114 protein-coding genes and 4 tRNA genes (2 of these 118 only partly in view) are annotated in these 109,145 nt (G+C 70.6%); 49 read left to right on the top strand and 69 right to left on the bottom strand.

The genetic code is table 11. The annotated features are described in order from the left end of the window. On the bottom strand, positions 1 to 337 hold the 5' end (the start) of the coding sequence (locus tag ACZ6S4_RS27235; protein ID WP_465477623.1) for an NAD-dependent epimerase/dehydratase family protein. Its footprint begins 593 nt before the window's first position; only the first 337 of its 930 coding nucleotides appear in the window; the start codon lies at positions 335 to 337; the stop codon falls past the left edge of the window. Positions 338 to 439: 102 nt separating this feature from the next. Between ACZ6S4_RS27235 and ACZ6S4_RS27230 the strand changes: the two genes are divergently transcribed. Beyond that, positions 440 to 1,117 carry a TetR/AcrR family transcriptional regulator gene (locus tag ACZ6S4_RS27230; RefSeq protein WP_465477622.1) on the top strand — a complete coding sequence of 226 codons (678 nt, stop codon included), beginning with the start codon at positions 440 to 442 and terminating at the stop codon, positions 1,115 to 1,117. Here the strand turns inward: ACZ6S4_RS27230 and ACZ6S4_RS27225 are convergent. Together ACZ6S4_RS27225 and ACZ6S4_RS27220 are read right to left on the bottom strand one after the other, a co-directional pair. Continuing rightward, positions 1,101 to 1,916: a class I SAM-dependent methyltransferase gene (locus ACZ6S4_RS27225; RefSeq protein WP_465477621.1), complete on the bottom strand. Its 816-nt coding sequence runs from the start codon at positions 1,914 to 1,916 to the stop codon at positions 1,101 to 1,103. The genes ACZ6S4_RS27230 and ACZ6S4_RS27225 overlap by 17 nt on opposite strands. Then, entirely contained in the window at positions 1,916 to 2,218 is a 303-nt protein-coding gene (locus ACZ6S4_RS27220) for an MGMT family protein (RefSeq protein WP_360829927.1), read from the bottom strand. Before ACZ6S4_RS27220 ends, ACZ6S4_RS27225 begins: the two co-directional genes overlap by 1 nt. Positions 2,219 to 2,278: 60 nt before the next feature. Here ACZ6S4_RS27220 and proB point away from each other — a divergent pair, with 60 nt between their 5' ends. Further along, a complete protein-coding gene (gene proB, locus ACZ6S4_RS27215) occupies positions 2,279 to 3,391 on the top strand; it encodes a glutamate 5-kinase (RefSeq protein ID WP_465477620.1) in 1,113 nt (370 codons plus the stop codon). A gap of 85 nt (positions 3,392 to 3,476) precedes the next feature. Next, a complete protein-coding gene (locus tag ACZ6S4_RS27210; protein WP_360829466.1) occupies positions 3,477 to 4,715 on the top strand; it encodes a glutamate-5-semialdehyde dehydrogenase in 1,239 nt (412 codons plus the stop codon). Between the two features lie 6 nt (positions 4,716 to 4,721). Here the strand turns inward: ACZ6S4_RS27210 and ACZ6S4_RS27205 are convergent, their stop codons facing one another. The 6 genes from ACZ6S4_RS27205 to ACZ6S4_RS27180 all read right to left on the bottom strand — a co-directional run bounded on the left by ACZ6S4_RS27205 (position 4,722) and on the right by ACZ6S4_RS27180 (position 12,491). Beyond that, positions 4,722 to 5,549: a prenyltransferase/squalene oxidase repeat-containing protein gene (locus tag ACZ6S4_RS27205; RefSeq protein WP_465477619.1), complete on the bottom strand. Its 828-nt coding sequence runs from the start codon at positions 5,547 to 5,549 to the stop codon at positions 4,722 to 4,724. Positions 5,550 to 5,764: 215 nt separating this feature from the next. Continuing rightward, on the bottom strand, positions 5,765 to 6,946 hold the full coding sequence (gene moeZ / locus ACZ6S4_RS27200; protein WP_465477618.1) for an adenylyltransferase/sulfurtransferase MoeZ: 1,182 nt from the start codon (positions 6,944 to 6,946) through the stop codon (positions 5,765 to 5,767). A gap of 110 nt (positions 6,947 to 7,056) precedes the next feature. After that, positions 7,057 to 7,887 carry a DUF3152 domain-containing protein gene (locus ACZ6S4_RS27195; protein ID WP_465477617.1) on the bottom strand — a complete coding sequence of 277 codons (831 nt, stop codon included), beginning with the start codon at positions 7,885 to 7,887 and terminating at the stop codon, positions 7,057 to 7,059. 56 nt (positions 7,888 to 7,943) lie between these two features. Further along, positions 7,944 to 8,786: a DUF3152 domain-containing protein gene (locus ACZ6S4_RS27190; RefSeq protein ID WP_465477616.1), complete on the bottom strand. Its 843-nt coding sequence runs from the start codon at positions 8,784 to 8,786 to the stop codon at positions 7,944 to 7,946. A 64-nt stretch (positions 8,787 to 8,850) separates the two neighbouring features. Beyond that, a complete protein-coding gene (locus ACZ6S4_RS27185) occupies positions 8,851 to 9,843 on the bottom strand; it encodes an alpha/beta fold hydrolase (RefSeq protein WP_465477615.1) in 993 nt (330 codons plus the stop codon). Further along, a complete protein-coding gene (locus ACZ6S4_RS27180) occupies positions 9,843 to 12,491 on the bottom strand; it encodes a hypothetical protein (protein ID WP_465477614.1) in 2,649 nt (882 codons plus the stop codon). The genes ACZ6S4_RS27185 and ACZ6S4_RS27180 overlap by 1 nt, the downstream gene beginning before the upstream one ends. 152 nt (positions 12,492 to 12,643) lie before the next feature. Here ACZ6S4_RS27180 and ACZ6S4_RS27175 point away from each other — a divergent pair, with 152 nt between their 5' ends. The 3 genes from ACZ6S4_RS27175 to ACZ6S4_RS27165 all read left to right on the top strand — a co-directional run bounded on the left by ACZ6S4_RS27175 (position 12,644) and on the right by ACZ6S4_RS27165 (position 15,769). Then, entirely contained in the window at positions 12,644 to 13,306 is a 663-nt protein-coding gene (locus ACZ6S4_RS27175; protein ID WP_360551660.1) for a TetR/AcrR family transcriptional regulator, read from the top strand. Positions 13,307 to 13,342: 36 nt separating this feature from the next. Continuing rightward, entirely contained in the window at positions 13,343 to 13,567 is a 225-nt protein-coding gene (locus ACZ6S4_RS27170; RefSeq protein WP_360551658.1) for a DUF3107 domain-containing protein, read from the top strand. A gap of 261 nt (positions 13,568 to 13,828) precedes the next feature. Further along, the gene (locus ACZ6S4_RS27165; RefSeq protein WP_465477613.1) at positions 13,829 to 15,769 is read left to right on the top strand and encodes a DEAD/DEAH box helicase; all 1,941 of its coding nucleotides are present in this window, start codon (positions 13,829 to 13,831) and stop codon (positions 15,767 to 15,769) included. Between the two features lie 331 nt (positions 15,770 to 16,100). Here the strand turns inward: ACZ6S4_RS27165 and ACZ6S4_RS27160 are convergent, their stop codons facing one another. Further along, entirely contained in the window at positions 16,101 to 16,394 is a 294-nt protein-coding gene (locus ACZ6S4_RS27160) for a DUF2470 domain-containing protein (protein WP_212987390.1), read from the bottom strand. Then, complete coding sequence (locus tag ACZ6S4_RS27155) at positions 16,391 to 17,035, bottom strand: biliverdin-producing heme oxygenase (RefSeq protein WP_465477612.1); 645 nt, start codon at positions 17,033 to 17,035, stop codon at positions 16,391 to 16,393. The genes ACZ6S4_RS27160 and ACZ6S4_RS27155 overlap by 4 nt, the downstream gene beginning before the upstream one ends. An 85-nt stretch (positions 17,036 to 17,120) precedes the next feature. Between ACZ6S4_RS27155 and ACZ6S4_RS27150 the strand changes: the two genes are divergently transcribed. Continuing rightward, positions 17,121 to 18,257 (top strand): class I SAM-dependent methyltransferase, encoded by a 1,137-nt coding sequence (locus ACZ6S4_RS27150; protein WP_465477611.1) that lies wholly within the window; start codon positions 17,121 to 17,123, stop codon positions 18,255 to 18,257. Here the strand turns inward: ACZ6S4_RS27150 and ACZ6S4_RS27145 are convergent. The 4 genes from ACZ6S4_RS27145 to ACZ6S4_RS27130 form a co-directional block, all read right to left on the bottom strand. Next, positions 18,250 to 19,134 (bottom strand): hypothetical protein, encoded by an 885-nt coding sequence (locus ACZ6S4_RS27145; protein WP_465477610.1) that lies wholly within the window; start codon positions 19,132 to 19,134, stop codon positions 18,250 to 18,252. The genes ACZ6S4_RS27150 and ACZ6S4_RS27145 overlap by 8 nt on opposite strands. Before the next feature lie 259 nt (positions 19,135 to 19,393). Then, positions 19,394 to 19,606, bottom strand: a complete 213-nt coding sequence (locus ACZ6S4_RS27140) for a heavy-metal-associated domain-containing protein (protein WP_465477609.1) — start codon at positions 19,604 to 19,606, stop codon at positions 19,394 to 19,396. 118 nt (positions 19,607 to 19,724) lie between these two features. Next, positions 19,725 to 20,030 (bottom strand): metal-sensitive transcriptional regulator, encoded by a 306-nt coding sequence (locus ACZ6S4_RS27135; RefSeq protein WP_360551644.1) that lies wholly within the window; start codon positions 20,028 to 20,030, stop codon positions 19,725 to 19,727. Between the two features lie 245 nt (positions 20,031 to 20,275). Beyond that, positions 20,276 to 22,432 (bottom strand): RecQ family ATP-dependent DNA helicase, encoded by a 2,157-nt coding sequence (locus ACZ6S4_RS27130; RefSeq protein WP_465477694.1) that lies wholly within the window; start codon positions 22,430 to 22,432, stop codon positions 20,276 to 20,278. Positions 22,433 to 22,569: 137 nt separating this feature from the next. On the opposite strand from ACZ6S4_RS27130, the gene ACZ6S4_RS27125 reads away from it, so the two are divergent. The 3 genes from ACZ6S4_RS27125 to ACZ6S4_RS27115 are packed head-to-tail and all read left to right on the top strand — an operon-like array spanning position 22,570 to position 23,735. Continuing rightward, the gene (locus tag ACZ6S4_RS27125; protein ID WP_465477608.1) at positions 22,570 to 22,917 is read left to right on the top strand and encodes an integrase; all 348 of its coding nucleotides are present in this window, start codon (positions 22,570 to 22,572) and stop codon (positions 22,915 to 22,917) included. 46 nt (positions 22,918 to 22,963) lie between these two features. Next, positions 22,964 to 23,365 (top strand): hypothetical protein, encoded by a 402-nt coding sequence (locus tag ACZ6S4_RS27120; protein ID WP_465477607.1) that lies wholly within the window; start codon positions 22,964 to 22,966, stop codon positions 23,363 to 23,365. Between the two features lie 34 nt (positions 23,366 to 23,399). After that, entirely contained in the window at positions 23,400 to 23,735 is a 336-nt protein-coding gene (locus ACZ6S4_RS27115) for a nuclear transport factor 2 family protein (RefSeq protein ID WP_465477606.1), read from the top strand. A gap of 2 nt (positions 23,736 to 23,737) precedes the next feature. Here ACZ6S4_RS27115 and ACZ6S4_RS27110 read toward each other — a convergent pair whose 3' ends face one another. Together ACZ6S4_RS27110 and ACZ6S4_RS27105 are read right to left on the bottom strand one after the other, a co-directional pair. Continuing rightward, a complete protein-coding gene (locus ACZ6S4_RS27110) occupies positions 23,738 to 24,463 on the bottom strand; it encodes an SDR family NAD(P)-dependent oxidoreductase (protein ID WP_465477605.1) in 726 nt (241 codons plus the stop codon). Between the two features lie 164 nt (positions 24,464 to 24,627). After that, positions 24,628 to 25,857 carry an MFS transporter gene (locus tag ACZ6S4_RS27105; protein WP_465477693.1) on the bottom strand — a complete coding sequence of 410 codons (1,230 nt, stop codon included), beginning with the start codon at positions 25,855 to 25,857 and terminating at the stop codon, positions 24,628 to 24,630. 262 nt (positions 25,858 to 26,119) lie between these two features. Here ACZ6S4_RS27105 and ACZ6S4_RS27100 point away from each other — a divergent pair, with 262 nt between their 5' ends. Beyond that, on the top strand, positions 26,120 to 27,376 hold the full coding sequence (locus ACZ6S4_RS27100) for a TrkH family potassium uptake protein (protein WP_465477692.1): 1,257 nt from the start codon (positions 26,120 to 26,122) through the stop codon (positions 27,374 to 27,376). Beyond that, entirely contained in the window at positions 27,369 to 28,043 is a 675-nt protein-coding gene (locus tag ACZ6S4_RS27095) for a potassium channel family protein (RefSeq protein WP_465477604.1), read from the top strand. The genes ACZ6S4_RS27100 and ACZ6S4_RS27095 overlap by 8 nt, the downstream gene beginning before the upstream one ends. Before the next feature lie 89 nt (positions 28,044 to 28,132). Here the strand turns inward: ACZ6S4_RS27095 and ACZ6S4_RS27090 are convergent, their stop codons facing one another. The 4 genes from ACZ6S4_RS27090 to ACZ6S4_RS27075 form a co-directional block, all read right to left on the bottom strand. After that, positions 28,133 to 29,923, bottom strand: coding sequence for a serine/threonine-protein kinase (locus tag ACZ6S4_RS27090; RefSeq protein ID WP_465477603.1), 1,791 nt, complete (start codon positions 29,921 to 29,923; stop codon positions 28,133 to 28,135). Positions 29,924 to 30,035: 112 nt separating this feature from the next. Further along, the gene (locus tag ACZ6S4_RS27085; RefSeq protein ID WP_465477602.1) at positions 30,036 to 31,547 is read right to left on the bottom strand and encodes a fused MFS/spermidine synthase; all 1,512 of its coding nucleotides are present in this window, start codon (positions 31,545 to 31,547) and stop codon (positions 30,036 to 30,038) included. Positions 31,548 to 31,574: 27 nt separating this feature from the next. Next, the gene (locus ACZ6S4_RS27080; RefSeq protein WP_465477601.1) at positions 31,575 to 32,591 is read right to left on the bottom strand and encodes a coiled-coil domain-containing protein; all 1,017 of its coding nucleotides are present in this window, start codon (positions 32,589 to 32,591) and stop codon (positions 31,575 to 31,577) included. 64 nt (positions 32,592 to 32,655) lie between these two features. Next, a complete protein-coding gene (locus ACZ6S4_RS27075; RefSeq protein ID WP_465477600.1) occupies positions 32,656 to 33,429 on the bottom strand; it encodes an SDR family NAD(P)-dependent oxidoreductase in 774 nt (257 codons plus the stop codon). A 23-nt stretch (positions 33,430 to 33,452) separates the two neighbouring features. Between ACZ6S4_RS27075 and ACZ6S4_RS27070 the strand changes: the two genes are divergently transcribed. Continuing rightward, entirely contained in the window at positions 33,453 to 33,800 is a 348-nt protein-coding gene (locus tag ACZ6S4_RS27070; RefSeq protein ID WP_465477599.1) for a VOC family protein, read from the top strand. Here the strand turns inward: ACZ6S4_RS27070 and ACZ6S4_RS27065 are convergent. From ACZ6S4_RS27065 to ACZ6S4_RS27045, 5 genes are all read right to left on the bottom strand, one after another. Further along, a complete protein-coding gene (locus ACZ6S4_RS27065; protein WP_465477598.1) occupies positions 33,797 to 34,603 on the bottom strand; it encodes an inositol monophosphatase family protein in 807 nt (268 codons plus the stop codon). The genes ACZ6S4_RS27070 and ACZ6S4_RS27065 overlap by 4 nt on opposite strands. Beyond that, complete coding sequence (locus ACZ6S4_RS27060; RefSeq protein WP_360551624.1) at positions 34,596 to 35,051, bottom strand: response regulator; 456 nt, start codon at positions 35,049 to 35,051, stop codon at positions 34,596 to 34,598. Before ACZ6S4_RS27060 ends, ACZ6S4_RS27065 begins: the two co-directional genes overlap by 8 nt. Positions 35,052 to 35,079: 28 nt before the next feature. Next, on the bottom strand, positions 35,080 to 36,675 hold the full coding sequence (locus ACZ6S4_RS27055) for a sensor histidine kinase (protein ID WP_465477597.1): 1,596 nt from the start codon (positions 36,673 to 36,675) through the stop codon (positions 35,080 to 35,082). After that, positions 36,672 to 37,868, bottom strand: coding sequence for a PP2C family protein-serine/threonine phosphatase (locus ACZ6S4_RS27050; RefSeq protein WP_465477596.1), 1,197 nt, complete (start codon positions 37,866 to 37,868; stop codon positions 36,672 to 36,674). The genes ACZ6S4_RS27055 and ACZ6S4_RS27050 overlap by 4 nt, the downstream gene beginning before the upstream one ends. Positions 37,869 to 38,016: 148 nt before the next feature. Next, positions 38,017 to 38,364, bottom strand: a complete 348-nt coding sequence (locus ACZ6S4_RS27045) for a hypothetical protein (RefSeq protein ID WP_465477595.1) — start codon at positions 38,362 to 38,364, stop codon at positions 38,017 to 38,019. 98 nt (positions 38,365 to 38,462) lie between these two features. On the opposite strand from ACZ6S4_RS27045, the gene ACZ6S4_RS27040 reads away from it, so the two are divergent. Further along, positions 38,463 to 40,835 carry a M28 family peptidase gene (locus tag ACZ6S4_RS27040; protein WP_465477594.1) on the top strand — a complete coding sequence of 791 codons (2,373 nt, stop codon included), beginning with the start codon at positions 38,463 to 38,465 and terminating at the stop codon, positions 40,833 to 40,835. A 4-nt stretch (positions 40,836 to 40,839) separates the two neighbouring features. On the opposite strand, the gene ACZ6S4_RS27035 is transcribed toward ACZ6S4_RS27040, so the two are convergent. After that, a complete protein-coding gene (locus ACZ6S4_RS27035; RefSeq protein ID WP_212987410.1) occupies positions 40,840 to 41,124 on the bottom strand; it encodes a Smr/MutS family protein in 285 nt (94 codons plus the stop codon). Next, positions 41,121 to 41,507: a tetratricopeptide repeat protein gene (locus ACZ6S4_RS27030; RefSeq protein WP_360551614.1), complete on the bottom strand. Its 387-nt coding sequence runs from the start codon at positions 41,505 to 41,507 to the stop codon at positions 41,121 to 41,123. The genes ACZ6S4_RS27035 and ACZ6S4_RS27030 overlap by 4 nt, the downstream gene beginning before the upstream one ends. Before the next feature lie 137 nt (positions 41,508 to 41,644). On the opposite strand from ACZ6S4_RS27030, the gene ACZ6S4_RS27025 reads away from it, so the two are divergent. Beyond that, positions 41,645 to 43,810 carry a hypothetical protein gene (locus ACZ6S4_RS27025; RefSeq protein WP_465477593.1) on the top strand — a complete coding sequence of 722 codons (2,166 nt, stop codon included), beginning with the start codon at positions 41,645 to 41,647 and terminating at the stop codon, positions 43,808 to 43,810. A gap of 4 nt (positions 43,811 to 43,814) precedes the next feature. Here ACZ6S4_RS27025 and ACZ6S4_RS27020 read toward each other — a convergent pair whose 3' ends face one another. Continuing rightward, positions 43,815 to 45,458: an RCC1 domain-containing protein gene (locus ACZ6S4_RS27020; RefSeq protein ID WP_465477592.1), complete on the bottom strand. Its 1,644-nt coding sequence runs from the start codon at positions 45,456 to 45,458 to the stop codon at positions 43,815 to 43,817. Positions 45,459 to 45,517: 59 nt separating this feature from the next. Beyond that, complete coding sequence (locus ACZ6S4_RS27015; protein WP_465477591.1) at positions 45,518 to 45,760, bottom strand: hypothetical protein; 243 nt, start codon at positions 45,758 to 45,760, stop codon at positions 45,518 to 45,520. Positions 45,761 to 45,890: 130 nt separating this feature from the next. Here ACZ6S4_RS27015 and ACZ6S4_RS27010 point away from each other — a divergent pair, with 130 nt between their 5' ends. Together ACZ6S4_RS27010 and ACZ6S4_RS27005 are read left to right on the top strand one after the other, a co-directional pair. Further along, positions 45,891 to 46,628 (top strand): response regulator transcription factor, encoded by a 738-nt coding sequence (locus ACZ6S4_RS27010; protein ID WP_360832056.1) that lies wholly within the window; start codon positions 45,891 to 45,893, stop codon positions 46,626 to 46,628. Positions 46,629 to 46,689: 61 nt separating this feature from the next. Beyond that, complete coding sequence (locus ACZ6S4_RS27005; protein ID WP_465477691.1) at positions 46,690 to 48,150, top strand: sensor histidine kinase; 1,461 nt, start codon at positions 46,690 to 46,692, stop codon at positions 48,148 to 48,150. Here ACZ6S4_RS27005 and ACZ6S4_RS27000 read toward each other — a convergent pair. Further along, the gene (locus ACZ6S4_RS27000) at positions 48,116 to 48,526 is read right to left on the bottom strand and encodes a hypothetical protein (protein ID WP_465477590.1); all 411 of its coding nucleotides are present in this window, start codon (positions 48,524 to 48,526) and stop codon (positions 48,116 to 48,118) included. The genes ACZ6S4_RS27005 and ACZ6S4_RS27000 overlap by 35 nt on opposite strands. Before the next feature lie 270 nt (positions 48,527 to 48,796). On the opposite strand from ACZ6S4_RS27000, the gene ACZ6S4_RS26995 reads away from it, so the two are divergent. The 4 genes from ACZ6S4_RS26995 (at position 48,797) to ACZ6S4_RS26980 (ending at position 53,985) form a co-directional block, all read left to right on the top strand. Then, positions 48,797 to 49,858, top strand: coding sequence for a 3-deoxy-7-phosphoheptulonate synthase (locus tag ACZ6S4_RS26995; RefSeq protein ID WP_465477589.1), 1,062 nt, complete (start codon positions 48,797 to 48,799; stop codon positions 49,856 to 49,858). A gap of 98 nt (positions 49,859 to 49,956) precedes the next feature. Continuing rightward, positions 49,957 to 52,173: an ArnT family glycosyltransferase gene (locus ACZ6S4_RS26990; RefSeq protein WP_465477588.1), complete on the top strand. Its 2,217-nt coding sequence runs from the start codon at positions 49,957 to 49,959 to the stop codon at positions 52,171 to 52,173. A 135-nt stretch (positions 52,174 to 52,308) separates the two neighbouring features. Further along, positions 52,309 to 53,589, top strand: a complete 1,281-nt coding sequence (locus ACZ6S4_RS26985) for a bifunctional glycosyltransferase family 2/GtrA family protein (RefSeq protein WP_465477587.1) — start codon at positions 52,309 to 52,311, stop codon at positions 53,587 to 53,589. Positions 53,590 to 53,685: 96 nt separating this feature from the next. Then, positions 53,686 to 53,985 carry a DUF3040 domain-containing protein gene (locus tag ACZ6S4_RS26980; RefSeq protein ID WP_465477586.1) on the top strand — a complete coding sequence of 100 codons (300 nt, stop codon included), beginning with the start codon at positions 53,686 to 53,688 and terminating at the stop codon, positions 53,983 to 53,985. Positions 53,986 to 54,292: 307 nt separating this feature from the next. Here ACZ6S4_RS26980 and ACZ6S4_RS26975 read toward each other — a convergent pair whose 3' ends face one another. From ACZ6S4_RS26975 to ACZ6S4_RS26960, 4 genes are all read right to left on the bottom strand, one after another. Continuing rightward, complete coding sequence (locus tag ACZ6S4_RS26975; RefSeq protein ID WP_465477585.1) at positions 54,293 to 55,384, bottom strand: DNA glycosylase AlkZ-like family protein; 1,092 nt, start codon at positions 55,382 to 55,384, stop codon at positions 54,293 to 54,295. 12 nt (positions 55,385 to 55,396) lie between these two features. Beyond that, positions 55,397 to 56,008: a GNAT family N-acetyltransferase gene (locus ACZ6S4_RS26970; RefSeq protein WP_465477584.1), complete on the bottom strand. Its 612-nt coding sequence runs from the start codon at positions 56,006 to 56,008 to the stop codon at positions 55,397 to 55,399. Positions 56,009 to 56,078: 70 nt separating this feature from the next. Then, on the bottom strand, positions 56,079 to 56,876 hold the full coding sequence (locus ACZ6S4_RS26965; RefSeq protein WP_465477583.1) for an IclR family transcriptional regulator domain-containing protein: 798 nt from the start codon (positions 56,874 to 56,876) through the stop codon (positions 56,079 to 56,081). Positions 56,877 to 56,905: 29 nt separating this feature from the next. Continuing rightward, on the bottom strand, positions 56,906 to 58,336 hold the full coding sequence (locus ACZ6S4_RS26960) for an amidohydrolase family protein (RefSeq protein ID WP_465477582.1): 1,431 nt from the start codon (positions 58,334 to 58,336) through the stop codon (positions 56,906 to 56,908). 192 nt (positions 58,337 to 58,528) lie between these two features. On the opposite strand from ACZ6S4_RS26960, the gene ACZ6S4_RS26955 reads away from it, so the two are divergent. The 6 genes from ACZ6S4_RS26955 to ACZ6S4_RS26930 are packed head-to-tail and all read left to right on the top strand — an operon-like array spanning position 58,529 to position 62,888. After that, a complete protein-coding gene (locus tag ACZ6S4_RS26955) occupies positions 58,529 to 59,653 on the top strand; it encodes a CaiB/BaiF CoA transferase family protein (protein ID WP_465477581.1) in 1,125 nt (374 codons plus the stop codon). After that, positions 59,635 to 60,414, top strand: a complete 780-nt coding sequence (locus tag ACZ6S4_RS26950) for a citryl-CoA lyase (RefSeq protein WP_360820645.1) — start codon at positions 59,635 to 59,637, stop codon at positions 60,412 to 60,414. The genes ACZ6S4_RS26955 and ACZ6S4_RS26950 overlap by 19 nt, the downstream gene beginning before the upstream one ends. A 9-nt stretch (positions 60,415 to 60,423) precedes the next feature. Beyond that, entirely contained in the window at positions 60,424 to 61,287 is an 864-nt protein-coding gene (locus ACZ6S4_RS26945) for a DODA-type extradiol aromatic ring-opening family dioxygenase (protein WP_465477580.1), read from the top strand. Beyond that, entirely contained in the window at positions 61,284 to 61,643 is a 360-nt protein-coding gene (locus ACZ6S4_RS26940; RefSeq protein ID WP_433724658.1) for a hypothetical protein, read from the top strand. Before ACZ6S4_RS26945 ends, ACZ6S4_RS26940 begins: the two co-directional genes overlap by 4 nt. Further along, on the top strand, positions 61,643 to 62,587 hold the full coding sequence (locus tag ACZ6S4_RS26935) for a quinone oxidoreductase family protein (RefSeq protein WP_465477579.1): 945 nt from the start codon (positions 61,643 to 61,645) through the stop codon (positions 62,585 to 62,587). The genes ACZ6S4_RS26940 and ACZ6S4_RS26935 overlap by 1 nt, the downstream gene beginning before the upstream one ends. Positions 62,588 to 62,603: 16 nt before the next feature. After that, on the top strand, positions 62,604 to 62,888 hold the full coding sequence (locus ACZ6S4_RS26930; protein ID WP_465477578.1) for a discoidin domain-containing protein: 285 nt from the start codon (positions 62,604 to 62,606) through the stop codon (positions 62,886 to 62,888). Positions 62,889 to 62,897: 9 nt separating this feature from the next. Here ACZ6S4_RS26930 and ACZ6S4_RS26925 read toward each other — a convergent pair whose 3' ends face one another. The 6 genes from ACZ6S4_RS26925 to ACZ6S4_RS26900 form a co-directional block, all read right to left on the bottom strand. Beyond that, positions 62,898 to 63,272 (bottom strand): hypothetical protein, encoded by a 375-nt coding sequence (locus ACZ6S4_RS26925; RefSeq protein ID WP_465477577.1) that lies wholly within the window; start codon positions 63,270 to 63,272, stop codon positions 62,898 to 62,900. A 61-nt stretch (positions 63,273 to 63,333) separates the two neighbouring features. Further along, a complete protein-coding gene (locus ACZ6S4_RS26920; RefSeq protein ID WP_465477576.1) occupies positions 63,334 to 63,780 on the bottom strand; it encodes an ATP-binding protein in 447 nt (148 codons plus the stop codon). Positions 63,781 to 63,867: 87 nt separating this feature from the next. Further along, positions 63,868 to 64,266, bottom strand: coding sequence for an STAS domain-containing protein (locus tag ACZ6S4_RS26915; protein WP_465477575.1), 399 nt, complete (start codon positions 64,264 to 64,266; stop codon positions 63,868 to 63,870). Between the two features lie 19 nt (positions 64,267 to 64,285). Continuing rightward, positions 64,286 to 64,474, bottom strand: a complete 189-nt coding sequence (locus ACZ6S4_RS26910; RefSeq protein WP_465477574.1) for a hypothetical protein — start codon at positions 64,472 to 64,474, stop codon at positions 64,286 to 64,288. Positions 64,475 to 64,491: 17 nt separating this feature from the next. Continuing rightward, complete coding sequence (locus tag ACZ6S4_RS26905) at positions 64,492 to 64,671, bottom strand: hypothetical protein (RefSeq protein WP_433724646.1); 180 nt, start codon at positions 64,669 to 64,671, stop codon at positions 64,492 to 64,494. A 387-nt stretch (positions 64,672 to 65,058) separates the two neighbouring features. Beyond that, positions 65,059 to 65,589, bottom strand: coding sequence for a CGNR zinc finger domain-containing protein (locus ACZ6S4_RS26900; RefSeq protein WP_465477573.1), 531 nt, complete (start codon positions 65,587 to 65,589; stop codon positions 65,059 to 65,061). Positions 65,590 to 65,716: 127 nt separating this feature from the next. Between ACZ6S4_RS26900 and ACZ6S4_RS26895 the strand changes: the two genes are divergently transcribed. Then, on the top strand, positions 65,717 to 66,397 hold the full coding sequence (locus tag ACZ6S4_RS26895; protein WP_465477572.1) for a type 1 glutamine amidotransferase domain-containing protein: 681 nt from the start codon (positions 65,717 to 65,719) through the stop codon (positions 66,395 to 66,397). 11 nt (positions 66,398 to 66,408) lie between these two features. On the opposite strand, the gene ACZ6S4_RS26890 is transcribed toward ACZ6S4_RS26895, so the two are convergent. After that, positions 66,409 to 66,780 carry a YybH family protein gene (locus tag ACZ6S4_RS26890; protein WP_465477571.1) on the bottom strand — a complete coding sequence of 124 codons (372 nt, stop codon included), beginning with the start codon at positions 66,778 to 66,780 and terminating at the stop codon, positions 66,409 to 66,411. Between the two features lie 70 nt (positions 66,781 to 66,850). Here ACZ6S4_RS26890 and ACZ6S4_RS26885 point away from each other — a divergent pair, with 70 nt between their 5' ends. Next, complete coding sequence (locus ACZ6S4_RS26885; protein ID WP_465477570.1) at positions 66,851 to 67,723, top strand: LysR substrate-binding domain-containing protein; 873 nt, start codon at positions 66,851 to 66,853, stop codon at positions 67,721 to 67,723. 21 nt (positions 67,724 to 67,744) lie between these two features. On the opposite strand, the gene ACZ6S4_RS26880 is transcribed toward ACZ6S4_RS26885, so the two are convergent. The 4 genes from ACZ6S4_RS26880 to ACZ6S4_RS26865 all read right to left on the bottom strand — a co-directional run bounded on the left by ACZ6S4_RS26880 (position 67,745) and on the right by ACZ6S4_RS26865 (position 70,581). Further along, entirely contained in the window at positions 67,745 to 68,302 is a 558-nt protein-coding gene (locus ACZ6S4_RS26880) for a hypothetical protein (protein WP_465477569.1), read from the bottom strand. An 87-nt stretch (positions 68,303 to 68,389) separates the two neighbouring features. Then, positions 68,390 to 68,812 (bottom strand): hypothetical protein, encoded by a 423-nt coding sequence (locus ACZ6S4_RS26875; RefSeq protein WP_465477568.1) that lies wholly within the window; start codon positions 68,810 to 68,812, stop codon positions 68,390 to 68,392. 112 nt (positions 68,813 to 68,924) lie between these two features. After that, positions 68,925 to 69,812 (bottom strand): SDR family NAD(P)-dependent oxidoreductase, encoded by an 888-nt coding sequence (locus ACZ6S4_RS26870; protein ID WP_465477567.1) that lies wholly within the window; start codon positions 69,810 to 69,812, stop codon positions 68,925 to 68,927. Positions 69,813 to 69,816: 4 nt separating this feature from the next. Then, the gene (locus ACZ6S4_RS26865; RefSeq protein WP_465477566.1) at positions 69,817 to 70,581 is read right to left on the bottom strand and encodes an SDR family oxidoreductase; all 765 of its coding nucleotides are present in this window, start codon (positions 70,579 to 70,581) and stop codon (positions 69,817 to 69,819) included. Between the two features lie 100 nt (positions 70,582 to 70,681). Between ACZ6S4_RS26865 and ACZ6S4_RS26860 the strand changes: the two genes are divergently transcribed. Continuing rightward, positions 70,682 to 71,533 (top strand): helix-turn-helix transcriptional regulator, encoded by an 852-nt coding sequence (locus ACZ6S4_RS26860; protein WP_465477565.1) that lies wholly within the window; start codon positions 70,682 to 70,684, stop codon positions 71,531 to 71,533. A 7-nt stretch (positions 71,534 to 71,540) separates the two neighbouring features. On the opposite strand, the gene ACZ6S4_RS26855 is transcribed toward ACZ6S4_RS26860, so the two are convergent. Beyond that, positions 71,541 to 71,616: transfer RNA gene (locus ACZ6S4_RS26855), tRNA-Arg, on the bottom strand. A gap of 501 nt (positions 71,617 to 72,117) precedes the next feature. On the opposite strand from ACZ6S4_RS26855, the gene ACZ6S4_RS26850 reads away from it, so the two are divergent. The 7 genes from ACZ6S4_RS26850 (at position 72,118) to ACZ6S4_RS26820 (ending at position 79,262) form a co-directional block, all read left to right on the top strand. Further along, entirely contained in the window at positions 72,118 to 73,956 is a 1,839-nt protein-coding gene (locus ACZ6S4_RS26850) for a 5'-methylthioadenosine/S-adenosylhomocysteine nucleosidase family protein (protein WP_465477564.1), read from the top strand. A gap of 66 nt (positions 73,957 to 74,022) precedes the next feature. Then, a complete protein-coding gene (locus ACZ6S4_RS26845) occupies positions 74,023 to 74,595 on the top strand; it encodes a hypothetical protein (RefSeq protein WP_465477563.1) in 573 nt (190 codons plus the stop codon). 141 nt (positions 74,596 to 74,736) lie between these two features. Further along, the gene (locus ACZ6S4_RS26840) at positions 74,737 to 76,161 is read left to right on the top strand and encodes a cytosine permease (protein WP_465477562.1); all 1,425 of its coding nucleotides are present in this window, start codon (positions 74,737 to 74,739) and stop codon (positions 76,159 to 76,161) included. Beyond that, the gene (locus ACZ6S4_RS26835) at positions 76,158 to 76,664 is read left to right on the top strand and encodes a phosphoribosyltransferase (RefSeq protein WP_465477561.1); all 507 of its coding nucleotides are present in this window, start codon (positions 76,158 to 76,160) and stop codon (positions 76,662 to 76,664) included. Before ACZ6S4_RS26840 ends, ACZ6S4_RS26835 begins: the two co-directional genes overlap by 4 nt. Then, a complete protein-coding gene (locus ACZ6S4_RS26830; RefSeq protein WP_465477560.1) occupies positions 76,665 to 77,153 on the top strand; it encodes an NUDIX hydrolase in 489 nt (162 codons plus the stop codon). After that, a complete protein-coding gene (locus ACZ6S4_RS26825) occupies positions 77,153 to 77,395 on the top strand; it encodes an SIS domain-containing protein (protein WP_465477559.1) in 243 nt (80 codons plus the stop codon). Before ACZ6S4_RS26830 ends, ACZ6S4_RS26825 begins: the two co-directional genes overlap by 1 nt. A gap of 610 nt (positions 77,396 to 78,005) precedes the next feature. Next, on the top strand, positions 78,006 to 79,262 hold the full coding sequence (locus ACZ6S4_RS26820; RefSeq protein WP_465477558.1) for an ATP-binding protein: 1,257 nt from the start codon (positions 78,006 to 78,008) through the stop codon (positions 79,260 to 79,262). An 84-nt stretch (positions 79,263 to 79,346) separates the two neighbouring features. Here the strand turns inward: ACZ6S4_RS26820 and ACZ6S4_RS26815 are convergent, their stop codons facing one another. Then, the gene (locus ACZ6S4_RS26815; RefSeq protein WP_465477557.1) at positions 79,347 to 80,498 is read right to left on the bottom strand and encodes an endo-1,4-beta-xylanase; all 1,152 of its coding nucleotides are present in this window, start codon (positions 80,496 to 80,498) and stop codon (positions 79,347 to 79,349) included. A 647-nt stretch (positions 80,499 to 81,145) separates the two neighbouring features. Here ACZ6S4_RS26815 and ACZ6S4_RS26810 point away from each other — a divergent pair. After that, positions 81,146 to 81,538, top strand: a complete 393-nt coding sequence (locus ACZ6S4_RS26810) for a hypothetical protein (protein WP_465477556.1) — start codon at positions 81,146 to 81,148, stop codon at positions 81,536 to 81,538. A gap of 54 nt (positions 81,539 to 81,592) precedes the next feature. Here the strand turns inward: ACZ6S4_RS26810 and ACZ6S4_RS26805 are convergent, their stop codons facing one another. The 4 genes from ACZ6S4_RS26805 to ACZ6S4_RS26790 form a co-directional block, all read right to left on the bottom strand. Further along, on the bottom strand, positions 81,593 to 81,901 hold the full coding sequence (locus ACZ6S4_RS26805; RefSeq protein ID WP_465477555.1) for a hypothetical protein: 309 nt from the start codon (positions 81,899 to 81,901) through the stop codon (positions 81,593 to 81,595). A 10-nt stretch (positions 81,902 to 81,911) separates the two neighbouring features. Further along, positions 81,912 to 82,355, bottom strand: a complete 444-nt coding sequence (locus tag ACZ6S4_RS26800; protein WP_465477554.1) for a hypothetical protein — start codon at positions 82,353 to 82,355, stop codon at positions 81,912 to 81,914. Between the two features lie 104 nt (positions 82,356 to 82,459). Further along, the gene (locus ACZ6S4_RS26795; RefSeq protein WP_465477553.1) at positions 82,460 to 88,612 is read right to left on the bottom strand and encodes a DUF6531 domain-containing protein; all 6,153 of its coding nucleotides are present in this window, start codon (positions 88,610 to 88,612) and stop codon (positions 82,460 to 82,462) included. Between the two features lie 147 nt (positions 88,613 to 88,759). Continuing rightward, positions 88,760 to 89,221, bottom strand: coding sequence for a phage tail protein (locus ACZ6S4_RS26790; RefSeq protein ID WP_465477552.1), 462 nt, complete (start codon positions 89,219 to 89,221; stop codon positions 88,760 to 88,762). A 111-nt stretch (positions 89,222 to 89,332) separates the two neighbouring features. Here ACZ6S4_RS26790 and ACZ6S4_RS26785 point away from each other — a divergent pair, with 111 nt between their 5' ends. The 5 genes from ACZ6S4_RS26785 to ACZ6S4_RS26765 are packed head-to-tail and all read left to right on the top strand — an operon-like array spanning position 89,333 to position 92,670. Beyond that, positions 89,333 to 90,493: an Ig-like domain-containing protein gene (locus tag ACZ6S4_RS26785; protein WP_465477551.1), complete on the top strand. Its 1,161-nt coding sequence runs from the start codon at positions 89,333 to 89,335 to the stop codon at positions 90,491 to 90,493. Positions 90,494 to 90,547: 54 nt separating this feature from the next. Next, positions 90,548 to 90,751 (top strand): hypothetical protein, encoded by a 204-nt coding sequence (locus ACZ6S4_RS26780; protein WP_465477550.1) that lies wholly within the window; start codon positions 90,548 to 90,550, stop codon positions 90,749 to 90,751. Next, entirely contained in the window at positions 90,748 to 91,077 is a 330-nt protein-coding gene (locus tag ACZ6S4_RS26775; protein WP_465477549.1) for a hypothetical protein, read from the top strand. Before ACZ6S4_RS26780 ends, ACZ6S4_RS26775 begins: the two co-directional genes overlap by 4 nt. Then, positions 91,074 to 92,336 carry a WXG100 family type VII secretion target gene (locus ACZ6S4_RS26770; RefSeq protein ID WP_465477548.1) on the top strand — a complete coding sequence of 421 codons (1,263 nt, stop codon included), beginning with the start codon at positions 91,074 to 91,076 and terminating at the stop codon, positions 92,334 to 92,336. Before ACZ6S4_RS26775 ends, ACZ6S4_RS26770 begins: the two co-directional genes overlap by 4 nt. Before the next feature lie 31 nt (positions 92,337 to 92,367). Continuing rightward, positions 92,368 to 92,670: a hypothetical protein gene (locus ACZ6S4_RS26765; protein ID WP_465477547.1), complete on the top strand. Its 303-nt coding sequence runs from the start codon at positions 92,368 to 92,370 to the stop codon at positions 92,668 to 92,670. Between the two features lie 8 nt (positions 92,671 to 92,678). On the opposite strand, the gene ACZ6S4_RS26760 is transcribed toward ACZ6S4_RS26765, so the two are convergent. Beyond that, the gene (locus tag ACZ6S4_RS26760; RefSeq protein WP_465477546.1) at positions 92,679 to 93,704 is read right to left on the bottom strand and encodes an NYN domain-containing protein; all 1,026 of its coding nucleotides are present in this window, start codon (positions 93,702 to 93,704) and stop codon (positions 92,679 to 92,681) included. A 58-nt stretch (positions 93,705 to 93,762) separates the two neighbouring features. On the opposite strand from ACZ6S4_RS26760, the gene ACZ6S4_RS26755 reads away from it, so the two are divergent. Continuing rightward, the gene (locus ACZ6S4_RS26755) at positions 93,763 to 94,581 is read left to right on the top strand and encodes a hypothetical protein (protein ID WP_465477545.1); all 819 of its coding nucleotides are present in this window, start codon (positions 93,763 to 93,765) and stop codon (positions 94,579 to 94,581) included. On the opposite strand, the gene ACZ6S4_RS26750 is transcribed toward ACZ6S4_RS26755, so the two are convergent. The 10 genes from ACZ6S4_RS26750 to ACZ6S4_RS26705 form a co-directional block, all read right to left on the bottom strand. Continuing rightward, the gene (locus ACZ6S4_RS26750; protein ID WP_465477544.1) at positions 94,582 to 95,838 is read right to left on the bottom strand and encodes a serine hydrolase; all 1,257 of its coding nucleotides are present in this window, start codon (positions 95,836 to 95,838) and stop codon (positions 94,582 to 94,584) included. A 26-nt stretch (positions 95,839 to 95,864) separates the two neighbouring features. Then, positions 95,865 to 96,398: a DUF3887 domain-containing protein gene (locus tag ACZ6S4_RS26745; RefSeq protein ID WP_465477543.1), complete on the bottom strand. Its 534-nt coding sequence runs from the start codon at positions 96,396 to 96,398 to the stop codon at positions 95,865 to 95,867. 174 nt (positions 96,399 to 96,572) lie between these two features. Further along, positions 96,573 to 97,907: an alpha/beta fold hydrolase gene (locus tag ACZ6S4_RS26740; RefSeq protein ID WP_465477542.1), complete on the bottom strand. Its 1,335-nt coding sequence runs from the start codon at positions 97,905 to 97,907 to the stop codon at positions 96,573 to 96,575. Between the two features lie 47 nt (positions 97,908 to 97,954). Continuing rightward, positions 97,955 to 98,128 (bottom strand): hypothetical protein, encoded by a 174-nt coding sequence (locus tag ACZ6S4_RS26735; protein WP_465477541.1) that lies wholly within the window; start codon positions 98,126 to 98,128, stop codon positions 97,955 to 97,957. A 104-nt stretch (positions 98,129 to 98,232) separates the two neighbouring features. Then, positions 98,233 to 99,093, bottom strand: coding sequence for a sulfotransferase domain-containing protein (locus ACZ6S4_RS26730; protein WP_465477690.1), 861 nt, complete (start codon positions 99,091 to 99,093; stop codon positions 98,233 to 98,235). A gap of 153 nt (positions 99,094 to 99,246) precedes the next feature. Then, positions 99,247 to 99,327 (bottom strand) — tRNA-Tyr (locus ACZ6S4_RS26725). Between the two features lie 65 nt (positions 99,328 to 99,392). After that, positions 99,393 to 99,466: transfer RNA gene (locus tag ACZ6S4_RS26720), tRNA-Arg, on the bottom strand. 11 nt (positions 99,467 to 99,477) lie between these two features. Continuing rightward, positions 99,478 to 99,550, bottom strand: a tRNA-Leu gene (locus ACZ6S4_RS26715). A 411-nt stretch (positions 99,551 to 99,961) separates the two neighbouring features. Further along, on the bottom strand, positions 99,962 to 100,615 hold the full coding sequence (locus tag ACZ6S4_RS26710; RefSeq protein WP_465477540.1) for a hypothetical protein: 654 nt from the start codon (positions 100,613 to 100,615) through the stop codon (positions 99,962 to 99,964). 102 nt (positions 100,616 to 100,717) lie between these two features. Continuing rightward, a complete protein-coding gene (locus tag ACZ6S4_RS26705) occupies positions 100,718 to 102,205 on the bottom strand; it encodes a dienelactone hydrolase family protein (RefSeq protein ID WP_465477539.1) in 1,488 nt (495 codons plus the stop codon). Positions 102,206 to 102,332: 127 nt separating this feature from the next. Between ACZ6S4_RS26705 and ACZ6S4_RS26700 the strand changes: the two genes are divergently transcribed. Next, complete coding sequence (locus ACZ6S4_RS26700; RefSeq protein ID WP_465477538.1) at positions 102,333 to 103,505, top strand: FxsB family cyclophane-forming radical SAM/SPASM peptide maturase; 1,173 nt, start codon at positions 102,333 to 102,335, stop codon at positions 103,503 to 103,505. Between the two features lie 6 nt (positions 103,506 to 103,511). Here the strand turns inward: ACZ6S4_RS26700 and ACZ6S4_RS26695 are convergent, their stop codons facing one another. Further along, entirely contained in the window at positions 103,512 to 103,688 is a 177-nt protein-coding gene (locus tag ACZ6S4_RS26695; protein ID WP_465477537.1) for a DUF1059 domain-containing protein, read from the bottom strand. Between the two features lie 80 nt (positions 103,689 to 103,768). On the opposite strand from ACZ6S4_RS26695, the gene ACZ6S4_RS26690 reads away from it, so the two are divergent. Next, a complete protein-coding gene (locus ACZ6S4_RS26690) occupies positions 103,769 to 103,912 on the top strand; it encodes a hypothetical protein (RefSeq protein ID WP_465477536.1) in 144 nt (47 codons plus the stop codon). A 3-nt stretch (positions 103,913 to 103,915) separates the two neighbouring features. Here the strand turns inward: ACZ6S4_RS26690 and ACZ6S4_RS26685 are convergent, their stop codons facing one another. Next, positions 103,916 to 104,695, bottom strand: coding sequence for a hypothetical protein (locus ACZ6S4_RS26685; RefSeq protein WP_465477535.1), 780 nt, complete (start codon positions 104,693 to 104,695; stop codon positions 103,916 to 103,918). Between the two features lie 146 nt (positions 104,696 to 104,841). After that, on the bottom strand, positions 104,842 to 106,266 hold the full coding sequence (locus ACZ6S4_RS26680) for an MFS transporter (RefSeq protein ID WP_465477534.1): 1,425 nt from the start codon (positions 106,264 to 106,266) through the stop codon (positions 104,842 to 104,844). Positions 106,267 to 106,367: 101 nt separating this feature from the next. Between ACZ6S4_RS26680 and ACZ6S4_RS26675 the strand changes: the two genes are divergently transcribed. Continuing rightward, a complete protein-coding gene (locus ACZ6S4_RS26675; RefSeq protein ID WP_465477533.1) occupies positions 106,368 to 106,757 on the top strand; it encodes a MarR family winged helix-turn-helix transcriptional regulator in 390 nt (129 codons plus the stop codon). A 21-nt stretch (positions 106,758 to 106,778) separates the two neighbouring features. On the opposite strand, the gene ACZ6S4_RS26670 is transcribed toward ACZ6S4_RS26675, so the two are convergent. The 3 genes from ACZ6S4_RS26670 to msrA all read right to left on the bottom strand — a co-directional run bounded on the left by ACZ6S4_RS26670 (position 106,779) and on the right by msrA (position 108,416). Further along, the gene (locus ACZ6S4_RS26670) at positions 106,779 to 107,426 is read right to left on the bottom strand and encodes a 4a-hydroxytetrahydrobiopterin dehydratase (protein WP_465477532.1); all 648 of its coding nucleotides are present in this window, start codon (positions 107,424 to 107,426) and stop codon (positions 106,779 to 106,781) included. A 35-nt stretch (positions 107,427 to 107,461) separates the two neighbouring features. Continuing rightward, on the bottom strand, positions 107,462 to 107,815 hold the full coding sequence (locus tag ACZ6S4_RS26665; protein WP_465477531.1) for a hypothetical protein: 354 nt from the start codon (positions 107,813 to 107,815) through the stop codon (positions 107,462 to 107,464). A gap of 97 nt (positions 107,816 to 107,912) precedes the next feature. Beyond that, entirely contained in the window at positions 107,913 to 108,416 is a 504-nt protein-coding gene (msrA, locus tag ACZ6S4_RS26660; protein WP_465477530.1) for a peptide-methionine (S)-S-oxide reductase MsrA, read from the bottom strand. Positions 108,417 to 108,623: 207 nt separating this feature from the next. On the opposite strand from msrA, the gene ACZ6S4_RS26655 reads away from it, so the two are divergent. Then, positions 108,624 to 109,052, top strand: coding sequence for a phage holin family protein (locus ACZ6S4_RS26655; RefSeq protein ID WP_465477529.1), 429 nt, complete (start codon positions 108,624 to 108,626; stop codon positions 109,050 to 109,052). Further along, positions 109,049 to 109,145: the beginning of a DUF3618 domain-containing protein gene (locus tag ACZ6S4_RS26650; protein ID WP_465477528.1), read on the top strand. It continues 212 nt past the right edge of the window; only the first 97 of its 309 coding nucleotides appear in the window; it begins with the start codon at positions 109,049 to 109,051; the stop codon falls past the right edge of the window. The genes ACZ6S4_RS26655 and ACZ6S4_RS26650 overlap by 4 nt, the downstream gene beginning before the upstream one ends.

Raw genomic sequence — 109,145 nt, 5'->3', positions numbered from 1 at the left:
CGCCGGGGACCGGGCCGTAGACGTACAGGTTGCCGGTGATCGCGAGGACCGCGCCGGTGCGCTGCGCGGCGATCAGCATGGCCCCGGCCAGCGGCGGCCAGAGCGCCTCCCACTGGGTGTACTTCGGGTTCGCGCAGTTGTAGAGGGCCACCGCGTCGCGGGTGAGCTCGGTGAGGCGGTGCGCATCGGTGGCGTCGGCGGCGATCCGCTCGATCAGCGGGTGGGTGGGGCCGGTGCCGCTGCGGGTGACGACGCGTACGGACTCGCCGCGCTCGGCGAGCAGGCGGGCCACCGAGGAACCGACCGGACCGGAACCGACGATCACGTGCTTCGACATTGCGATCTCCTTTGTGAGCACTGCTCTTTGTTGAGAACAACAATCTCACTTGGCTGGCGCCTTGGCAAGAGCAGTGCTCTCTTTTGTGGCAGACTTGCCGACATGACCGCCGCTTCGATCCGAGCCCGCGTACGCGCCGAGATGACCGACGAGATCAAAACCGTGGCCCGGCGCCACCTCGCCACCGACGGGGCGAACCTGTCACTGCGCGCGGTCGCCCGAGACCTGGGTATGGCCTCGTCCGCCGTCTACCGCTACTTCGCAAGCCGGGACGAGCTGCTCACGGCCATGATCATCGACGCGTACGACGCCCTGGGCACTACCGCCGAGGCAGCGGTGAGCGGCAGCGGTTTCACCGACCGGTTCCTGAGCGTGTGCCACTCGGTCCGCGACTGGGCACTGGCCCATCCGCACGAGTGGGCTCTCATCTACGGCAGCCCGGTCCCGGGCTACCAGGCGCCCCGCGACACGGTCGGCCCGGCCATCCGGGTCATCCTGGTGATCGGCCGGATCGTGGGCGACGCGTCCGCCGCGGGCGAGGCGGCGGCCGGCGAGCCGATCGGTGGCAAGCTCGGCGACGAGCTGGCGTACGTGGCCGAGCAGGCCGCACCGGGCACCCCGCCGCAATTGGTCGCCCGGGCCATCGGAGCCTGGATCCACCTCTGCGGCGCGGTCAGCGCGGAGCTCTTCGGGCAGCTCAACAACACGATTGAGGCCCGCCGCGAGTTCTTCGAGCTCCAGATGCGCGGCGCCGCGGCCCTGATCAGCCGCCCGCGCTGACGCGCCGGGCGTGGATCACGTGGCCACCCGGGGTGTCCGGCGGCACGTCGGAACGGCCGAACCAGCGGGCCGCGAGCTGGGCCGGCCCCAGGTCCTCCAGCTCGTCGAAGCCCCGCCCGCGCAGTTCGGCGGCCAGCTCGCCCGGCAGGAAGTACGTCCGCCAGGGCTCACCGATGCTCGCGACCCGGGCCGCACGCGCCTCGAGGGCGGCCTGCCGCTCGGGTGACATCGACGAGGGCGGCATCGCGTAGTCGAAGACGACCTGCGCCCTCGGCGTGGCCGCGATCAGCGAGAGCGTCTCGTCGAAGCCCGCGCGGCTCAGATACGGCACCACGCCCAGCCACAGGAAGAACGCCGCCTCCTCAGGGACGAGCCGGTCCGCGAGCGACTCCCGTTCGAAGTCCACCGGCAGGTACGTCAGCGACTCCGGCACCGCGATGCCCGCCGCGGCCAGCCGTTCCCGCTTGAACGCCTGGGTGTCCGGGTGGTCGACCTCGACGACCCGCAGCTCCGGCCACGGATTGCGGTACGCGAACGTGTCCAGCCCCGCGCCCAGCACGACGACCTGACGGGTGCCGTCGCGCACCGCCGCGGCCAGGGCGTCCTCGGCGAACCGCGTGCGGGCGGCGATGAACAGCCGCATCGCCCGGCGGCCCGGTGCCTCCTCGGCGTCCGGCGGCACCCCGAGGATGCGTACGGCCAGCGGGTCGGTGAAGATCTCGCCGCCCTCGATGAGCTGGTGGGCCGCCCGGTAACGGGCCGCGCTGAACGCGGTTCGGCTCGGCTGTCCGGTCTCCATCAGGGCGTCCAGCTCGCTCGGGCCATGTCCACGTACTCCCCCTTCAGCGGCACGCCCTCGCTGAGCAGCCGTTGCCGTGCCTCCTGCTCGTGCCCGGGCGGCATCCGGCCGGCGCTGGTGACGACCCGGTGCCAGGGGACACCGCCGCCGTGCCGGGCCATGATCGTGCCGACCTGTCGCGCCGAGTTGCGGCCCGAGATGTCCGCGAGCGCGTCCGCGACAGCCCCGTAGGACATGACGTGCCCCTCCGGGATGCTCTCCACGAGCCGGAGGACCTCTTCGACGTACTCCTGCGGTGTCACCGACGCCACGATATGGGATCTCCGCTCGGTGCCGCAGGGCCCGGCGCGCAGAATGGGCGGGTGCGGGAACAGGTGACGGGTGCGCGACGGATCGTGGTCAAGGTGGGCTCGTCCTCGCTGACCACGGCGGCCGGCGGGATCGACGAGAGGCGGGTGGACGCCCTCGTCGACGCCATCGGCGGTCTGGCCGCGCAGGGCCGGGAAATGGTGCTGGTCTCCAGCGGCGCCATCGCCGCCGGCCTGGCCCCGCTGAGACTGCGCCGGCGTCCGCGAGACCTGGCCACCCAGCAGGCCGCGGCGTCCGTGGGCCAAGGGCTGCTGATCGGGCGGTACGCGGCCGGCTTCGCCCGGCACGGGCTGACCGTGGGGCAGATCCTGCTCACCGTCGACGACGTCACCCGGCGCGCGCACTACCGCAATGCGTACCGGACGCTCCGCAAGTTGCTCGACCTCGGCGCCCTGCCGATCGTCAACGAGAACGACACGGTGGCCACCGAGGAGATCCGCTTCGGTGACAACGACCGGCTCGCCGCCCTGGTGGCCGCCCTGGTCCAGGCCGATCTGCTGGTCCTGCTCTCCGACGTGGACGCGCTCTACACCGGTGACCCGGCGTCGCCGGCCGCCCGCCGCATCACGGTGGTCCGCGACGAGGCCGACCTGGCCGACGTCTCGGTCGGCACGGCCGGCCGGTCCGGCGTCGGCACGGGCGGGATGGTGACCAAGGTCGAGGCGGCCCGGATCGCCACCGGCTTCGGCATCCCGGTGGTGCTGACCGCCGCGCCGCTGGCCGCCGCCGCCCTGTCCGGCGACGAGGTGGGCACGCTGTTCCACGCGGTCGAGCACCGCCCGGCGGCCCGGCTGTTCTGGCTGGCCCACGCCACATCGCCGCGCGGGCGCCTGCACCTGGACCCGGGCGCGGTGACCGCGGTCGTGGCCCGGCGCAAGTCGCTGCTGCCGGCCGGGATCACCGCAGTGGACGGTTCCTTCGTCTCCGGCGACCCGGTGGACCTGGTGGACGCGGGCTCCGGCACGTCGGTCGCCCGCGGCCTGGTCAACTACGACGCGGTCGAGCTGCCGGCGCTGCTGGGCCGCTCGACCCCGGAGCTGGCCGCCGCCCTGGGACCCGGCTACGAACGCGAGGTCGTCCACCGCGACGACCTCGTGCTGCTGTGAGCGCACAGGGACATGACTTAGCGGGCCCGACGGTGCAGGATTGAGCGGTCGCCGTCCGTCACGGCGCAACGAACGAGGAGTCTTCATGACTGTGCTTCAGCAGGCCGCCGAGGCCCGGGTGGCCGGCATCGAGCTGGCCGCCGCCACCCGCGCCGAGAAGGACGCCGCGCTGCTGCTGATGGCGGACCGGCTGGTCGAGCGCACCGAGGACATCGTCGCCGCCAACGCGGTGGACGTGCAGAACGCCCGTACCGGTGGGCTGTCCGAGGCCATGATCGACCGGCTGACGCTGACCGCCGAGCGGGTCGCCGCGATGGCCGACGGCCTGCGGCAGCTGGCCGCCCTGCCCGACCCGGTCGGCGACGTGGTGCGCGGCTCGACCCTGGCCAACGGCCTGGAGCTGCGGCAGGTCCGGGTGCCGTTCGGCGTGGTCGGCATCATCTACGAGGGCCGGCCCAACGTGACGGCGGATGCGGCGGGCATCTGCCTGAAGTCCGGCAACGCGGTGCTGCTGCGCGGTTCCGGTTCGGCGCAGAGCTCGAACGCGGCGATCGTGTCGGTGCTGCGCAAGGCCGTCGCCGACGCGCACCTGCCGGCCAACACCATCCAGCTGCTCGACGCCACGACCCGCGACTCGGTCAAGGAGCTGATGCGCGCCCGCGGCCTGGTCGACGTGCTGATCCCGCGCGGCGGCGCGTCGCTGATCAAGACCGTGGTCGAGGAGTCGACGGTCCCGGTGATCGAGACCGGCGTCGGCAACTGCCACGTGTACGTCGACGAGGGCGCGGACCTGGAGAAGGCCCTCGGCGTGGTGCTCAACTCGAAGACCCAGCGGCTGTCCACCTGCAACACGGCGGAATCGCTGCTGGTGCACTCCGCGCTGGCCGAGTCGTTCCTGCCGCTGGTGATCGAGGAGCTGGTGGCGGCCGGCGTGACCGTGCACGGCGACCCCCGGGTGGCCGGCTTCGAGGGCGTGGTGCCGGCGACGTCGGAGGACTGGGGCAAGGAATACCTGTCGGCCGACATCGCCGTCGCGGTGGTCGACTCCCTGGACGACGCGCTGGACCACATCCGCCGCTACGGCACCGGCCACACCGAGGCGATCGTGACCGAGAGCCTGGTGGCGGCCCGGCGCTTCGCGGCCCGGGTGGACGCAGCCGCCGTGATGATCAACGCTTCGACCCGCTTCACCGACGGCGGCGAGTTCGGCTTCGGCGCGGAGATCGGCATCAGCACCCAGAAGCTGCACGCCCGCGGCCCGATGGGCCTGCCCGAGCTGACCTCGACCAAGTACATCGTCACGGGCAACGGCCACACCCGCTGACGCCGCTCAGTGCCGGGCGGGGGTCCACGTCCGGCACGCGCGGATGGCGGTCAGCGTGGTGTTCACGTCGAACAGCGGCCCTTCGTCGCTGTCCCAGCCGCCGTCCGTGCGCTGCGTCTCGCTCAGCCGCTTGCGGGCGCTCTGCAGCAACCAGTCGTCACCGAGATTGACCCGGCGCAGGGCGGCCGCCATGTTCGCCGCGTCCGCCGGGGACATGTCGGGCAGCCGGTCGCCGAGCACCAGCTGCACCCGCGCCGACTCGTAGAAGAACTCCTGCTCGTGCAGCAGCCCGGCGGCGTGCCAGCCGGTGGCCAGGAAGGACGGCCAGGTGCCGTCCGGGCGCATCTGGGCGACCACGAACCGGGCCGCGGCCTGCAGCGTCGCCGCATAGCGGGCCGGCGCCTCGTGATGCGGGTGGGCCTCGACCTCGGCGACGGTGAGCCAGAAGCCGGCCACCGCCGTCAGGTAGAGGGTCGCCTCCGGGTCACCGGGCATCGCCCAGGCCGGCGCCTCGGCAGCCAGTGACTCGTCCTCCTGCCAGGTGCCGTCCCGGCGTTGCACGGAGGCCAGCCAGGCCAGCGCGCGCTCCACCGGAGGACCGTGCAGCCCGCCGAGGTCGTCGAGCTCGGCCAGGCGGAAGCAGGTGGCGTCGACCGAGGGCACGGAACCGTCCCCGGCGGCGGGCCAGCCACCCGCCGGGGTCTGCTCGATCTCGATCCGTTCCAGCGCCGAGGCCGGCGGCGGCGTGCCCGTACGCAGGTAGGACAACCGGGCCCGTTCCACCGGGTCGCCGTGCGCTACGACGTATCCGATCGCCGCATCGATGTCGACCACGACGGTGACGCTACAGCTCGACCCCTCGTTCCGCTGCGGTGTCTCGGTAACTGTCTAATAGGTCCGCTCCGTCCCGTTGGCGACACACGATCGACGCAACGTGACCACAACGGGAGAGACTCGCAGGAGAAGATCGGCCGCGGTCACTCGGTGTATACAGATCGACGACCGCCGACCCCATCGTGGGATCGACGGCCGTCACGCCGAGGGATGACTCAGTAGGACGGGAGGGACGGATCGACCGTGTTGACCCAGGAGACGATGCCGCCCTGGACGTGCACGGCGTCCTTGAACCCGGCCGCCTTCAGCGCGGCGAGCGCCTCGGCCGAGCGGACACCCGACTTGCAGTGCAGCACGATCTGCCGGTCCTGCGGGAAGCGCGCCAGCGCCTCACCGGACAGGATGTCGCCCTTGGGGATCAAGGTCGCCCCCGGGATGCTGACGATCTCGTACTCGGCGGGCTCGCGGACGTCGACCAGGAACATGTCCTTGCCGGAGTCCTGCCACTCCTTCAGCTCGCGCGCCGTGATCGTCGCGTTGAGGGTGGCCTCCTGCGCCTCCTCGGAGACCGCGCCGCAGAAGTCGTCGTAGTCCTCGAGCAGGTCGGTGACGGTCGGGTTCTCACCGCAGAGCGCGCAGTTCGGGTCCTTGCGCACCTTGATCTTGCGGTATTCCATCTCCAGGGCGTCGTAGACCATCAGCTTGCCGACCAGCGGCTCACCGATGCCGGTGATCAGCTTGATCGCCTCGTTGACCTGGATGGAACCGATCGACGCGCAGAGCACGCCCAGCACGCCACCCTCGGCGCAGGACGGGACCATGCCGGGCGGGGGCGGCTCCGGGTAGAGGCAGCGGTAGCAGGGACCGTGCTCCTCCCAGAACACCGACGCCTGGCCGTCGAAGCGGTAGATCGAGCCCCAGACGTACGGCTTGCCGAGCAGGACCGCCGCGTCGTTGACCATGTAACGGGTCGCGAAGTTGTCGGTGCCGTCGACGATCAGGTCGTACTGGCTGAAGATCTCCTTGACGTTGTCGCGGTCCAGCGCGGTGTTGTGAATGATCACGTTCACCAGCGGGTTGATCTCCCGGATGCTGTCCGCGGCGGACTCGGCCTTGGGCCGGCCCACGTCGGAGACGCCGTGGATGATCTGGCGCTGCAGATTGGATTCGTCGACGGTGTCGAAGTCGATGATGCCGAGCGTGCCCACCCCGGCGGCGGCCAGGTAGAGCAGGGCGGGAGAGCCGAGACCGCCCGCGCCGACGGCCAGGACCTTGGCGTTCTTCAGCCGCTTCTGCCCGTCCATCCCGACGTCGGGGATGATCAGGTGACGCGAGTAGCGGCGGATCTCGTCGATGCTCAGCTCGGCGGCCGGCTCGACGAGCGGGGGCAGTGACACGGTGAACTCCCCGGGATCGACGGTGTGTGGACCCCATTGTTGCTCGTCGGCTGCCGGATTGGACATGACGTGGAACACCGGCCCGACATGCGGGACGGGGGAATGCGGGATCAGTCGACGGGGTTACCGGCGTACCGCTCGCCGTCCACGTACGGCCAGGGATTGGCGACGCACCCCTTGAGCCCGTAGGTCTGCTGCATCATGACCGGCGCGAGCTTGCCCTCGCCGGGACAGAGCTCATGACCGTGGCCGAGCTGGTGGCCGACCTCATGGTTGATCGCGTACGCCCGGTACGCCGCCAGCGGTGCCCCATAACCAGGCACCGCGGCCTGCCAGCGGTCGTTGTTGATGACCACCTGACCGGGCAGCCGGCACGAGGTGAAGCCCTCGGTACGCAGGCCGCCGTCGGCGCACATCTTCTCGGAGGTGGCGGCCGAGGCCAGATAGACGGTGAACTCGGCGGCGGCCGGGGCGGGCACCCGCTGCAACCGGAACTGCCGCCCGGCGATCCAGCTCCGCGGATCACCCAGTATCCGATCGATCTCCTCGGCGAAGTTCCCGCCGTCACCGGACGCGAGCCGCTTCTCCACCGCCACCTTGAACCGCCGCAACGTCCCGGAGCTGCCGAGCACGGGCCCGTAACCACCGGCGAAGGCGAACCTGGCCGCGGCCGGCTTGCTCTGCGCCTTGTCGGCGGCGTCGGGCGGCACGGCGGCCCGCGCCGGAGTGGTCACCGCGGCGGCTGCCGGCTCCCGCTGGTCGGCGGCCGGTGGCGATGGGGCGGGAGCCGGCACGGCACCGGCGTCGGCGGTCTCGTCGCGCATGGCCTGGCCTGTCACGAGGACGATCACGGTGAGGAGCAGGAAGAACAGGACGACAGCACGGCGGCGGCGCGCCAGCATCCTGGCGACCGGCGTGGAGTAGCGAGGCGCGATGGGCATGACAGATGCCACGTTGCCAGAGGCAGGGGCCCGTCACAGGCGTTTGGCGTGACTCCTCAGAGGGACGGGCCCACGAAGCGGTGACCGTTGCGGCGGGGCCACGCGTACGGCACGCACCCCCGTACGGTCAGACTCTGTTGCACCATGACCGGTGCCGGTCCGCCGCGCTTCGGGCAGCCCTCGTGGCTGTGGCCCAGCTCGTGGCCGGTCTCGTGGTTGATCACGTACTGCCGGTAGACGGTGATCGGCACCTTCGCGTCGCGGTACGGCTTGGCCGACAGCCGCCAGCGGTCCAGGTTGATGATCACGCGCCCGGTGGACCGGCACGACGTGTACGGCCGCCCGTTAACCGTGATGTTGACCCCGCCGATCCGGCACATCCGCCCGGCGGTGTCACGGGTGGCGAGGTAGACCGTGAAGGTCGCCTTCTCACTGCCGGACACCCGTTGCAGCCGCAACCGGCCGTCGCCGATCCAGCTGCGCCGGTCGCCCAGCGTCGCCTCCACCTGCGCTGCGAAGGCCGCCACGTCCTCGTTGCTGCCCCGCTCGACCGCGACCCGGAAGCGCCGCAGCTCGCCCTTGGTGCCCAGCACCCGGCCGCGCCCGGTCGCGTACGTGAACTTGCCCGTGCCCCTGGTGGGCACCGCGCCCGCCAGCGCGAGCAGGTCCTGCGGCACTGCCGCCGAGGTCGCCGCGACCGAAGGAGCCGGCGCGACCGGCGACGAGACGACAGCCGAGGGCATCGCCGACGACGGGGCGGAGGTGGGCGGCGGAGGATCGGACGGCCGCGCCAGCCAGCCGGCCAGCAACAGCCCCGTGATGACGAGGGCCACGAGCCACCAGCGGCGCCTGCGTGCACCCCGTCCGGCGGCCGCTACAGGCAGGCGTGACTCGATCATCGTCAGCCAGCGTGCCATACCCCGCCGGCGCTGTCCGCCCGGCCGCTACTCCGGGCGACCTTGCTCACGCCGGGGGCGCCACCCGCCGCTCGCCGCCCCAACCGACCGGCGAGCCGACGTCGGCGAGCATGCCCACCACAGCCCGCGCGACCAGGCGCGGAACCTCCATCTGGGCGACGTGGCCGACGCCCGGCAACACCAGCAGCCGGCTGTCCGGAATCGCCTTGGCCACCTGCGCCGGCACCCGCGGGTCGACGAGCTCGTCCTTGAGGCCGCCGATCACCAGGGTGGGCGCGGTGATCCGCGCGGCCAGCCGCCACTGCGAATTCACCCCCGGCAGGTACGCCCGCAGGAAGCTCGACACCAGCCCGCGCAACGTCCCCAGATACGCCTTCGCGTAGTGCTCGACCGTGTAGCGCAGCTTGATCTCCTCGATGGCCTCCGCGCGGCGCTGCGGGCTGACCTTCGTGGTGTCACCGAAGCAGGCGAGCAGCACCTGCTGGGCCATCTGCTCCGGGGTCAGCCGGGCCATCCCCCAGGCGAGAAGGCGGTCGGCGCGCGGCAGCGCGAGCAGCGGCAGCACCGGGCCCTGAGCCGTGCGCCGGGGATCGAGGAAGGGCATGGCCGGGGAGATCAGCGTCAGGGTCCGGATCAGATCGGGGCGCAGGGCGGCCACGCGTACGCAGATCGAGCCGCCCAGCGAGTTGCCGACCAGGTGGACCGGGCCGCGTCCGGCGTAGTCCAGGTAGCCGATCAGCTTGTCGGCGAACGCCGCGATGGAGTAGCGCGGGCTGGGATCGCTGTAGCCGAAGCCGGGCAGGTCCACGGCCTGGCCGTCGAGCCGGTCCGCGAGCAGGGCGGCGAAATCGGTCCAGTTCTGCGAGGAGCCGCCCAGGCCGTGCACGTAGACCGCGGGCTCGGCCTCCGGCGTGGTGCCCGGGGTGTCCCGGACGTGCAGCATCGCCCCGTCGATCATGACCCGGCGAGCCGGCCACGGCGGCGGCACGGCACCGTCCGGAGGCAGGACGTCGTCGCCGGCGAGGATCGCACCCTTCATCAGGACAACAGTGCCTCAAGACGACGGTTGACCGCATTGAGTGTGGCGCGCACCATGGCGTGCCGGTCGTCACCGGTGATCACCGCGGAACCGGAGAGCTGCTCGACCCAGCCCCCGACCGACAGCAGCATGACCACCACGGCGACCTGCATCGAACCGAACGGCACGGCCGCGGCGTGCTCGACGAAACACTTCGCCGGGCCGTCCGCGTGGTCGGAGGTAGTGAGCAGCTCATCGACGGCCCGGGCGGTGGCCAACGCGCACAGCCGCAGCAGGTAGCCGTCGACAGCGGGCCCGGTGGCCTCACCGGCGGCGATCTGGCCGTTGACGGTGAGCCGCACCTCGACGGTGGCCTCGGTACCGAACGTGTTGACCCGGACGTTCTCGATCATCACCCGCGGGCCGGGGCGCTCACCGATGTCCAGCGGGCGCGGCGGGGCGGGCTCGACGCTGGTCGGGGCCTCGCTCAGGGTGGGGCGTTCGTTCGAGCCCTGCCGGTCGTCGGGGGCCTGTCGTGTCCCTGTGCCTTGGCGGGTGCTCGGGCTTTGGCGCTCGCCCAGGCCTTGGCGGTCGCTCACGCCCTGACGGGCGCTCAGTCCTCGATCGCCCAGGCCCCGGTCGCCCGGGCCTTGGCGGTCGCTCACGTCCTGCCGGTCGCCCAAGCCCCGCTCGCCCGGGCCTTGGCGGTCGCTCACGTCCTGCCGGTCGCCCAGGCCCCGCTCGCCCGGGCCTTGGCGGTCGCTCAGGCCCTGCCGGTCGCCCAAGCCCCGCTCGCCCGGGCCTTGGCGGTCGCTCAGGCCCTGCCGGTCGCCCAAGCCCCGCTCGCCCAGGCCCCGCTCGCCCAGGCCTTGACGGTCGCTCACGCCTGACCGCTCGCTCGTAGGCTGCCGCTCCTCGGCATCCTGCCGCTCGCTCGGCCGCGTCAGCTCATCGGCCGGCCGCCGCTCACCGGGGCGGGTCAGCTCATCGGCCGCCCGCCGCTCACCGGGCCGCGACAGCTCGTCAGAGCCCCGCCGCTCGCCGGGCCGTGCCAGCTCATCAGAGCCCCGCCGCTCGCCGGGCCGTGCCAGCTCATCAGAGCCCCGCCGCTCGCCAGGGCGGGTCAGCTCATCAGGAGCCTGCCGGGAGGCGGACGAGTAGCTGCCGGAACTGAGACCGGGCCCGGGAACCGGCCGGCCGGTCGGGTTGGGCTGGCTCGGCACGAACGGCGCAACCGGCGGCGCAGACGCCTGGGCCGTCGGAGGCGCGGAAGCCGGAGCAGCCGGAGGCGACGACGCCGGAGCAGACCCCGAGTAGGCCGGCGGCCCAGACCGCGGAGCCGGCGGCGTCGACCGCGCAGCCCCCGGAGCCTCCGCGGGCCCGGAGAGCGGCGAGGCGCCCTTCATCGCGGCGTCCAGACCCATCCGGTCCTGCAGCAGCCGCGCGACCTGCCGGCTCACCTCGGCCGGGTCGGCGCCCTCGGACAGATCCAGCCGCAGACTGTGCGCACCCGCCGGGGTGGACCGCAGCGACGCGTCGCGCACCCCTTCGACCTCGCGGACCGCCGCCAGGATGGCGTTCACGTCGAAGCCCTCCTGCCGTTCCTGCGCCGACAGCACGTCACCGCGGCGCAGGTGCGTCGCGATGCGGGCCAGCGCGGGGGTCTCGGCGGGTGGCTCCACGGACGGCGGCTCCGGGACGGTGGGCACGTCCGGCTGGGCCGGGACGCGCTGCGGCAACGCGGGGAAGGACTGTTCCCCCGTGTTGCCCGGACCGGGGTCGCCGGTGGGACGGCCGGGAAACGCCGGGGGCTGGGCGGCGGTCTCGTACGGCAGGCGGCGGGGAAAGCTGGTGGGATCGTACGACGGCCGGAGCATGCCTTGATCACCGGAACGCGACTCGTCGGTAGCCTGCGGCGCGGCAACCCTGGGCAGGCCTTCCATGGGCGTCGGCGGGTCCAGCGCGTGGCGGGCGGACTCACTCGTCATCCAGTCGGGCCGCCGGCCTCCGGGAGTCGCCGGGCGTACCGCCGGGAAGGGCCGCTCGGCCGGCACGGCCGCACGCTGCTGGCTCGCCGGCGGACGTGGCGGCTCCTGAAGCGCGTCGTCGAGATCACCCTCGTACGGGTACGGCGGCGCACTGGAGGGCAGGTTGCCGTTGACCGCGCGCAGCTCGGTGGTGTCCTGCGCGTCCGGGCGCAGCAGCTCGGGCGCGAGTGGATTCGGGCGGGGCCCCCCGGCCCGCGGCTCCTCGTCCCTGGGCTCACTGCCGTTGGGTGAGAGGTGGGCGAGCAGGTCCTCGTAGCGGGAGCGGCTGTCCGACCAGCGCGGGGCGGCCGCGTTCTCCAGCGGCGACGGCGGTCCCTGCGGCTCAGGCGCCGGGGAGAAGGGTGCCGGGGAGAAGGAGGGCGGGGGCGGCGGCATCGTGAACGGGCGGATCTCCCCCGAAGGAGGGTCCGCCGGTAGGGGTCGTTCCTGGGTGAACGGGCGGATCTCGGTGGCGGGCCGGCGCCAGGCGGGCACCTCGGTCTCGGGGTCCAGCGCCGAGCCCGCGTTGGACCACGGGCTCTCGCGCGCGGCCCAGCCGTTCAGCAGGGTGCGGTCGCGCGATTCAGCGCCGGTGCCGCCGTCCGCTGCACCGGCGTCCCCGGAATGCCCTGTTTCGTCCACCGTGCGCTCCTCGCTTGCCCCCGCTGAGGCTACCGTGTGCTTGCAGTGGCGATAAGTTGCAGCGTCGCGACAATTGCCCGCCCGGCAAGCGACAGACGGCGAACCGGGCAATCCGCGCCCTACCGCGGGGGAAACACATCTCGGAGGTACACATGACCGCTGCGTCCGGCGGGGCACAGACGGCGGGGCGCCCCACGCGTCTGCCGCGCTCCGCGCGCCGTAAGCAGCTGCTTGCCGCCGCGCAGCAGATCTTCGTGGCACAGGGCTATCACGCCGCTGCCATGGACGAGATCGCCGAACAGGCCGGCGTTTCCAAGCCTGTGCTCTACCAGCACTTTCCCGGCAAACTCGAGCTCTACCTGGCCCTGCTGGACACCCACTGCGACGCGATAATCGCCAAGGTGCGCGGCGCGATGCTGGCGACTCCGGACAACAAGGAGCGGGTCAAGGGCGCCGTCCGGGCGTACTTCGACTTCATGGACCACGAGAGCGAGGCCTTCCGCCTGGTCTTCGAGTCCGATCTGCGCAACGACCCCCAGGTCCGCGAGCGCGTCGAACGCGTCGAGCAGGGCTGCATCGCCGCGGTCACGGACACGGTGGTCTCCGACACCGGCCAGAACCAGGCGAACGCCGAGCTGCTGGCGTCCGGACTGGTCGGCGCGGCCGGCCAGGCGGCCCAGTACTGGCTGGCGAGCGGCCGGCAGACCCCCAAGGCCGAGGCGGAAGCCCTGGTCGCTGCCCTTATCTGGCGGGGTATCGCCAGCTTCCCGCTGCAGGGTGAGTCAACGCCCGGTACGTCCGGGGAAATCGGCTAGCCTTCATGTCGGAAGACATCTGAGGAGGAGGACCCCGTGGAGGTCAAGATCGGCGTGCAGTACGCCCAGCGCGAGCTGGTGCTGGAGAGCGCGCAGACTCAGGCCGAGGTCGAGCAGGCCGTGACCGAGGCGATGGCCAAGGACAGCGTTCTCACTCTGACCGACGAGAAGGGCCGCAAGGTGATCGTCCCGATCGCCAAGGTGGCCTACGTGGAGATCGCCGAGAAGTCCGAGCGGCCGTTCGGCTTCACCACGCGATAACGGCACAGCACGACAAGACCGCAGGGAGCCCCACCCGGGGCTCCCTGCGGTTTCTATACAGCACCGTCACCTTCGCGCTGAGGTGCGGAATCTCTCTGTCGGGTAGACTTGCCGTTGTCGCCGTCGACGTCGGCTCGATATATCGAGTCGCCGCGGCGACGCGCGTGCGGCCCGCGAGCACCTCGCGTGTGGCCCGCGCCCTACCCAGACCGCGCCCCAGGAATTCGACGGGCGCACCACGAGAGGCACCCGCAGAACTCCATGACCGACATCGAGAACACCGAGACAGAACCAGCCCTGGTCCCCGTCCTCAACCGCGCGCCCGTCCGCCCGGACAGCCCCACCTTCGCCGAGCTGGGAGTCCGCGCGGAGACCGTCGAGGCGCTGGCCGCGGCCGGCATCACACGCGCGTTCGCGATCCAGGAATACGCGCTCCCCATCGCCCTGCGCGGCACCGACCTGATCGGCCAGGCGCCCACCGGCACCGGCAAGACCCTCGGCTTCGGCCTGCCCCTGCTGGAGCGGGTGCTCGCCCCGAGCGAGGGCGCCGACGGCCAGCCCCAGGCGCTCGTCGTGGTCCCGACCCGCGAGCTGGGCCTGCAGGTCGCCCGCGACATCGCCGCCGCGGGCGCCACCCGTGGCGTGCGCGTGCTGCCGATCTACGGCGGCGTGGCGTACGAGCCGCAGGTCGACACCCTGAAGAAGGGCGTCGAGATCCTGGTCGGCACCCCGGGCCGCCTGCTCGACCTGGCCAAGCAGAAGCAGCTGAAGCTGGGCTCGATCAAGGCCCTGGTGCTCGACGAGGCCGACCGGATGCTCGACCTGGGCTTCCTCGAGGACGTCGAGAAGATCCTGGCCATGCTCCCGAGCGAGCGCCAGACGATGCTGTTCTCGGCGACCATGCCGGACCCGATCGTCGCGCTGAGCCGCCGCTTCCTGCACCACCCGGTGACCATTCACGCGGGCCACACGGCCGACAGCGGCATGTCCCCGCTGACCAAGCAGGTCGTCTACCGCAGCCACCCGCTGAACAAGCTGGAGATGGTGGCCCGGATCCTGCAGGCCCGCGAGCGCGGCCTGACCATGATCTTCACCCGCACCAAGCGCGCCGCCGACCGGGTGGCCGAGGACCTCGACTTCCGCGGCTTCGCGGTCGCCGCGGTCCACGGTGACCTGGGCCAGGGTGCCCGTGAGCGGGCCCTGCGGGCGTTCCGCACCGGCAAGATCGACGTGCTGGTGGCCACCGACGTCGCGGCCCGCGGCCTGGATGTCTCCGGCGTCACCCACGTGATCAACTACGACTGCCCGGAAGACCCGGACACCTACACGCACCGCATCGGCCGCACCGGCCGCGCGGGCGCCACGGGCGTCGCGGTGACCTTCGTGGACTGGGAGGACATGCCGCGCTGGGTCCTCATCGACAAGTCGATGGGGCTCAACATGCCGCAGCCCCCGGAGACGTACCACACGTCCCCGGCACTCTTCTCCGACCTGGACATCCCGGAGGGCATCTCGGGCACGCTGCCGACCGCCGGACGCACCCGGGTGGGACTGTCGGCCGAGGTCGAGGAGGACCTGGGTGGCACCCGCCGCCGGGGCAGCCGCGACGGCGGCCGCGACTCGAGCCGCAGCGGCGGTGGCCGCGGCGGTCGCGATGGTCGCGGCAGCGACCGGCCGGCCCGCGGACCGCGCCGCGAGGATGCGGCCCCCACGGCCCCGGCCCCCGCGGCGGAGGACGCCGAGGACCGGCCGCGCCGCCAGCGTCGCCGCCGCCGGGCGGGCGACCCCCTGACCACAACCGACGAGGGTACGGCCACAGCAACGTCCCCGGCCCCGCTCTTCTCGGACGGCTCCGAGGCGACCCCGGAGCTGGCTCCGACGGCAGAGGACGACTCCGACGGGCAGTCCGACGACGGTGACAACGACGCAACGGGCCGTCCCCGCCGGCGTCGTCGTCGCGGTGGCCGGGGCACCCGGAGTGCCAGCGGCGCGGAGACGACCTCCGAGGACGGCGACGCGGCATCGGCTGCCACTGATTCGGCTCCGGCCGCGTCGGAATCGGCTCCGGCCTCGGGCGCCACTGCATCGGCTCCGGCCTCGGGCGCCACTGCATCGGCTCCGGCCTCGACTGCGAAGGAATCGGCTCCGGCCGAGATGACCGGCGGCTCGGACGCCGGGGTCGGCACCGGCGCCCAGGACTGACCCACCGCAACAACCCGGAATGGGTGCCCCGCCGGCTGGCGGGGCACCCATTTTGCCGTGCCGGGCCCTGTCTACGCCGATCCTGTTCGAGCTGGCGCTGTTTGAGCCGGGCCTGTCTGAGCCGGGCCTGTCTGAGCCGGGCCTGTCTGAGCCGGGCCTGTTTGAGCCGGCCCATGGCCGTCTGCTGCCGTCCGCTGTTCCGCGACGCAGCCCGAGCCTTCGACGGCCGCGCCGCGGATTCCGCATGGCTCAGCGGACTCGCCGCCCGTGACCTCCGGGACCAACCGCCGATCGTCGCCCCTGGCGGACCGGGGCCCTTCCGGGAAGCCGGTCAGTGGGTCGGGGTCACGCCCAGCGCCGCGCAAGCCTGCTGATACATCCGGACCGCTTCGCCGCGGACCTGGCGGCGTTCGGTCAGGCGTTCGCTGAACGGGATCCGGACCGGCACCGCGATGCCGTCCACCGTGGCCTCGAAGTCCATCCCGTCGGGGTCCAGCCCGGACATCCGGGCGGCGCTCGCCGTGCCGATGCCACCGAGCCCGCGCACGATCAGCACGTTGTCGTCGGCGTGGTCGTCGTTCATGTGGCGGGCGATCTGCGCCACCACTTCCGGGGTGAAGGTCATGCCCAGCGCTCCTTGAGTTGGCGCAGCACAGCGATGTTGAGCCGGTAGGCCTCCTGCACCTCGGCGAGGAAATTCTGCTCGTCCGCCGGGGAGAAGGCGAGCCCGTCGAGCAATTCCCGGTACCGGGTGCGGAAGGCCGGCGGCGAGACGCCCTCGAAAACGAAGAACCGGTGGCCCGCGCCGCTCAGGCCGTACGCCTTGGCGATGGCCGGGCCGAGGTATTGGCCGCCGGACAGGTCGCCCAGGTAGCGGGTGTAGTGGTGAGCGATGAAGCCCCAGGGCTGGTCGAACGCCACCGCGCGTAGCCGGGCGCGGTATTCCTCGGTGGCCGGCAGGGCGCTGAGCTGGGGTGCCGGGCCGAGCAGGGTGGCCAGGTCGTGGCTCAGCGCGGGCAGCCGGGTCAGCTCGGGAAAGACGAAGTCCCCGGCGACCGGGTGGGCCGCCATTGCTTCGGCGGCCTGCTCCAGCGTCTCGTAGATGAACCAGTGCTGCGCCGCCAGGTCGGCGTAGGCCTGCCGGGGCAGCGTGCCCGCGGCCAGCGCGTCGAGGAACCCGCTGCCCTGGGCCGCGTCGTGGTCTGAGCGGGTGCCGCTACGGAGCCGGACGGACAGCCTTCCGGTGGGAGGGTCGGCCAGGGTCATCGCAGCACCTCCATGCTTGGTTAGGCGAGCCTAACAAACAGATAGGCTCCGAAGATCAGCAAAATCCGCGGGGCAGAATGGTGGGATGCCCCAACCACTGGACGCCGTCCTCGCCGAGGTGCGTGGCCTGCTGCTCGATCCGGCGCTCACCCGCGCGGTCGCAGCCGGCAAGCGCCGCGGTGCCACCCCGTCGGTCACCCGCGCCGAGTTCCGGCCGGTCGCCCTCAAGGGTGGACCCCGGTTGCAGATCGTGACCGATGACGGCTCCCGGCCGTACACCCGGAATGTCGAACCCGGCCCGGAGGCCGCGGCGGCGGTCGATGCCCTGCTCGCCGAGCCCTTCGGGAATTGGCATGTTGAAACGGCCGCGACCACCGTTCAGGTCCGCGTGACGAAGAAGGGCGACGCCCAGGTGCACCGGGCCGCGGCCGTCGAGCCGGTCGTGACCCAGGGTCACGACCGGACGAAGCAGTGGCTGCTCGATCCGGGCGATCCGCTGTTCACGGTGGTCGGTGGCACGGCCGCGAAGCGCCGCCAGGTGGACGCTTTCCTGCGGGCGCTGGCCGCGACCCTGCCGGACGAGCTGCCCGCGGAGCTGCGGGTGGTGGACCTGGGCTGCGGCAACGCGTATCTGACGTTCGCGGCCTACCGATTCCTGGCCGATCGCGGCGTCAAGGTCCGGGTCGTGGGGGTCGACGTCCGTGAGGACCAGAGGGTACGCAACAGCGCCGTCGCCGAGCAGCTGGGCTGCGCCGATGCCGTGACGTTCGTGGCCGGCACGATCGAGGACGCGGTCGTGGCGGAGGCGCCGGATCTGGTGCTGGCGCTGCACGCCTGCGACACCGCGACGGACCAGGCGCTGGCCCGCGCGATGCACTGGGACGCGAAGTGGGTGCTGGCCGCGCCGTGCTGCCACCACGACATCGCGGCCCAGCTCAAGGGCCACCCCGCCCCGGCGCCGTACGGGGAGCTGACCCGGCACGCGATCCTGCGGGAACGTTTCGCGGACGTGCTGACGGACTCACTGCGCTCGGCGCTGCTGCGGCTGCACGGGTACAGGGTGGAAGTCGTCGAGTTCGTGGACTCTGCGCACACGCCCCGGAACCTGCTGCTGCGGGCCAGGCTGACCGGCGCACCCCCGACTGACGATCAGCGCGCCGAGTACGAGGCGCTGACCGGCCAGTGGGGCGTGACGCCGGCGTTGGAGAAGCTGCTCACCTGACGACGGTGGTGAACGCGGCGGTGTGCACCTTGCCCGCGACCTGGAAGTCGAAGAACATCCGGTAGCGGCCGGGCCCGGGAGCGGTGAGCCAGAACTTGACCGCGCCGTCGACGGGTTGCGCCTCCGGGTGGACGTGCACATAGCCGACGTCACCCTCACGCAGCACGACGAGGTGACCGAACGCACCCAGGTACGGCTCGAGCGCCGCGGACTTGCCGTCCGGGCCGGTCACTGTCATCAGCAGCGGCTGGGTCGCGGTTGTCCGGGGCGTACCGGCGTACGAGATGACGAAGCCGTCAGTGCTCGCCTGGGTGACCGGCGCGGGTAGCACGACCGGCCGGTAGTCGCCCGCGACCGTCAGGTCGACGCCCAGCGTGACGGGCGTCTGCCGGCCGCCGACGAGTGCGGTGAAGTCGGCGATGGCGCGGTAGCTGCCGGGGGCGGTGACGGCGAGGTCGACGCTCCACGTGCCGTCGGGGGCCATCGTGGGGTGCAGGTGCTGGAAGCCGGTGAGGTCGCGGCGGACGAGAACGAAGTGCATCGGCTTGTCGTGCACGACGGCGTAGGTGGTGATCGGCGCGCCGCCGGGCCCGGTGATCCGGAACCGGTACGGCTGGGACCGGGCGGCATTGAGCGAGGTGGCCTCGGGAACGAGGGTGAGCCCGGCGGAGGTGATCGTCAGGCCGCCGACTGCTTCGGCTGCGGGTGGCTGGGCGTTGGTGCCGTCGGCGTTGTGGACATGCGGCGCCGTGCCGGTGTCGTCGTGGGGGGCGGCGGTTCCGGCCACGCCGCTGTTGAGGGCGGCGGAGGTCGCCTGCACCCGCTCGGCGGAGTTGCTGAGGCGGCCGAGGCCGTAGCCCGCGAAGAGGACAACCACGATGACCGCCGCGAATGCCGCCCGGCGGAAGCTGGCCTGATCGGTCTTGGGCTGCCCGGCAGCCTCGTCGGTCTGCCCGCTGACTTGCGCCGCCGACTCTGCTGCAACGTGCTCGTCTTCCTGCCGCGCAGACTGTCCTGCAGGGTGCTCGTCTTCCTGCCGCGCAGACTGTCCTGCAGGGTGCTCGTCTTCCTGCCGCGCAGACTGTCCTCCAGTCTGCTCGTCTTCCTGCCGCGCAGACTGTCCTCCAGTCTGCTCGTCAGGCATCAGCAAGCTCGTAGCCGGCCTCGTCGACAGCGGCACGGACCTCATCGGCGGCAAGCGGGGCCGCGCTCGTGACGGTGACGGCGCCGGTAGCGAGGTCGACCTGGACGGCGTCGACGCCGGGCAGCTCGGAGATCTCGCTGGTCACGGCCTGAACGCAGTGTTCACAGGTCATCCCGGTCACGGTGTACGTGCTGGTGACAGACATGGTCGTTCCCTCCTCGGGCCCTCGGCCCACGTATCTTCGCGAAAGCCTTCAACCCGCCACGCGCCTTGGCCGGCAAGGTGATCCGCTTCGTGCCGGGCAGCGGTTGGTTGCGCTCCGCTCAGGAGCGGACCAGGCGCGCAATGGCGTCCGAAGCCTCTTTGACCTTGGCACTCGGGTCGCCGGCGCGCGCAGCATCAACGACGCAGTGGGCAAGGTGATCCTCGAGCAGGCCGACCGCGACGGCGTGCAGGGCGCTCTTCGCCGCGGAGATCTGCGTGAGGACATCGATGCAGTAGGTGTCCTCGTCGACCATCCGCTGCAGGCCGCGGATCTGTCCCTCGATGCGGCGTAGGCGCCCGAGCAGGGCAGCCTTGTCGCCGGAGTATCCGTGCGGTCCGGGATGTTCGTCGTGGTCGGTGGTCATGTCACCCACAATACCCCCCACCCGTATCCATTGCGGCACTCCACTGGCGTGGCTTTTGTCTCTTTCGGCGTTGCATTCGTGACCACCGCCGTCCGCACGATCATTGTCCCGCCCGAGTCCGTGCCGCCTCCAACCGGGCTCCGAAGGCACCGGTGCAGTCAGCCGCACCACGGCCCGGCGAGGGCCGTCAGCGCACCACGGCTTGGGCGAGCGCCGTCAGCCGCACCACGGCCCGGCGAGAGCCGTCAGCCCGCCACGGCCAGGGCGAGAGGCAGGACACCGGGCGCGCCGGCTTGTCGGAGTGCCCGGCCCGCCAGAACCATCGTCCAGCCGGAATCCGACATGTCGTCCACCAGAAGCACCGGTCCTTCAAGGCCTCGAAGGACCTCCGCCATCTCCGGCGGGACAGCGAAGGCGTCATGCAGAGCGAGAACCCGCTGCGCACTGTTTCCCCTCGGTCCGCTGTCACCCGTGTGCGTGGAAGTCAGCGTCCCCAGCAGCGGCAACCTGCCCACTGCCGCGATCCGCTCCGCGAGGCTGTCCACCAGCTTCGGCCGACGATGAGAGCCGACCGAGACCACTCCCACGGGGCGCTGCGCCCATGCGTCGTCACCGTGCGCCCAACCTTTCAGGACCTCGACCACGGCAGCCACCATCTCGTCCGGAATCGTGCTGTCCGCCGCGTCCGGACCCACCAGGGCTCGCAACCTGTCGCCCCACCCGAGGTCCGACAGCCGTCCGACGGCACGGCCCGGCAGGATCTGCTCACTCGGGCCGATCTTGCCTTTCAGCGGAACGCCGACGGTGGCCAGGCCGGTCGGCCAGAGCTTCTTCGGGGAGATCTCCACACCCGCGTGGCCAAGGAAGGTCTGCGCCGCAGCCAGCGCCTCGGCCGACACCTCGGCGTCGAACAGCGGGTCGGCACAGTTGTCGCAGCGGCCGCACGGCGTGGCCTCGGGATCGTCGAGGCAGCGGCGCAGGAATTCCATCCGGCATGCCGTCGTCCCGGCGTACTCGATCATGGTTTTCTGCTCTGCGGTCCGCGCCTCGGCGACCCGGCGCAGGCGCGCGGTGTCGTAGGTCCACGGCTCGCCGGTGGCGAGCCAGCCGCCGCGGGTGCGCCGGACCGCGCCGTCCACGTCGAGGACCTTGAGCATGAGCTCCAGGCGGGTGCGGCGGAGGTCGACGATCGGCTCGAGCGCCGGCGTCGACAGTGGCCGGTCAGGCGACAGCGCGGCGAGCACTGTGCGCACCTGCTCCTCGGGCGGAAACGCGAGAGAGGCGAAGTAACGCCAGATCGCGATGTCCTCCGGGCCCGGCAGCAGGATGACCTCGGCATGCTCCACAGCTCGTCCCGCGCGACCGACCTGCTGGTAGTACGCGATAGGCGACGGCGGCGCCCCGAGGTGCACGACAAATCCGAGGTCAGGCTTGTCGAAGCCCATACCGAGCGCGGAGGTTGCCACCAGAGCCTTGATCTTGTTGTCCAGCAGATCCTGCTCAGCGGCGCGACGGGCGGAGTCCTCCACCTGTCCCGTGTACGACGCCACAGCAAAGCCCCGTGACCGCAGGAACTCGGCAGTCTCCGTGGCTGCGGCAACCGTCAACGTATAGACGATGCCCGAGCCCGGCAGCCGGTCGAGGTGATCGGCGAGCCAGGCCAGCCGGTGCGCCGGGTTAGGCAGCTCCAATGCCGCCAGCCGCAGCGAATCCCGCTCCAACGAGCCCCGCAGCACCAGCGCGTCACCGAGCTGCTCGGCAACGTCAGCGGTCACGCGTGAATTCGCCGTGGCCGTGGTCGCGAGCACGGGCGTGAGACCGGGCAGACCGGCCAGGAAGGTGCGCAGCCGCCGATAGTCGGGGCGGAAGTCGTGACCCCAGTCCGACACGCAGTGCGCCTCGTCGACCACCAGCAGACCGGTGCTCGCGGCCAGGCCGGGCAGCACGTTGTCACGGAAGTCCGGATTGTTGAGCCGCTCGGGGCTGATCAGGAGAACGTCGACCTCACCGGCCCGGATCTCGGCGGTGATCTCGCTCCACTCGTCGAGGTTGGCGGAGTTGATCGTGCGGGCCCGGATGCCGGCTCGCGCAGCGGCCTCGACCTGGTTGCGCATGAGGGCGAGCAGGGGCGAGACGATGACGGTCGGCCCGGCGGGTGGATCACCGGGCTCGGCAGTGATGCCATCGCGCAAGAGAGCGGTGGCCACGAAATAGACCGCCGACTTCCCCCACCCCGTGCGCTGCACACAGAGCACGCGCCGCCGATCGACCACGAGGGCCTCGATGGCTCGCCACTGATCCTCTCGCAGCACCGCATGCTCACCGGCCAGCCGGCGCAGCACCTCCTCGGCGCATTCGCGCACCGCCACCCGTTCGACCTCGCTCACCGCTGACCGCGTCATCTCCACCACGCCAGCATGTCTACCAGCCGGCACCGACAAGACCCGGGTTATCCACAGGCCCGATCCCTCCGGCTCGTTGTCCACAGGCCTGCGATTGCCCGCGCGCTTGGACCTCGTGCGCTGCCACCATTGGCGGCATGCGAGAGAGGCTCCGAAAGCTGCACGTCGACGGCCGGGAGTTCGCCTGGAAGGCGGAGATCCGGGCCGCACCGGGCGCTGACGGCAGACGACACCGGTACATCCGGGTCCGCGTGTGGGGTGCAGGTAAGAACAGCTGTGTTCTGCAGGCCGACATGACGGAGCTGCCCGTTCCGGCTGCATCGGAGGAGACGACGTATGCCTACCCCAGCGCGGCCATCGTGCGCCGGCTCGTCTCGTGGGGGCTGGAGGCGGGCTGGACGCCGGAGAAGGTCGGCGGAGTGTTTCGGGTGAGCTCTGCTGTTGGGCCGGCTCTGCCCGGGCTGGGCCTGGTCGACCTTCCGTGACATTCGTTCCTTGACAACTAAATTTGTCGGTGGCAGCGTGGGCGGCATGACGAAGACGATCGCCGAGAAGCTGCAGATCAAGCCGCACACCACGGTGTGGCTGTCGCACGCTGCGCACCTGCCTTTGCTGACACCGATGCCGGAGGGCGTGCGGGAGAGCGACGGGCTCGCGTCGGCGAGCACGGCAGTGCTGTTCGCGGACGATGCCGCGAGTGCTCGCAAGCTCCTCGAGGAGCACGCCGACGATCTGGCCAAGCCCGCGGTGCTCTGGATCGCCTATCCGAAGGGCAACAAGGCGGACATCAACCGCGACACGCTCTGGCCGATCGTGGCGGACTTCGACATGCGTCCGAACGGCCAGGTGGCGATCGACGATCGCTGGTCGGCGCTGCGGTTCCGCCCGAACAAGCCGGGTGAGGAGCGCTTCACCGGTGGTGCCGCGAAGTAGCACCACCGGATTGGCGGGCGGTACGGTCGCGGCCATGTCGGACACTGATGATGTTCTCGACCGGTTTCTGGCTGCCTGGTCCCGTCGGGACCTCGCAGGCGTGGTCGACTGCCTGGCCGCGGACGTCGTCTACAGCAGTTCCGACGGCAGCGTCGTGCGTGGTCGCGAGGCTGTCGGCGCCGTCTTCGCCGAGCAGCTCGACGGCGATCCCGACCTCACGATCGAACCCATCGCGGTACGGGGTGAGCGCGGTTTCGGCTACTTCTCGTATCCGGCCGCAGTCGACGGGACCACCTTGCGAGGCGTCGACGTCTACACCGTGCGGGACGGGCTGATCGTTGCCAAGGACGTGCTCAGCAAGATCGCCTGAGGTCAGCGGCCCAGGACTGTGCCGCCGTTGACGTTGATGATCTGGCCGGTCACGAAGCTGCCGCCGGGACCGGCCAGCCAGCGCACCGCCTCCGCGATGTCTTCCGGCACGCCCGCCCGCTTGACCAGCGTCGCGGCCACTCGCTGGGCGTGGCCTTCCTCGGTCATCCGGCCGGCGAAGAACTCGCTGTCGGTCACGTAGCCAGGGGCGATCACGTTCGCGGTGATGCCCTCGGGGCCGAGCTGGGTGGCCAGGTCCAGCGCATAGCCGTGCAGGGCCGCCTTGGCCGCCGAGTAGGGGCCGCCGCCACCCCGCTGGGCGGCGATCGAGCTGGTCAGGATGATCCGCCCACCCGGCCGGCGCAGCAACGGCAGCAGGGCGTCGGTGAGGAGTACAGCGGTCAGGACGTTGGAGTCGAGGTTCGCCCGCCAGCGCGCCGCCAGGCCTTCGGGGGTGGAGTCGTCGCCGGACACGTACGCGCCCGCGTTGTTGACGACCACGTCCACCGGGCGGCCGCCGACGGCCTCGACCACCGCGGTGGTCTGGCCGGGAACTGACAGGTCGGCGGTGACCGCCGTTGCTTGCGGGCCGATCCACTTCACCGCGTCGGCCAGTACGTCGGGGCGCCGACCGACGATGATGACGTCGTAGCCCTCCCCCGCCAGCATTCCCGCTGTCGCCCGGCCGATTCCCGTGCCGCCCCCGCTGACCACCGCAAGCCTCGCCATGCCCCGACTCTAGAGGAGGGGCCTGCGCCGGCCGGAAGGCCCGCACAAGAGACCTGACCCACGCTGCGCCGGGTACGCGGTGGTCGTACACGCCGCTGGGGTGGTGTGGTGAGGGCGGTGATGGAGCGGCGGCGCCGGGGTGATGGGCCGGCGCCGCCGTTCAGTCAGGCGTTCTCAGGAACGGCGGAACGCAGCGTACGGGTTGCCGGCCCCAACCCTCGCCAGGCCAGCAGCATGATCACTGCCATCGCCGCAGCTGCCGTCCCGAACGTCGCGGTGATCCCGTAGGCCTGCGCCACCGCTCCGCCCAGCAGCGAGCCCAGCGCGGCCCCGCCCAGGTCGAGCAGGGAGTACACGCCGGCCACCCGCCCGTAGAGCACCCCGGGGATCGAGCGCTGCCGCAGCGTCGTCACCACGTTGCCCCAGACCGCGGCGTGGACGCTGAACACCACGATCATCGCCGCCGCCAGCCACGGCGTCCGGGTCAGGGCCAGCGTCGCGTGCAGCGCCACTTCCACGAGTAGGCCGGCTCGCAGCAGTGCCGTCGCGCTGACAGTGCGGAGCAGGGCCGGAGCCGTCACTGTTCCGGCCAGGCCGCCCACCGCGAACGCTGTCAGCAGTACGCCGTAGCTCAGCTGGCCCAGGCCCAGCCTTTCGAAGGCGTACAGCACGAAGATGGCGAAGGCGGCGCAGAAGACCACGTTGCCGAATGCCATCGTCATCGCGAGCGTGCGCAGCAGGCGGTGCTGCCACAGCCATCGGATCCCCTCTGCGATGTCTGTCCGGAGCGGCCTGCGGGGCCGGGGTTCCGGAGCCGGGATGCCACCGATGCCGGCGACCAGCGCAGCCGATGCGGCGAACGACAACGCGTTCACTCCGAACGGCACCGCCGCGGCCACCACGAACAACCAGGCACCCAGCGGTTTCGCCGCGAACTGGTTGAGCACCGTGAACGTCGCGCCGAGCCAGGCGTTCGCAGTCGGCAGGCTCTCGGCCGGCACCAGCGCCGGGACGAACGCCGCCGCCGCCGTGTCCGCCAGCGTCTCCCCTGTGCCGAGCACGAAGAAGACCGCATAGATCAGCGGTACGGTCACCACGTGGCAGGCCACCGCCGCCACCAGCGTGGCCATCGCAGCGGCGCGGATCAGGTTGACCGTCACCACCAGGCGGCGGCGGTCGAGTCTGTCAGCCCAGGCCCCGCTGATCAGGGCGAACAGCAGCCACGGCAGTTGCTGGGCGAAGACGGCGCCGGCCACTGCTGCCGGGGCGGTGGTGATCGAGGCGACCAGCAGCGGGCCTGCCGCCATCGTGACGCCGTCGCCGAGGTTGGAGACCGCGCTCGCGGTCCAGAGTTTGCTGAAGTCCGCGCCGAGGCGCGGGAAAAGGGCACGCAACATTGCTCCTCAAGACAGGGGTGACGGTCGACGACCGCCCCGTGCGAGGAGCTACGGGCCGCGGGAGACTAAGCGGCGCGTCCTCGCGTCGGGGCGAAGACCGTTGCCATGTCGCGTTGCATCACGCACCCTTTCTGTCGGCTGGTAAGGCACTCTAGATCGAAACGGGGAGGTACGGGTGCGGGGTCGTTCACCGTGGCAGTACCCGGCCCGCATCGTGCCGATCGCGTTCCTCGGCGCCATCGCCGTGGGCACCGCGCTGATGATGCTGCCGGCCGCGCGGGCCGAGCCCGGGCATGCGCCGTTCGTGACCGCACTGTTCACCGCGACGTCCGCCGTCTGTGTCACCGGGCTGGCCGTGGTGGACACGCCGAGCTACTGGTCCGGCTTCGGCGAGGTGCTGCTCACCGTGCTGTCGCAGATCGGCGGCTTCGGGATCATGACCCTCGCCACGCTGCTCAGCCTGCTGGTGTCGCGGCGGCTCGGATTGCGCAGCCGGCTCATGGCGCAGGCCGAGAGCGCCGGCCTCTTCAGCGGCAACGTCGGCGGCGTGCTCATCCGCGTGGCGATCGTCATGTTCGCCTCCGAGGCCGCCATCAGTGTCGTGCTCACGTTGCGGTTCTGGCTGGCGTACGACTATCCGTTCGGCCGGGCCGTGTGGGAGGCCGTCTTCCATGCCGTGCAGGCCTTCAACAACGCCGGCTTCGCGCTCTATCCCGACAGCCTGACGCGGTTCGTCGGCGACTGGTGGATCTGCATGCCGCTCGCGCTCGGCGTGCTGGCCGGCTCGATCGGCTTTCCGGTCCTGTTCGAGCTGGCGCGGGAGTGGCGCACCCCCGGCTTCTGGTCCACCCACACGCGGCTGACCGTGTGGGGCACCGTGCTGCTCAGCGGGATCGGGTTCCTGGTCTTCCTGACGTTCGAGTGGACCAATCCGCAGACCCTCGGCCCGCTCGGCACGCCCACCAAGATCCTGGCCGCCTTCACCCAGGACGTGATGACGCGTTCGGGCGGCTTCAACAGCATCGACCTGGGCAAAATGAACACCGAGACCATCGCCGTCACCAACGGCATGATGTTCATCGGCGGCGGCAGCGCCAGCACCGCCGGCGGCATCAGGGTCACCACGTTCCTGCTGCTGGCGTTCGTGATCTGGGCCGAGATCCGGGGTGAGCCCGACGTGGTCATCCGCAAGCGGCGCATCGCCGAGGAGACGCAGCGGCAGGCCATCACCGTCGCGCTGCTCGGCGTCGCCCTGGTCGCCGGCGGCACACTCGCGCTGATCGGGATGACCGACCACGTGCCGTTCGACCGGGCGCTGTTCGAAGTCACCTCGGCGTTCGCTACGGTCGGCCTCAGCACGGGCATCACGCCCACACTGCCGCCGTCCGCGCAGGTCCTGCTCACCATCCTGATGTATGTCGGCCGCGTCGGCACGATCGCCGTGGGAACGGCGATCGCCCTGAACACCCGCCGCCGGCTCTACCGCTACCCGGAGGAGCGACCCCTCGTTGGCTGACAGAAGACTCACCGCGAGCCCGGACAACGTCGTTGTCGTCGGGCTGGGCCGCTTCGGCGGGCAGGTCGCCGCGTCGCTGGTCAACCTCGGTCACGAGGTGCTCGGCATCGACGCCGACCCGCACATCGTGCAGGACTGGTCCGACCGGCTCACCCAGGTCGTGGAAGCCGACTCCACCGACACCGAGGCGCTGCGCCAGCTCGGCGTGCAGGAGTTCGCCCGGGCCGTGGTCGGCATCGGCACGAACCTCGAGGCCAGCGTGCTGACCGTGCTGACACTGGCGGAGATCGGCGTGCCGGAGATCTGGGCCAAAGCGATCAGCACCAAGCACGGCAAGATCCTGTCCTCGGTCGGCGCCCGGCACGTCATCTACCCCGAGGCGGAGATGGGTGAGCGGGTCGCGCACCTGATCACCGGCCAGATGCTGGACTACATCGAGTTCGACGACGGCTTCGCCATCGCGAAGGTACGGGCGCCGAAGGAAGCGATCGGCCGCACGCTGGCCGACATCGGCCTGCGCAGCAAGTGGGGCGTGACGGTGGTCGGCACCAAACTGCCCGGCCAGGACTTCACGTACGCGCGACCCGAGACGGTCGTGCCGCCGGGCTGCATCCTGATCGTGGCCGGCGACACCACCAAGGTGGAGCAGTTCGCCGCAGTGACCTGACCCGAAGCGCGCCCAACGGCCCGAAGCCGGAGTTCGGGGCCGAAGGCCGGGGTCGGGGACGGGCCGGGCCGGGCCGGTCCGAACCGCCGTCAGACGGTGACCGAGAAGCCTGACTTCTTCTCCGGAGCCTTGGCCGGCGGCTTGCTGCTCTTGGCCGGCGCCGGCTCCGGCGCCTTGTCCTTCTTGCGGGGAGACGGCTTCTTCCGCACATCATCCGACGCCGGCATCCCCCCGGAGATCTCCGCCGAAGGAGCCGCCGCCCCCACCGCCCCGAGCACCTCAGCCTGGCAAGCCCTACCGTTCAGCACGAACGCCACCGGCAGCGGATTACTGATCCGGTAACTCCCGCTCAACGTCACACTCGCCGACCGCCCCGGCCGCAGCTTCGTCCCGTTCTTGGCCCGCAGCACCAGCTTGCGTCCCCGCTGGGTGAGCCGTTTCGGCGCGTCGGTGAGCCGCTGACCACCCGCGAAACTGAACTCCAGCGACCACTCCGACAGCACATGCTCCCCCGTGTTGACCACGGTCACCTGGGCGCCGAAGTCCGACCCGGAGTCGCGCTGCACGCGGTAGCGGACCTTGCACCCCGTACCGTGCGGGACCACCGCCCCCGGCCCGGCACCGGCCGCCGCCGCCTGGGCTGTGCCGACGTCGACCGGCTCGCGGGTCGACGACCAGATCAGGCCGACCGCCGCCGCCAGGATGATCGTTGCGACGCCTGCCTGGATGCGGTGCCGCCCGGCCAGCACCGCCTCCGTGAGCCGCGCCCCCGGGACCGGATCGGGCAGCAGCCCACCGGCGCGCGGAGGCCCGCCGGAGCGCAGCAGCCCACCCGAGCGCAGAGGCCCACCAGAGCGCAGCAGCCCACCGGCACGGAACAGCCCACCACCCAGCGGTTGCGGACCGCCGAGCCGCAACGCCCGGGCCACCCGCAAACCGGCTCGGACCCGCAGCCCGGGCGCCCGGGCCGGGCGCGGCAGCGGATGCGGTGACGGGCGCAGCCCGGACGATGGCGCACCGACGGCGATGATCGGCTGAAGTCCGACGAGCGCGGCCAGTTCCGCGGCGACCACGGCCGCGCCGGGCCGGTCCTCGGGCTGCTTGGCCAGGCAGCGCAGGCAGAGATCGGCGACCTGCGCCGGCATCCCGGGCAGCGACGGTACGGGCTCCGGATCAGCGAACAGGTGCGCCCGCAACGCCTGCGTGGTGTTCCCCGCCGGCCACGGCAGCCGCCCGGTGAGTGTCCGATAGAGCAGCAGCCCCAGGGCGTACACGTCGGCGGCGGGTGAGACGTGGCCACCGCCCAGCCGTTCCGGGGCCAGGTATGCCGGGGTGCCCAGCAGGCTGCCGTCCGGTGCGGCGTCCCGCTGCCCGATCAGCGCCGAGATGCCGAAGTCGACGACCTTCGCCCCCGCGCCGGTGAGCATCACGTTCGCCGGGGTCACGTCGCGGTGCACCACGCCCCGGGCGTGAGCGGTGGCCAGGGCCGAGGCCACCTCGGCCGCGATCACGACCGCGTCGCGCCAGGGCAACGGGCCTTGGCGGCTCAGCCGGGCGGCGACCGACTCGCCCTCGTTGAGTTCCATCACCACGTACGGGACGGAGCGGTGCTCGTCCAGCGGGGATTCCCCGAAGTCGAACACGCCGGTGATGTGCGGGTGGCACAGCTGGGCCGCGGCCAGCGCCTCCAGCCGCAGCCGGTCGCGGAACGTCGAGTCGCCGGCCAGTTGCGGCGACAGCACCTTGACGGCGACGGCCCGGCCCAGCACCTGGTCGTGGCCCCGCCACACGACGGACATGCCGCCGGTGCCGAGCCGTTCGATCAGGCGGTACCGGTCGCCGACGAGGCCGCCCTGTCCCCCGGTCGCCAGCCAACCCATGTGCCGATTGTGGCCCGAGGGACGCCCTGCTCACCGGGGGTCGGCGGAATCCGGAGAGCCGCCCGGCGTGCTCTGACCAGCACATCGCTCTTTGTCCGGAATAACCCCGCCGTCACCCGGCCAGGAGCTGATCCACCGGTGCGAAGTCGTCGGTCAGCACCCGGGCGCCGTCGATGAAATCGGTGAGCGGCTGACCCGACAACAGCTGCACCGGCTCGTCCACCAGGTCGAGATGGTTGCGCAGCTCGTCCAGGGCCAGCGGCGACTTCGACGCGACGATCACGAAGTTCGAGCCGGTCTCACCGTCGAGGGCGGCCTGCGGCGCCACCAGCGCCACGTGCGGGAAGACGTCCGCCACCGTGGCCAGCTCGGCCCGGATGAAACGGTTCGGCGGGTAGTCGATGACGTTCTGCGCGTACACGCCATCCGTGCGCAGGACGCGGGCAATGTCAGCGGCCATCTCCCGGGTGGCGAGGTGCCACGGGACCACCAGGTGGCCGAACGCGTCGCCGACCACCACGTCGTACCCCTGGCTCCGCTGCGCGGCCAGGCCGACCCGCGCGTCGCCGACGCGGACCCGCAGGTTCGGCCCGGTGCGCAGGCCCAGCTCGCGCTTGTCCAGGTCGACCAGGCCGCCGTCGAGCTCCAGGACGAGCTGGTCGCTGCCGGGCCGCGTCCGCGACACGTACGCCGGGACGGTGAACCCGCCACCACCCAGGTGCAGCGCACTGATCGGAGCACCGCCGGCCCGGACGACATCCACCACGGCACCGATCCACTGCACGTACGCGAACTCGAGGTGAGTCGGGTCGTTCAGGTCGACGTACGAGTGCCGCGCCGAGTTCAGAATCAGGGTCCGCCCACCGGCCACGCTGGGATCGGCGTCCACCCGCGCGCAGTGATAGGCGGTCTCGATGTCGCAGGGCGTCGGCGCGGTGGCACCCAGCCCGGCCCCGAACAGCCCGATGGTGACCACGACCGCCCTCGTCCGCGGCTTGCCGGGCAGCTTCAGCTCCGGGTTGTTGCGGTGCAGCCACCAGCCCAGCCCGAAGCCGGCCACGGCCAGCACGCCGGCCAAGGTCAGCACGATCCAGCTGCTGGGCATCGCGGCGACGAAGACGAACCCGGTGCCCAGCGTCGCGGTGATCGCGCCGAGCGTGCCGAAGCTGGACAGCCGGCCCACTACCTCGCCGGTCCGGCGCAGGTCGCCGAGCTGGAGCTTCACCGTCAGCGGGGTGATCGCGGCGAGCAGGAACGCGGGCAGGAAGACGGCCAGCACGGCCAGCAGCAGCACGGCCGGCGCCGACCCGCCGCGCAGCAGCTCACCACCCCAGCGGACCAGCGGCAGGGTGATCGCCGTGCCGATCGCCGCCAGCAACAGCGCGGGGGCCAGCAGCAGCCGGGGGTCGAACTTGTCGGCGAGCCGGCCGCCGAGCCAGGTGCCGTACGCGATGGCGGCCAGCGAGATCCCGATCACCGAGCTGCTCACCTGCAGCGTCACCCCGACGTACGGGCCGACGAGCCGCAGCGCCACGATCTCCAGGACCAGCACGGCGCCGCTGGCGAAGAACACCAGGGCGGTGGCCAGTCCGGAAGGCAGGGCGCGCGGGGCGGAGGTCTCCATCGCGCGGATGCTACCGGCGTGCTCCTGTCAGATGACTGATAGGTGCACGTGGTTGGTGTGGGTCGCGGCCGGTCCGCCCGAGCCACTGTAGGCGCGCCAGCCGGTGCCGGGGTGCCAGATCTGCCGGTACCAGATCACGTACAGCACACCGAGGCGTGAGGCGTTCTTCACGAAGTACGCCGCCAGGTTGTCGCCGTACGTACGGTCGCCGCCGGACGCGTTGACGTTCTCGAAGCCGCCGGAGGCCGCGGAGAAGTCGCAGGCTCGGCCCTTGGGGTGTTCACCGGAGGAACGCTGACTGAAGCAACCCGTGTACCGCTTGAAGCCCGCCGCCCGGGCCTGCTGGTACGCGTTCAGCGTCCGCGGCGTGATGCACCCGCCGCCGCCCGGGGAGGGGTCGCTGACCGAGCAGGACTCCTTGGGCCAGGAGCCGTCGGAGTTGCGGGGGGCCGGCTTGGCCAGCGGCGAGTTGGCGTTGATGAAGCCGCTGCGGGCCGCGCCGCCGCCGGCGATGGCCAGCGCTTGCTCGGCCTGCTGCTTCTTCTTGGCCATGACCGTGACCTGCTTCTGCTGCTCCTTGATCTCCAGGTCGATGGCCTGCTTGGCCCGCCGGGTGGTCTCCAGCGCCTCCCGGTAACCGGTCAGGGCCTTGCCGTCGATCTGGGCCATCTGGTCCAGGCGCAGCGCGCGTTCCATGAAGGTGTCCGGCGACGAGGCGTTGAGCAGCAGAGTCATGGTGTTGAAGCGGCCTTGCCGGTAAGCGCGGTTGGCGACCTCGCTGACCCGGCCCTGCAGCTCGCCGGTCTTCTGCTTGGCCTGGGCCAGCGTGACGGTGAGCTGCTTCTGCCGCTTCTGGGAATTCTCGAGCTTGTTCTTGGCTTCGATGTGTCCCTTGGCCGCGGACTCGAGCGCCGACCGCAGCGTCTTGGTGCCGCCCTCCTCGTCCGGATCCGCGTGCGCGGCCGGGGCGGCGACGAGCAGCACCGCGAGGGCAGCGAGAAGGGCCAGGACAGGCTGGAGCCGGCGCAGGAGAGTCGCCGCCACGGTCTACCTCCCAAGTCGTGAGCGCGGTGACTCTACCGCGCCGCACCTCGAAACGGCAGCGCGCTCACGTCGATGAATATCCACCGTCGACGAAGAGTGTCTGGCCGGTCACCGCAGCGCTAGCGGCACTCGCCAGATACACCGCGCATCCGGCGAAATCGCTCGGCAGCCCGTTCCGGCCGATCATCGAGCGCCGGGCGTGCGCGGCGACCTTCTCCGGATCGGCGAAGACCGGCTCGGTCAGCGGCGTGTGCACCACGCCGGGGGCGACCGCGTTGCAGCAGACGCCCCGGGCCGACCACGCCTCGGCCTGCGAGCGGGTCAGGGCCACCAGACCGGCCTTCGAGACGCCGTAGGCGCCGCTGTTGCCGTACGCGCGGAAGGCCTGCTGCGAGACCACGTTGATGATCCGGCCCCAGCCGCGCTCGGCCATCGCGGGCCCGAAGCGCTGCCCGAGCAGGAAGGGAGCGGTCAGGTTGGCGGCCATGGTGACGTCCCAGTCATCGTCGGTCAGCTCGTCCATCGGCGGGCGCCGGTTCACCGCCGCCGCGTTGACGAGGATGTCCGGTTCCCCGTACCGGGTGATGATCGTGTCGATCGCGGCCGGGAGCGCCGCCCGGTCGGCGAGATCCGCCGGCACCGCGCCGGCCTCGATACCCTCGGCGGCCAGCTCGCGGATCGTCTCGGCCAGCGGCTCCGGGCGCCGGGCGACCAGCACGACGCGGGCGCCGGCGCCGCCCAGCGCGCGGGCCATGGCCCGGCCGATCCCGGAACTGCCGCCGGTCACGACCGCGGTCCGGCCGGTCAGACCGAAAAGCTCAGACAGGTACGCAGACATGCGGGCACCCTAATATCCGAAGGATGGCGTTCACCGAGGCATTTCCCGTCATCACCGTGGCCGACCTGCCCGCCGCTGTCGCTTTCTACACCGACGGGCTGGGTTTCACCGAGCAGTACCGCTTCCCCGCCGAGGGCGAGCCGGTCTTCGTGACCCTGCGGCTGGGCACCAGCGAGCTGGGCATCGGCGCCGACACGACCGCCGGTTACGAGCTGTGTGTCTACGCCGACGACTGCGACGAGGCCGTCGCCCGGCTGGGTGCGGCCGGCGCCGAGATCGTGGCGGAACCGGCCGACCAGCCCTGGGGCGAGCGGCTGGCCCGCGCCGTTGATCCCAGCGGCCACAAGCTGATGATCCTGTCGAAGCTCTAGGCGAACAGGGCGGCGTGCGCCGTTCGCCAGATGTCCTCGTTGGCCGCCACCAGCAGGCCGCGCTCCGCGTCGGTCGCCCGGTACGCCGAGCCGTCGAGGTGCAGCACCGTGCCACCGGCCTCACGCACGATCAGCGAGCCCGGCACGTGGTCCCAGGGCAGGATCCGCCAGAAGGTGGCGAACTGCTGCTCGTCGGAGACGACGGCCGGATATTCGTAGCCCGCGCAGTGGTGGCCGCCGGTCACTGTGCCCAGCGTGGCGATCCGCCGCTCGATCCGCTCGCGGAGGTCGTCCGGGAAGTAATTGCGGGACAACGAACCGGTCAGCCCGGCGGCACCCGGATCGTCGGTGCGGGTCTTGACCCGCAGCCCGTCGATGAACGTGCCGCTGCCCGCCTCCGCGACCGTCATCCGGTCGGCGACCACGTCGAGGATCCAGGACGCGGCCGGCTCCCCGTCGCGCAGCAGCGCGACCATCACGGCGAACGGCGTCTTGCCGGCCGCGAAGTTGTTGGTGCCGTCGACCGGGTCGACGATCCAGACCGCGCCCGAGTCACCGACGCGGCCCAGCACGCCCGGGTCGGCCGCCACGGCTTCCTCGCCGACGACCTGCGAGCCGGGCAGCAGCGCGGTGAGGCCGGCGGTCAGCGCCCGTTCCGACTCCTGGTCGGCGATGGTGACCAGGTCGCCGGGCGACTTCTGCTGGATCTCGGAGTCGCTCAGGTGCCGCCACCGGGGCAGCACGATGGTCTGCGCCACCTCCCGGACCAGGGTGGTGACCTCGTCGATCAGGTCGTCACGCACGCGGCGGCAACTTCACGACGCTGACGAAGAACTCGTCGATCTGCCGGATCACCGAGATGAACCGGTCGAAGTCGACCGGCTTGGTGACGTAGGCGTTGGCGTGCAACTGGTAGCTGCGCAGGATGTCCTCGTCGGCGGCCGAGGTGGTCAGCACCACCACCGGGATGCGGCACAGGTCGTCGTCCTTCTTGATCTCCTCGAGCACCTCCCGGCCGTCGCGGCGGGGCAGGTTGAGGTCGAGCAGGATCAGGTCGGGTCGCAGCGCACCCTCGTACGCGCCCTCGCGGCGCAGGTAGGCCAGCGCCTCGGCGCCGTCGGACACCACGGTCAGCCGGTTGCGGACCTTGTGCTCCTCGAACGCTTCCTGCGTCATCAGCACGTCGCCCGGGTCGTCCTCGACGAGCAGCACCTCGATGGGTGTGCCGTCCTGCCGCACCGCACCCGTCATGCCGAGCCTCCTTCCGCACGTTCCGGCGTCATGCCGCGACCTCATCCTGTTTCCGGGGTTCCGCCACCGGCACCCCGGCGAGCAGCGGCAACGTGAAGTAGATCGACGTGCCCTCGGTCACCTCGAGGTCGAGCCAGATCCGTCCGCCATGGTATTCGACGATCTTCTTGACGATGGCCAGCCCGATGCCGGTGCCCTCGTACGCGTCCCGCGCGTGCAGCCGCTGGAAGATGACGAAGACCTTGTCGGCGAACTCGGGCTCGATGCCGATCCCGTTGTCCCGGACGTTGATCTGCCACTCCTCCTCCAGCCGCTCGGCCGTGACCTGGATCACCGGGGCGACGTCCGGGCGGCGGAACTTCAGCGAGTTGCCGATCAGGTTGACGAAGAGCGTGGTGAGCAGCGGCTCCTCGCCCTCCACGGTGGGCAGGTCGGTCCAGGTGATCTCGGCGTCGTCCCCGGCCCGGGCCTCCAGCTGCGACTTCACCTCGGTCAGCACCCGGTCGAGATCCACGTCGGTGAAGCCCGCGGTGAGCCGGCCGATCCGGGAGAACGCCAGCAGGTCGTTGATCAGGCGCTGCATCCGCTGGGCGCCGTCTACCGCGAAGGCGATGTACTGGTCCGCGCGCTCGTCCATCTGACCCGCGTAGCGGCGCTGGAGGAGCTGGCAGAAGCTGGCCACCTTGCGCAGCGGCTCCTGCAGGTCGTGCGAGGCCACGTAGGCGAACTGCTCGAGGTCGCGGTTGGACCGGGTGAGCTCCTCCGCCTGCTGCTTGAGCTGGTCGTTGACCCATTCGATCTGCCCGCGGGCCTCGCGCACCTCGCTCAGCTCGCTGGCGATCTGCCGGCGCATCCCGTCCACGTCGGCGGCCAGCGTGCGCAGCTCGGGGGAACCGCTGCTGGTGATCTGCTTGTCGTAGTCGCCGCGGGCCACCTCGCGGACCTGCTCGGCCAGCTCGGTCACCGGCCGGCTGACCAGGCGGTCGAGCAGCAGGAACAGCACCGCACCGGCCAGGATGACGACCACCGCCGCGAAGATCTCCAACGCCACCAGCACCGTGCCGGTGCGCTTGGCCGACGCGGCCGACTCGTTGCGGACCACCAGGATGTCCTGCTGGAGGTCGGTGATCGCGGCCCGCAGCGCGTCGAACTGCCTGGTGTCCGCCCGGTCGATGAGGACCTGGCCGGCCTGCGGACCCTCGTCACGGACCGCGTTGATCACCGGCTCCGCGACGGTCACCCGCCACTGGTCCGCACGCTGCTGCACGCGCTGCAGCGAGGCGCGCACGGCCGGGTCACCGTCGGCGCCGTTCAGCTTCGTGATCTGGTCCAGCAGCTGCCGCTGGGCGGCGAGGCCGTCGTTGTACGGCTTCAGGTTGTTCTGCTCGCCGCTGATCGCGTACCCGCGGATGCCGGTCTCCTGATTGACCACCGCGGTGTTGAGGCTCTCGCCGGAGGCCCGCATCGGGCCGGTCTTGTTCAGGATGTTGTCGATGTGGTCGTTGCTGTTCGCAGCGGTGATCGCGGCGAAGACGCCGAGGATCGTCAGCAGCAGCGCGACGGTCACCGACAGGGCCACCACCCGGCGGCGCAGCGTCCAGGTGCGCAGGTCGAGCAGGCTCATCGGCCGCCGCCCCGGGAGATCAGCAGCATCGCCACGTCGTCGGCGAGCGGGCCGCCGTTGCCCTGCTCGGCCCGGCCCACCAGCCACGCCGGGAGCGCCGCCAGCGGCACCTCCTTAGCGGCCGGCTCGGCCAGCACGCCGCACAGCCCGTCCACGTCGAGACGTTCGTTGCCCACGCCGGTGTGCCCCTCGATCAATCCGTCGGTGTACATCAGCAGAGACCAGTCGTCGCCGGAGAGCTCCACGTCGGTCGCGGGCGTGGGGGTCGGCTTGACGCCCAGCACGATGCCGCGGCGCGCGGCCACCGGCTCGGCCCGGCCGTCCCTGAGCAGCACCGGCGGCGGATGCCCGGCCAGCCGTACGGTGGCCCGGTTGGCGCTCAGGTCGAGGACCACCGACGCGACCGTGGCGAAGACCTCACGGGCCCGCCGCTCGCTCATCAGCACCTGCTCCAGCGCGCCCAGGATCTGATCCTCCGGCACCCCGCCGAGCACCAGCGCCCGCCACGCCACCCGGAGCTCGACGCCGAGGGCGGCCTCGTCCACGCTGTGCCCGCAGACGTCACCGACGATGACGTGCAGGCGGTCGGGACCGACCTGCACCACGTCGAAGAAGTCGCCCCCGAGCAGGCCCATCGCCCGCCCGGAACGGTAGAACGTGTGCACCGCGACCTCGGTGGTCTGCATCAGCGGCTGGGGCAGCAGGCCGCGTTCGAGCCGGGCCGACTCGGCCTGGCGCAGCTCCACCTCACGCAGCCGCTGGGTGTTCTCGTCGGCGCGCTTGCGCTCGACCGCGTACCGCAGGGCGCGGACCAGCAAGACACCGTCGACCTGGCCCTTGACCAGGTAGTCCTGGGCGCCCTCGGCGACCGCCGCGACCCCCAGGTGCTCGTCGGAGCGCCCGGTCAGCACACAGACCGCGGCGCTGCCGGCCACCGCGAGCAGCTTGCGCAGGCCGTCGATGCCCTCGGCGTCGGGCAGCCCCAGGTCCAGCAGGACGCACTGCACGCCGCGCATCATCGGCCGGGCCTCGCGCAGGCTGGTCGCCACCCGCAGGTCGAACAGCGCACCGGCCTCGGCGAGCAGCTCCTTGACGAGGAAGGCGTCGCCCTCGTCGTCCTCGACCAGCAGGATGCGCAGCCGTTCGGGGGTTTTCAACGCCGCCGGCGGCACTGTGAGAGCGCGTTCGCTCACCACGCCACCCCGCACGACGGGGTGCGCGCAACGGCGGCTCCGGCGCGGTGGGAACGCTTGATGGCTCGACTCCTTCGGGCGTGACCCGCTGATAGTCCACCACCGGCTGCGGACGCACAACACCGGACACCCACGGCAGCGGCGCGGCTCACGCCGGCGGCCCGTACGACTGGTCCTCGGCCACCCGGCGGGCGTGCTCGGCGATCACCTGGCCCAGGATCCCGTGCAGCCGGCCGCAGTCGCCGCAGTGCAGGTTCTCGTCGAGACGGCGGCTGCCGCAGCCGGTGCAGGTGCCCCGGTCGGCGGGATCCCGGTACGCCTCCAGGGCCCGGCACATCGCCCGGACGACATGGTCGCTGATCTGGAACGTCGCCTCCCCGAGCGCGGTGCGCAGGCCGAGCACGGCGGCGGGACCGGCCTCGGGCGCCGGGTCGTAGCAGGCGACCCGGTCGATGAACTCGGCGAACACGGCAGGGGGGTCGAGCGGGGCGGTCACCGCACAAAGTTATGTCACCGCTTCGAAAGATCCACGGGGTACCCGGGCGGAGCCGCAGCGGCTTAGATGGCATCCGAAGCGTCGTGAAGGAGGCTCACGTGGGCGTACCGCGGATCGAGGCCGCGTCCCGGGCCCTGACCCGGCCCACCCATCGGGTGAGCGCGGCGCTGCTCGCGGTCCTGCTGCTGCTGATAGTCGCGGTGGCGGCACAGCAGTCCGTGCAGCCGCCCGGAGCGCGGGCTGCCGATGCCCCGGCCGCGGAGTTCAGCGCCGGGCGTGCGTTCCAGCACATCCAGGCGATCGGCACGGAGCCGCACGTGGCGGGCAGCGCACCGGCCGACGCGGTCCGCGAGCGTCTCCTGACCACCCTGCGTGGCCTGGGCCTGGCGCCCGAGGTTCAGGACACGGTGTCGGTGCAGGGCGGCGAGCTGTCGGCGAGCGCGGGCGGAAGCGGTCTGGCCCGCGTCCGCAACGTGGTCACCTTGCTGCCCGGCACGGCGTCCACCGGCCGGATCTTCCTGGTCGCGCACTACGACTCGGCCCAGGTCTCGCCCGGCGGCAACGACGACGGGGCGGGCACCGGGGCGATTCTCGAGATCGCCCGGGCGCTGGCGACGGGACCGCGACCGCGCAACGACGTCGTGCTCGTGTTCACGGACGCGGAGGAGGCCTGCCTGTGCGGGGCGAAGGCGTTCGTCGATCAGCATCCGCTGGCCCGTGACGGTGGCGTCGTGCTCAACCTGGAGGCCCGCGGCAGCACCGGACCGGCGATCATGTTCGAGACCGCGACGGACAACGCGGGCCTGACCGGGGTGTACGCCGAAGCGCCACGGCCGGTGGGCACCTCGTTCGCGGTCGAGGTCTATCGGCTGCTGCCCAACGACACCGACTTCACCCCGTTCCTCGATGCGGGCTTCACCGGCTTCAACAGCGCGTACATCGACGGCTCGGCCGTGTATCACGCGCCCACCGACACCCCGGCGGCGATGGACCGGGACAGCCTGCAGCACCTCGGCGCGAACACCCTGGCGCTGACCCGCGAGCTCGGTGGCCGCGATCTGCCCGCGCTGAGCTCCGACGGCGACGCGGTGTACTTCCCGGTGCCCGGTGGGCTGGCCGTCTACCCCGGCTCGCTCACCTGGCCGCTGGCCGCGCTGGCCGTGCTGGCCGTGCTGGCGCTCGCCTGGCTGGCCCGGCGTCGCGGGCTGGCCACCGGGGCCCGGCTGGCGGGCGGGTTCGGGCTGGCCCTGGTGCCGCTCATCGCGGCCCCGGTGGCGGCCCAGCTCCTGTGGGCAATGCTCAAAGTCATCCGGCCGGGGTACGCCGCTCAGCTCATCGACCCGTACCGGCCGTTCTGGTACAGGCTGGCGATCCTGGCCCTGACCGCCACGATTGTGTTCGCCTGGTACGCACTGCTGCGCCGCCGGATGAGCCCGGCGGCGCTGGCCGTCGGTGGCCTCGGCTGGCTGGCGGTGCTCGGTCTCGCGCTGGCCGCCTTCGCTCCCGGCGGCTCCTACCTCGCGGCCCTTCCCGCCCTGGCCGGTGCGCTCGCGGGCATCGTCGCGGTACTGCTGCGCGGCTGGTGGTCGGTGCTGGCGGTGACGGTGGGTGCGGCGGTCGCGGTCGTGGTGCTGCTGCCCACCGTGGTGATGTTCTTCCCGGCGCTGGGCCTGGTGCTGGGCGCCGCCAGCGCGTTCTTCGCGACGCTGCTCGCCCTGGCCGTGCTGCCGATCGTCGACCTGCTGCATCCGGAGGCCGGTGGCCAGCGCGGGATGGTGGCGCTGCGGGCCCGGCGGCTGGGCGGCCTGCCGACGCTGGTGGCGGCGCTCACCGCCGTGGCGTGTGTCGCGACCGGGCTGGCCGTGGACCGCTTCGACCCGGCGCACCCGTCCCCCACCCACCTGATGTACGCCCTGGACACGGACACCGGCCAGGCGCGCTGGCTGAGCCAGGAGAGCAAGCCGCAGGAGTGGACAGGTCAGTACGTCTCGGGCGGGCGGGCACCGGTCCTCGACACCCTGCCGGCGTTCGGCCCGGCGGAGGTGTTCAGCGGCCCGGCCCAGCCCGCGCGCCTGCCGGCTCCGACGCTGACCCCTTCGGCCGACACGACGACCGGAGGCCTGCGCACGGTCACGTTCCGGCTGACCCCGCAGCGGGCGGTGCGCCTGATCACCCTGCATGTCAACGCGGAGGCGACGGTCAGCGCGGCCACGGTCGCCGGCCGTCCGGTGCCCACGGACCGGAAGGCGGGCGGACTGTGGGGCTTCGGCTTCGTGTTCCATGCGCCGCCGCCGGACGGCATCGAGGTGACCCTGACCGTGCCCGCGCAGACCCCGCTGCGGCTGCGGACGATGGACGCCAGCGACGGGTTGTCCACCCTGCCGGGCTTCCGGCCCCGGCCCGCGGACGTCGGGATCGTGGGCTCACACAGCTCGGAGATGGCCGCGGTGGCGCACACCTTCACACTCTGACCGCTCAGCGGCCGCGCCGGCCCTTGCCCTGCGCCGACTCGAACTTGAAGTGCACGAAGAGCCGTCCCCAGTTGTCGCCGTCCTTCTCGACCCGGTGGTAGAGCTGCTTGATCTCCTTCTGGTCCAGGAAGCGGATCACCTTCTTCTTGAGGGCACCCGACCCTTTGCCCGGAATGATCTCGACCAGCGTGGCCTTCTTCTGGATGGCCTCGTCGATGACGTCACGCAGCGCTTTGTCGATCTGGGTGCCCTTGTTGAAGATGTCGTGCAGGTCCAGCTTGATCTTCACGTCTGCGATCCTCGTCCCTCGTCGTTCTTGCCCAGCCAGGTCTCGACCCGCCGCAGCGCCTCGGTGTAGTCACCGTGATTCTTCATCGCCGCGGCCAGCCGCAGGTGCGGCAGGGCCTCACGAAAGCGGCCGGCCCTTTCGAGGGTCCGGCCGAGGACGTGGTGTGCGTAGTGATCGGAGGGATCGTGCTCGATCAGCGCTCTCAGCTGCGCCTCCGCCCCGCCGAGCTGCGCGGAGTTGAAGTAGGCCCGGGCCAGTAGCTGGCGTACGGCCGCGTTGTGCGGCTCGGCCTCGACGATCGGTTCCAGCAGCCGGGCCGCCCCGAGGGGGTCGCCGGACTCGAAGAAGAATGTGGCCCTGCGGTACTCCTCCAGAAGATCCACGACCCCGCTCCCCACGCTCGCACACCAGCGACTCAGACAACGCTGGCACAACATTCCTCGAACGGCGAGTGTTCCGCTGGCTCCAGCTTCCCGACAATTCGCCCCATTCCGCAACCCTCGCGGCACAGAATGCCGGAGTGGGGGACTTCCCGCTTCATCTCGTCCAGGCGCCGCGGCGTCACCGGTCCGCGCGCGCCAAGCCGCTGCTGATCGGCGCCGTCACGCTGGTCATGTGCCTGTTCCTGGCCGGCGCGGCAGCACGGCCCGAGCCGCGTTCGGCGGCCTTCGCGATCCCGGGCATGACCGGGATCGGCTCACCGCCCACCGGCCGCTCCTGGGCTCCCACACCTCGGGAGACCGGCGGCCTGCGCAGCCTCGCGACCGCCGGTCAGGGAAGGTTCGCGCTGCACACCGCGGGCGGAGACGTCACCTTCCTGCCCGGCGTGAACCTGGGCAGCACCACGCCGGGACACCAGCCCGGCGAGCTGTCGGTGAGCACCGGGCAGTACCGGACCTGGTTCGCGGCGATGGCCTGGCTCGGCCTCCGGGTCGTGCGGATCTACACGATCCACCCGCCGTCCTTCTACACCGAGCTGGTGGCCCACAACCGGGCGAACCCGGACCGGCCGCTCTACCTCATGCAGGGCGTCTACCCGCCGGATGAGTCGTACGTCGAGAAGAACAACCTTTTCGACCGGGCCGTCACGACCGCGTTCCAGCGGGAGATCCGGGACGCCGACAGCGCGGTGCGGGGCCAGCTCACGCGTACGCCGCAACCGGGGCGGGCCGACGGCACCTGGACCGCCGACGTGACCCCCTGGCTGGCCGGCTGGATCATCGGCGCCGAGCTCGACCCCGTCGCAACGGCCCGCTCCGACGACCGCAACGCGGACGCTCCCCCGGTCCGCGGCCGGTACGTCCGGAGCACCCCGCAGGCGTCCCCGACCGAACGCTGGCTGGCCGCGCGGCTGAACGAGCTGGCCACCCTCCAAGCGGCGGCCGGACTGAGCCAGCCGATCGCCTTCGTCAACTGGCCGACCACCGACCCGCTGCGCCACCCCGAGGAGCCGCTGCCCGAGGAGGACCTGGCCCAGCTGGACGCGAACCACGTGGTCGCAACCGGGAAGTGGCCGGCCGGGACCTTCGCCAGCTACCACGCCTACCCGTACTACCCCGACTTCCAGCGGCACGAGCCGGCGCTGCTGGCCCACCGGTACGCGGGACGCGCCGACCCGTACGCGGGCTATGTCGCCGCCCTGAAACGGCACCACGGTGACCTGCCCACGCTGATCACCGAGTTCGGCGTACCGTCAGCGCTCGGATCGGCGCACAACGGCCCGCTCGGGCGCAGCCAGGGTGACCACAGCGAACGGGACGCCCTGCGGATCGACGCGGAGCTGCTGCGGCTGATCCGCGACGAGGGCCTGGCGGGCGGTTTCCTCTTCGCCTGGACCGACGAGTGGTTCAAGGCCACCTGGAACACCCAGCGGCAGCAGGATCCCGAGCGCCGCCAGCTCTGGCACGACGTGCTCACCAACGAGCAGCACTTCGGCCTGATCGCGATGGACGCCGCCGGCTCCCCGGAGGCGAGCACCCAGTATCTGCTGGACGACGAGAACGGCTGGCCGTCGCGGCGGGTCACGGCCCGGGTCGACGAGGCGTACCTGCGGTTGCGGGTCAGGCTCGGCAATCCCGCGCCGAGCACGCTGACCCTCGGCTTCGACGTGCTGCCCGGGCTGACCGGCGAGCCCGCGCCCGGCACCGCGAACCGCAGCGCCGACGCCGCGTTCTTCCTGGACCTGGTGGCCCGGACCGGACAGGCGTACCTGCGCCGGCAGCTCGACCCGCTGCCGCTGTACGCCAAGGTGCCGATCGCGGTCCGCGGGCCGGCGGCGATCGGCTGGCAGCGCTTCGAGCTGATCGTCAACCGGGCCCAGACCCTCCGGGCCACCGGCCGGAAGCTGCCGGCCGAGCTGCAGAACGCCGGGATGCTCCGGTACGGCAGCCCGGACGCGGACAGCCGGGCCCTGTGGGAACGCGACGGCGACGACCTCGTGGTGCGGGTGCCGTGGGCGATGCTGGGCTTCGCGGATCCGTCCCGGCACATGGTCGGCGTACCGGCCGGGCGCAAGCTCACCCTGCGGGCCGCGCCGGGGGTCGGGGTCACCGTGTCGGCCACCGGCACCGACCAGACGGCCGGGCCCGCGACCTGGGTGAACTGGAACCGGCCGTACTACACCGAGCGCCTCAAGCAGGGCGCCGAACAGTTCCGGGACGCCGCCCTGGACACCGCGGGGCCGTGAGGCCTCAGGAGCGGCGGACGAGCCTGGCGGCCAGCCCACCGCCCAGCAGCAGGGTGCCGAGCGCGATGAGCGCGACCGGGCTGAGCCCGGTGACCGGCAGGCCACCACCCGAGCCGGGCAGGACCGAGGCACTCATCCGGCGCGATTCCGGGGTGTCCGACGGCAGGGGCGCGTCCGCGGCGGGCGTGGCCGTCACGAAGTCGCTGACGGTGATGCCGTCGCCGGTGCGCACGACGACCGCGACGTCGTACTCCCGGTCGTTCCGCAGCCCGGTCAACTCGCAGGCCCCCGCGGTGGGGACGGTGAGGGTGCAGCCGGACTCGTAGCCGGCGGTCGTCGCCCAGAAGTAGGCGAACTTCCCGCTGCCGAGGTCGGCGGGCGGCCGCCAGTCGACCCGCAGACCGCCGTCGAGGGCCAGCACCCGGATGCCGGTCGCGGTGCCGGGCGGCCGGGGCAGACCCGTCACCGGTACGGGCACAGCACTCGCCCCGGTGCTGCCCGATCCCAGCTGTCCGTCGGCACCGGCTCCCCAGCAGTACGCGTACCCCCGGGTGTCAAAAGCGCAGCTGTGCTCCTCGCCGGCGTCCAGATCGCGCAGCGCGGGCCCGGCCGTGCGGACCGGCACCGCCCGGGCCGCCGAGCGACCGCTGCCCAGCCGCCCGTCAGCGCCGTCGCCCCAGCAGAACGCCCGGCCACCCCGGTCCAGCCCGCAGGTGTGCTCGCCGCCCGCGCTGATCTCGCCGAGCGCCGCGGCCAGGTCGACGCCGACCGGCTCGGCCTTCGCCTTGCGGGTGCCGGATCCCAGTCCCCGGGTGCCCCAGCAGAAGGCCTTCCCCTCGACCGCCAGCGCGCAGGCCTGCGTCCCGCCGACCGTGACCTCGCGGACCCGGCCCCGCGTGGGCCCGTCCGCCGCGACGGCCACCGGCTCGTCGCGGTCACCGCGCCCACCGGTCCCCAGCTGCTCGTACGCGTCCGACCCCCAGCAGTACGCGGCCCCCGCCGCGGTCACCGCACAGGTGGTGTCGCGGCCGGCCGCGATGTCGACCACCGGACCCCGCAGGCCGCTGCGCGCGCTGACCCGGACCGGCACCGCCGAGCCGCGCAGCCCGGCCACGCCGAGCTGGCCGTGCGAACCGTCGCCCCAGCACCAGGCGCCGCCCTCGTCGTCCACGGCACAGGTGTGCCGGGCACCGGTGGTGATCCCCACCAGGTCGCGGCCGGCCGGACCGGTCACCGCCACCGGGGCGTCCCGGTCGGCCCGCGCGCCGTCGCCGAGCTGACCGGCGGAGTCGTCACCCCAGCAGTGCGCGGCGCCGCGGACGTCGATCGCGCAGGTGTGCGCCTGGCCCGCGTCGACGGCGACCGCTTTGTGCAGCGCGAGCACCGCCTGCCCGGGGGTGTGCGGCGCGACGCCATCGCCCAGTTGCCCCGAGGAGTCGTCGCCCCAGCAGTACAGCTCACCGAGGCTGGTGATGGCGCAGGAGTGGGCACCACCTGCGGCGATAGCGGCCGTGCCGGGACTCGCCAGCCGGATCGTGTCGGCGTTGATGCCGGGCGGGTACGGCCCCTGCGTGGCCGCCGCCGGGACCACCGGCAGAACGATGAGGGCGAGAGCCGCGAGGGCACCACCGAGACGACCCAGTCGCAACCGTTCCTCCGCTCTCCCTCGCCGGCACAACGCGGGACATTATGCGGAGTTTTAAGCTTTTAGTCCGTTTCCGACACGCTCCGGCCGCGCCCCGCGGCCGGAACTTCGGCGAGCACACCACTGCTGGTGATCGTGTCCGCCGCGCTCACCGTCGAGAAGCCGACCAGCTCACCGGCCCCGAACCGGGTCGCCGGGGCCGGCGGCGGCCCCAGCACCGCCGCCAGAGCAAGTGTCGCGACCAGGGCGGCTCCGGTCGTCCGGCGCCGCCACCCCTGTACCCGGGAGATCATCATGTCCGTCATGCCGCTCACTGTGTCGGCCGCCGGTGTCACGACGCTGTGCGAAAACCATGGTCAGACTGTGTCCCGGACACACAGGTGCTACACAGGAAGCGGAAAGCCGGCGCAAAGCGTGGCCCGCGACAGTAGGGGCATGACGATGGCGAACGCAGACAGCAGCACGGAGCTCCGGCGCCCCGACGGTGGTCCCGTCCGGGTGCTCGTGGTCGACGACGAGCCCACCCTGGCCGAGCTGCTCTCGATGGCCCTGCGCTACGAGGGCTGGGACGTGCGCAGCGCCGGCGACGGGCAGACCGCCGTCCGGACCGCCCGCGACTTCCGCCCGGACGCCGTCGTGCTCGACATGATGCTGCCCGACATCGACGGCCTGGAGGTGCTGCGCCGGCTGCGCGGCGAGTCCCCCGAGGTGCCGGTGCTGTTCCTGACCGCCAAGGACTCGGTCGAGGACCGGATCACCGGCCTGACCGCCGGCGGCGACGACTACGTCACCAAGCCGTTCAGCCTGGAGGAGGTCGTGGCCCGGCTGCGCGGCCTGATGCGCCGGATGGGCCACTCCCCGATGCGCACGGACTCGCAGCTCATCGTCGGCGACCTGAGCCTGGACGAGGACAGCCACGAGGTGCGCCGCGGGGGTGACCTCGTGACGCTGACCGCCACGGAGTTCGAGCTGCTGCGGTACCTGATGCGCAACCCGCGCCGGGTGCTGAGCAAGAGCCAGATCCTGGACCGGGTGTGGAACTACGACTTCGGCGGCCAGGCCAACGTGGTGGAGCTGTACATCTCGTACCTGCGCAAGAAGATCGACGCCGGCCGCAACCCGATGATCCACACCATGCGCGGAGCCGGTTATGTCCTCAAGCCCGCAGACTGAGGCCCGCCCGGCCCGGTGGAACCCGGCCGGCTGGCCGCTGCGTACCCGGCTGGTCGCCATCATGCTCGCCCTGCTGGTGCTGCTGGGCCTGGTCGTCGGAGCCACCGCCGAGATCTACCTGCACAAGTCGCTCTACCAGCAGCTGGACTCGAAGCTCCTCGAGATCAACGCCCGCAACCACTCACGCGGCCCCGGCGGCGGTCCCGCTTTCAACAGTGACAAACCACCGCCGGGCTCCGAGGCGAACTGGATCGTGGTGCGCCTGAACAGCACCGGCGCCGTCACCGGCGGCGGCATCGTCGCCATCGGCACGGACGCGAATGGCTTCTACGACGACATCTACAACGAGGTGGCCGATCCGACCGTCGCGCAACTCGCCGCGGTGACCCCGGACAGCAGTCCGAGAGACCTCGACCTCGGCGGGGAGCTCGGCGACTACCGCGTCGTCTCGAACCTCAACGGCAACGGTGGGGTCAGCATCACCGCCGTGCCACTGGCCTCCACCCAGGCGACGCTGCTCCAGGTCGCCCTCGTGACCGGCGGTGCCGTGCTGGCCGCCCTGGTCATCGCGGGCTGGGCGGGAGCGGTGATCGTCCGCCGTACCCTCCAGCCGTTGTCCCGGGTCGCGGCCACCGCGACCCGTGTGTCGGAGCTGGAGCTGGACCGGGGTGAGGTCGAGCTGGCCCAGCGCGTGCCGGCCTCGGACACCGACCCGCGCACCGAGGTCGGTCAGGTCGGCTCGGCGCTGAACAGGCTGCTCGACCACGTCGGCAACGCCCTCGAGGCGCGGCATGCCAGCGAGATGCAGGTCCGGCAGTTCGTCGCCGATGCCAGCCACGAGCTGCGTACCCCGCTCGCCGCGATCCGCGGTTACGCCGAGCTGAGCCGGCGCAGCCGGCAGCCGGTCCCGGAAGAGATCGCTCACGTGCTGCGCCGGGTCGAGTCCGAGGCCGCGCGGATGACCGCGCTGGTCGAGGATCTGCTGCTGCTGGCCCGCCTGGACGCCGGCCGGCCACTGGCCCAGGACCCGGTCGACCTGACGATGCTGGTGGTCGACGCGGTCAGCGACGCGCACGCGGCCGGTCCGCGGCACGACTGGCAGCTCGCCCTGCCCGAGGAGCCGGTCACGGTGGTCGGCGATGCCCAGCGGCTGCACCAGGTCCTGGCCAACCTGCTGGCCAACGCCCGCACGCACACCCCGGAAGGCACCACCGTGACGGTCGGGGTGAGCGAGAGCGGCGGCGCGGCCGTGCTGACCGTGGCCGACGCCGGGCCCGGCATCCCGGCGGAGTTGCAGCCGCACATCTTCGAGCGGTTCGCGCGCGGGGACAGTTCCCGGTCGCGGGCGGCGGGCAGCACCGGCCTCGGGCTCTCGATCGTGCACGCGGTGGTGACCGCGCACGGCGGCACGGTCTCGGTGCACACGGTGCCGGGCCGGACCGAGTTCACCGTACGGCTGCCGGCCTCCGCGGCCCTCGCCGCGCCGCCTACGCCGGGTGTCCCCGTCGCAGCGCGTCCATGAGCACGTCGCGCAGGTCCTCCAGCAGCGCGCCGGCGGCCTCGCCGTCGGTGACGTGCAGCTCCAGCGGGACCGACTCGCGGTCCCGGCCCACCAGCACGTCGAGCGCGCACAGCGCCCGCCCGGCCAGCTCGCTCGTCACGTCCGGGCAAGCCGCCGCCAGCAGCCGGTCGTCGAGCCAGGGCCGGGCCGCCGCACCGGGCAGTCCGGCCGCGATCGCCGCGATCGCGGTCAGCGCCTGCGTCGGTGGTATCTCATCCAGCAGGACGGACGGCGTCTCCCAGACCCGGAGCACGACCGCCGCCACGGCCTGTCTGCGCCGGGCCGGCGGGAGCTCGGCCAGGCCGTCCAGCAGGTACGGCGCGCTCGCGTTGTTCATGTGCTCAATCGCAGCACAGCAACTTGCACGTGCCCATACCCCGGCTGACGGACACCCGGGTGCCCCGATGAGTTAAGCTCACCGCGTGTCCTGGACGTATCAGTGGTTTACGAGGCCGGCTCCCGCCGGTGCCTCAGCCATGATCCCATGACCTGAGACACCCCGTAGGGCCGGCCGAGGCAGCGACATTCGTCGCTGCCTTTTCGTTTGCACGAATGCCGGTCACACCGGGGCTGCCGGCCCCCGGTCCCGGCGGAGGAGAAGACAGCCGTGACCATCCCCGAGGTGCAGCGGGTCAGCGACCAGCGCATCGAGACCGTCGTGCCGCTGATGAGCCCCGCGCTGCTCCATCACGAGCTGCCGCTGACCCACGAGTTGTCGGCGACCGTGCTGGACAGCCGCCGGCAGGTGGAGGCCGTGCTCGACGGCCGAGATCCGCGCCTGCTCGTCGTCGTCGGCCCGTGCTCCGTGCACGACCCCGTCGCCGCCACGGAGTACGCCGACCGGCTGCGCGGCGAGGCCGCCCGGCTCGCCGACGACCTGCTGATCGTGATGCGGGTGTACTTCGAGAAGCCGCGCTCGACCGTGGGCTGGAAGGGACTCATCAACGACCCGGGGCTGGACGGCACCGGCGACGTCGGCAAGGGCCTGCGGGTCGCCCGGGCGCTGCTGCTCGAGGTGCTGGGCCGGGGCCTGCCGGTCGGGGTCGAGTTCCTGGACCCGATCACCCCGCAGTACATCGCGGACACCGTGGCCTGGGGTGCGATCGGCGCCCGTACGGTGGAATCGCAGGTGCACCGGCAGCTCGCCTCCGGCCTGTCCATGCCGATCGGCATGAAGAACCGGCCCGACGGCAGCATCGCCACCGCCATCGACGCGATCAACGCGGCCGCGGCCCAGCACGTGTTCCCGGGCATCGACGTCTCCGGCACCCCCGCGATCATGCACACCACCGGAAACCCGGACTGCCACCTGGTGCTGCGCGGCGGCAAGGGCCCGAACTACAGCGCCGCCGACGTCAACGCCGCGCTCGGCCAGCTGCGCGCCGCCGGGCTGCCGGAGCGGCTCATCGTCGACTGCTCGCACGGCAACAGCAACAAGGACCACCTGCGCCAGCCGATCGTCGCCGACGACGTGGCCGGCCAGCTGGAGGCCGGCCAGCAGGGCATCAAGGGCGTGATGCTGGAGAGCTTCCTGATCCCGGGACGGCAGGACCTGGGCGGCGAATTGGCGTACGGGCAGAGCGTCACGGACGCGTGCATGGGCTGGGAACCGACCGTCGGGGTGCTGGACCGGCTCGCGATCGCCGCGGCGAAACGACGCGCGAGCTGATCCCACAGGCGGCCCACAGGATGGGCATAAGGGGCCGACAGGCAGGCGGAACACAGTAACGAGGTCAGTGCTTCCGCCTGCCTCTCTAAGGAACCCCGATGACCTCGACGCTGCCCGTACCGCCGATGGTGTCGCCGGCCGGCCCACCGCCGGCCGCGCCCCCACCGCCGGTCCGTCCCCGGTCCCGCTGGTCGGCGTTCTTGCGCGGCCGCGTGGACGACGCCCCCTGGGTACGGCCCGCGCTGCTCGCCCTGCTGCTGCTCACCGGCGTCCTCTACATCTGGGGACTGGGCGCCTCCGGCTGGGGCAACGCGTTCTACTCGGCGGCCGTGCAGGCCGGCTCGGAGAGCTGGAAGGCCTTCTTCTACGGCTCGTCCGACGCGGCGAACTCGATCACCGTCGACAAGACCCCCGGTGCACTGTGGATCATGGCGCTGTCGGTCCGGATCTTCGGCCTCAGCTCGTGGAGCATCCTGGTGCCGCAGGCGCTGATGGGTGTCGCGACGGCCGGCCTGCTGTTCACCACGGTCCGCCGCTGGTACGGCCCGGCCGCCGGCCTGCTCGCCGGAGCGGTGTCGGCGCTGACCCCGGTCGCCGTGCTGATGTTCCGGTTCAACAACCCGGATGCCCTGCTGGTGCTGCTGATGGTGGCCGGCGCCTACGCGACCGTCCGGGCCATCGAGAACGGCTCGACGAAGTGGCTGGTGCTGGCCGGGGTGTTCGTCGGCTTCGGGTTCCTCACCAAGATGCTGCAGGCGCTGCTGGTGGTGCCGGCGTACGCGCTGGCGTACCTGTTCGCCGGCCCGCCGAAGCTGGGCAGGCGGATCGGGCAGCTGCTGCTCGCCGGGCTGGCGGTGGTCGTCTCGGCCGGCTGGTACATCGCGATCGTCGAGCTGGTGCCGGCGTCGATGCGGCCGTACATCGGGGGTTCGCAGAACAACAGCCTGCTGGAACTGACCCTGGGCTACAACGGCCTGGGCCGGCTCAACGGCGAGGAAACCGGCAGCGTCGGTGGCGGTGGCGCGGGTGGCGGCATGTGGGGTGAGACAGGCCTCCTGCGCATGTTCGACAGCTCGCAGGGTGGCCAGGTCTCGTGGCTGCTGCCGGCCGCACTGATCGTGCTGGTCGCCGGGCTGGTGCTGACGTTGCGCGCGGCGCGTACCGACCGGTTGCGGGCCGGGCTGATCCTGTGGGGCTCGTGGCTCGTCATCACCACCGGCGTCTTCAGCTTCATGCAGGGCATCTTCCACGCGTACTACACGGTGGCGCTGGCCCCGGCGATCGGCGCGGTGGTCGGCATGGGCTCGGTGCTGCTGTGGCGGCGCCGGAACAACATCTTCGCGGCGCTGACCCTGGCGGCGGCGATCGCGGTGAGCGCCTGGTGGTCCTTCCACCTGCTCGGTCGCAGCGCCGACTTCGTGCCGTGGCTGCGCTGGGTGGTGCTGGCCGGTGGCATCGTGGCGGCGCTCGGCATGCTGGCCGGGTTGCGGCTGCCGGCGCGGCTGGCTCTGGTCACCGCGGGTCTCGCCCTAGCCGCGGTGCTGGCCGGACCGGCCGCGTACGCGGTGCAGACGGCGGCCACACCGCACACCGGCTCGATCCCGTCGGCCGGCCCGGCCTCACAGGGCGGCGGCTTCGGCGGTCGCGGTGGCCCGGGCGGCGGTGGTCCCGGCGGTGATGGTGGCCGCGGTCAGCGCGGCGGCTTCCCCGGCGGCGGTTTCCCGGGTGGCGCTTTCCCGGGCGGCGGCACTCCGCTGGGTGGCACCGCTCAAGGCGGGACTGCTCCCGGCGGCACCGCTCCCGGCGGGGCGACGAACGGCGGGACCGCGAACGGCGGGGCGACGAACGGCGGGACCGCGAACGGCGGGGCGACGAACGGCGGGACCGCGAACGGCGGGGCGACGACCGGCGGCGGTATGCGCGGTGGTGGCGGCATGGGCGGGTTGTTGAACGCCGCCACGGTCAGCGACGAGATGAAGTCGCTGCTGGACACCAACGCCGACCAGTACACCTGGGTCGCCGCCGCGGTCGGCTCGCAGAGCGCCTCCGGCTACCAGCTGGCCACCGGCGACCCGGTGATGGCGATCGGTGGTTTCAACGGCAGCGACCCGTCCCCCACCCTGGCCCAGTTCCAGCAGTACGTCGCCGAAGGAAAGATCCACTACTTCATCGGCGGTGGTGGCTTCGGCGGCGGGCGCGGTGGCACCGGCTCGGGCGGCAGCAACGCCAGCTCGCAGATCTCGGAGTGGGTCAGCGCGAACTTCACCAGCCAGACCGTCGACGGTGTGACCCTCTACGACCTCACCACCCGGTAGATGACGACCGGACCACGGGCGGCCCTCCACGTCGGGGGCCGCCCGGCCGGCGTGTCACCGGCCGGCCACGAAACTCATAGGGCCGCCACAGGTTCGCCACAATCCGGGCAAAGCCGGGGAGCCGACCTTGGTGGCATGAGCCTTTCCACGCTGCCCTCGTACGCCGACGACCAGGTGCGGGCCGTTGCTCCGGTGCTCGACGTGGTCGTCCCGGTGTACAACGAGGAGATCGACCTCGAGCCGTGCGTACGCCGGCTGCACGCGTACCTGCGGGACGGGTTCCCGTACCGCTTCCGGATCACCATCGCGGACAACGCCAGCACCGACTCCACCGCCGAGGTGGCCGACCGCCTCGCCGGGGTGCTGCCCGGCGTGACCGCGGTGCATCTGAGCGAGAAGGGCCGCGGCCGGGCGCTGAAGTTCGTCTGGACCCACTCGAACGCGGCCGTACTGGCCTACATGGACGTGGACCTGTCGACCGACCTCGGCGCGCTGCTGCCGCTGGTCGCCCCGCTGATCTCCGGCCACTCCGACTTGGCGATCGGTTCCCGGCTGGCCCGCGGCTCCCGGGTCGTCCGCGGCGCCAAGCGCGAGTTCATCTCCCGCACCTACAACCTGATCCTGCGCGGCACCCTGGCGGCACGCTTCTCCGACGCGCAGTGCGGCTTCAAGGCGATCCGCGCGGACGTGGCCGCCCGGCTGCTGCCGATGGTCGAGGACACCGGCTGGTTCTTCGACACGGAACTGCTGGTGCTGGCCGAACGCGCCGGGCTGCGCATCCACGAGGTGCCGGTGGACTGGGTCGACGATCCGGACAGCCGGGTGGACATCGTGGCCACGGCGCTGGCGGACCTGCGCGGCATCGCCCGGCTGACCCGGGCGCTCGGCACCGGCCGGCTGCCCCTCGGCGCGCTGCGTGAGCAGTTGGGCCGCAACCCACTACCGGTTGCCGGGGTGCCGGCCGGACTCACCGGCCAGCTGCTGCGCTTCGCCGCGGTGGGGGTGGCCAGCACGCTGGCCTACCTGCTGCTCTACGCGCTGCTGCGCACCGGCGTCGGCCCGCAGGCGGCCAACCTGGTGGCGCTGCTGGTGACGGCGGTGGCGAACACGGCGGCCAACCGGCGGCTCACTTTCCGGGTACGCGGCCACGACGGCGCCTGGCGTCACCAGGCCCAAGGGCTGGTCGTCTTCGCCGTCGGGCTGGGCCTGACCAGTGGCTCGCTGGCGTTGCTGCACGCCGTGAGCGACCCACCGACCACGGTGGAACTGGGCGTGCTGGTGGCGGCCAACCTGATCGCCACCGGGGTGCGTTTCCTGCTCATGCGGATCTGGGTCTTCCGCGCCGCGCAGACGATGTCGGCGAGCCCGGCGACCGCCCATGAACCCGGCATGAACGCAAGTGCCCCGACTGTATGAATTCGGTGACCGGCGGGTAACAATGGCAGGGATCGGAGTCGCCCAGCGGCTCCGGTCGATGTGCCTTTCAGTCCGGGCCCCGCCGGAGGTGGCGACATGCTCAGCAAGGAAGACAGCCGCAGGCTGGCGCAGCTGGAACGCCAGCTCCGCCGGGACGACCCGGACTTCTGCGCCCGGATGCGCGGCGACCTGCCCACCCGCCGGCGCATGCCACTGTCGCTGGTGCTGACCGGTGTGGTGATCTGGGCCGCGGCCCTGACCCTGGCCGTCTTCGGCTGGTGGGGCGCGGCGGCGGTCGCAGCAGTCTGGGGCACGGTGATCGTGGCGGCACTGGCCTACCGCTGCCGCCCCGGCCGCGACACAACCCACCCCCATCTGCCCCCATCCACCTGGTAGCCGCACCGGGCACCAGGCCCCGGATTTCCGCCCAGCGGCCCGGGAGTAAGACCACCGCGCGGCCGAAGAGCAAGGCCGCCCCGCGCCCGCAAGCAAGACCACCGCACAGCCGCGGTGCCGGACCGCCGGACCGCCGGACCGCCGCACCGCCGCACCGCCGGACCGCCGCACCGCCGCACCGCCGGACCGCCGGACCGCCGGACCGCCGAACGGCCGAACGGCCGCACCGCCGAACGGCCGCACCGCCGAACGGCCGAACGGCCGCACCGCCGCACCGCCGGGCGGCCGGGCGGCCGGGCGGCCGGGCTCAGCCGAAGCTGACCGTGGCCTCGGCCGCGTCCCGAGCCCGGGCCACCACGGCCGCCTCCTCCTCCACCGCCTTGCGCACCTTCGCCGAGAGCGCACCAAACGCCGTCACCGTCACATCGACGCGTTTCTTCCCGGCCATCTTCGCCCGCCACACCCCGGCGATCTCGCCGTCGACCAGCAACACGCCCGGGTTGCCCAGCAGCTTCCAGATCTCTTTCTGCCGCGCGCGATCCGGCACCAGCACGTCGCGGTCGCGGGCCTGCAGCAACGGGTCCATCGCCGGCAGCAGCCGCACCCCTGGCACCGGCTCGGCCGCGGCCAGCTCCGCCACCGCCCCGCTCGGCAGCCAGGCCTTGCGGCCGTCGATCCGCACCTCGGCCAGGTCGCCGGGCCAGACCTTCTTCATCTCCGCCGTGGAGCTGCCCAGATATTTGCCCAGCTCCATTGGCGTCGCCGGTCCCAGCAATCGCAGGTAGGTCGTGATCAGCGCCTCGATGCCGGCGTTCTCCGCCGGCAGCGGCGGGGCGTCGCGGATCGGGCCGAGCGTCGCGTCCTTGCCGCGGGACTCGACCTGGACGCCTCCGGCCAGCCCGGAGTGCTGCCAGACGTTGCCGGCGATGTGCCGGGCCGCGCAGCTGCGGCAGTCGTAGGTCAGCTCCGCCGGCACTCGCGCGCTGACCTGGGTGCTGACCTCGCCGCGCGGCATCGAGGAGTGCACCACGTCGCGGAACGCCTGCGCGGTCACGGTGAACGCCCGGATGCCGAGTTTGCCGCCCGCCGGGATCTGCCCGCTCTTGATCCGGGCCGCCGCGTCCGCGTCGCTGACCGGCCAAAGTGCCTTGACCAGTGACTTCAGATCCTTGCGGCGATGCAGGTGCGGCGCACCCCGGGCCGCCCACACCATCAGGAGGCGGTCGTCGGTGAGCTCGGCGTCGGTGCGGGCGGCCAGCGCGACCTGCACCGAGCCGGGCGTGTATTCCTGCACGCCGAGGTCGAGCACGGCCAGGTCACCGGGGCGCTTCTTGCCGCGCTCGGCGAGGCCCAGCGCGGCCACCCGGTAGGCCAATACCTGTCTGCGGTCCACGTCCATGGGAACCACCTTTCACCCGCGTCGACCGTAGCGCCGGGCTGCGACATTTCTCAGTCGTTCCAGGCGCGTGCCGCCGCCGGCCGAGACCAGTTCCCAGGTGTCGAGGCTGCTCGGGCCGTACGGGCCTTCCTGGAGGATGGGTGGTTCGCCGGTGAGCCGGTAGCCGCAGCGCCGGGCCACGGCACAGCTCGCCGTGTTGGCCGGGTCGATGCGCAGCACCAGGCGGTTCAGGCCCAGCGTGCTGCGGGCGTACCCGGAAAGCAGGGAGAGGGCGGCCGACGCCAGGCCGCGCCGGCGGTAGGCGGCCCCGATCAGATAGCCCAGCTCGGCCTCGCGCACGCCGGCGTCGACGCCGAAGAGCAGCACCTCGCCGACCGGCCGGGTGCCGTCGACGGTGATGGCCAGCTGGATGCGCTGGCCGCTGGCCCGGCTCTGCCGGGCCCGTTTCAGGTACGCGACGCCGGCTTCGAGGTCGAACGGGGACGGCATCGGCGTCCAGCGCGCGATCTCGGGCTCGTCCAGCAGCCGCACCAGATCGTCGAGGTCCTCGTCCCGCCATTCGCGCAGCGAGATGCCGTCTCCGGTGAGGGCGATCGGGTATGGCAGGCGGCCGGCGGTCGTCATGCGCCGATCCTGCCCGTAAGCGACCGGTTCCTGCCAGTAGGGGACCCTTAAGAAAGCCGGGTCGCGCCCGTCAGCCCCGGACCACCATCGGCGCGGTATCCAGCAATGACCAGTCGTGGCTTATGTCTGCGGCCGCATGCAGCAGCAACGGCAGATATTCGCCTGTCAACTTATCGACAGACGTCTCCGCCGCGTGCACGGTGACGTTGAGCGCGGCGACCACCTTGCCGTCGCCGTTGCGGACGCCGGCGGCGATCGACCGGATGCCCAGGGCGAGGTCCTGGTCGGCCAGCGCCCAGCCCTTGGCGCGCACCTCGCGCAGGGTGGCGTCCAGCGCCGTGCGGTCCGGCTGCCAGCGGGCGTTGATGCCGGACCGGCCCGGCTCCGCCAGCACCTTCTCGAGCTGGGCGGGCTCCAGGGCGGCCAGCAGCACCTTGCCCATCGAGGTGGCGGCGGCGGGGAACCGGGTGCCGATCGACACGGCCAGCGTGACGATCTTGGGCACCGCGACCCGGGCCACGTACACGATGTCGGAGCCGTCGAGCTGGGCCATCGAGGTGGACTCACCGGTCAGCGCGACCAGGCGTTCCATGTGCGGGCGGGCCACGTCCCACATGTCCAGCGAGTTCACGTACGCCATGCCGAGCTCGAGCACCCGCGGGGTCAGCGTGTATCCGCGCTCGACGGCCCGCACGTAGCCCAGCTCGGTGAGCGTCAGCAGGATCCGGCGCACGGTGGGCCGGGCCAGTCCGGTGTCGGCGGCGATCTCGCTCAGCGTCGACACCCGGCGGCCCGGCCGGAAGCTGCGCACCACGTCCAGCCCGCGAGCGAGGGCCTCGATGAAGTCAGGACCGGTCTCCCGTGCCATCGAGCCCCCCTCTCGTGATCGTCGGACAGCTAATGCTTCCACTGCGCCGAGCCGGCGTCCCACTCGGTGTACGTGTACGGGTTGTCCTTCACCTTCGTCTCGGGCACATCGGGGTTCATCCCGCGCGCCCAGGCGTCCTCACCCATCGTCGACCGCAGGTGCTCGAGGGTCCGGCCGACCTGCTCACGGGCGGCGACCAGGTCCACGCCGACCAGCTTGTGATCCCGCTTGACGATCTTGCCGTCGACCAGCACGGTGTCGACGTCGCCCCGCTGCGCCTGGAAGGCCACGTGGCCGTACGGATGCAGGATCGGGAACATCACCGGCGAGTCGTCGTTCTTGAGCAGCACGATGTCGGCCTTCTTGCCCGCCTCCAGGCTGCCGACGACCGAGTCGAGCCCCAGCGCCTTGCTGCCGCCGCGGGTGGCCCAGTCCACGACCTGCTCGGCCCGCAGGTGCAGGTGCGTCACGGTCTCGGCCCGGCTGTGCGCCTCCATGTGCTCGCGGGAGCGGTCCGCGCCCAGCGTGCTGCGCATCGCCGAGAACAGATCGCCGCTCCACCACACGCTGGTGTCCATCGACAGCGAGACCGGGATGCCGTGGTCGCGCAGGGTCCAGGTGGGCGGGTAGCCCTGGCCGGCACTCTGCTCGCTCTCGGTGGCCACGGAGACCGAGCCGCCGGTCGCGGCGATCCGGTGGTACGAGTCGTGGTTGAGCGTCGCGGAGTGCACGTAGATGGTCTGCGGGGTCATGAAGCCGTTCTCGTGCATGAGCCGGATGCCGTCGTCGTTGGTCGCGCCCCACACGCCGGCGTGCGTGGTGACGGGCACGCCCAGCTCGCGGGCCACCTCGAAGGCCGCCTTCTCGGGGAAGGCGGGGTCGCCGGTGACGTCGAAGGCCATCTGAAAGCCCAGCATGTCGTCGCCCGGGGTGATCCGCCGGCTGACGAAGTCGCGGAACTCGGGGCTGGCCGACCACTGCCACGGGCCCTGCTGGATGTTGCCGTACGCGAGCACGAACCGGCCGGGCACCGCCTGCAGGGCATCGACCGCGGCGTCCGCGTGCTGCGGGGTCTGCAGGCCGTGCGACCAGTCGACCGTGGTGGTGACGCCGGCGTCGATCGCCTCGATGGCGGCGAGCAGGTTGCCCGCGTGGATGTCCTCGGGGCGGAACAGCTTGCCGGACTCCAGGTAGTACCAGACGAAGTACTGGGTCAGGGTCCAGTCGGCGCCGTAGCCGCGCATCGCCGTCTGCCACATGTGCCGGTGGGTGTCGATCATGCCGGGCATCAGGATGCCGCCGGTCGCGTCGATCACCGTGGCGCCCTCGGGGGCGGTGAGCCCGGCCCCGACCTCGGCGATGCGCTGATCGATCACCAGCACGTCGGCGTTCGGCAGCACGGTGTGCCGATCGTCCATCGTCAGCACGGTGCCGTTGCGGAACAGAACACTGTCGGTCATTCCCGGTCAACTCCCTCCGGACATGCGTCCGCCTGACGGTCACTGCCTCGGCGCCAGTGTGTTGCGGCTCACCAGCAGTGTCAAGAGCACGTTTCAGCACAGTGACGGTTGACAGCCCAGCGCCTTCGAGCCGAGACTGGCGATTGCGCGGACGTTTGTCCGTCTAGCGGTCGAACCTTGGAAAGGCGGCACATGGGACCCCTCAGCGGACTGCTCGTCGCGGACTTCTCCCGGATCCTTGCGGGCCCGTACGCGACCATGCTGCTCGCCGACCTCGGCGCCCAGGTGATCAAGGTCGAGGGCCCGGCCGGCGACGACACCCGCACCTGGATGCCCCCGGTGCGCGACGGCGTCTCGACGTACTACCTGGGTATCAACCGCAACAAGCGCTCGATCGCGCTGGATCTGAAGAACCCCGAGGACCTCGAGGTCGCCCGCCGCCTGGCCGGCCGGGCCGACGTGATGATCGAGAACTTCCGGCCGGGCGGGCTCAAGCGCTTCGGCCTGGACTACGACACGGTCGCGGCCGGCAACGAGAAGATCATCTACGCGTCGATCAGCGGCTTCGGCACCGGCGCGGGCGCCAACTACCCCGGCTACGACCTGATGGTGCAGGCGATCTCCGGGCTGATGAGCCTGACCGGGGACCCCGACGGCTCGCCGTACCGGGCCGGCATCTCGGTCTTCGACGTGATGGCCGGGCTGCACGCGAGCATCGGCATCCTGGCCGCGCTGCACCACCGCGGGGCCACCGGCAGCGGCCAGCACGTCGAGGTCAACCTGCTCTCCTCCGCGCTGTCCGGCCTGGTCAACCACTCCAGTGCGTACGTCGCCGGGGGCACCGTCCCGTTCCGGATGGGCAACGCGCACCCGAGCCTGTTCCCGTACGAGCCGCTGCCCACCGCCGACGGCGAGCTCATCGTCATCGCGGGTAACGACGGCCAGTTCCGCAAGCTGTGCCAGGTGCTCGACCTGGCCGACCTGCCGGACGACCCGCGCTTCGGGCGCAACCAGGACCGTACGGCCAACCGCGAGGCGTTGCGCCCGCTGCTGGTGGAACGGCTCAGCAAGCGCACCAAGGACGAGTGGTTCCGCGAGCTGCTCGCGGCCGGGGTGCCCTGCGCTCCGATCAACACGATCGACGGCGGCGTGGCGCTCGCTGAGGAGCTGGGTCTGCACCCGGTGGTCGAGACCGGCGGGGTGCCCGGGGTCCGCAACCCGATCACGTTCTCCGGCACCCCGGCGAGCTACGAGCTGCCCCCGCCCGGACTCGACGAACACGGTGAGGAGATTCGCGCGTGGCTGACGAAGGACTGAGGTTCCCGACCGCGATCGGCACCTCGGACGAGACCCAGATCCGGCTGCTCGGCCAGGATCTGGCCGCCGATCTGATGGGCAAGGTGGGCTTCGGCGAGCTGGCGTACTGGCTGGTGGCCGGCCGCCGGCCCACTCCGGGCGAGGTCCGGGTCTTCGAGACGGTGCTGGTCGCGCTGGCCGACCACGGTTTCACCCCGACCGCCATCGCCGCCCGGCTGACCTACCTGAGCGCGCCGGAGTCGTTACAGGGCGCGCTGGCCGCGGGCCTGCTCGGTGGCGGCTCGCGCTTCCTGGGCGTGACCGAGGACTGTGGACGGTTCCTGGCCGGAGTGCTGGCTGACGGCGTACCGGAAGACGACGCGGGCTTCGACGCCCTCGCGCTGGCCGCTGTCACCGAAGCGCGTGCCGCGAAGAAGTTCGTGCCGGGGCTCGGGCATCCGGTGCACAAGAAGCAGGATCCGCGTACCCCCGTCCTGATCCGCATCGCGGAAGAGGAAGGCCTGCGCGGCCCGCACCTGCGCCTGTTCGAGGCCATCGGCCGGGTGCACCCGCAGGTGCTCAACCGGACCCTGCCGCTGAACGGTGCCGGCGTCTGCGGCGCGGCCCTGGCCGACCTGGGCCTGCCCGTGGATCTGCTGCGCGGCTTCGCGCTGCTGGCTCGCGCGGCCGGCCTGCTCGGCCACCTGGCCGAGGAGCGCCGCAACCCGATCGGCATGGACGTCTACCTGACCGTCGACCGCAACGCCGTCTACGAGGATTGAGGAGCCGGCATGGCCACCGTCGTCGCGGTGATCGCCTCCACCCACCACCCCTTCTATTACAAGGCCAGTACGGCCACCGGCGAGGACCGCCCGCCGTTCGCGGACGAGTGGGTCCGCAAGATCATCGCGTTCCGGGAGACGCTGACCCGGGCCCGCCCGGACGTGCTGGTGATGGTCGGCTCGGACCACTTCCACCAGCTCTGGCTGGACAACATGCCGCAGTTCCTGGTGGGCAAGGCGCCGTTCTACGACGCCAACTTCTACAACGAGGAACGCGAGTTCGGCCTGCCCCGGATGCTGCTCAAGGGCAACGAGGACCTCTCCGCGCACATCCTGCGGGCCGGCCTCGACGAAGGCTTCGACCTGGCGTTCAGCAACGAGCTGCGGATCGACCACAGCATCACCTGCCCGATCATCACGCTGCGGCCCGAGGCCGATCTGCCGATCGTGCCCATCTACACCAACATCTTCGCGCCGCCGCTGCCCCAGCCGAAGCGCTTCGTCCAGCTCGGGCAGACGATCCGCGACATCGTCGAGTCGTGGCCCAGCCACCTGCGGGTCGCGGTGATCGGCACCGGCCACCTCTCCCTGGAACTGGGCGGGCCGCGCCAGTTCGGGCCGCACGGGCCGGACCCGGACTTCGACCGCAAGGCCGTCGAGTGGATCGCCACCGGTGACCTGGAACGCTGCCTGGCCGAGGTGACCCTGGACAGCCTGCACTCCCCCGGCAACGCCACCCACGGCTTCATGGACTTCATGCTGATGATGGGCGTCGCCGGCGCCGGCCAGAAGGCCGACTATGTGGACAGTCTCGACCTGTTCCACACCATGGAGGCGTACTTCACCTGGTACCCGAACGGGATGAACGCATGAGCAAGTACCTGGTGGACAAGTTCCTCTACACCGTCGACCGCGATCCCGAGCTGGTCGAGCGGTACCGCGAGGACCCGCGCGGCACGGTGACGTGGTGGGAGACCGAATGCGCGAACACCGTGCTGAACTGCCACGCCGGTGAGGCCAGCACCTGGCTGCGCTTCACCGACGAGGAACGCGAGGCGCTGGCCGCGCACGACCACGTCACGCTCTTCTCGCTCGGCGCGCACCCGTTCCTGACGCTGACCCTGTTCATCGCGATGTTCGAGCGCGACCACGGGCCGCTGGAATACCAGAAGGCGTTCGGGGCGCGGCTGGCGCACTTCGAGATGCCGTACCCGGACATCGCCACGTGATGCGGGCCGCGCTCCTGCACGCCTGCGGCGCGCCCCCGGAGGTCGGCGACCGGGCGGTGCCGGTGCCGGCCGCGGACGAGATCCTGGTACGGGTCACCGCCGCGTCCATCACCCCGCTCGACCTGCTGTGCGCATCCGGTACGTCGTACTTCGGCGCGCCGGCCACCCCGTACGTCCCGGGCGTGCAGGGTGTCGGCACCCGCGACGACGGCACCGCGGTCTGGTTCCCCACGACTGCGGGCATGCGCCCCGGTGACGGCAGCCTCGCCGAGTACGCCGCCGTGCGCGCCGCCGACACCGTGGAACTGCCGGACGACGTCGATCACCGGCTCATCGCGGCGCTCGGACTGTCGGCGGTGGCCGCGCAGATGGCCCTGACGTGTCGCGGTGAGCTGCGACCGGGCGAGCACGTGCTGGTGCTGGGCGCGGGCGGTGTGGTCGGACAGGCCGCCGTACAGCTGGCCCTGCTGGCCGGGGCGGGCCGGGTGACCGCGGCCGCCCGTTCCCACGCCGCACGGCAGCGGGCTGCGCAGGCGGGGGCGGCTGAGGTCGTACCGCTGAAGGACGGCGACGATGTCGCCCAGCTCGCGGCCCGGCTGAAGTCGGCCACGGACGGCCCGGTCGATCTGGTCCTGGATCCGCTGTTCGGGGTCCCCGCGGCGGCCGCCCTGCGGACGCTGCGGCCCGGCGGCCGGCTGGTCAACCTGGGCAGCGCGGCGGGCGAGACCGCGCCGCTGGACTCGGCGACGCTGCGCGCCGGCTCGCTGCGCATCCTCGGCTACACCAACAACGAATTGACCCCGGCGCAAAGGTCGGCGGCCCTCACCCTGATCGCCGCGCATGCGGCAGCCGGCCGCCTGACGGTCGACCACGAGACGGTACGGCTGAGCGACGTCACCACGGCCTGGCACCGCACCGACCGCAGGATGGTCGTCATCCCGTAACACGGGCTCCACCAAGGTGGGTCGCTCGGGACTCTCGGGTCAGGCGCGTCCGGCGGGCCGACCTCCTCCGGCGGTTCAGCCGCTGCGAGCCGCTCGGTCCTGGGGAGCCGCCTACGCGATCGACAACGACACCGCGACCCGGTGGAGCAGCGGTTTCAGCGATCCGCAGTGGCTCACGGTGGACCTCGGCAGGGACGTGACCGTGCGGGTGCCGAAGCTCCCGGCCAGGCTGGTCCGCATGTACGGCACCGCGCGCTCGACCGCCTACAGCTACTCGTTGCTGGAGATCGAGGTGCGCTGACCGGCGCCGTCAGTCGCCGGCGGTCTCGGGCTCGCTGTCGGCCCGTTCCTCCGCCGACCGGGAGGTCTCCAGGCGGACCCGGTCGATGCGGTCGACGCCGCGCTGGACCGCCGCGCGGGAGCGTTGCAGGAACTCGTTGCTGCGCTCGGTCTTGGCCGAGGTGCGCTCGATCGCGTCCTGGAAACGCCCGATCGGGTCGACTGTCCGCTCGGCCTGGTGCTCGGCTTCCTCGTCGAGCTTGCGCTCGCGCTCGGTGGCCTCGGCCTCCCGCGCGTCCGCGTCCAGCTCACGCCGATCGGCATCGCGTTCGCGCTGGTCGGCACGCCGGTCACGCTCGTCCGCCGCCCTCTCGCGTGCGTCGAGACGGCGCTCCCACTCGTCCAAGCTCGCAGCCCTGGCCCTCTGCCGGTCATCCGGAGCTTCCGAATCACCCACGAATCGCAGCCTACATTTGCTGGGAGGCGGCCGGGAGGCTCACCTCGCACCACACCACCTTTCCCGGGGGCCGGACTTCCCAACCCCAGCGGGCGGCGAGCCGGTCGACGAGCAGCAGTCCCCGGCCGCCGGCCACGGCGTCACCCGGCCGGACCATCCGGGGCTCGGCTTCGCCGGCGTCGCTGACCTCGATGCGGATCCGCTCGTCGTCCGCCTGGACCTGCAGGTATCCCGGTGGCGGGGCGTGGTTGACCGCGTTCGCGACCAGCTCGCTGGTGATCAGCATCGAGATCTCGACGAGTTCCTCGGGGACTTCCCAGTCGCGCAGCGTGCCGGCCACGAACCGGCGCCCCACCCCGCAGGCCGAGCCCGTGGCCGGGACGTCGTCCAGCACAGCGAGGCGGCCGCCGGCGGAGTCCTCCGGAGCGGAGTCGTCGCGAGCGGGGGTAGGTGACAACGTCAATCCAGCGGACCAGCGGCAGACGGTGGGCGGGACAGTCCTGGGCGCCCACCGGGCAACCCCGGGCACCGGCGTCGCACCGGGTCAGTCTGCCATCGTTCGTCCGGACCGGCAGTCCGTGCCCACCGCGGGCTCGACCTCGAACAGGTCCAGGGTGCGGCTGGCCCACAGGGCCAGGCGGGCCGGTCGGGACAGCCGGCGCAGCCGCAGCTGTCCGCCGCCGCGGCTGACCCGGTCTCCGCCGTCGAGCAGCGCCGAGACGCCGGCCGCGCCGAGGAAGCCGAGATCAGCCAGGTCGACGATCAGGACCTTGGGCCCGCGGGCGGCAACGGCCCGGTCGACCTGCCGGGTGAACCGGCCGGCCGTGTCCATGTCCAGGTCGCCGACGGCCCGCAAAACCGTCACCGGCCCGGACTCCACAGTCACCACCGAAAGGACCGTGGTCCCCGCGGTGGCCGCGAACGTCATCCGCGACGCGGCCATGGCCGACCCTTCCGAACGGCTAGTGCGCCTCGGCGGTGGCCTGGCGCTCGCCGGGCTTGGTGGGCTCGGCGCCCTCGACCGCGAAGGGATCACGCAGCCGCGTCATCGCCTCGGCGCTGTTGTCGGCTACCTCCGACTTGTCCTCCGGCGCGGCGCTTCCGGCCGGGGCGAGGAACAGGTCGGCGTCGTTGTTGTCCGTGGAGTTCATTGACCGATCCGATGCTCTTATGGGGTGGGCGCGGGCGGGCTCTGCAGCTCTTTGAGATCGAGGTGCAGGGTGGACAGCAGACCGCTGTGCAGGAACGGGTCGACGTCGTCGGGGAGCTCCCGGTCGACCCAGTCGGCCCGCGCAGTCAGCCCACGTTCGCGGAGTTTGGCGATGATGGCGCTCTTCTGGATGATCATTTTTTGCCCGTCTGGAGAGGTGTCGCGACGTCGAAAACGAAAAATGCGCCGGACGGGAGCGAATACCCATCGGGCGCGGAGAACGTCAACGGATTCGAAACGGGAACACACTCACGGTAGCACGAATCGGTTTCCCCGCTGCCGCACGGGATTTTCGCCGACCGGCGGTTCGCACCACCCGTGTACGCTGACGCCCGAGTCGCCAGGCGGGCTCACCGGTCGCCCGAAAACCGCAGGTTCTGCGGTCAGTACAGCGGCGAACCGGGTGGTCAGCTGCTCGCACATGAGGCGTACGACTCAGCGACGCGCGACCCCCGGCGACCTGGCGACTTCACATGCGCGCGTGCTCAAGCACCGCGCTGCCGGCTCCGGCGGGCCGGCGCGTTCTCAGGCGGCGCTGCGCTGCCGGCTCCGGTAGGCCCGCATCGAGACCTGCGAACTGCAGGCCGGGCTGCAGTAGAGCCCCGAGGAATTCCGCGTCTTGTCGAAGAAAGCCTCGTGGCACCCGATGTTCTTGCAGACTTTCACCCGCGGCCAGCCGCCCTGGTAGGCCAGGTTGGTGACCGCCGCGAGCACCGCACCGAAGACCCCGAGCACCCCGGTCTGGGCCGGCACCAGCGTGCAGCCCTCGGCACTGATCCGCGGGACCAGCGGATAGCGGGCGGCGATGCGCTCCAGATAGCTCTGGGCCCCGGACACCTCGTCCTCCGCCGCGCAGCCGGAGTGCGCCCGCAGCAGCGTCAGCAGGGCGGCCCGCAGATCACGGGCGGCGACGACGTCGACCTCGTCGACCCTGTCGACCGCGGGCTCGCCGGCATACCGGGTCAGCCAGGCGGTCAGCTCGGTGCCGCTGTTGGCGAAGCCCACGATGAGGTCGCTGTTGGTGCACACCGCGGGGGTGCAGACGTCCTCCTGCATGCCCCCAGCCTAGCGGGTCCCGTTAGAGGCAAAAAAGAGACGGTGCTAACTCTCGGGGCGTCAGCGCATGGATGGTGAGAACCGTCCGGCGTACGGTGGCCGCAGAAGTCGACTCGTGGAGGTTCTGATGTCATCTGTCCTGCTGGTGCTCTCCGGTGCCCGGGTGTGGAGTCTCAAGGACGGCACCCAGCACCCGACCGGATACTGGGCGGAGGAGTTCGTCACGCCGTACCGCCTGCTGATCGAGGCCGGCCACGACGTCACCATCGCGACGCCGGGCGCCCGCGCCCCGGTCGCGGACGAGGCGAGCCTGGGTGACGAATCCGGCCCGGAGCTACGGGCCTACCTGGACACCGTCAAGGACCTGCTGGAGTCGCCGGCCCGCCTCGAGGACGTCGACCCGGCCGGCTACGACGCGGTCTTCATCCCGGGCGGGCACGGCCCGATGCAGGACCTGGCGGTCAACCCGGACGTGGCCCGCATCCTGGCCGCGATGCTGCCGGACGACAACAAGGTCGTCGCCTCGCTCTGCCACGGCCCGGCCGCCTTCCTGGCCGCCGGTGACGCGGCGGGCAACTGGCTCTTCAAGGGCCGGAAGCTGACCGCGTTCACCGACGAGGAGGAGAAGCAGGCCGGCCTGGCGGACAACGCACCGTGGCTGCTGGAGACCCGGCTGCGCGCCGGCGGCGCCGTCTTCGAGTCCGCCCCGGCCTGGGCGTCGCACGTGGTCGTCGACGGCAACCTGATCACCGCGCAGAACCCCGCCTCCGCCGAGGCCGCGGGCCAGGCGATCCTCGCCAAGCTGTAGGGGGTGTCTCCCTAAGCCGACCGGTCCGGCTGGACGAACTCCGGCTGGTCCAGCACCCGCAACCAGGTGCCGTCGCTCTGCCGGCGGACCACCTGGGCGCGGGCGCCGGAGCCGTCCTTGGGCGGGGTCGAGGTCAGGGCCAGCTCGCCGCTGATCAGCGTGGGCAGCGGCGGCTCCTGCTCGAAGGCGGGCAGGTGCGGCAGGGCCTGCTCCCACAGCTTGCGGATGGCCTCCCGCCCGACGGTCTGCTCCCCGGGCGGGTAGGCCATGACGGCGTCCTCCTCATAGAGCAGGGCGATGCCCTCGGCGTCCTTGGCGTTCGCGCGCTCGACGAACAACCGGGTCAGATCCTCGGGCCTGGCGGCTTTCTCGCGGTCGGTCATGCGACTAGTCTTGACACGCGGGAGTGACAAGTCCAACAGATAGTTCTTGTCGTAGCTAGTATCAGCGCTCATGGATCTGCGGCAGCTCGAATACTTCGTGGCGGTGGCCGAGGAGGCCAACTTCACCCGTGCGGCGGACCGCGTGCACATCACCCAGTCCGGCGTCAGCGCCCAGATCCGCCAGTTCGAACGCGAGCTCGGCGCCGACCTCTTCGACCGCTCCGCCCGCATGGTCCGCCTCACCCCGGCCGGGGCCGCGGCGCTTCCGCACGCCCGCACCGCACTGGCGGCGGCCCAGGCCATCCGCACCGCCTGCGACGAGGTGAACGGCCTGGTCCGCGGCCAGCTGCGGATCGGCATGGTCACCGGCTGCACGGTGACGCCCCTGTTCGACGCGCTGGCCTCGTTCCACCGGCGGCACCCCCGGATCACGATCGCGCTGAGCGAGGACAACTCGGACGCACTGCTGGAGAACGTGCGTGCGGGCCGCCTCGACATCGCGCTGGCGGCGGTGGCGGGCGACATGCCGGACGGACTGGAGTCGATGACCATCGTCAGCGAAGGACTGGTCGCCGCCGTGGCGCCCGGTCATGCGCTGGCCGAGCGGGAGTCGGTGCCTTTGCGCAGGCTGACGGCGTACCCGTTGATCTGCCTGCCGGTCGGGGCCGGGGTCCGCGGCGTGCTCGACCAGGCCTGCGCGGCCGCCGGGATCCGCCCGGCGGTGGCGCTGCAGGCGACCGCGCCGGGTGCGATCCTGGACCTGGCCGCCCGCGGCCTGGGAGTGGCGATCCTCAGCGCGTCGATGACGGCCGAGCACGAGGGGGTGCGGTCGGTGCCGATCGAGGACGTCGAGCTGCCGGCGATGCTGGCGCTGGTGTGGCGCGGGGAGAGCATGGTGCTGCGGGCGCTGCTCCCCCACTGCCGGCGGGCCTTCGAGATCTAGCTTTCGCGTCGGCCGGCTTGGTCAGCCGGCGCAGGCGACCTCGGCCTGTTCGCTCCAGGGGGTGCCGTCGAAGCCGTCGCGGGGGCGGGCCTCGCGGTCCTCGTCGTCGAAGGTCCGCACCGACAGCGTGATCGGGAGCCGGCCGAGCGGCAGCCCGTGTACACAGTCGACCTGCACGTCGGCGTCGGCCAGCACCGTCGCACCGGGCTCGACCCAGCGCTCCTTGTTGACCCCGCGCACGCTGACGCCGGGCCGCGAGGCGAAAAGATCGCGAATGTCGATCGGCAGCGGACCGGCGTTCACGAGCGTCACCCGCCGGGTGAGTGTGACCGTCGCGACCCGGCCGCCGGAGACGACGGTGTCCGCGGGCAGGCCGTCGACGAACGGGCTGGCCTCGGCGAAGACAAAAACAGCGACCTGCCCCTCCCGGGCCGCGGTCTGCCGGTGCACGGACCAGCCGTACGTGGCACAGGCGCCGAGGACGGCGCCGATCACCAGTGCGGAGGCGACGAGCAGGCGCGACTTACGCCGAGGAGCAGGGGGTACGACAGCCGGCCGGTCCAGATCGATCACATTCATACGAGGCCCTCGCCCTGGCTCGGAACGGGAACGGACGGTCAGTGAACGTACGGCATGAGCAGCGGGTCACGGCCTGCGCCCAGAACCCTAACCGTCCGTGGCATCCCGATCCCGTTCCACCGTGGCCGTTGCGCCCGCCGCACGCAGCCGGCCGGCCAGCAGCTGCAGCTCCATCTCGGTGCCGGGCCTGCCGGGCCCGGTCAGGACGGCCAGCGCTTCCGGTACGTCGGCCAGAGACGTTCCACTCCGCCGCAGGACCCGCATCACGGCGACCCTGCCAGTGATCTCCCCGGACAACCGGAGCCGGTACGTGCCGCACTGATCCAGCAAGGCCTGCCGTAAGTCGTCGGGTGTCTCGTGCCAGCCCATCGCCTCGGCGAAGGTGTCCCCACAGTCGTGGGTCAGCACCCAGTGCAGGCGACCGTCGATGATCGTCTCGTAGACCCGCGCGACCGCCGGCCCGTCGCACGATTGACACTCGTCGGGCACGACGGCCTCGCAGTCGTTCATGGTCGTCGAGGCTAGCTTCCTGCGTACCGTTTCGTCGTGATCTTTCGGCCGCCGGCCCCGCGCTCATCGCCGAGGCCGTGGCGGCCGGACGCTGCGGCGGCGAGGGCTGACGTCAAGCGGCGGTGGCCGGCGTCAGCAGGTCGGCCAGGCCGATGCGGCGCAGGAGTTCGCTGCGGATGCGGTCGGCGACCGCGCTGACGACCGCGCTGCCGTCGTCGCTCGGATCGATGTGCACCCGGAACGGGCGCTGTCCGTGCGGCGTGCCGACGATCGTCGTGATGGCGTCGGCCACCTGGCTGACATCGGCGGTCGGCGGGGTGAGCGCGGCCAGGGCCTCGCCGACGTGGTCCATGAGACCGGCGTACTTCTCCTCATAGGCCGCCACGGTCGCGGTGTCGGCCGGGCTGCCGGCGTGCGCGAAGTGGTTGGTGCCGGAGGTGAAAGCGCCCGGCACCACGATGGAGGTCTCGATGCCGAAGCGGGCCAGTTCGCCGGCGTAGCTGACGGCCAGGGCATCCATGGCGGCCTTGGCCGCGAAGTACGGGCCGAGATAGGGCGGGGTGCCACCGCGGGTACTGGTGCTGCCCACCCACACCAACAGGCCGTGACCCTGCTCCCTCAGTTGTGGCAGCACCGCGCGGTTCACTCGCTGGGCGCCGAGCACGTTGACGTCGTACAGGGCCGCGAGCTGCTCGGGGGTGAAAGCCTCCGCCGGTCCGGTGACCATGTGCCCGGCGTTGTGCACGACCACGTCGAGCCGGCCGACCGTCCGGGCGGCTGCTTCGACCGACTCGTCGGCGGTGACGTCGAGCTCCACGGTGCGGAGATCTACGCCGTGCCGGGCCGCGTATTCGGCTGCGTCGGCCACGGCGGGAGCGTTGCGGCCGTTCGGGTCGCGGATGCCCGCGTACGCGATGTGCCCGGCGCGGGCCAGGGCCCGCGCCGCCAGCGCACCGAATCCGCTGGACGCGCCCGTGATCAGGACAGTCTGGCTGCTCATGTCATCACTTCCCGTGCGGATCGGCGGCGTTCACTGTCTGGACGACCTGGTCGTACTCGCCGCGCACCTCGGCGTACCGGAGGAACTTGACCCGGTCGACCTGGATCTCCTTGGCGTCGGGCTGGTCCTGCAGCAGGGCCACGACCTCCGACACGTACTCGTCGAGCGGCATCGCGAAGTCACTGTTCTCCTGGCCCGGCAGCAGCGCGGTCCGCACCGAGGGCGGGACCAGCTCGACGACCTTGACGGACGTGTCGGCGAGCTGGAGTCGCAGCGACTCGCTGAGCATGTGGATCGCGGCCTTCGACGCGTTGTAGCTGGGCGTGACCCGGAGCGGCACGAACGCCAGGCCGGAGGAGACGGAGACGATCGTCGCGTCGGGCTGCTTCTGCAGGTGATCGATGAACGCGCCGATGAGCCGGATCGGGCCGAGGACGTTGGTGGTGATGGTCGCCTCGGCGGAAGCCAGGAAAGAGGACGGGGTGTGCCAGTCCTCGACCCGCATGATCCCGGCCATCGTGACGATCACGTTGAGGTCGGGGTGGCGGCCGAGCACCTGCTGCGCGGCGGCGTCGATGCTGGCCGGGTCGGCGGTGTCGATCCGTACGGTGTCGAGCCCGGGATGCTCCCGCGCGATCTGTTCCAGCAGGTCACCGCGCCGGCCACCGACAATGACGGTGTTGCCGCGGGCCTGCAGCGCGAGGGCGAGGGCGAGGCCGATGCCGCTGGTCGAGCCGGGGATGAAGATGGTGTTTCCGGAGATGTTCATGCCCTGAAGTCTGGGCAGCCGGGCGGGACGGCGGCAGAGATCCGTCATCGGGGGATCAGAAGTCCCTGGATGTACCGGGCGCGGCGACGATACTGGGTGGGTGGACCGTGCCGCACTCGCCGACTTCCTGCGCCGCCGCCGTGCATCCCTGCAGCCGAGCGACCTTGGTCTGCCCGCTGGGCTGCGCCGCCGCACGCAAGGACTGCGACGCGAGGAAGTGGCGTCGCTGGCGGCGATGTCGACTGATTACTACACGCGGCTGGAGCAGCAGCGCGGACCGCAACCGAGCGAGCAGATGCTGGGGTCGCTGGCCCGGGCGCTGCGGCTGAGCAACGAGGAACGGGACTATCTGTACCGGGTGGCCGGCCACAACGCCCCGGCCCCGGCGACCGCGGCGACTCAGGTGGCGCCGGCGCTGATGCGGGTCCTGGAACGCCTCGACGACACCCCGGCGCTGATCCTGTCCAGCCTGGGCGAGCGCCTGGTGCAGAACGCCATGGCTGCGGCTTTGCTGGGGGATGTGTCGGGGTTTACGGGGTTGGCTCGGAGTGAGATCTATCGGTGGTTCACTGATCCGGCTGAGCGGCTTCGGTATCCGGCTGAGGACCGGGATCGGCAGAGCCGGGCTCAGGTGGCCAATTTGCGGGCGGCTTATGGGGCTATGGGGGCGCGGTCCCGGGCCGGGGAGCTGTTGCGGGCTTTGCAGGGGGTCAGTGCTGAGTTTGCGGAGCTGTGGGAGCGGCATGAGGTGACCCGGCGGTTCGGGGATCACAAGGTGCTGGTTCATCCTGTGGTGGGGGAGATCGAGCTGGACTGCCAGGCGTTGTTCACGGAGGACCAGTCGCAGTGCCTGCTGGTGCTTACGGCGCCTCGGGGTAGTGAGGGGTTTGAGAAGCTGCAGCTGCTGTGCGTGATGAGTCAGCGTGGCGTTACGGAGACGGCCAGCGCCTGACGGTGTGTGGTGCCCCCGGTAGGAATCGAACCTACGACACACGGTTTAGGAAACCGATGCTCTATCCCCTGAGCTACGAGGGCCTGCGGCCCATATCGTACCGACCTGGGGATACCCACGAGTGCCCGGGCGTCCCATGGGGTGCCAAGCGGTGCCGTCGGGTGCTGCGATGCCCCCGCCGGTCGGAGGACATGCGGAGCATTTTTCGTGCATAGGCGGGCCGGGCTGCTCAAACCTGCTGCGTCGGCCAGGTCAGCGAGCAGCCGGGCGCCCCAACCACCGCGCGACCGTCGCCGGCCACTCGGTGAGATCCCGCCGCAGAACCTGCGGACCAGCCACATTCAGGCCATGTTCACCGCGCTCGACACCCGCATCGAGGACATCCGTGCCGGACGGGCCAGCGCCGATCTCCGCGTACGTAAGAGGTTTCGGAGTGTTCGGCCGTTGAAGGCGCGACGCTGCGGTGGCGCTCAACGACGCTGTCCGGCGCGGCAACGCTGATTCCAGGGGTCGCGCACCCGAGCCGGCGAACGTGGGCTTGACGCGTGAGAGACCCTGAAGGACGGAGTGTTTCGGAGGGGCTGATGATCGATTTCGAGAACAGCTCGGCGCCGCTGTACCTGCACTTCCTCAATCGGGAATTCGCGCGCGCCGTCGACGCCCCGTTCACAACTGAGCGATCGGCGAGGTTCGTCCTCGGGGCGAGCATGCTGACCGACTCCACCCTGTTGTCCAGCCTCGCGCTGGTGTGGGAGTCCGGCCTCCTGGATTCGGAATACTCGGAGGCGATCACGCATCTGCTGATGACTGGACAACTGCTGCTCATCAGCGACTTCGCCACGCTAGATCGTTTTCTGGCGACCTGCCGCACCATGTACCGCCACGACACCAGCCGATATCCCATGTATTTCCAAGAACCGACGCACCAGTATGACCTGGCGCGGCCTTCGATCGTGAAGACGACGAGCACGACGCTCCAATTAGAGCGGAACATCGCCGGATTCGTCGACGGACAGTTCGACGTCGTCAGCGGGATGCCGAACACGGACATCTCGCGAATAGTCAACCTACGTCCGGCACTCGATGTCGGCATCAGCATGCGGGCCGGCCGCGCGCTCACCCAGTCGCTGTTCAACACCGTTCTCGAGCCGTCGCAGGCCGACCTGGTGATCGGCCGGCTCCTCGCCGTTCTCCACGTGCGGCACTACCTGGACTTCACCGGCGGAGACATCGTCACCGGACTGCCGGGCCTTGAGTACCTCGACGTCACCGCGAGAGCCTATCCGCGTTTCGATGCTTGGTACGCGACTCGGATCATGTCCGGCATTGGTTTACCGGAGGCGGTTCGGATGCATCGGTGGCGGTCGGTGCTCGCGGAACGGGGTTCTCCGGAGCACCGCGTTTTCGTCGCCTATCTGCGCCGACTGATGTGTGGGCTGGAATACGCGGTCCGCGAGGCGCGGACCCCACCCGGGGGCCTACGGGCGGCCAGAGCAGCCAGGATGAGCCGGCTGTTCGCCAAGATCGACTTGCCGCAGCAGCCGATCACCAGTCCGGCCGTCTACGGATCGGCCGCCGCCCGTCTCGCACATGTCGCCATGGTCGCCGAGCGGACCGATCCCCTCTTTCGTTCTTACGTCGAGCAGGAGAAAGCAGGCATGACATCGTCACCGCGCCGGGCACTCATCCTGGTCGCCACCGACCGCGAACGCGACGCGGTCATCCGGGCCGTCGAGCGTACCGACAGCCGGATGCGCCCCAGGCGCGATTTTCTTCCCCATCACACCGGCTTCCACCTGGGCGTGCTGGGCAACGTCGAGGTCGTTCTGGTCCAGTCCGAGATGGGCACGGAGTCGCCCGGCTCGATGACCCTGACTGCTGCCGACGTCGTCGGTGCGTACCGGCCGGACTATCTGATCCTCTGCGGAATCGCCTTCGGCCTGAGGGAACGTGAACAGGCGATCGGCGACGTCCTCGTCTCGACCCAGCTGCGGCTCTGGGATCCGAAGAAGGTCACCGGATCGCGGGGTGAGCCGGCGACGATACTGCGCGGCGACAAGGTGTCGGCATCCGTGAAACTGGTTGACCGCTTCCGCAGCGCCACCACCGACTGGACCGGTGCGCATGTCCGGCACGGGCTCATCCTCTCGGCGAACACGCTCGTCGACGCGAGCGTGTTGCGGAGATGGCTGATGGCGGCGGAACCGGATGCCCTGGGCGGCGAGATGGAGGGCGCCGGCGTCTACTGCGTGGGAGCCAAATACAAGATCGACTGGATTGTGGTCAAGGCCATCGCTGACTGGGGCATGCGCAAGACCGACGGCAGCCAGCAGCTCGCCGCCGACAACGCCGCGTCGTACGTCGTGCACGTACTGCGAACCGGTGGACTCGCGGCGACGGCAAACATTTGGCCCTTAAGTTGATGTTCGCACGGCCGTAGTATCGCGGTTGCTCTGATCTGCCCGGTCACCCGAAGAGAAGGAACCGCGATGGACATCGTATCCGTGTACTGCTCCGGATCCATTATGAAAGGCAATGGCGACCAGAAGAAACTCTATTGGACAGATCGCGAGCGGGAGCAGGTGCGCAGCGGAGCGTCCGAACTGGAGGTGGTCTTCCTCAACCCGGACGATCCGATCGCCGATCCGACGAACACACTTGCCCTGTTCGGAAGGGACATGTACCAGATCAAGGTGGCTCAGGCCATCATCGTGGACGGCCGGGAACGGCGCGGGCTGGGCATCGGCGTCGAGATGGCCGCGGCCGCCACATTCGGCACGCCGGTCATCGCGGTGGTGCCGAGAAATTCCCTGTATCGACAGGACGAGCTCGAATACCTGGGCGTCACAGTGCGGGATTACGTACATCCGCACATTTCGGCTCTCGCGACCGTGGTGGACGACTTCGCCGCCGCCGGAGCCGCCCTGACCGTCAACCACGAGCGCTCCGTATCGACCATGACCGTTCCCGGATGGCTGGACCGGGCCATCGACGAGTACTGCAGCAAGGTCTTACCCGATGACGTGCCGATGCTCAAGGCGCTCGAGCGGATTGACGCGTGACCGTCTAATCGATCATGCCGGTGGAGGGTGCAACGGCGCTCACGGGCACGCGGCACCCTCACGGGCATCTACATCGTTGAATTTCTGGCACCTTCCTGGCACAATTGCTACGCACAGTCGTCACCCATACAGGCGGGCGCCATGGCGAGATCCAACGTGCTCGCGGAGTTGTTACGCGAGGACTACTCGACAGGGTTGAACGGCCCTGTTCCGATCAGTTCACGACGTCCGACGTGGCACTTAGCCGCATTATGGACAACGCTTGCTGCTAATTTCTCGTTTCTGTTCCTCGGCGTGACCCTGCATGCCGCTGGATATTCGCTGCCCGAAGCGTTCGGCATCGCGGTGCTCGGATGTGTCATTTACCTGCTGTACGCCTTTCCGGCGGCCCGGCTCGGGTCGGAAACGGGACAGACGCATTCCCTTCTCACCAGATCCGTGTTCGGCCGAGCGGGCTCGTGGCTCGTCAGCAGCTTCATCCTGGTCGCACCGCTCGGTTGGGTCGGTTTCACCGCGGGACTACTGGCTCAGGTAGCGGCGGGGCTCTTCGACATAGGGCATGTCGAGGCGCTGACCATAGTGCTCGCAATCGTCATGATCGCCGCCAACCTGTTCGGGTTCACGGGAATCAGTGCGTATGCCCGGTATGTCGTCGCGCCCTTGACCATCATCTGGGTGCTCTGGTTCATGCTACGTGCGGTGGTCCTCGATCCGGCCGCGTTCAGCGCCGTGCCCACGGGGAACGGCTTGGGTTTCTGGGCCGCGGTCGGTTCCGTGATCGGCTTCGCGATGTGGGGCAATGAGCCGGACATCTGGCGCTATGGGCGCCGCGGCTGGCGGCCGCCGCTGGCGGCCTTTCCCTTCGCGTACTCATGGTTCGTCGTGTTCGTCGTTGCCGGCTGGCTCATGGCGCAACTATCCGAGAGCGGCGACTTCGGTCCCCAGATCAAGTTCATGACGGACTACTCGTTGCTGGGGCTGGCGCCGATCGCCTTGATACTTGCGACGGTCAGTCTCTTCGCCGTGAACGACGGCAATTACTACGAGTCTGTCAACGCCGGCCAGAACCTCGTCGGTGCGCTGCGCGGATGGCGTCGCCAGTTCACCTGCCTCATCCTCGCAGCCGCAGGCGGCTTGGCTGCGTACCTTGTGAACTTCCGCGTCACGGACGGCTGGTTCAAGGTGGCCGGCTTCCTCGCGATCACGGTTCCGTGCGCTACCGTCATCATGCTGGTCGATCAAGCGGTGCTCCCGTACGCCTTCCGCATCGTCCGCCGTGTCGAGCCGATCCCGGCCTGGCGTGATACCGGGCTGGTCAACGCCCCAGCCGTTGTGGCCCTTCTGGCCGCGGTCGGCTACGGGACGTACGCCAGCGCCCTCCTGTCCAGTTCGGAAACGGTGCGGTATTGGGGGCCGGTCCCGCTCGAGACCTGGATTCTGGCGGGGACGCTCTACGGGGCATTCGTCGCCCTGCTCGTACGCTTGAGACCGGACACCCTGCCGGACTGGCTGGGATTCAGCGCGGTCGCGCGGACGCAACGTCGATCTGGCGGTCAGGCACGATGACCGCCCGCCCAGACGATGAGAGCGAGATTGTCCGTTACTCGTGGGACGAGATGGACGCTCTCCACCGGCGCGTAGCGGAGCAGATCCGCCAGAGCAGCTTCGAACCAGAGGTGATCGTGGCGATCGCCCGGTGCGGCCAAGTTCCGGCCACCCATCTCGCTTACCTTCTCGGCGTTCGGCGAGTCGTCTCGATCAACGTCCGGACCATGCCGAGCGACGCGGCTTTGGAGACGGGCCGGGTTCCGGCCGAAGTTTCGATACACATACCCAGTGGTTATCTGAACGGTCGGCGGGTGCTGCTGGTGGACGCGGTCATGGAGTCGGGTACCACCGCCGACCTGTGCCTCCACGAACTGAAGCGCTTCGGCGCTTCGGAGGTTGCCGTGGCGATGATGGTGGATTGGTACAACTCCACCTACAAGATCGCATCAGGCATACGGCCGCGGATCGACTATGTCGGAACCCGGGCCACCTGCTGGCCGGACTTCCCGTGGGAGCACTGAGTGATAGCCACTGTTGCCACGCTCGCGTACGTCATTTCGGCCGACAAGGAACGGGTGCTACTCATCCATCGGGATGCCCGCCCCGCCGACCACCACTTCGGCAAGTACAACGGACTGGGCGGCAAGGTGGAGCTGGACGAGGACGTGAGCTCCTGCGCACGGCGCGAGGTGCGTGAGGAATCGGGGCTCAAATGCGACAGGCTCCATCTGGCCGGGACCATATCCTTTCCGGGGATCGGTCCGCGAGGAGACGACTGGTTCGTTGTGCTGTTCCGCGTTGACGAGTGGAGTGGAAAACTACAGACCAGCAATCGCGAAGGGCACCTGATCTGGGTCCGGATCGATGACGTGCTGCAACGCCGGATACCAATGTGGGAGGGCGATCACCTATTCCTGCCGCTGATTTTCGCAGCGGATCCGAAGCCGTTCCACGGGGTGATGCCATACTTGGGCCAACGGCATCTGTCGTGGAGCTATACGGAAGCGTGATGGATCAAGGTGTCTTGATCGCGGTTTGTGGACCAGGATCGACCACCGGCATCGCATACGCCGCCCGGCAGGCTGCCGACAGCGGGGTCACAGTCATTGCGGTCACGGCAAACGCAGGCTCGGAACTGGCCACGCTCGCCAAGGTCGTCCTGCTCATCCCGGCGCCGGAGAAGACAGACCATGGCGAGGCCCGCGGAGCCGACGCTGACGAGATGTACCGGCGCCACGCGAACCTCGGCTGACAGCCACTCGAGCCGAGATCCGCCGCCAGCTACGCCGATCGCACCATGACCGACGTGCACCGCGAGCCAAAGAAGGAGACGCAGCCGCCGAGGGCGCGACAACACCGGCCCGCAGTTCCTCGGACGCGCGAATCGCATCGACAGCCAGTTGCTTTGTGCGCGGCCGGGCGGCTGCGTCCCGCCGCTGGGTTCTGCGCCGAGGGATCATCGCAGCTACTGCGGCCACATCAACCCCGGCAACGACGAAGAGAGCGTCGCGCGCCTCAGTCGGTTGTCGCGGCCGTCGGCATAGCGATACTGGCGCCAGCCGCGATCGCCAGCAATTTCGCCGCGCATATCGCACTACGTGTGCCCGGGCGTCCCGTGGGGTGCGCATTTGCCATCTGGCCCACCGCTGGGTTCCGTCGCTGGTCGGAGAGCGTCGCGTACACGCCGTCCGACGGCCCAGCGGTTACCGCGGGTGCTCGCGCACGAGTTGCTGGCACTTGGCAGCCGCGGAGACTCTTCTCGCAGCTAAGAGCGTTGAGCTCCCCGCGGCTCGAACACGAACGGCGCCGCAGATCGAAAGTGAGATGCCCCGCAGATCGAAACACCGCAGGTAGCATGAGGTGTGCCCTCACCGCACCTCGTCCCACGTCGCGTCGCTGGACAGGTAGACGCCGCCCTGGCCGATACCCGTGTCGTCCTGATCAGCGGAGCTCGCCAAGCCGGCAAAAGCACCCTGGTCCGCATCGTCGCCGGCGATCGGCTCGCCGAGCGCCGCGACCTAGACCGATCCCAGGACCGAGCCGCCGCAACCGCCGACCCTGTCGGATTCGTCGACTCCCCGGAACTGCTGGTCATCGACGAGATCCAGCGCGCCCCGGAGCTGCTCCTGGCGATCAAGGCCGCCGTCGACGAAGACCCCAGCCCCGGGCGCTACCTGCTCACCGGCTCGTCCCGGCTGTTCGGCATGGTCGCCGCCCCGGACGCGTTGCCCGGCCGGATGGAAACCGTCGAACTCTGGCCGTTCTCCCAAGGCGAGATCGACAACGAGCCGGACGGCTTCATCGATGCCATCTTCGCGCTCGGCCCCAGCCTGCGACACGAATCAACGGTGACCCGAGCCGACTACGCGGCCAGAATCGTCCGGGGCGGCTTACCCGAAGCGACAACCCGAGACGACGCGCGTCGCCGCCAGCGGTTCTTTGATGCGTACGTGCAAGCTCTCATCGACCGCGATGTCCGGCAGCTGTCCGACATTCAGCACAAGGGCGAGTTACGCAAACTGGTACGCCTGCTCGCCGCCAGATCCGCGACCATCATCGCCGCCAACTCTCTGGAGTCCGCGCTCGGGCTGAGCCGGCCGACGGTGGCCCGTTACCTTCGGGCCCTGGAGGAGATTTTCCTGGTCAAGCGGATCCCGGGCTGGTCGCGCAATCTCGGCACCCGAGCGACCGCAGCCGCGAAACTGGTCTTCGTCGACTCGGGCATCGCCGCCAATGAACTCGCCACTGATGCCCGTGCTCTGCTCAGGCCGGGGGCGCCGTTCGGGCCGCTGCTCGAATCGTTCGTTCTCTCCGAGCTGTCCCGCCAGCTCACCTGGTCCGAGCAGCAAGCCGACCTCTCCCACTACCGCGACCAGAACAAGTACGAGGTCGACGCCGTCCTCGAGAACAGATCCGGTCAGGTCGTCGGCATCGAGGTCAAAGCCGCCACCTCCGTCGGTCTCGACGACTTCCGCGGACTACGCAGACTGGCCGACCGCCTCGGCGACGACTTCATCGCCGGCATCGTCCTCTACACCGGCACATCCACGCTGCCGTTCGGGGACAAGCTCCGCGCCATGCCGGTCAGTGCTCTGTGGCAGGTTCCCGCTCCGGCTTGACCTGTCGAAGAGCTCCGGCCCGACCTGTTCCAGGAAACGCGAAGGCGGCAGCACCGAAGTGCTGCCGCCTCCCCCGATTCAACCTCAGCGGTTCCAGCGCGCCGCGGCCAAAGTGTCGCGGAGCGTGTAATACGCCGGCTTACGTTCGAAGTTGTCGCCCATCACCGTCGCGGCGCCTTCCGCGGGGAAGAACACCGGCACCCACGAGTACTTGTCGGTGAAGCCCCAGATGGTGAACGAGTTGCAGTCCTCAACGGCCAGGCAGGCGTCCAGAACGGTCTTGTAGTACGCGGCCTGCGTCTGCAGCTGCTCGGCAGTCGGCACGCCGCCCTCAGGCAGGTCCATGCGCACATCGAGCTCAGTGATCGCCGTGTACAGGCCGAGGTCGTCGAAGCGCTGCAGCACACCCTGCAACTGGTCCGGCGCGCCGTACCGGGTGCTCAGGTGGGCCTGGGACGCGAAGCCGTCCAGCGGCACCCGGTCGGCCAGCAGCTGCTTGGCCAGCGCCTCGTACGCGTCGACCTTCACCCCCGGCCATTCCACGCCGTAGTCGTTCAGGAACAGCTGGGCCTTGGGGTCGGCCCGGTGCGCCCAGCGGAAGGCGTCGGCCACGATGCCCGGGCCGAGTTCGCGGATGAAGATGTTCTCCTGGCGGTACTCGCCGTTCTCGTTGAAGATCTCGTTGGCGACGTCCCACTGCTGGATCTTGCCGCGGTAGCGGCCGACCACGGTGGTGATGTGGTCCTTGAGGATCGCACGCAGCTCCGCCTTGGTGAATTCGCCCTCAGCGAGCCACGCCGGGTTCTGGCTGTGCCAGAGCAGCGTGTGGCCGCGGACGACCTGGCCGTGCTGCCGCGCGAACTTGACGATCGCGTCGGCCGGGCCGAAGTTGTACTTGCGGCGCTCGGGGTGGATGAACTCCCACTTCATCTGGTTCTCCGGGGAGACCGAGTTGAATTCCCGGGCCAGGACCTTCCGGTACGGCTTGTCGTAAGTGAACGGGTCCGGATAGTCCTGCTCGAGGTGGTGACCGCCACCGGCGACCGCGGTCCCGATGCGCAGGTCACGCGGCGCCGCCCAGCGCAGCGGCAGATTCCGCAGTCCGGGGTGACGGTCCACGACGGACGAGCCGCCGGCTGCCTTCGTACTTGCCTGCGCCGGCTGGATGCCGGGGCCGATCAGCGTCGAGGTGGCGAGGACGGCCACGGCGACACGGTATGCCTTTCTCAAGATCACTCCTTTGAGGGCGTCGGACCGGCCGCACACATCAGCTCAATGCCGAAACTTTCGGAGCGGACAGACCGGAAGACCCTCGTACGCTAAGCCGGACGCACAGCCTTCGTCAATGTTTCAGCTTCATGAACGACCGACTTCTTGTGCTTCAACCAGGTCATCCCTACCTGGACCCGACGAGTCAGACACGCCAAACGCCTACCGAACAAATACCGGAAGTTCCGGCATTGCCATCCGCCAGCACGAGGCTTGTTTATCGCGTCGGTGCCACCGCTCGCGAAGAGATCCTGCACGGGTTGCCCAGCGGACCCGAACCTGCGACTTCACCGTTCGGAGCGTCATGCGCTGTCGGGTTCCACCATGGAAACGGCGACCCGTGGCCTACCGTCGAGTCACGTTGCCGACGACGCAGCCACGAAGCTGCGGCGTCGGCGAGCAGTTTCGATAGGGTCAGGTCCCCGGGAATCGGGAGAACCACGTGCGGTTTGTACTGAACGGCTCGGCCCACAGTCTCGACGCTCAAACGGTTGCCGAGCGGGTCCGAGGCGTGCCGCCCGAAACCGTACGGGCACATGCGGTGCGCATCGAGAGCGCGACCTTTCCGGTGAAGCAGGCTTTCGAGCTGGCCAGCAGAATCAACCGTCGTAGACGTGTTGCAACAGCATGGCTGGTTGATCACTTCCACGGCGGACACGGCGACCAAAGCGCCGGGTGTGGACGTTCTGGCCGTGAAGGGAAGCCGGCGGCTCGGCGCTGAGGTCAAGGGCTGGCCGTCGGCCGGTTATGCCGATCCGCGCCGGGCTGCCGAGGTGAAACGCACTCAGCCGAGTACCCAGGCCGGTCATTGGTTCAGCCAGGCACTGTTCAAGGCCATCATGCTGTTGGACAGCCATCCCGGTTACGAGTCGCTGATGGTGTTGCCTGACTACCCTCGCTATCGGGACCTTGCCCAGCGGACCAGAACAGGCCGACGAGCCGCGAATATCCACCTGGTACTGCTCACCGCCGACGGGGCCCACAGCAACGATTCATGGACACCATGACCGAACCCATCGAGACCACACACATGACCAACCGGGCTGTCGAGGATGCAGCGATCAAGTACGTCCTCGACTGCGGATCCGCCCGCGGTCAGGATCTCTGGCTCGAGCCCCGCTTTCCACCATGCCGATCATGCGCGGTATGTCGCGGACGAAACGCGCGTCGTGCTCATCCGGCGTGCCGTCGGCGACCCTTTCGATCAGTTGCAGGAAGTCTTCCCGGTCCGGTCCCGCGTACTGCAGGAGCGCATGTGACATGTTCTCCAGGGCGCGTGCCGCGGAGTCCGGGTCGACCTCGTCGTCGCCCGACTCCTCCAGGAACATCATCGCGGCCACGATGGCCTTGACCAGGGGTTCGGCGTTCATTCGAGGATCGTCATGCTTGATCGGCCCAGACCAGAAATTCTCGCGGCTCCCTGCTCCCCAGCAGGTCACCGATCGGCGACCTTGACACCGACTCCAACCAGGCATCGAAAGGCGTTGCACCCCCGGGGAACCACCATTCAGAGTGGCTCTCCACCTCTTCAAGATCGCGATCCAGCGAAAATCTGTACTCGAACTGCACCTGAGAATAAGACTCGTGCTCTCCGTCCGAATCAAGAACTTCCAGCTGTCTCACCATGCTGACCACAAAGGTCGGTTGCGGGAGCCAGCCGACCTTCCCGTACTGGAAGAGGTATCCGTCGGCGTCCTGGTCTTCAGGGACATCGAACTCTGTCGCAGCGAACCTCCGGGCCAGCTCCGTCAGAGCGGGCACGGGCGAGCTGACACGAATTTCGTCGTCGACGAGGCTACGGGCGATGTCGACCGCCTCGTCCACCTGGCGTTTATTGGACAATCGAACCTCCGTCATGCGACGCCGACGAGCTGGACACACCGTCCCCGCCACACGATCGTGTGGCGGGGACGGGGGCAGATCAGTGCCTACGGCCAGTAGCCGCCTTGGAGCTGCCTTCTGACATGGCCGATCACGTCCAGAGCTTCGTTCCTGTTTCTGGCCCCGGCCATGAGGTCGTTGACGTAATCGTAGTACTGGTTGGTGTGGACCCGGGAGTGGACCGATGCGCCGGTGGGATTGGGTGACGAACTGCTACGCGGCAGCCAGACACCGTTCTCGGCATCGTTCACACCGATACCGAATCGGTCGAGCTGGGCCCTCGCCGGAGCCGCCTTGGGCGAGTTGCCCGCGACGATGTGGTGCGGCGAGTGGGGTGTGCTCGGCTCCAGGTCTCCGGCATCATTCAGAGCATTTCGCAGCTTCTCCGCAGATCCCTTGTCACAGTTGTGGACGAGCACTGGCGTGTCGCCGGCCACCACGTAGTACGTGTGGGTGCCGCTGACCGTGAGGTTGTAGACGGTGGTGCTGGCGGTGATGGGTTCCCCGACGAGCGCGACGCTGACCTCGGCGCCGGACTCGTCCCGGAGGGTGTCGCCGGTGCGGAGTTCGGCCGCCGGGATCCAGCCTCGGTCGGGGCTGTAGAACTTGTGTCCCGCGGTGGCGGTGATGACCGACGGCGGTCCGCCGCCACCGGCACCGGCTCCCACCAAGGTGAGGTCGATGAGGTCCTTGTCGCCGGTGCCCTCCACAGTGGCGGTCACTTGCTGCGGCTCGGTCGTGCCGGTCACCGGGTCGGTGGCGGTGACCGTGTCGCCGGGCTGCAACTTCTCGATCGGCTTGCTGCTGCCGTCGGCCAGCAGCACCAGGGTGCCGGCGGCGAACGAGTTCGACGCGAGGCGGGCCTTGTTGCCCTGGGCTATCTTGCAGCTCTCGCCGGTCGAGGATTCCTTCTTCTTCGCCTGTTTGGCGTTGTCGGCCGCCTTCTGCGAGGTCGCTTTGGCCTTGCCGCCGGCGTCCTTGGCCCCCTTCGCCGCCTTCGCCGCCTCGTCGGCGTACTTCTTGCTGTCGGCGGCTTCGTCCGCGGTCTGGGTGGCTTTCTTGATGTAGCGCGGGATGCTCGACAGCGCGTTCCTCGCCGATTTCAGCCGGCTGTACGCGTCGATGAGGCGGCGGCCGACCCCGACGGCCTTGATCGCCACCTTGGCGGCCTTGAACATCTTGCCCCAGGGCACGGCCTGCAGTGCGGTGGAGACACAGGCGACGATGTCGCCCTCGGTGATGCACTTCTTGGCGTCGTTGAAGCCGACCAGGTCGAGGATCAGATTGACGATCTCGTCGCCGATCTGCTTCACGAAGCCCTCGGCCTCGTCGACGATCTTCTTCGCGTTCAGCCAGTCCGGGTTGTCGGTCGCCTGCTCACCCTCGCCGGCGGCCGGGGTGTTGGCGTCCACGGTCCCCTGGCAGGCCCCCGGATTGTTGGCGCAGGCCATCGACGAGTAGTAGTCGACGTACGCCTGGGTCATCCCGTTGCCGTCCGGATCGCCCCCGGTGGGGTCGGTCAGCACGGTCGGACGGGCGTTGGTGTACGAGTACGTCGAGACGGCCTGATCGGTGGCGGGCTGGGCGACCGGGTCCGCCGAGGCGAAGCGGCCGGTGCCCGGGTCGTAGCTGCGCGCACCCATCGCGTACCGGTCGCCCTGGCTGACGTCCTGGTACGTCCCGGCGTACTGCATGGGGTTGGCCGGCGCGTCCTCGTCGACCTTGGTGCCGCCCTGGGTGAGGCCGGTGCCGCGGGCGACGCCGAACGCGTCGTAGTCGTAACTCCATTCCGGTGCCCCGGACGGCGAGACGACACCCGCCACACCGCCCAGCCAGTCGCGCAGGTACGAGTGCGCGGCCAGCCCGTCAGCGGACGGCACGATCAGGGCGAGCGGTTGCCCGGACGGGTCGTACAGGTAATCGCGTCCGACCGTGCCGGCGGCGTCGGTCTGCCGCTCCTGGGCCAGCAGCGGCCGGCCGGCGTTGACGTCCCAGCTCCAGGTCTGCGTGACCGCGCCGGCGCCGGAGCCGGTGACCGCCTTGATCCGGTTGCCCGTGGCGTCGTACGCGTAATTCGTGGTTCTGCCGCCGACGGTCGCCGACGTCATGGTGTGGTCCAGCGCGTACGTGAACCGGTCCGACCCGGCCTCGGTCTGGTTGCCCTCGAGGTCGTAGGCGAACGCGCGCGTGCTCGATCGGCTACCCGTGACGCTCTCGCGGGTCAGCTGGTCGGCACCGTCGTACGAGTAACTGGTCGTGGTGTTCTCGCCCGGAGCGACCCGCGTCTTGGTCTTGCGGTTGCCGACCAGGTCGTAGGTGTAGTCGGTGCGGTCGGCGACCGCGCCGGCGCAGGTCTGCGCGCCGAAGCACTCGGCGGTCAACCGGTTGGCCGCGTCGTACGTGTAGGCGGTGGCCTCGGTGACCGTCGGCTGGCCGGGCTCCCCGTCGGTCTCGACGATCTTGGTCGGATTGCCGACCTTGTCGAGGGTGAGGTCGAACGCGGACAGCGTGGTGTCACCCTTGGCCGCGGCGATCCGGGTCATCCGGCCGGCCCGGTCGTACTCCCGGCTCTCCGAGACCCCGGTCGACTCCGGGTACGAGATCCCGGTCAGGTGATCCGCGACGTCGTACGAGAAGCCGTACTCCGCGCTGCTCCCACCGCGGGTGGCCGTGAGCGACCGGATCCGGTCCCCCGCGTCGTACGTGGCGCCGATCCGCGTGCCGTCCGGGTAGGTCCGTGCGGTCACCCGGTCGGTGCTGTCGTACTCGTACTTGAACGTCTCCGACCCGCGGGTCACCGAGGTGAGCCGGTCGGTGACGTCGTAGACGTACGACTGCACGCCGTCCGGATCCGCGGCGCTGACCACCCGGTTCTTCGCGTCATAACCGAACGAGTAGGTGACCCCGTCGGCGCCGAGCTGCTTGCTGGTCAGCCGGCCCAGGTTGTCGTACGCGTAGAAGATGGACCGCGCCGGCCGGTTCGGGTCCGGTCGTCCCTCCTCGACGATGCGGGCGGTGACCTCCTGGATGAGGTTGGAGTCGGCGTCGTAGACGTACTCGCGGCGACGGCCGATCGGGTCGGTGGTCACGGTGGCACGCCCGGCCCGGTCGTACTCGGTCGAGGCGGTACGGCCGAGCGGATCGGTCTGCTTGATCACCTGACCGTTGGCGTTGTAGCCGTAGACCAGGCCCTGGCCCCCGGTTGCGTCCGGGCCGACGACCGAGGCGAGCCGGTCGGCGGCGTCGTAGGCGAAGCGGGTGGTCTTGCCGTTGGCGTCGGTCTGCGCGGTGGGCCGGTTGACCGCGTCGTAGTCGACCTTGGTGACGTTGCCCAGCGGGTCGGTGACGGATTCCGGGTTGCCGGCACGGTCGTAGGCGTACCGGGTGGTGTAGTTGTCGGGGTCGGCGCCGGAGACGTTGCCGCGCGGCTCGGTGACCGCGACGACGCGGCCGTCGTCGTCGTACCGGGTGGTGACGACACCGCCGGTCGGGGTGGTCTGGCGGACCGGGTTGCCCGCGTCGTCGTATTCGATGCCGGCCGCGCCCGCGGCGGGCCCGGAGCTTCCGGTACGGCGGTTCGCCTCGTCATAGGTGTTGGTCAGCTCTTCGCCGCGCTCGTTGGTCATCGAGACGACGTTGCCGTTGTTGTCGTAGCCGACCGTGGTGCCCTGCTTGAACTGGTCGCGCTGAGTGGCCGGGCGATCCAGGGCGTCGAAGGCGGTGTCCACCTCGACCCGCTGGCCGTCGGAGCCGTACGGCCGGTCGGCGCGGATCAGGTTGCCGTTGTAGTCGTAGTGGAAGACCGCGGTGAACAGGGCGGCCCGCGGCGGGTCCGCGTTGCCGCGCGGCGAGGTCTCGGTCGCCACCCGGCCGTTGCCGTCGTACGTCCAGGAGGTCTTGTTGCCCTCGCCGTCGGTCACCGAGGCGCGCCGCCCACCGGGGGTGTACGTCGTCGCGACGACATTGCCGACCGGGTCCTTGGCCTCGATGACGCGGCTCGCCTTGTCGTAGGTGAAGCGGGCCGAGTTGCTCAGCGGGTCGGTGGTGACGACCACGTTGCCGAGTTCGTCGTAGACCGTGCGGGACGGCTGGGCCTTGCCCGGCTGCCACACCTCGGTGATCTGGCTCTGCTCGTTGTAGACGTACCGCGTGCGGTAGGCGTCCTTGTTGCCCCCGGCGACGGTGCCGCGCGGGTCGACCACGGAGGCGAGGCGGCCGGTGCCGTCGTACGTCATCTCGGTGCGCCGGCCGGTCGGGGCGATCTCGGCCGTACGGTTGCCGTGGGTGTCGTACTCGTAGCGGGTGACCTTGCCGCGCGGGTCGGTCCGGGAGACGAGCTGGCCCTTGGTGTCGTACGCGTACTCGTACCCGGTGTCCTGCTTCGGGCTCTTCTGCCCGACCATCTCGTTGAACTCGTTGTACTTGTAGTCCCAGTCGTTCTTGCGACCGTCGGTGTACTTCGTCAGGTTGCTGCGGTTGTCGAACGCGCTGGTCTCGGTGAAGGCGAACGGCTCCGGCGCGGTCCGGGCGACCGGGTTGCCGCTGTCGTCGAACCGGGTCTCCTCCTGGTTGCCCTTCGGGTCGACGACCAGGCTCTTGTTCAGCTTGCCGGTGTACCGGTGGTTGACGGTGTCGTTGCCGGCGTTCTGGCTGTAGAGCAGCACGTTGTTGCGGTAGCCGTCGACGACCGCCACGCCGTCCGGGTCGGTGGTGCGGGCGACCTGCTGGCCGGCGTCCCACCGGAACTCGGTCCGCGCGTTCTCCGGGTCGAGTTGCTCGGTGACCCGGCCGGCGGCGTCGTAGGTGTTGCGGATCAGCTTGTTGCCGCGGGCGTCGGTGATGTCGTTGAGCCGGCCGCCGGCGTCGTAGCCGTAGGTGGTCACGTTGCGGCGCGGGTCCTGAGCCTTGAGCAGGCGCCCGTTCTGGTAGTCGAACTGGGTCGACCGGCCGTCCGGCAGCGTGATCTTCGTGACCAGCCGCAGATCGGTACGGGACTCGAAGCGCACCACCCGGCCACTGGCATCGGTGACGGTGCTGAGCAGGCCGTCGGCGGTGTACGCGAACGTCACGCCGGAGCCGCGCGCGTTCTTGACGGAGAGCAGCTGACCGGTGGCGTTGAACCGCAGCACCCGTCGGTCCGGTGGCACCAGCTGCCAGCCGCCGTCCACCTTGGACAGATTGGCGCGGACACCGGCCGGACGGTCGTACGACCCGTCGGCGTTCGCGGTGTAGACAGCCTCCGAGCCGTCCTCCGCCCGTACCCGGACCGCGCCGTTGTCGGCGGCGATGATCCTGATGTCGTACGAGGAGCTCCAGCCCGGCCCGAACATGCCGGTGGCCGGGTTGCCGGACGAGTAGTAGCGCGCGTGGTTGAACGGGATGCCGTACGACGGCATCACGAAGTCCTTCTCCACCCGCAGGTAGGCGCCGGTCGCCGTGTTCACCGTCGCGCCGCGCAGAGCCTGCGCGGTCACTGTCGGGCCGAGCACCGTGGCGCAGCCGCAGCCGGTGGCCTGCCCGGCGGGCAGCGCCGGAACGTCGTCGGTCTTGCGCGGCCTGGCCTCCGCCGACGCCGCGCTGGTCAGTTCCGTGCCGTCCGGCGCGACCTCGGTGATCGTCACCGTGTAGGCCCGCGCCGGGTCGAGCACCCAGCCGTCCGCAGCACCGAAGCTGCGGCACAGCAGAGCCGGGCTGTAGCACCGGCTCAGGTCCGCCTTGCCGAGCTCGGCGGACCGCTGCTCGGCCCCGGACCCGACGTCGGTGACGGTCGCGAACCAGCGGCCCCACGACGTCGGATCACCGTCGTCGACGACGGCGTCCCAGTACACGACGAGCGAGGTGTCGCCGAGCAGGAAGCCCGGGCGGGCGATCGGCCGGCCCGGCAACTCCGCCTGCCGGGCGGCCACCACCCGTGCGGCCGCGATCGCCTTGGCGCGCCGCTGGGCCTTCTCGGTCGCGGTCGGCACCCGGACCTTGCCGCCGGCCTCGACCGCGGGCGGCACCGGCGGCGCCGACTTACCGGCGGGCAGGCCGTGATTCTTGGTCGCCGTGGCCGGCAGCGGGCTGTTGACCGGGCCCGCACCTGGCGTCGCCGACGGCGCGGCCGAAGCGCGCGTGGACGGCAGGACGATGAGGAAAGAAATGACGAGTGCCCAGATCAGGGCATGGCTGAGCAGCCGGAACCGGCTGGAAACGCGCACGATGCACTCCCCCGTGGAGATGGCGTTGCAGTCCGCAAGCACCCTTACGCATCGATGCTGATCAACACATCCACCGAACGGTCCATGATGGGAGCGCTCCCATCATGTGGTCGGTCGGTGCCCGGTCCCTGCGGCGCCGGTCCGGGCTCAGTACTCGTTCTTGATGACGAAGTAGGAGCCGCGGATGGTGCCGGCCAGCTTCGACTTCTGCCGGGCGAACTTGAACGCCCCGAGCTCCTCCGGAACGTCCATCCCGTCGGAGAGCTTGAAGCCGACCGCCCGCTTCCCGCCGTCGTCGATCGTGTACATCACGTTGATCGACAGGCCGTTCTCGTAGAAGACGTAGGCCATCCGGATGTTCTCGACCTGGAAGGCCGTCGCCTCGAGCGGCGGGGAAGAGATGACGAGGCCGCGTTCCTCCTCGAGGATGCGGTGCACCCAGGCGATGGTCGAGGTGGCTTCGCTCGCGGGCTCCACCGTGAAGGTGTGGTCGTACTTGTTCTTGAAATAGCGGGCCTCGTTCGCCCGCAGACCGGCCAGCGCATCCGCAACCGGCGACGACTCCAGGCCGACGGTCGAAACGGTGCCGAAGTCCACCGCATAAGACATGACTGCTCCTCCGCGTGCCGGCTCGTCCATATCCCGCCGTGATCAGCGTAGCGGTGTGCGTGGTCGTTCAAGGTAGGGTTCGCTGCCATCGCGGTGATCTCGGGGGACGACTTGCATCTCATTACCGCGGCCACGCTGGCCGCCTCATTCATCACCACACCCGCCTTCGCCGCCGACCGGCCGCCGAAGGTCTTCGCACGGGCCGCACAGCACTACGTTTCCGGCGTCACGCCGGTGACCTTCCAGCCGGCCCAGGGCGAGGACATGTCCGCTGTCACCAGCCTGACGCTGCTCGCCGACGGCAAAGAGGTCGGCGTGGACACCGCCGCGCCGTGGAGCGTCGACTGGGACACCACCGGCTTCGACGGCCTCGTGCTGCTCAGCACCCGGGCCACCACGGCAAGCGGCACGCAGACGACGGACGGCTACCAGGTCACGGTGGACAACAGAGCGCCGACCGGGCTGACCGTCCGCTTCCCCCGCAGAAGCGGTTACATCGGCCAAGGCGGCGAGCTCGCCGTGAACGCGGCCGACAACATCTACGTCATCGGCTCCGAGCTGCTCGTCGGCGGCGCGGCGGTCTCGTCGAAGGACCTCACCGGCGGCGGCAACCTCGACCTCCGCTGGAACGTCAAGGTCCCGAACGGCAACACCACCATGACGGTCCGCGTACGGGATCAGGCGGGCAACGTGACGGCGCTGACCAGGACAGTCACCGTCGACAACGACCGGCCGGTGATCGCCGGCAGTACCACCGCAGGTAGCGCAGTTCGAGGCACCTTCAAAGTCACCCTCAGCGGCTACAAGGACGCCAGCCCGTTCGCCGCGTTCGAGGCTTTATTGGACACTCCGCGGCAGCTCCGCTCGTACAGCCAGGAGAACTCCCGCACGGTCACTATCGACAGCCGCGAGGTACCGAACGGCAAGTACACCCTCGGCTGGCGCGCCGTCGACGCGGCCGGCAACGAGGCGGTCCTTAAACGGTCCCTCACCGTGGACAACAAGGCCCCGACGGTGTCGATCAGCAAGGCGCCGAAGAACAAGGCAAAGGTCAAGAAGAAGTTCACGGTCACTGCCAAGGCGAGCGACACGTACGGGATCGCCAAGGTGCAGCTGCTGATCAACGGCAAGGTCGTGCAGACGGACACGAAAGCCGGCTACTCGTTCAGGGTGAACCCGAAGAAGTACGGCAAGAAGTTCACCGTGCGGGTCCGGGCATACGACAAGGCCGGCAACACCAGGTACAGCTCCACGCGAACGTACAAGCGGTGACGGTGTCGGCAACCGCTCGGTAGCCTGGGCAGGACATCGACGAGGGTGGTAGCCGTGGACGGCATCGACGCTGCTGAGGACTGGTTGGACACCTGGGTCGGGCAGACCAACGCCCAAGCGGCACGCAGCGTCGAGCTGTCGCGCCGTGTGGCTGAGGAAGTGCAGGACACCGTCGGCGCGGACACCGAAACGGGACGCGCGGTGATCCATTCCTTCGACGCCCGGTTTCCCCCGGTCGAGCGCGAGGACGACCGGTGAGCGCGGGTGTCGAGTTCCCGGCCGAGGCGGTGTTGCAGCATGCCGACGCGGTGAGCGAGGCCTCCGACGCCATGGCCCAAGCTCGCGCGGCAGCGGGTGAGGTCGCCATGGACAGCCAGGCCTACGGCCAACTCTGCCAATTCCTGCCGGCACTGCTGAGTCCGCTGTTCGGCACCATGACGGAGGTCATGAATCAAGCGGTGGACACCCTCACAGAGAGCGCGCTGAACCTACGGAAGACCGCCGCCGACGTGACGGCCACCGATGCCGGCAACGCCCGGAGGGTGGACGCAGCCGGCGGCCCCGGCGTTGAACTGCCGCTGTGACCGACCCGCTGGTCGCTCAGGCGCACAGCTCGACCACCTGGTACACGGGCCTCGGCCTGGTCGAGGACGCTGTGCAGATCAACAGCGGCATCCAGAACGGCAGCTGGGTGGACGGCACGCTGGGTGGCGTCAGCGGCGGCCTCGACATGCTCGGCTTGGTCGTCGATCCGCTCGGCTCGCTGGTGGCCTGGGGTGTCGGCTGGCTGATGGAGCATGTACAGCCGCTGAAGGATGCGCTGGACTGGTTGGCCGGCCAGCCGGACGAGGTGGCCGCCCACGCTGCCACCTGGCGCAACGTCGCCGCGGCAACGGCCGCCACCCAACAGCGATACGCCGACGCCGTGCGAGCACAGACGGCCGGCTGGTCGGGCGCCTCCGGCGATGCCTATCGCAGTCACGCGGCTCGGCAAGCTGACGTCCTCGGCGGCATGGCTCAAGCTTCCGAGGCGATCTCGTCCGCGGTGGAAGGCGCCGGCCAACTCGTCGGCCTGATCCGCGGCATCGTCCGGGAACTGATCGCCCAGTTCGTGGCCACGCTCGCCGCCCGCCTGCCGCAATGGCTCGCGGAGGCAGGCCTGACTCTCGGCATCGCAACCCCCGTCGTCATCGGTCAGGTGGCCGCGCTGGTCGCCAAGTGGGTCGACCGGATCCAGGGTTTCCTTCGAGCACTGATCACCAGCCTGCGGCGGCTCAGCGGCAAACTCGATGACTTGACCGGCGTTCTCGACGGCCTCAAGGAGGCACTCCGAAAACTCAGCCGTTCCGATCCGGCCGCAGCCGCATCCGACACGACGTCCGCAGCGCGCCAGACCGGGGGTGAGCTGCGGCGTCCGCGCGGCGACATCGACTTCGAGGACGCCTGGCCGGAGCAGGCCTACGACGCGATCCGGGCCGGCGACGACGAGCTTCCGGCCGTGGCCGCGAGCGCACGGGAGCACGGCTTCAGCGCCGAGGACATCGCGAAGATCAAGAATCACGTGTTCCGTGACGAGCACGTCCTCGATTCGTACGGTGAAAGCGCCGTCGCCCGTTTCGACGCCAACCCTCGGATGGCCGAGGCCTGGCAGCGGCTCGCTGAGGGAAATCCTCACCCGGCGGACATCGACCTGTTGCGGCACGAGCGATTCGAGGCGGAGTACATGGCCAGCACCGGTGACCAGAGTTACCGGCGTGCGCACGCCGCCACGAACGAGGCCGGCTTCACGTGGGACCCTGAAGCCGCGGCCCGGGACGGCGTCGGCTATCAGCGAAGGGACTGACAGTGCTCGATGATTTTGGGCGGTGCCGGCGATGACCGCCTCGATCGGCGTCTGGGCACATGGTGACCCGACCGGCGCAGTGGTGCTGTACCGGTGGGAGGCCGATCAACAGACCGGGTTTGTGACCTTCGAGGTCTCCACGCGCCGAATCCGGCCGGCGGACAGCACCGGCCGGCCGATCGGGGATCTGCTGTTCGATCCGGCGCAGGACGAACCGTCGGGCACCGCAGCCGGCGTGGACCGGCGGTTGTTCACCCAGGTGGTCGTCGCGATCATGCGCGCGTACCGGCGAGCGGGGAAGGCCCCGGAGACCGCCCACGCCTATTACTACTGAGAGCGCCTTCAGCTCTGGGTCTTGGGGGTGAGCAGGTAGTCGTCGGCCTCGGGGCTCCACTTGAGGTCGACCGCGTTGCTCGTCGCTGCCGCTTTGCAGAATTGGAGGAAGCTCCGGTAGCCCAGCTTCTTCTCGCTGAAGTCCGGCGCCACCTTGCGCACCTGGTTCTTCAGGCCTGACAGGGCCGCGGATCCGTTGCTTCCCGCCAGGTCGGAGACCACACCGCGGAGCAGGGCGAACGCCGCCTCCCGGTCCCCGTGCTCCGGTAGCGCCACCTCCGGATCGCCCTTGCCGGAGCCGCCGCCGATCAGCTCGACCACGTTGTGCCCGGCCAGGTAGCGGAGCATTTCCCCGAACGCCCGGAACCCGTAGTCCGCCTCGTTGAAAGTTGGATCCTTCCGCAGCAGCGTCCGCTTGAGCGTCGACGCAGTCACCGTCCCGCTGGAACTGCGCTGCAACCCCGCGACAGTCTGCGCAACCAGGGCAGACAGCGTCTCCACGTCCCGTACCGGCTCGCTCGGCGCAGGCTGCGGCTCCTGCACCACCACCGCCGGGATCTCCACGCCCTCGAGGCGGTCGTAGTAGAGGAACTCGTCGCAGGCCGGGGGCAGCAGCTTCGAGGTTGATCTCTCGACCCCCACCCCGATCACCCGCTTGTTGAGCTCGCGCAACTTGTGCACCAGTGGAGTGAAATCGCTGTCGCCCGTGCAGAGCACGAACGTCGAGATGTACGACCGCTCGAACGCCACCTCCAGCGCGTCCACCACCATCTTGATGTCCGCCGCGTTCTTGCGGGAGGCGCCCATCCGCTGCGGGATGTCGATGAGTTCGACGTGCGAGCGGGTCAGCATGCGGCGGTCCTCGTCGAAGTACGACCAGTCCGCGTACGCCCGGCGGACCACCACCCGGCCCCGCTCGGCGAGGGCGTCGGCCACCGGTCGCAGTTCGAAGGACATGCCGCCCAGGTGGTCGCGGGCGCTGATCGCCAGGTTCTCGTAGTCCAGGAACATCGCGATGCGCTCTTCGTGATCCACCCGGTCAGCGTACGCATGCCGGAGAGCCCCGCGGACCAAGCGTGAGAGGATCGCGCCCATGGAAAACGACCGGCTCGCCCTCGCGCAGGACCGTACGACCGCCGCCGCGACGCTTTACGAGCTGGCCTCCGACCCCTCCGTTCAGGTTCGCGCCGCCGTCGCCGCCCGGCCGGACGCGCCGGCGGAGGCGCTGCGGCCGCTCGCCCGTGATCGTGACCGCACCGTCCGGCAGGCGGTCGCCGGGAACCCGGCCACCAGCCAGGGCAACCTGCTGCGCCTCGTCGGCGACGCCGACCGGTGGGTGCGCTGGGCGGTCGCGGCCAACCCGTCCTGCGATGCCCGGGTACGCCAGGTGATGGCGAAGGCGCAGGACAAGGAGCTGCGCGGGCTGCTCGCCGAGATGGGTGAGCTCGAGCCCGAGCTGGCCGCGATCCTCGTCAAGGACGCCTCCCCGGAGGTGCGGGAGCGGCTGGCCAGTCACACCTACGACCCGGACGTCATCGCCGCTCTCCTCCAGGATCGGACCGTCCGGGTGCGCAAGGGTCTCGCCATCAACGAGCAGACCACCGCCGAGCACCGGCACGCGCTGGCCCAGGACTCGTCACCCGACGTCCGGGCGGCGCTGGTCCGGGCGTTGCCGCTGGACGAGGCAGACCTGCAGGCCCTGGTCAACGACCGATCCGTGGAGGTGCGGCGTTCGCTGGCCACGTCGGCCGTCACCCCGCAGCACATCCGGCAGGCGCTGGAGAACGACGCCGACGAGACGGTGGCCGAAGATGCCCGCCGGTATCAGGCCACCGCAACGCCGGTGACGGCTCCCCGCCCCGGGAACCGCCGGCCGATCGGCAAGCGTTTCCCGGGCCGGGCCGGCCGCTGATCATCCGGCGGTGAGCTGGAGTGCCCCTCGGAGCAGGGCGACAGCCTGGGGCACAACCGAGGCCTCATCCAGCGGACGGGCCGGGTCGGACAGCATCAGGCTCGCCGTGACGAGGTCACCGTCGGCGGCGCGGGCGAAGTAGTTGAGCGTCAGCACGCCGGGCTCCGAACCACCCTTGAACCACACCGTCGGGAACTCCGCCGTGGGCAGGGCGACACCGCCGTCGTTGATGGTCAGAGCCGCGTTCACCGCGGGCTCGTGCTGCCGCCACAGTCCGGCGTACGCCTGGCACATGTCGATCGGTGAGCCGAACCATTCCACCTTGTCGATCATCCGCGGGTTCGGCCACGCGGTGATCGACGTGAGCGGGACCCGGTCGAGCAGCGGCAGCATCCGCGCCCGCAGGGCCGGGCTCAGGGCGGCGTACGACGCCGCGGCGGCCGGGTAGCGCCACCCCTTGAGCGCGAAGAACTCGCGGGTGGTCAGCACCGGGGCGTTCGGCGCCGAGTTGCCGAAGCGGGTGAACTGCCGCCGCACCGCCTCCCGGCCCACCTGGTGGATCAGGTGGTCGGTGGCCGTGTTGTCGCTGATCGCGATCATGTGGTCGGCGAGGGTGTGCACGGTGCCGTCCGGCTCGTCCTGCATGACGCCCGACGGCAGGGACTTCCAGGCCGGGTTCAGCGGCAACTCGGTGTCCCAGGAGAGCCGGCCGGACTGCACGGCCTCGGCGAGAGCGCCCAGCACGTACAGCTTGAAGGCGGAACCGAGTGGCCGTACCGTGTCGGGGTTTTTGCCGTGCACCAGCCGGCAGCCGGCCGGCGAGATCCGCATGGCCGCGAAAGACACCCGCGGCGCGAGGGTGCGCAAGCTGCTGTCGACGGCGGTCCAGGTGGTCGGGGCCGGGAGGTACGGGGTCAAGCGCAGTCCGGTGATCAAGCCGGACGGGTTGACGGTGAGGGTGACCAGCAGAGTGCCGGCGGGGCTCGACACGAGCTGCCGGAGCTGCGTCGGTGACGACGAGATGACCGCGGCCGGCGTGAACGGCGCCACCGGGCGCAGCGCCTCGTTGACGTTCATGGCGAGCAGCCCCTGGTCGAGGTGCTGCGCCAGTTCGTCGGCCGGCACCGGCAGCCGGGCCGAGGCGTCGATCAACCAGGCGAACTGGGTCTCGGCCGGCGAAGCGGCCAGTGCGGGCGCGGCCGGCAGACCGAGCGTCAACGTCAGTGCCGCGATGACCGCGACAATTCTCCGGACCATCAGAACCCCCGGGGGTACGGGCGAGGTCAGGCCGGCCGGATGAACAGCCCGGCCACCGTCCCCTCGCGACGGAAACTCACCTGGGCTGTGCTCTGCCCGGCCTCGAAGTGCATCAGGACGTCGACCACCGTGAACTCCCCGGCGGCGTGCACCACCGGATCACCGAACCGCTCGAACGCGCCGACGCTGCCGACGACCACCGCCCACACCGAGGCGAGCGCCTGGGTGTCGAGTTCCCGCCGCATCGTCTCGTCGAAGTCGCCGCGGACCCGGTCGAACCGGGCGGCCGCGAGGTGGGTGAGCAGGTCGAGCGCCTTGTCGCCCGCGCCGGGCAGGATCCCGGCCGACATCGGCTCACCCGTACGCGGATCGACCGGTCGCCCGAACCGCTGGAACGCCGCCTGTCGCGTGGTGCCCAAGACGTCTCCGATCTCCTGCCAGGTACGGCCCTCGGCCCGCGCACGATCGACCGCGGCGCGCAGCGAGTCCTGGGCTTCGAGCACCTGCCGGTGCACAGCCTGTACTTCCCCGAGGGTCCCGCCGACGTCCGGCGATGTCAAGGAAGAATTGACAGCCTCGCGTTGCCGACGGGCCGCACTGCGGCACGTCGAGTTGCAAAACCGCTGCTTACGACCAGGTCCAAGGCGAGCGGGAAGCGGGTTACCGCAGTGTTCGCAGTTCACAGCACGTAATGTTAATCCGTGTCGGCGCGGCACGGAATACCGCACGAAAAATCAGGACGGATGAGTCGCGAGATGCCGCACCAAGAGTGTGGCAACTTGCTCGGGGGCCTTCTCCGGCAGCCAGTGGGACACCCCGGCAAGCGTCTCGAACTGGTAGGGACCGTCGACGTAGCGTCCACAACGCTCGGCGGCCGCCCGGGAGATGAAGCGATCTCCGTCGCTCCAGATGAAGAGCGTGGGCACCTCGATGTGGCCGGTCCGGTCCCGCAGCCCGAACGGTATGGCCCGGTACCAGTTGATCGCGGCCCGCACAGCGGCCCGGTCGCCTGCCCTGGCGGCGTAGCGGGCCGCGCTTTCCGGGTCGAGTCCGGAGCTCCGCAGAGACGCCCGCATCGCTTCGCCGCTCCGGCGCGAGAGCATGAACTCGGGCAGCCACGGCACTTGCAGAGCGGCCATGTACCAGGAGCGCAAGAACTGGCTGCTGGAGGTGAGTGACCGCAGGAACGCCTCCGGATGGGGTACCGACAGGGCGGCCACCGAGCTCGCCCGGTCGGGGCGGTGGCCGGCCACGTACCAGGCCAGGGCCGCACCCCAGTCGTGGCCCACCAGATGGAAGCGTTCCGCGCCGGCCGCGTCGGCCAGGGCCAGCACGTCCGCCGCAAGCCGGGAAGTCGCGTACGCCCGACGGCCCGCCGGCCTGGCCCCCGCGGAGTAGCCGCGCTGGTCGGGAGCGAGGACCCGGTAGCCGGCGCCGGTCAGAGCCGGCGTCACCGCGTCCCAGCAATGCCGGTCCTGCGGAAAGCCGTGCAGCAACACGACCACTTCCCCCGTACCGGAGCCACCGGCCGGGCGCGTGTCGGTCACCTCGAAGCTGAGGCCCTCGCTGGTGAAGCGTTCCATCACCGCATCCTCATGGATGGTCGCCGATACGGCCAGCGCACCGGTTCCTGTGGTCCTGGCGGTGGCGAGCTGGATGCTGTCCGGCGAGATGCCGTCCGCCGATCTCGGGAGCCGGCGGGTCTCCCAGCCTCGCCCGCCGTCCATGCTGACCCGGGCCACGAGCCGGCTCCGTAGCACGACGGGCCCAGTCGGCCGCGGGCTCGGCATCGGCTCGGCCTCGCCGTCCAGGGCCCAGATCCCGGCGTCCGGCGGAGTGTCGAGCACCAAGAGGTCCTGCCAGCCGCCGGCCTTGGCGTAGGCGTGCCGAGCCAGGTCGCCGGTGGCCGGATCGAGGGCGTCGACGGCGTTCCGCTCCGCCCGAAGGGGCCAGGCCGGCGGTAAGGCGTCGACGTCACGCGTCGCCGGGCGCCGCCAGGTGACGCCGCCGTCGACACTGTTCCAGTACTCCGGACGGGCGTCGTCGCCAGCCGTATCTTCTGCCAGCACCCTGCTGCCGCAGCTCGGTGAACATCCCGGTCAACGGCTTGTCCCGCTCAGTGGGGGCCCAGGGCGACAAAGACAGCGCCGAACGCGCGCCGGCGGCGCCGCCGGGCAGCGCGGGCGACCACGTCGGCGAAGTCCGGCTTGAAGGCGTACGCGGCCGCGGCGCCCAGGCCGGCGAAGTCCATGGCGGGCCCGGTCGCGTCGGCGATGTGGTGCAGCACCACGGTTTCGCGCGTGGCCCGGGGCAGCCGCTGCAGGCGGCGACGAGCGCCACGTGATCCGGCGACAGCGGTGGCGTGGTGTCGCTCCCCCGCAGCCGGCCCGAACCTCAGGTGTGTGCGGGATATCCGAGGAGTTCGACCAGGTCACCGGTGGCCGCGGCGAAGGCCTCGTGGATGTCGTCGTCGAAATGGCTCTGCCAGTCGCCGGATTTGCCCTTGCGGTAATGCGACGGCCGGGTCGTGTCCTCCGGGCCGCTGCGCATTCTGGAAAAGCTGTATCTTGCAAGCAGATCGGCCAGCTCGGGCGGTGGGATGACGATGCCGCAGTGCCGCATCATCCGGTCGACTTCATCGTGCTGTTGTTCTCCGGTCAGCTCCTCGTAGCGGAACAGCGGTATCTCGTCCGATTCGGCGGCGGCCACCCATGATCGCAGGGCCCGGAAAGTGCCCCGTTCGGCGTGATGATCGATGAGATACAGCAGTCCGTCCTTGAACGGCTTCTCGCGCAGCACTTTCCGCACCTGCGGGATGTCACCCATCGGCGCGTGCGAGTTCCGGGTGGAGAAGTAGCTCGAGACGACCATGTCGCGGGGGTCGCGCAGCACGAAGAACGCCCGGTGGCGCTCGGGTTTCGGCAGGTCCTGGAACCGCCGGCGGGAGATGAACAGGGACGAGACGATCCGGCCGGGCGGGAAGGGCTGCGGGTGGCGCCACCGGTACGCCCGCGGGTCGTACGGCAGCAGACCGGAGTGGCGATAGACGGTCGGGTCACCGAAGAGCGCTTTCATCCATTGGCTGGCCGTCTTGCGCACCGCGCAGTGATAGACGTTGTCGTATTCGCACCGGGCGACGACCGGCACCGTGAGCCGCAGCCGCGCATTGTGGGCTTCGAGCTGCATTCGCCGGGCCGCGACGCGGACGGAATTGGGCGTGTGCTGTTTGGTGTACATCACGGCGCGGTTGATCATCGCTGACCACAATTCCCATCTGCGAAGTGGGTAAATGTCGCCCGCTCGGCGGGCCGTCGCCGCCCGCAACGCAGCCCATGATAGAGCCTGTATAGACATCGGTGATAGTGATCGGCGTGCCTGATATCAATGAGATCGGCCGCCGCGGTGATGTGCGGTAGGAGGGATTCGAACCCACTCAGCAAGGCACCTGCTTTACAGGCAGGCCCGACTCTCCCGCGTCGGCGCTACCGCGTGTCTGCTCCCAGCGCCCCGGCCGGCCGGCTCCTCACGGGTCCGGCACGATCGGTCACGCTGCGCGTTCCCAGCAGGATTCGAACCTGCGACCTCGACGTTCGTAGCGTCGCGCGCTGTCCAGCTGCGCCATGGGAACCCTGTACTGCGTACCCGGAGAGGGATTCGAACCCCCAACCTTCCGACCCTGAATCGGACGCCTCTGCCGTTGGGCCACCCGGGCAAAAAATGGTTCCACCGAATGCGTTCAGGGGCGATTCGGGAAAAGAAAAAGCCACCCGTTCCTCGACTCGAGGTGGGCGGCGCGGACGCGGGCTCTGCTGCGCTAACCGCTCCACCACCCCAGCTCAAGGCGGGTCTGTCGGCCGCGAAGGTACAGCTCGGCCGTCAGGTCGGACAGGGTCAGCGAATAAGCGTTCTGCTGCGACATGACGGTCAACTCCCTTCAAAGCCTCGGTGCGATGCCGGTATCCAGGATGGCCGACCCCCGCCGTTCTCGTCAACGCATTTGTGACCCGCATTGCCCGCGCCGCAGCGTGCCCGGACCGGCCGTTACTGCCTGGCGGTCCGGGAGGTCACGGCGGAGCTCGCCGCGGCATGCCGTCATCGCGCGGGCGTTCCTGCGGGCGCCGGGTTATGAGCCGACCGGGCCGTTGTCGATGAACGCGTAGGTCGTCAGCAGCGGCGCGTCGCCCAGTTCCTCGGCGATCAGGCCGGTACGCGGGAAGACCTGCAGGAAGGCGCCCTCGTTGCTGATCGCGTACGTGGGCCGGCCCTGCTTGTCCTTGGCCTTGAGCCGGCTGATGGTGAACAGCTGGCCGTCGCGGCGGGTGTCGCAGGCGGTCGCTTCCACGGTGAGCGGGCTGCTGCCGTTGTTCTTGATGCCCATGCACGACGGCTCGCCACCGGCGCCGGCCTTCGCGGTCTTGATCAGGAACTTGTCGCCCACCGGGGCCAGGACGAACAGCCCGAACTCGGCCTCGCCGTCGGTCAGGTTGAGCCGGCCGTCCTCGTCGACCGCGACGATCGACTCGCTGGACGGGATCGGCCTGATCACCACCTGCCGCTTGCCGGCCAGAATCGGGTCCGCTTTGCTGCTCACCGCGGGTTTGTTGCCGCTGCCCGCCTTGGTCGTCCTGATCGGGGCGGGCGTCGTGCCCGCGGAGGCTGGGGTGGTGAAGGCGACCGGCTTGCCGGACTGCCGGTCGCCGCGGGTGCACGCCTGCTGGGTGAGCACCAGGCCGGCAGCCAGGACGCCGAAGAGAACAGTGGAACGACAGGTCCGCACGGGATTCCTCCAGATCGATGTGTTCCGACCCGGCCCATGGTGTCGATCAAGCGGCCCTTACGGCGCGATCGCAGCGCACAGTGGCACGAACCCTGGAGGTGGCTATCCGGTGATCGGCAGAGCGGTCGCTAGCGGCCAGGCCACCAGGAGTGACCCCACGAGCGCGATGAGCCACCCCGGCGCCGAGAAGCGGTGCAGCACGGCGCTCCAAATCGCCTGCCAGAGCAGCAGCACGGCGAGCAGCGGGACGATGAGCAGCACAAATCCGAACGTGAGCCCGACAACCGCCGCGCCCGTCAGTGCGACCACCGCGACCGCGGAGACGGCCAGGACACCGAAGCTGTTGCCGGCGGTGACCCGCTCGGCGGCGTACGCGAGGACAGCGAAGCCCGCCCACAGCAATGCCAGCAGCCACCACCGGGACCCGCCGGGGATGGCGTAGGTGAGGCCGAGGTGCGTGGGCACGGCGATCGCCGTGGCCGCGTACCCGATGAGCAGGGGTGTGGCCAGGGCCAGCCGCAGCCTTCCCGGTGGGGTGACCGGCGCGGGGTCCGGGCCGACCGGGCCGCGCAGGCGGAGGTAGCCGAGGATCATGGCCCCGGCGACGCCGGTGAATCCGACGAGGTAACCACCGATGGACACCGGCAGGCGGTTGGTCGGCAGCAGCCGGGCAAGCACGGCGGCGACCGCCGCGGCGCCGGCAGCGACCGCGAGGACTGCGCCGAGCTGCGACACCAGGAGCCGCGGCCAACGGCCCCGGGCGGTGCCGAACACCAGCCGGGCCAGCGGAAACAGCCCGGCCAGCAGGGACAACAACAGCATCGCGGCCCCGGCGATCCCGCGGATCGGCGACGGCATCGCGGACTCGTACGCCGGACGGCCGAAGCTCTCGTCCAGCCAGGCGGCGGTCTCCCGATGGGTACGTGGCGCGTAGAGGATGGAGATGTGCTCGACGCCGGGCACGACCACCATCCGCCCGGCGGCGCGTTCGGCCTCGGCCCGGAAGCCCGGGAACTCCAGCGCGCCGACCAGCAGCAGCAACCGCGCCGGCCGCTCGGGCAGCACAGTGGAGGCGTCCGGCAGCGAGAGCGCGACCGTCGCCGCGATCTCGGGGTGCGCCACCGCGTACCGGCTCACGGCCGAGGCGCCCATCGAGTGGCCCACCAGCGCGATCTTGGACGGGTCGACGTCGGGCAGCTGCCGCAGGTGCGTTGCCGCCACGTCGAGGTCACGCTGCAGGGCGGCGGTGGAGGAATCGGTGCTCGCGGCGCTGTCCGGCAGCGGCCTGGTGTTGGCACCATGGCCGGAGAAGTCGAGCAGCACGACCACATAGCCCCGGGCCGCGAGGGAGTCGCCGAACTGGGCCATCAACCGCGCTGAGCCGGCGAAGCCGTGGGCGACCACGACCCCGGGACGGCGGGCACCGGCGGGTGGGTGGACTTCGTCGAGCGGCACGCCGTCGACGACCACGTGCTTGCGGGTCCCCTCGCCGGACGGGCCGGCCAGTAGCCACCCCCCGACGACCGCCACCAGGACGGCGAGCAGCGTCACGACCAGCACACAGAAGCGGGACCGGGCAGCGTTGACCACGCACGAGTGTGACATCGAACCGGCTTCCTTCTAGCATCGTCCTGGCGACCGCACGGCGTCGACAGTCCGGAGAGGGAGCCCTGTGGGTGTTCCGCGCGCGTCGAGGCCGGCCCCGGTCGGCCCGTCCGTGCGATGGCCCGATCAGACTCTCGACGTCGCCGCTCTGCGCGCTGCCGGCCACCGGCCGGTCCCGTTCCGCGACGTGGTTCTGAAGGTCCACCAGCGGTGCAACCTGGCCTGTGACTACTGCTACGTGTACACGATGGCCGACCAGAGCTGGCGCGACCGGCCGCTGATCATGGAACCGGCGACCTGGCAGGCGGCCGCCGCCCGGATGGCCGAGCATGCCGCCGCACACAGCCTGCCTGTGATGCGACTCGTGTTGCACGGTGGCGAGCCGCTGCTGGCCGGCCTGGAGCGGCTGTCCCGCCTGGTCGCCGACTTCCGCGACGCCTTCGACGGTGGCTGCCGGCTGGACGTGCAGATCCAGACCAACGCGGTGCTGCTGGACACCGAGCTGCTGGATTTTTTCGTACGGGAGAACGTCCAGGTCGGTGTGAGCCTGGACGGGACAGCGGCTGACAATGACCGCCACCGACGGCGCGCCGACGGCCGGGGCAGCTTCGCGGACGTCGATCGGGCACTTCGCCTCCTCGGCAGCCCGCCGTACCGGGACGTCTTCGCGGGGCTGCTCTGCACCGTCGATCCCTCGACCGAGCCCATCGCGGCTTACGAGGCGCTGCTCGCGTACCACCCCACCGACATCGACCTGCTGATCCCGCACGCCAACTGGTCCGCACCGCCCGAACGGGACGCCGCCGACTGGCTCATCCCGGTCTTCGACCGGTGGTACGGCGCCCCACGGCGGGAGACAGGCATCCGCCTCTTCGAAGACGTGATCGCGCTGGTGCTCGGAGCTCCGAGCCGGTCCGAGCAGGTGGGGCTGAGCCCGGTGGCGGTGGCGGTGGTCGAGTCGGACGGGGCCATCGAACAGGTCGATTCCCTCAAGTCCAGCTATCCGGGCGCCTGCGGCACCGGGCTCACCGTCTTCGACGATCCGCTGGACGCCGCGCTCGACCATCCCGGCATCGTCGCCCGGCAGATCGGTGTCGACGCCCTCTGCGCGACCTGTCAGGCCTGCCCGGTCCAACGCGTCTGCGGTGGTGGCCATTACGCCCACCGCTACCGGCCCGGTACGGGTTTCCTCAACCCGACGGTCTACTGCGCTGACATGATCAAGCTGATCGGGCACATCAGCAGTCGGGTCGGCACCGACCTGCGCCGCCTCAGGCCCGCGTGACGCGAATCAGACCTGCTTGACGTGGGTCTTGACCACCTCGGCCAGCTCCGGCGTCCAGTCCATCGGCTGGTGAGCGGATTTCGTGTGCAGCTCCACGTGCTGCAGCAGCTCCCCCTGCTCCGGCGTCGTGAACTGGGCGGGGCAGTCGTTGTTGAAGTCAGCGCAGCGGATCGAAACGGCCATGCGTCTGGGCTACCCGGTGCCTCCGGCCTGAAACGGCGCGGAACGGGTACAGCCAGCTCAACCGACGAGAGGACGTGGTGATGAGCATCGAGCAGGAGCCCGAGGACATGGTCGAGGCGGCCGAGCAGGGTGACGCCCCCACGGTGCCCGAGGGAGAGGACGTCCGGGTGGGGCCCGAGGAGTCCGATGAGCCGCAGGCCGGGAGCGCCGAGCCGACCGACTGAGCGCTATCCGGCGCAGTGGAAGTACGACAGGGTCGCGTGGGTCTTGGTCTGCTGCTCCCCGGTCAGGTCGATCTCGTACGCCCGCAGCACCGACACGAGCTGGGCGGCCGCCGGGACCGCGGTGCGGGCCGCGCAGCGGGTGGACAGCTCGAGGATGCTGGAGCCGTCCGGGTAGGTCCAGCGTTCGACAGCCAGCCGGAAGTCCGCGCCCTGGGGGAAAATTTTCTGCCGCCGTACGTCGACCGGCCCGAAGATCGACAGATCGCCGATGCGGGTCCGGCCGGGGAGCAGCGCCAGCTGCTCCTTGGAGAACAGGGCGCGCAGCGGCCGCTGGCCGCGCACCGCCTTGCGCACGTCGTTGTCGCCGAGCCGCCGGGCGATCGCGCCGGTGCAGACGAACTGCCCGGGCATCGCGTCGACCTCGACGCCGAACCGCTTCGACCGGCGCAACCTTGCCGGCAGGCTGTCGGCTGCGCACGGCCGCAGCTTCACCACCGAGTCGTCGGCGCGGTCCTCGACGCTGCGGATGCGGGCCACCACCCCGTGCCGCTTCAGTTTCAGGTCGGTGGTGTCCAGGAAGTACACCTTGCGGGCGGACGCCCGGGAGAAGTCGACGCCCAGGGACGCGCAGGTGGCCTCGTGCTCGGTCGCGGGCACGACCAGCTTGAGCTCCACCCGGTCCGCGTGGCGGGTCGAGGCGAGCAGCCGGTCCAGCTCGTGGCCGGGCAGCTGCCAGAACTGCTGCGCGTCAGCCTTCGTCGCCGGATCCTGCACGAGCTGCATGTGGGGGTTCCTCCGGTGTCAACCATGGTCGAACAGGTCCGGGTTCCCCAGCGTACGCAAGACATGCGTGCGAGTGCTGTGCCGTGCGTCATGGCCGCGGCCCGGATGCGCGGCGCCGGCGGGACCGGCACCGCGCATCCGGCCGGTCACGCCGGCCGGCGCCGGTTGAGCAGCGGCACCAGGTTGAGCAGCAGGCCGACCAGCGCCACGCCGGTCACCAGGTTGACGCCGGGGTGGAAGCCGCTGAAGTCGGTGCCCCCTCCCCCGTCCGCGAGCAGCGCCGTCAACACAGCCAGCACCAGGGCCGCGCCCACCTGCCCCGAGGTCTGCACGAGACCGGAGGCCAGGCCCTGCTCGGAGTCGGCGATGCCCTGCGTCGCCTGGGCCATGATCGAGCTGAAGCCGAACGCGAAACCGCCGCCCAGCAGCAGCATCGTGGGCAGGACCGTCACGGCGTAGTGCGGTGCGTTGCCCGCCGTCAGCAGGAACCACGCGTAGCCCAGCAGCAGGGAGGTCATCGAGCTGATCAGCAGGCGCGGGGTGCCGTACCGGTCGATCAGCCGGCCCACGAAGGGCGACCCGAACGCGACCAGCAGGCCCGCCGGCAGCAGCGCGAGCGCCATCCGCAGCGGCGACCAGTGCAGGACGTTCTGCAGGTACAGGGTCATCATGAACTGGAAGCTCAGGTAGGAGCCGAACAGCGCGATCATGCTCAGGTTGGCCCGCACGACCGTGCCGGTGCGCAGGATGCCCAGCCGGATCAGCGGGTGCCGGACCCGCTTCTCGGTGATGACGAAGCCGGCGAGCAGCGCCACGGACAGCAGCAGCGAGCCCAGGGTCAGCGGGTCCGTCCAGCCGCGGTCCGGCGCCGACACGACGGTGTAGACGGCCAGGAGCATTCCGGTGGTCAGGGTCGCGGCGCCCACCAGGTCGGGGCCACCGCCCGCGGCCGGCCGGTCGCGCGGGATCAGCGCCATGCCGGCGACCAGGGCCCCGATCGCCAGCGGTACGGGGATCAGGAACGTCCACCGCCAGCCGAAGCTGGTGAGCAGCCCGCCCAGGATCAGCCCGGACGAGTAGCCGCTGGCGCCGAAGACGGAGAACACCGACAGCGCGCGGTTGCGGGCCGGGCCCTCGTGGAACGTGGTGGTCAGGATCGACAGGGCGGTCGGCGCGGTGAACGCCGCGGCCAGGCCCTTGATGAACCGGGTGGCGATGAGCAGCGTGCCGTCGTCGACGAGGCCGCCGACGAGCGAGGCCACCGCGAAGACGGCGAGGGCGATCAGGAAGACCTTGCGACGGCCGAGCAGATCGGCGGTACGCCCACCGAGCAGCAGCAGTCCGCCGTAGCCGAGCACGTAGCCGTTGACGATCCACTGCAGCGAAGTGGTCGACAGGCCCAGTTCGGTGCCGATTGACGGCAGCGCCACGCCGACCATCGAGACGTCGAGCCCGTCGAGGAAGAGCACGGCGCAGAGCACGGCCAGGACGCCCCAGAGACGCGGGGTCCAGCGCTGATCGACCGGAGTGGCCGGAGCTGCCGCCGGGAGGGCGGCTTCTGAGATAGTCACGGGCCAGAAGTTACATGCACATGCATTAAATGTCGACGCATCAGATTCCCGTGCATATGATTTGAGTGCATCTACCTCCCCCAGCAGTTAGGATGCGCGACATGACGTCCGAGCCGGCCCTGGTTGAGCGCTGGCGCTCCCTGCTGACCAGCTACAACGAGGTCGCGGGGCATCTGGAGCGGGCGCTGCAGGAAACCCACGGGCTGACCATGGGCGAGTTCGAGACGCTCGACCGGCTGATCACGGTCACCTGTGAGAAGCGACGCATGCAGGAGCTCGCCGCGGACATGTACCTGAGCCAGAGCGCGCTGTCCCGGACCGTCGCGCGGCTGGAGAAGGGCGGGCTGGTCTGCCGCAGCCTGTGTGAGGACGATCGCCGAGGGGTCTTCGTCACGGTGACGGAGGAGGGCTTCCAGCGGCACGCGGACGCCCGCGCCACCCACCGGGCGATCCTCGCCGAACACCTCGGCGCCCCAACCACAGCCGGCTGAGGCCGACCCCGCTTCGCCAGATCACTCGGCCTTCGCGCGATCCTGCCAGGTGCAGAGGCAGACCTTGTTGCCCTGCGGGTCCGCCAGCACCCAGAAGCTCGGCGCCTCCGCGTCACTCACCAGCGTGCCGCCCGCCGCCACCGCCGCGTCGATTCGCGGCTGGACCTGGGCCGGGTCCACCCACACGTCCGGGTGCCAGCGCTGCCGGGGCTCCTCGCTGCCGGACTGCTGCAGCCACATGACCGGCAGCGCCCCGTACGGGTCGCGCAGCTCGTCGCCGGCCGGTTCCATCGCCAGCACGGCGCCCCAGAACGGCAGGACGGCGGCGAAGTCCGGGCTGTCCAAGGCCAGCTCCAGCCGGGACACGGTCCCGCCTTCGGTGGCCGTGCCGGCGTCGGCGGCGATGGTGGAGATCGTGCGGGCCAGCCGGAGGTCGCGGCCGGTCACCGCGCGAACGTCGTGGCTGGTCAGGCGGATGTCGACGTGGGTGTAGCGGAGGTCGAGGTCCGGGTGGTGGTCCATCGCCTCCGCGGCCGCGCCGATCGCGTCGACGATGGCGAGCCCGGCCGCGAAGTCCTGGGTACGGATCCTGGTCTGGAGTCCACCGAGCAGGTAGACCCATCCGGCCGGGGCCTCGTCGGCGATCTGCTGTCCCGTCAGCTTGGTCATGCAGGGATGCTCGCACACCGGCGGCCCCGCCGCGATCAGCTCCAGCCGGCGTCCCGGCAGGCCTTGGTGAGCGCGTCGGCGTCCGCCTTCCAGGCCGTGGTGCTGTCGTTGGCGCTGTCCCCCACGGCCAGGACCCGGTCGGCGATCGTGTCGTTGTCGGTGCCGGCGGCCGACTTGCTGACCTTGTCGGCCAGGGCGAGCCGGGCCGCCGCCGAACGAGCCTCCGGATAGCCGTCGGCGAAGTCGGTGCACGCCTGCTCGGCCGGGGCGTCGAGCACACCGCCGCCCTGATCCTCGCGGGCCGACCTGCCCACCGCCAGTCCCACCAGGACCACCGCGAGCACCACTGCCCCGATGATGACCTGGCGCTTGTTGAGACTCAGCTTCACAACACTCCCCTGGAGAACGTACGGGCCGGAATCCGGTAGGCAGAGTATCCGCCGGCCGAGCTCCGGCCCGTCGGTACGAGGGTGCGCGTGCGGGGGATCAGCCGGCGCGGTGCGGCAGCTTCCAGCCCGGCCGCGGGAAGTGGCAGGTGTAGCCGTTCGGGATGCGCTCCAGGTAGTCCTGGTGCTCCGGCTCGGCCTCCCAGAACGGGCCGGCGGCGGTCACCTCGGTGACGACCTTGCCCGGCCACAGCCCGGACGCCTCGACGTCCGCGATCGTGTCCAGCGCGACGCGCTTCTGCTCGTCGTCGGTGTAGAAGATCGCCGACCGGTAGCTGAGGCCGATGTCGCCACCCTGCCGGTTCAACGTGGTCGGGTCGTGGATCTGGAAGAAGAACTCCAGCAGCTCACGGTACGACGTGACGGCCGGGTCGTAGACGATCTCGATCGACTCGGCGTGGGTCCCGTGGTTGCGGTACGTCGCGTCGGGCACGTCGCCACCGGTGTAGCCGACCCGGGTCGAGATGACGCCCGGGCGCTTGCGGATCAGGTCCTGCATTCCCCAGAAACAGCCTCCGGCGAGTACGGCCTTCTCTGCGGTCATCGCGATACACCTCTTTCTCGGCGGCCGCCGGACGACGGCTGCCTGCCCCACGAACGGTAGCGCGCCCGGGAGCCCCGCCGCGGGCCAGCGGCGACCCGATCAGGTGCGGTTCGCGCCGGTGGGCTTAGCGGTCCCGGTCCTGGGTAGGTGAAGGAGCTGACGCGCTGGTCAGCACGGGTCGGCGTCGGAAGCAGGACGGAGATGATCATGACCGATACACAGTCGCGCACTGTGTGGCCGGCGGAGGCGTCGACCGCACAGCTCGTGAGCCAGATGACCGAGCAGGTGTCCACCCTCGTGCGGGACGAGCTGGCGCTCGCCCGCGTGGAGATGGTGGAGAAGGGCAAGCGCGCCGGGACCGGCGCCGGGCTCCTGGGCGGGGCCGGCGTGCTGGCCATGTACGGCGTGGGCGCCCTGCTCGTGACCATCGGAGCAGCCCTGGCAGTCGTGTGGCCCACCTGGCTGGCGGCCCTCGTGGTCACCGTTGTGGTGTTCGCCATCGCGGCCGTGGCCGCACTGCTGGGTAAGAAGCAGGTCCAGCAGGCCGTGCCGCCGGCGCCGACCGCCGCGGTCGACAGCACCAAGCGGGACGTGGACGCGGTCAAGTCCGCCGTCCGGGACGGGAGGCACGGATGAGCAGCGACACCAACACCCGGGCGAACGACACGGCCCCGCAGGATCCCGAGCAGCTCAAGGCCGAGATCGCGCGTACCCGTGAAGACCTGGGCG

The sequence above is a fragment of the Actinoplanes sp. NPDC051405 genome (assembly GCF_055586185.1).
This window is presented reverse-complemented; position numbering and strand designations above follow the sequence as displayed.

What these genes read in the sequence shown, in the direction of transcription:
- ACZ6S4_RS26875 (WP_465477568.1), bottom strand. Translation starts at nt 68,812, where the DNA reads ATGAACGACTGCGAGGCCGTCGTGCCCGACGAGTGTCAATCGTGCGAC.
- ACZ6S4_RS27190 (WP_465477616.1), bottom strand. Translation starts at nt 8,786, where the DNA reads ATGATCGAGTCACGCCTGCCTGTAGCGGCCGCCGGACGGGGTGCACGC.
- ACZ6S4_RS27225 (WP_465477621.1), bottom strand. Translation starts at nt 1,916, where the DNA reads ATGGAGACCGGACAGCCGAGCCGAACCGCGTTCAGCGCGGCCCGTTAC.
- ACZ6S4_RS26985 (WP_465477587.1), top strand. Translation starts at nt 52,309, where the DNA reads ATGAGCCTTTCCACGCTGCCCTCGTACGCCGACGACCAGGTGCGGGCC.
- ACZ6S4_RS26765 (WP_465477547.1), top strand. Translation starts at nt 92,368, where the DNA reads ATGACCGCCTCGATCGGCGTCTGGGCACATGGTGACCCGACCGGCGCA.
- ACZ6S4_RS26970 (WP_465477584.1), bottom strand. Translation starts at nt 56,008, where the DNA reads ATGACGACCGCCGGCCGCCTGCCATACCCGATCGCCCTCACCGGAGAC.
- ACZ6S4_RS27115 (WP_465477606.1), top strand. Translation starts at nt 23,400, where the DNA reads ATGTCGGACACTGATGATGTTCTCGACCGGTTTCTGGCTGCCTGGTCC.
- ACZ6S4_RS26695 (WP_465477537.1), bottom strand. Translation starts at nt 103,688, where the DNA reads ATGGCCGTTTCGATCCGCTGCGCTGACTTCAACAACGACTGCCCCGCC.
- ACZ6S4_RS27070 (WP_465477599.1), top strand. Translation starts at nt 33,453, where the DNA reads ATGGCGTTCACCGAGGCATTTCCCGTCATCACCGTGGCCGACCTGCCC.
- ACZ6S4_RS26730 (WP_465477690.1), bottom strand. Translation starts at nt 99,093, where the DNA reads ATGATCAACCGCGCCGTGATGTACACCAAACAGCACACGCCCAATTCC.
- ACZ6S4_RS26895 (WP_465477572.1), top strand. Translation starts at nt 65,717, where the DNA reads ATGTCATCTGTCCTGCTGGTGCTCTCCGGTGCCCGGGTGTGGAGTCTC.
- ACZ6S4_RS27175 (WP_360551660.1), top strand. Translation starts at nt 12,644, where the DNA reads ATGACCGCTGCGTCCGGCGGGGCACAGACGGCGGGGCGCCCCACGCGT.
- ACZ6S4_RS27100 (WP_465477692.1), top strand. Translation starts at nt 26,120, where the DNA reads ATGATGCTGCCGGCCGCGCGGGCCGAGCCCGGGCATGCGCCGTTCGTG.
- ACZ6S4_RS26910 (WP_465477574.1), bottom strand. Translation starts at nt 64,474, where the DNA reads ATGAACTCCACGGACAACAACGACGCCGACCTGTTCCTCGCCCCGGCC.
- ACZ6S4_RS27185 (WP_465477615.1), bottom strand. Translation starts at nt 9,843, where the DNA reads ATGAAGGGTGCGATCCTCGCCGGCGACGACGTCCTGCCTCCGGACGGT.
- ACZ6S4_RS27015 (WP_465477591.1), bottom strand. Translation starts at nt 45,760, where the DNA reads ATGACGGACATGATGATCTCCCGGGTACAGGGGTGGCGGCGCCGGACG.
- ACZ6S4_RS26840 (WP_465477562.1), top strand. Translation starts at nt 74,737, where the DNA reads ATGGCGAGATCCAACGTGCTCGCGGAGTTGTTACGCGAGGACTACTCG.
- ACZ6S4_RS26675 (WP_465477533.1), top strand. Translation starts at nt 106,368, where the DNA reads ATGACGTCCGAGCCGGCCCTGGTTGAGCGCTGGCGCTCCCTGCTGACC.
- ACZ6S4_RS26980 (WP_465477586.1), top strand. Translation starts at nt 53,686, where the DNA reads ATGCTCAGCAAGGAAGACAGCCGCAGGCTGGCGCAGCTGGAACGCCAG.
- ACZ6S4_RS27230 (WP_465477622.1), top strand. Translation starts at nt 440, where the DNA reads ATGACCGCCGCTTCGATCCGAGCCCGCGTACGCGCCGAGATGACCGAC.
- ACZ6S4_RS26945 (WP_465477580.1), top strand. Translation starts at nt 60,424, where the DNA reads ATGGCCACCGTCGTCGCGGTGATCGCCTCCACCCACCACCCCTTCTAT.
- ACZ6S4_RS27140 (WP_465477609.1), bottom strand. Translation starts at nt 19,606, where the DNA reads ATGTCTGTCACCAGCACGTACACCGTGACCGGGATGACCTGTGAACAC.
- ACZ6S4_RS26905 (WP_433724646.1), bottom strand. Translation starts at nt 64,671, where the DNA reads ATGATCATCCAGAAGAGCGCCATCATCGCCAAACTCCGCGAACGTGGG.
- ACZ6S4_RS27130 (WP_465477694.1), bottom strand. Translation starts at nt 22,432, where the DNA reads ATGACGCGGTCAGCGGTGAGCGAGGTCGAACGGGTGGCGGTGCGCGAA.
- ACZ6S4_RS27155 (WP_465477612.1), bottom strand. Translation starts at nt 17,035, where the DNA reads ATGACCCTGGCCGACCCTCCCACCGGAAGGCTGTCCGTCCGGCTCCGT.
- ACZ6S4_RS26940 (WP_433724658.1), top strand. Translation starts at nt 61,284, where the DNA reads ATGAGCAAGTACCTGGTGGACAAGTTCCTCTACACCGTCGACCGCGAT.
- ACZ6S4_RS26750 (WP_465477544.1), bottom strand. Translation starts at nt 95,838, where the DNA reads ATGGTCCGGAGAATTGTCGCGGTCATCGCGGCACTGACGTTGACGCTC.
- ACZ6S4_RS26755 (WP_465477545.1), top strand. Translation starts at nt 93,763, where the DNA reads ATGGAAAACGACCGGCTCGCCCTCGCGCAGGACCGTACGACCGCCGCC.
- ACZ6S4_RS26975 (WP_465477585.1), bottom strand. Translation starts at nt 55,384, where the DNA reads ATGGACGTGGACCGCAGACAGGTATTGGCCTACCGGGTGGCCGCGCTG.
- ACZ6S4_RS27120 (WP_465477607.1), top strand. Translation starts at nt 22,964, where the DNA reads ATGACGAAGACGATCGCCGAGAAGCTGCAGATCAAGCCGCACACCACG.
- ACZ6S4_RS27195 (WP_465477617.1), bottom strand. Translation starts at nt 7,887, where the DNA reads ATGCCCATCGCGCCTCGCTACTCCACGCCGGTCGCCAGGATGCTGGCG.
- ACZ6S4_RS26880 (WP_465477569.1), bottom strand. Translation starts at nt 68,302, where the DNA reads ATGAATGTGATCGATCTGGACCGGCCGGCTGTCGTACCCCCTGCTCCT.
- ACZ6S4_RS26885 (WP_465477570.1), top strand. Translation starts at nt 66,851, where the DNA reads ATGGATCTGCGGCAGCTCGAATACTTCGTGGCGGTGGCCGAGGAGGCC.
- msrA (WP_465477530.1), bottom strand. Translation starts at nt 108,416, where the DNA reads ATGACCGCAGAGAAGGCCGTACTCGCCGGAGGCTGTTTCTGGGGAATG.
- ACZ6S4_RS26960 (WP_465477582.1), bottom strand. Translation starts at nt 58,336, where the DNA reads ATGACCGACAGTGTTCTGTTCCGCAACGGCACCGTGCTGACGATGGAC.
- ACZ6S4_RS26900 (WP_465477573.1), bottom strand. Translation starts at nt 65,589, where the DNA reads ATGCAGGAGGACGTCTGCACCCCCGCGGTGTGCACCAACAGCGACCTC.
- ACZ6S4_RS27160 (WP_212987390.1), bottom strand. Translation starts at nt 16,394, where the DNA reads ATGACCTTCACCCCGGAAGTGGTGGCGCAGATCGCCCGCCACATGAAC.
- ACZ6S4_RS27110 (WP_465477605.1), bottom strand. Translation starts at nt 24,463, where the DNA reads ATGGCGAGGCTTGCGGTGGTCAGCGGGGGCGGCACGGGAATCGGCCGG.
- ACZ6S4_RS26690 (WP_465477536.1), top strand. Translation starts at nt 103,769, where the DNA reads ATGAGCATCGAGCAGGAGCCCGAGGACATGGTCGAGGCGGCCGAGCAG.
- ACZ6S4_RS27135 (WP_360551644.1), bottom strand. Translation starts at nt 20,030, where the DNA reads ATGACCACCGACCACGACGAACATCCCGGACCGCACGGATACTCCGGC.
- ACZ6S4_RS27005 (WP_465477691.1), top strand. Translation starts at nt 46,690, where the DNA reads ATGCTCGCCCTGCTGGTGCTGCTGGGCCTGGTCGTCGGAGCCACCGCC.
- ACZ6S4_RS26845 (WP_465477563.1), top strand. Translation starts at nt 74,023, where the DNA reads ATGGACATCGTATCCGTGTACTGCTCCGGATCCATTATGAAAGGCAAT.
- ACZ6S4_RS26890 (WP_465477571.1), bottom strand. Translation starts at nt 66,780, where the DNA reads ATGACCGACCGCGAGAAAGCCGCCAGGCCCGAGGATCTGACCCGGTTG.
- ACZ6S4_RS26685 (WP_465477535.1), bottom strand. Translation starts at nt 104,695, where the DNA reads ATGCAGCTCGTGCAGGATCCGGCGACGAAGGCTGACGCGCAGCAGTTC.
- ACZ6S4_RS26825 (WP_465477559.1), top strand. Translation starts at nt 77,153, where the DNA reads ATGGATCAAGGTGTCTTGATCGCGGTTTGTGGACCAGGATCGACCACC.
- ACZ6S4_RS27055 (WP_465477597.1), bottom strand. Translation starts at nt 36,675, where the DNA reads ATGAGCCTGCTCGACCTGCGCACCTGGACGCTGCGCCGCCGGGTGGTG.
- ACZ6S4_RS27060 (WP_360551624.1), bottom strand. Translation starts at nt 35,051, where the DNA reads ATGACGGGTGCGGTGCGGCAGGACGGCACACCCATCGAGGTGCTGCTC.
- ACZ6S4_RS26670 (WP_465477532.1), bottom strand. Translation starts at nt 107,426, where the DNA reads ATGACCAAGCTGACGGGACAGCAGATCGCCGACGAGGCCCCGGCCGGA.
- ACZ6S4_RS27085 (WP_465477602.1), bottom strand. Translation starts at nt 31,547, where the DNA reads ATGGAGACCTCCGCCCCGCGCGCCCTGCCTTCCGGACTGGCCACCGCC.
- ACZ6S4_RS26790 (WP_465477552.1), bottom strand. Translation starts at nt 89,221, where the DNA reads ATGTCTTATGCGGTGGACTTCGGCACCGTTTCGACCGTCGGCCTGGAG.
- ACZ6S4_RS27000 (WP_465477590.1), bottom strand. Translation starts at nt 48,526, where the DNA reads ATGAACAACGCGAGCGCGCCGTACCTGCTGGACGGCCTGGCCGAGCTC.
- ACZ6S4_RS27075 (WP_465477600.1), bottom strand. Translation starts at nt 33,429, where the DNA reads ATGTCTGCGTACCTGTCTGAGCTTTTCGGTCTGACCGGCCGGACCGCG.
- ACZ6S4_RS27150 (WP_465477611.1), top strand. Translation starts at nt 17,121, where the DNA reads ATGCCCCAACCACTGGACGCCGTCCTCGCCGAGGTGCGTGGCCTGCTG.
- ACZ6S4_RS26965 (WP_465477583.1), bottom strand. Translation starts at nt 56,876, where the DNA reads ATGGCACGGGAGACCGGTCCTGACTTCATCGAGGCCCTCGCTCGCGGG.
- ACZ6S4_RS27010 (WP_360832056.1), top strand. Translation starts at nt 45,891, where the DNA reads ATGACGATGGCGAACGCAGACAGCAGCACGGAGCTCCGGCGCCCCGAC.
- ACZ6S4_RS27125 (WP_465477608.1), top strand. Translation starts at nt 22,570, where the DNA reads ATGCGAGAGAGGCTCCGAAAGCTGCACGTCGACGGCCGGGAGTTCGCC.
- ACZ6S4_RS27090 (WP_465477603.1), bottom strand. Translation starts at nt 29,923, where the DNA reads ATGGGTTGGCTGGCGACCGGGGGACAGGGCGGCCTCGTCGGCGACCGG.
- ACZ6S4_RS26990 (WP_465477588.1), top strand. Translation starts at nt 49,957, where the DNA reads ATGACCTCGACGCTGCCCGTACCGCCGATGGTGTCGCCGGCCGGCCCA.
- ACZ6S4_RS26870 (WP_465477567.1), bottom strand. Translation starts at nt 69,812, where the DNA reads ATGAGCAGCCAGACTGTCCTGATCACGGGCGCGTCCAGCGGATTCGGT.
- ACZ6S4_RS26805 (WP_465477555.1), bottom strand. Translation starts at nt 81,901, where the DNA reads ATGAACGCCGAACCCCTGGTCAAGGCCATCGTGGCCGCGATGATGTTC.
- ACZ6S4_RS26955 (WP_465477581.1), top strand. Translation starts at nt 58,529, where the DNA reads ATGGGACCCCTCAGCGGACTGCTCGTCGCGGACTTCTCCCGGATCCTT.
- ACZ6S4_RS26915 (WP_465477575.1), bottom strand. Translation starts at nt 64,266, where the DNA reads ATGGCCGCGTCGCGGATGACGTTCGCGGCCACCGCGGGGACCACGGTC.
- ACZ6S4_RS26850 (WP_465477564.1), top strand. Translation starts at nt 72,118, where the DNA reads ATGATCGATTTCGAGAACAGCTCGGCGCCGCTGTACCTGCACTTCCTC.
- ACZ6S4_RS26935 (WP_465477579.1), top strand. Translation starts at nt 61,643, where the DNA reads ATGCGGGCCGCGCTCCTGCACGCCTGCGGCGCGCCCCCGGAGGTCGGC.
- ACZ6S4_RS26655 (WP_465477529.1), top strand. Translation starts at nt 108,624, where the DNA reads ATGACCGATACACAGTCGCGCACTGTGTGGCCGGCGGAGGCGTCGACC.
- ACZ6S4_RS27210 (WP_360829466.1), top strand. Translation starts at nt 3,477, where the DNA reads ATGACTGTGCTTCAGCAGGCCGCCGAGGCCCGGGTGGCCGGCATCGAG.
- ACZ6S4_RS26835 (WP_465477561.1), top strand. Translation starts at nt 76,158, where the DNA reads ATGACCGCCCGCCCAGACGATGAGAGCGAGATTGTCCGTTACTCGTGG.
- ACZ6S4_RS26865 (WP_465477566.1), bottom strand. Translation starts at nt 70,581, where the DNA reads ATGAACATCTCCGGAAACACCATCTTCATCCCCGGCTCGACCAGCGGC.
- ACZ6S4_RS27165 (WP_465477613.1), top strand. Translation starts at nt 13,829, where the DNA reads ATGACCGACATCGAGAACACCGAGACAGAACCAGCCCTGGTCCCCGTC.